Here is a 115,343-nt window from a genome sequence, read left to right as displayed (position 1 = left end):
ACAGAATCTGGACGCTACCATTTTTATGGTCACACACGACAGCTTTTCCGCTTCCTTCTGTGACCGGGTGATTCTGCTGAAAGACGGAAATATCTACCGTCAGCTTGAAAAAAATATTCAGACAAGAAACGCTTTTCATGACACACTGTTAAATGCGATCAAAGAAATGAGTGGTGATATGTAATGGATAACAGAAAAAGAAGATCGATCAAAACTATGGCGGAACTGGAAAGCAGCCTTCGCCGTACCAATCACAGGCAGGCCGCCCTTTACCTGTTCTGCAATTTTATTTCCCTAATGCTGATGACAGCTTATTCAGGTCTGATGTTTTCTCCCACAGTACAGGATATTTTTCCACCGGGAGGGGACAGCCGGAAACAGTTGTACGCTATCTTTGTTATGGCCCTGTTTGGCTGTGTTATCTTTACTGTCTATGCTGCCAGCCTTTTTTTCCGTAAAAAGTCACGGCAGCTGGGTATCCTCATGGCTCTGGGAGCTTCCAGAAAAACACTGGCGCCAGGGCTTTTCCGTGAAGTACTGGTGTTAAGCGGCAGCTCCGCTGTTCTGGGAACTCTGGCTGGTTTTCCCTTCCTGATTCTTCTGTGGACTGCCTTCCGGATTTTTATTGTAAATTCAGAAGAAATGATTCTGAGCATAAATTTCCGGTGTCTCTGGGTATCTGCAGGCTTCACAGTTTTGGTGATGATCTGTGCGTGCGTTCTTGCTTTTCTTTATATGAAACGTACCAATATCCTGGATGTGATCCAGGAGGAACATCAGAACGAACCTGTAAAAAAACTTGGACACTGGTGTGGCCCTGCAGGCATTGTCCTGATTCTGGCTGACGCATTTGCAGGATACAACGCCCCCACTGTATATATGAATGTATTTCACAGATATCCCTCCCCTCTTCTGAATCTTTTGTACGCGCCTGTTTTTGCAGGACTTTACATGGTCATGCTTCACACAGTTGTCAACGGCTGGACATCCAGACACAAAAATCCCTGGAAAAACATCATTGCCAGAAGCATGATGAAATTTCAGGGAAAACAGACAGTAAATAGTCTCCTTGTTACTACTGTACTGGTGGCAGCCGGTTGTTTCGGAATCTTTTATCTGCCAATGCTTCATACCGGACTTTCCAGAGTCTGCGAAAACCGTACCTATGATTATTCCTGGTTCTGGCCTTCCGATCAGTCGCTTCCTTCTGAAGAAGAGATTTACTCACTGGCAGAAAAACATGATTTTCAGATCAAGGACTGGGTACAGTGCTCTTATCTTTCCCTTGCCCGTGATGGTAACATGCAGATTCTGAATCCGGACAATACTCTTTCCTATCAGCATTTTGACATTGCCGCTGAATGTCATGCCCTGTCAGAATCCACCTATAATCAGATTACCGGGCAGAACATTTCACTGGATCCGGGCTTCTTCTACGCAGTTACAAACGAAGAAGAAACTGCTTACGATACCGTGGAAAATGCAACACTTTTTACAAACATGACTACCAGGGAAGAACTTCAGGTTTCCTGCAAAGGCTTTGTACATTTTGAAGATATGGCAGCCCACGGTACCGCTGTTCTGGATGACCGGGACTACGAAAAAATTTCTCAGGGTCTTGAACCTGAATGGACCGGATCTATGATCTGGTTTAACTCAGAAGGAAAAGACAGTTACGCCTTTGCACAGGACCTCTTTGTCAAAATCGTGAATTCCTATGATGACCAGCATTTCAGCAACAGCTATTATGACCCTGTTCAATATCTCATGACCGACGGTTATACAAATAATTACTATGGTTCCACCTATACTGTCAGTCCGGAAGAACGACAGGTGGATCGTACCAACCTCAACAGTTCTGACTTTCGGATGTACTGGAATTATATTCCTCAGTTCCGTATTATGGACACTCAGGATCAGCTGAAAACCTTCGGAGTATTTATGATGACTTTTTTGTTTATTGCCATCATCTGCATCACCGCAGCGCTGGTCATTGCCTATACCCGCTGTCAGACTATTGCCCTGAACAATGCTTATGTATTTTCAGATCTGATGCGCCTTGGCGCTTCTCCAGCCTTTCTTGGCAGAGAACTCCAGAGACAGGCAGGTCCGGTATTCAAAATTCCTGCGATCAGTGGAATGTCTCTGATGATACTGCTTTATTTTATGATCTTGCTTGCCAATGACGGGATCCTGACAAAATCTGAAATTCTCGGTTTTGCCATGTGCCTGGAAACAGCTGCGGTGATCGCCCTTATCATTTATGCTGTTTTCCGCCGTACACTGCGCAGCCTGAAAAAGCAGCTTGATATCTGATTTTCAGGACAGAGGATTTATTTCTCAAACCATACTATCTGCTCTGCTTTTCAAAACTTTTCGGGTTATGAAAGGCTTCTGAACGTTCCTGATAATATAAGTATAGAACTTAAAAATGTAAAAAGGTTCAAAATACAGTAATAGGGTGGGATTCTTGGAATCCCACCCCAAAACTTGACACAGAGCCTCTTTCCGGCAGACTCCCCCTCCAAAGTTTTATTTGTACTTATTAATCAGGAATATTTTACAACAGAATACTACTGTTTCTTCTGTTCCTCCAGAAGCTTCTTCAAGCGCCTTATTTCAGCCTCTGCGGCCTCTGTTTTCTTTCGTTCCATGGCAATGCCCTGTTCGATTCCCTGTTCCAGCCCCTGTTCAACGCCCCGCTGGATCAGCTTATCCGATTCCAGTTCCAATACCTTTCCGCCCATTACATCACCAAATCCTTTCCTTACTTTTTCTTTATCTCTGAACACATAATCTGCGATCCGGATTATCAGCTCTACCATATCTCGATACGCTTTTTCATTCCCTTTCTCAAGGAATTTTTCTTCCAGATACTTCTCGATTTTTTTATACTCGTCTAAAAATCCCTTCCATTTCTCGCCGTCTGTGTCCAGACCTTTTTCCTGTTCATATTTTATTACATGGTACGGCAGTAAAAACAGCAAATGCTTCTTCAGCATATCATCGCAGGTAAACCTCTGTACCTGTACGACAGGAACCGTGTACTCTACTGTATTGCCATCTGGCATCACAATCTCCACGGATATCCTATCCCTCTTTTTTGTACCCCTAAGGTACAACACGCATGACTGCGGAAAATACATCCGATATCTGCCGTTTTCTTTCTGTACATACTCCAGACTGATGGCAAAATCATATTCAATCATACGGATCACCATTGTAGAATCATCAGTGCTCTGACATTCTATATGATAAATACGATTCGCAATCAGTAAATGGGAATCTGTGATCACTCTGCCGTTTTGTGTCTGATGTTCATTTCTCTTTTGTATGATTTTAATATCCTCCGGATAGGAAGTGCCAAAGACTTCATTAATCAGCGGGATCGCCAGCTGCGGCATTTTTTCCAGCATGGTCCGGAACACATCATCAAAAATAGTACTGCTTTCCATAAGACATCCCTTTCTTTATGTAACTTATAGTATTCACTTTCAGGTTTTGTCTTATGTATTTCAAGAAATGTTATCAGCCAGTATCTTTTATTCCGGAGCACTCCCGGAATCCTTATCTTCTGTGGAAATGGTGTTGATAACCGGCCTCCCTCCTTTATCATATAAAACAATTGATAATTACATTTTTATTATAAAAGAATCACAGACATTTATAAAGAAAAACATTATGAATTTTCATTCTTCCTGCAATCGACCACCTGCCGATAAACCTCTTCGATTGCTTCCTGTGTTGCCAGATTTTCGGAAAAAGCGCTGGCGCTGCCTGCTGCAATACCCATATAAAATGCGTGTCGATAATCCTGTTTTTCCATCCAGCCTACCATAAATCCTGCCACCATGGAATCCCCGGCTCCCACTGCGTTTACAAGCTTTCCCTTTGGAGCAGGACTCTGATAAACCGCACCCTCTTCCGTCACAAGAACCGCCCCATCTCCGGCCATGGAAATCAGCACATTTCTTGCCCCCATTTCCTGGAGCTTTTTGCCGTAAAAGATCACATCTTCCCCTGTGTGAAGCTTCACACCGAAAATATCGCCCAGCTCATGATGATTGGGCTTCACCAGAAAAGGATGATATTTCAACACTTTTACAAGAAGCTCTCTGGTTGCATCTACCACAGTTACCACGCCGCGTCCAGACAGTCTTTTCATAATTTTTTCGTACATATTATCCGGCATGGATGCCGGGATGCTGCCTGCCAGAAATAAAACGTCACCCTTTCCAAGTCTGTCCAGTTTTTTCATCAGCTCTTCTACTTTGTCCGGAGCGATCTCCGGCCCGGCGCCATTGATCTCAGTTCCATCAATGGATCTCAGCTTCAGATTGATCCGGGAAAGTCCCTCTTCTACAGGGATAAAATCCGAATCTATCCCCATATCCTGAATTCTTCGTATGATTTCCTCCCCGGTAAAACCTGCGGCAAAGCCAAGGGCAGTATTGGAAATCCCAAGGTTTCTGAGAACTATGGAAACATTGATTCCCTTGCCTCCGGGAAGAATCTGCTCAGAACTGGTTCTGTTAGTAAATCCCAGCCTAAAATTTTCCACGTCCACAATATAATCCAGAGACGGATTAAAAGTCACTGTACAGATCACGGCCTGCTCCTCCTTTTTCTTATCTTTATACCAAAATCCCCTGTCAGTTGTGACAGGGGTAAATTCTTCCTGATATTTCCTTATTGTAGAAATTTTCTTACAATGCTTTACGAACTCCCGCAAACACTGTTCAAATAAATGCCGAATCAACGGCTCTCTGCATGATTTTACAGTTTCTCCTGTCCCATCCGTACTTTTTCCAGATAGGCCGAAAGTTCCTCCGGCACCTGATCGAAAAGATAGGTCTTACTGCTCTGGCGACGGGCTTTCCATTCCTGCTTTCCTGCTTTTTCCGCATCCTCGATTTCTTTTTTCAGTCCCATGGCAGAAAGCCGATGAGCGCCCTGTCCCATAATGATCACCTGCTCCAGTCCGTCAGAGGTGGCAACAGTCACCTGATACTGACGACCAATCCTGTGGACAGTTTTTTCTATATATTGATCTGCAGTTTCCGCCTCTTTTGTATATACTACAAAAATATTGTGATAGGGAATCACTTCCTCTGCATGCCCCTCCACTTTATAAGCGTCAAATACAAGAATCAATGTACATTTCCGGTATCCCTGATAATTGCAGAGAATGTCCATAAGCTTGTCACAGGCGGCATGAATATTTTCTTTTGCAAGATCCCGCAGTTCCTCCCAGGCAAAAATAATATTGTACCCGTCCACAAGAAGATATTCTTCCTTACGCGGTTTCCCTGCCCGATAGCGAACTGTATTCTCAGAAGTTTTTCCTACGGTTTTATAAGGAGTAAACCGCTCTTTTTTTACAGCGCCGAAAGTTCTTTCAAAAATCGCCTGAAGCTCCTGATCCTCCTCATAGCTTCCGCTGTAGGAAAATCCCTTCTGACTTTTGCGTCCTTTTTCCCTGCCTGCTCCGCTCTGTGCTGATGGATATGCTGAGCTGTCTGAAAAATGCTCTTGTTCCGGAATCTCGTACCAGCTCTCTGTATCCTGCGCCAGTTCCTCTGCATCCACACCGCAGTCCAGATGCTTATAAGTTTCCACCTGATCCCAGGGAACAACAAATCCCGCCCCGTGAGCGCAGAACACGGAACCGGTGGGATTTTCCAGGTCACGTTCAGAATCATAGCCGGAAGCCATTACCAGCTCATCCTGGTTTCTGCAGGGCGCATACCCCTTCAGATTACAAAAAAGCCTTCCCCTTCCGCCTGTATAGGAAATCACCTCTTTCTGGTAATCTCTCATAGATGAAACTGCCGCCGTACCTGTAAGGACAGCCATATCCCCGTCTGTCTCCGGCGGCTGAAAACTTCCCTGCATTTTCTGAACGTCTGACATTGCCCGGCCGATCATCTCTGTGGGAACTTCCAGACGAAACTCATAGTAGGGTTCCAGAAGAATACTTTTGGCTTTTTTCAGCCCCTGTCGCACAGCCCGGTAAGTTGCCTGCCGGAAATCTCCGCCTTCTGTATGCTTTGCGTGAGCCCGTCCGGTCAGAAGAGTAATTTGCACATCTGTCAGGGCAGATCCTGTCAGAACTCCCAGGTGTTCTTTTTCCTCCAGATGTGTCAAAATCAGTCTCTGCCAGTTCCTGGCAAGAACATCTTCACTGCAGGCAGTAAAGAACTGACAGCCGCTTCCCGGCTCTCCCGGTTCAAGAAGAAGCTGCACCTCCGCATAATGACGCAGCGGCTCAAAATGTCCCACACCGATCACAGGCTCTGCAATAGTTTCTTTGTACACAATACTTCCTGCCCCAAATTCCACAGCCACATGAAAGCGTTCCCAGATCATACTTTTCAGAATTTCGATCTGAACCTCTCCCATCAGCTGAGCATGGATTTCTCCCAGAACACTGTCCCACACTATGTGAAGCTGCGGCTCTTCCTCTTCCAGCTGTTTCAGTTTTTTCAGCATCTCGTGAACGTCACAGTCCTCAGGAAGTATGATCTGATAATTGAGAACAGGTTCCAGAACAGGAAGAACCGACTCCTGTTCTATGCCAAGTCCCTGGCCCGGACAGGTTTTTGTCAGTCCGGTCACAGTACAGATATCTCCTGCAGAAACCTCCTGTACCAGTTCATATTTTGAGCCGGAATAAATACGGATCTGATCAATTTTTTCCTCATCTAAAATCGTTTTAACCTTCAGATTTCCACCTGTGATCTTAAGATAGGTAAGCCGCACTCCCTGAGGATCTCTGGCAATCTTAAATACTCTTGCACCGAATTCCCGGGGATAAGCCCGCTCCATGGTATAGCTTTCCAATCCCTGTAGAAATTCCTGAACGCCCTGCATTTTAAGAGCTGACCCAAACCAGCATGGAAACACCTTTCTCTCCGCGATCAGACGGCAGATTTCTCTGTGTTCAACCACCCCTGTTTCCAGATAAGTTTCCAGCAGCTCTTCCTCGCACATGGCAAGATTTTCCATAAGAGCCTCTCGTTCCCTGGAAATGTCCGTTCCCTGTTTCCTGCTTTCTGTTTTGCCATTTTCACCGCCGAAGCTTTCACTGGTGTCCTCTGTCAGGCAGGTAAAATCCATACAGTTTTCGTTGAGACGTTTTCTGAGATCCATAAGAAGGGCATCATGATCTGTGCCCTGCTGATCCATTTTATTTACAAAAAGGAACACCGGAATCTCATATCTTTCCAGAAGACGCCACAAAGTCATGGTGTGGCTCTGTACGCCGTCCATACCGTTTATTACCAGGATCGCGTAGTCAAAAACCTGAAGAGTCCTCTCCATTTCCGCAGAAAAATCCACATGTCCCGGAGTATCCAGAAGCGTAATCTCCATATCCTCTGTTTCCAGCCGCGCCTGCTTGGAAAATATGGTGATTCCCCGTTCCCGCTCCAGTTCATAAGTATCCAGAAAGGCATCTCCATGATCCACTCTTCCCAGCTTTCGTATTTCTCCGCAAAGATAAAGAAGCCCTTCTGATAAAGTAGTTTTCCCGGCATCTACATGGGCGAGAATACCGATGCATATACGTTTTTTTGTTTTTTCAGGCTTTTGTCCGCCCATAAAAAATGCCTCCTTCTGTGATCGTATTATAGTAAATTATAGCACAAAAGGAGGCGATAGTCGAGATGCCACCGGAAGGATCACGTCAGCCATAATAGCAATCTATTTTACCCTTGTTGGAATTTCATGTATTTTTCCGAAATATTATAAACTCTTAATTCTCTGAATGCCAAAATCACAATTCACTGATTGTTGCAGTAATAGGCATATTACAAATGCGCTTTGCCGGAACAAAAGGCGCAAGTAACGAAACAGCTACAAGTAACACCAGTATTCCTGCTATTGATATTGAAGGAAGCTGCCATTGAGTTCCCCAATAATTTGTAATCATCTGAGAGTAAAGAAAATAATGAAGGGGTAATCCCAGACCGCATCCTGCAAAAAATCCAAGTATTGTATATGTAGCAGCTTCCATACGGATCATCTTCTTAATCTGTATGTGATCCATCCCCACAGCTCGCATGGCTCCGTATTGCTTTGTTCTTGCAGATACACTCATGGAAATACTGTTTACAGTATGAATAATAGTGATCAGTGTAATCACAGCCAGAAATCCATACACAAATAAACAAAACATCAAATATGTATTTTGTGTGTCCCTGTTTTGCGCCACTCTGTCATAAAAATCATAATGTCCATCTGCCAGTGCGTGAAGCTCGTCAATATTCCGGTCTGTTGCGTCTGAAGTCAGCTGCACATCAAGAACAGCATAGTCATCTTTGCCTGTAATATTCTGAAACGTTTTCTCTGAACAGATCACACAGGGCTGGTCTGTTGTGTCAAAGGGACTGTCTTCCAGGACTCCGGCTACCGTAAGCTCTGTCTGCTCCAGCAAAATGGTATCGCCAACCTTTAAAGAGTTGCTTTTATCATAGACTGTCAGTACCCCCTTTCCCTCGGAGATATCTGATATATCACCAGCGGTCAGATCTTCCTCCGCCCACCGGAACTGCTGATCGTCATAGGAAATCAGGTCGATTTTCCCCTGTTTTCCTTCGTATTCTGCCGGAAAGCTCTGATACATCCTGCCAAACGCACGTTTTACATAAGGTTTGTCTTCCACCTGTCTGACAAAGCTTTTTTCAATTTCGCACCGATTATCCGGACTGCTGTAAAAAACATCCGGCGCCCAGGGTCTTAACGGGCTAAGCGCCATATTCACCCATTGTACAAGAACCGAAAAACTCAGGATCATTATAATACTGAGGGCAAAAGATCCTGTCATAAGAAGCATATTTTTGCGGGAGGATACTGCATGATGAAGCCCCAGAGCTGTTTCAATCTTCAGGAAGCTCTTTCTGACCGGCCGGGAAGTGCTTCCCCTTTCGGAAAAATTCCCGGTAACAGCCGCAACCGGAGAAACTGCTGCTGCCCGCCTTGCCGGAGAAATAGAAGATAGCAGCACAGTCAACACTCCAATAATAATTCCACTGGCGATTCCTACACCGCTGATTCCAAACAGAGGGATCTGTACAAACTCTGATCCTGCGCCAAATCTGAGCATTGCACAAAGTATCCATGTACCTGCAATTCCTGCTGCCACGCCAATCGGAACGGCCGTTTTACACCAGTAAAAAGCTTCCAGTCTGACTATGTGCATAACCTGAGTCCGACTTGCCCCAATGCAGCGAAGCATTCCAAAAAATTGTATCCGCTCTGCGGTTCTGCTGTTCAGGCTTCCCGCGATCATAAAGACTCCCGCAGCAAGAACCAGAACAAACAAAATGGCAGCTACAAGGTACAGCCCCATAACATATGAACCACTGCTGGATCCTGCTAATCCCAGCAAAGCCGTATTTTCAGATAATGTTTCATCGGTAAATCCATATGTCTGCCGCAGCTCAGCAATCACCTTACGAATATTGATATTTTTGTCAAAGCGTACAAACCATACCGGTTTAAGCTTGCTTCCTTCTGCATTTGCCAAACGCTGAAAAGAGTCCCAATTCAGAAATGCCCCCACAACATCAACATCTGTGGTGGTCATGGTCACATCTCCTCCAAAACCGGAAATCGTATAGTCATAATCTCCGGACAGCGTATGTATGGTAACCACATCTCCAATATTTACAGAAAGCAGCTCTTTTGCACCATTAGAAAGTAAGATTTCATTCTTTTTTACAGGATACTGCCCTTCTGTCAGATCATCATAGATATTTGTGAGAAACGAATGATCGCCACCTTCGATCACGCATTTTTTCCCCTGGATCGTATAAGAATCGGACAGATTGAAATTCAGTCCGTCATAACGGGAGAACGCCGCCACATCTGTCCTCTGTGTAATCTGCTCAATCTGCTGCTCAGACGGCTCCTTCAGCATAATATGCCAGCTGCCATGCTCTTCTGTCACACGGCTCTTTTCCATACGAATCGCCATATCTGCCATACTGAAAATCGTGGTAACCAACAGCACAGAAATGATAATGCACAACATTGTCATCCGGTTCTGTCTTTTCCGCACTTTCGCAGAAATCGGAATAAGACTTAAATAGCTTTTCATTCACGGCACCTCCCAAAATCGGTCAGGACACCGTCTGATACCTGAAGTACACGATCTGCCGTCTGCGCGATGCTGCGGTTATGCGTGATCATAATGATCGTCTGCTCATATTGTTTTGACGCCTCTTTCAACAGGGCAATCACCTCGCTGCTGTTCTGAGTATCCAGATTTCCTGTAGGCTCGTCCGCAAGGATCAGGGCCGGCCGGGTAATCAGCGCACGCCCTATCGCCACTCTCTGCTGCTGACCTCCGGAAAGCTGGCTGGGCAGATAGTTTCGCCGATCTTTTAAATTCAATACAGCCAGCAGCTCCTCCAGATATTTTCTGTCCGGCTTCTGGTAATCCAGCAGCATTGGAAAAATCATATTCTGCTCCACAGTCAGCTCCGGAATCAGATTAAACGCCTGAAAAATAAAGCCAATATTCCTGCGCCGGAACACTGTAAGTTTTTGGTCGTTCATAGAAAAAATATCCTTGCCATCGATCAGCACCTTTCCGGTCGTTGGCGTATCCAAAGCACCGATCATATTCAACAGGGTACTTTTGCCGGAACCTGATTCTCCAACAATTGCCACATATTCGCCTCTTGGAACAGAAAAGCTGACATTTTTCAGCGCCTTTACAGAAGTTTCTCCGCTGCCATAGGTCTTACAGATATTTCTGACCTCTAATAAATCCATCATGCAACACCTCTTTCTCAATAACTTTGTCATGCAGACAGATATCATTCTTTTTGTGTCTGCATTACAAAGGATAACACTGAAACCTTACAGTCAGCCTACAGCCAGCCTACAATTTTGTAGGAATTAAAAAATTCATTGTAAAAATCGTGCCTCTTCCTGGTTCACTGTCAACCTCAATACTGCCGCCATGGGCTTCAATAATCGCTTTTGCAAGCGGAAGTCCAAGTCCGAGCCCCTGTCTGTCACTGGAAAAACGGCTGCGATAAAACCTCTTGAAAATGTGATGCAGATCCTCCGGATGAATGCCGCATCCATTATCCTTTACGGTAATCTGGATCACGGAGGGCAGGGCTCTCCATTCGATATGGATCGTATCTCCTTTTTCTGTGTGATCCAGAGCATTTTTCACAATATTACCGATTGCTTCCCACATCCAGTCACGATCACATAAAAGAAAAATATTATCTGAACCGGACAGAATAAGCTCTTTCTGTTCCTGCCTGGCTCTATATGCAAAGTGCAGCTCAATATCTCCCATCATATCCGCTACGTTCTCTGTTTTCTTTTCGATCAGCACAGAGCCTGCATCCAGCTTTGTAATTTTAAGCAGATTCTGCACCAGTATTTCAATGCGGTCAAGTTCCTGCTCTGACAAATCCGCAAATTCTTTTACCTGAGCCAGATCTGCTTCTTCGTCCTGTAGCAGCCCGTTGTAAATATTCAAAGCCGCCAGAGGTGTTTTCAGCTGGTGAGAAATATCAGAGATCGTATTTTTCAAAAATTCCTTTTCCCGAAGCTGATTATCTGCGTGAGCATTTAACACCGCCGCCAGAGAATTGACAGAATGAAACAGCCGATATAATTCTCCCTCTTCGTCACATTCAATACGAGCATTGCGATCGCCGTCAAGATATTCATGGATCTGTGATACTGCCTGTTCCATTATCTGATTTTGTTTTCGGAAGCAGGAACAGCAAGCTGCCCATACAGCGCCTCCTGCAAACAAAAAAAGAAACAGCAGGCACAGAGAAACACGCTGACAGGATAGCCACAGATATCCCTGCGCCAGCATAAGAAAGATCAGCCAGATAACTGATAACGAAAGAAACAGCTTCTTGATTTCTTTATCTGCAAATATCTTCATAAAACGCCTCACCCTGTCACATTCCATTTATAGCCCATTCCCCGGACTGTCAGAAGCATCTGCGGTTCGCTGGGATTATCCTCAACCTTTATGCGAAGCCGCCTCATATACACGGTAAGAGTACTGCTGTCAATATAATTTCCGTCGCAGTCCCACAGCTGGTCTAAAATTTTTTCTTTGGTAAGTACCATGTTGGGATTTCTCATAAACAGACAAAGCAGCTTATATTCTGCAGCCGTCAGCTCCAGCAGTTCTCCGTTTTTGAAAGCCTGTCCCTGCAGTAAAAGCACTTTTATTCCGTTGGATTCCAGCTGCGTATCTGCGGAGCTGAAATCTTTTGCCCGTCGGAGAAGTGCATTGACTCTGGACACTAGCACCCCCAGCTTAAACGGTTTTGTAATATAATCGTCTCCGCCAATATCCAGCCCCATAATAATGTTCATTTCCTCATCTGCTGCTGTCAGAAAAATAATAGGTACTTTGGAAGCCTGTCGCACTTTCTGGCAAAATTCAAATCCCGTGCCGTCCGGCAGCGCTACGTCCAGTACCAGAAGATCATATTTTCCATCTGCCCACAGACTGTCTGCTTCTTTGAGCGTTCTGGCAACAGACAGTTCAAAACCCTGTTTCCTGAATGCAAAAGAAAGCCCGTTGATCAGACTAAGATCATCTTCTAAAAGCAATATGTTACTCATGTTTTGCTCCTTTCCCTGTTTCTGTAATATCTATTTCAGATCAGTAACGAAAGTCCATATTCATCTGTTCTATATTCCTGAAATTGATCACATCTCCCAGAACTGACAAATATTTTCTATTGAAATTTTCTCTATGATCTACTCCCGGAAATACAGTGGTCTCAGATTCCTCACCACATTTTCGCTGACGCGGATCACTGCCTCCAGATCCTCATCTCTGTGGTTCAGATATGCATGAAAGCATCCCTGAATACAAAAAGACAGCAGGATATTCCGCTCTGTATCCTGCTGATATTCCGGATATCTCTGCCATATCAGCTTTTTCAGTTCTATTTCCAGGCAGTCTCCCAGCCTTGCTTTTTCCTTCCCGGAAAACAGAATACTGATCAGAGAATTACTGGAAAGAAGAGCCATATAAAGGTTGCCGGTAAAAACCTCCGGTTCCCGGAAAGGATCCTGCTGCTGCGCAGAAATATTTTTTACTACAGAGGTAATGGTTTCCGCCTCCATCAGCTCTGACAGAGCAAAAATATCCTCATAATGGCTGTAAAATGTAGATTTATTAATGCAGGCAAGCCCGCACAGCTCCTTAACTGTGATCTTTTCCAGTGGCTTTTTAGCCCTGAGTTCCAGAAACGCATTTTTGATTGCTTTTTCTGTTTTTTCTATTCTGATATCCATACTCTCCCTCTTCTTCCGGTTTTCTTTTCTGAATGTCCCAACCCAATTCTTTTTCATATTGATCTTTCTTATATATGCGACACTTTTGCCAAAAGGTTGCTTATCCGTCTTACAGGATGTTTTGTCGGTAGACATATCCTGTACTGTTTTTTATATTATAGTCAAAAGAACAACTGATGTCTATTATCTATAAGGAGAATACCATGGATTTTTACGGATTCTATACAGGAAAAATTTTTGACGCCTACCACTATCTGGGGGCTCATATAAACAACGGCACAACCATGTTCCGCACCTTTGCGCCTGCCGCTTCCCGAATCACTGTATTCGGAGATTTTAACCACTGGCAGGAATGGGATATGCACAAAGTTTCTGACGGCAATTTCTGGGAGCTTTCTATTCCGGGAACAAAAGAAGGAATGATGTATAAATACTGCATTTATGACAAATCAGGAAACCGTGTAGAGCACTGCGATCCCTATGGCTTTGGCATGGAGCTGCGCCCTGCTTTCGCATCTGTCATAAGAAATCTGCACAGTTATTCTTTCCATGATCACGAATGGCTGGCATCCCGTACAGACTGCCGCAAAAAACCGCTGAATATTTATGAACTGCATTTCGGCTCCTTTAAAAAGCCCTCAGAAAAAGCGGATTCCTGGTATACCTATAAAGAAATGGCTGAAATCCTGATTCCCTATATAAAAAATAACGGCTACAACTATCTGGAGATCATGCCCCTGAACGAATATCCCTGTGACGAGTCCTGGGGATATCAGGCAACCGGTTTTTTCAGTCCTACATCCAGATACGGCACTGCAGATCAGCTGAAATATTTTGTAGACCGCTGTCATCAGAACAATATCGGCGTGATCATGGACTTTGTGCCAGTACATTTTGCTGTAGACAGCTACGGTCTGGCTCAGTATGACGGAACCGCCCTGTATGAATATCCTCATTCTGCTGTGGGTGTCAGCGAATGGGGAAGCTGCAACTTTATGCATTCCCGTGGCGAAGTCCGCAGTTTCCTGCAGTCTGCTGCAAACTACTGGATAAAAGAATTTCATATTGACGGACTTCGTATGGATGCCATCAGCAGAGCCATTTACTGGCAGGGAGATCCTGCGCGGGGTGTAAATCTGAACGCAGTGGAATTTCTCCAGTACATGAACAGGGGACTGAAGGAAATGTACCCCTCTGTGATTCTGGCTGCCGAGGATTCCACATCTTTTCCAAAGGTTACAGACCCGGTTTCTCAGGGTGGTCTGGGATTTGACTATAAATGGGATATGGGATGGATGAACGACACTCTGAACTATTTTCGTACCGGCCCGGAATATAGAAGCGCAAACTACCATAAGCTGACCTTTTCCATGATGTATTACTATGACGCAAGATTTCTTCTTCCACTTTCTCATGATGAGGTGGTACATGGAAAAGCTACAATCCTCCAGAAAATGCATGGTGATTATGACAACAAATTTCCTCAGGCAAGAGCGCTTTATATGTATATGTACGCCCATCCGGGGAAAAAGCTGAATTTTATGGGAAATGAATTCGGCCAGCTGAGAGAATGGGATGAAAAACGGGAACAGGACTGGATGCTTCTGGATTATCCCATTCACAGTGGTTTCGCCCGTTTTATGAAAGATCTCAACGAAATCTATCTGTCCCATTCCGCTCTCTGGGAAAAAGATTATCAGGCAGACGGCTTCCGGTGGATTGACTGCCACCAGGAGCAGACCTGCGTCTATGTATTTGAACGGAACAGTCAGAAAGAGCGCATTACTGCCGTTTTTAATTTTTCTGATCGTCCTCAGACCTATGAACTGAAGTTTTCCGGTTGCCAGAAAATCGAAGAACTTCTTAACAGCGATCTGGAAATATACGGAGGCAGTCTGAAAAGGCGCCGACCTGCCAGAAAGCTCACAGCCGGCAGATATCAGACAGAACTTCCTCCATTTTCCGCAGTGTATTATATTGCGGAATAACAATGCCCTGAAAGTACAGTTAGTTCCGCAGACAGCCAAAAATCTGTCCCTCACAAAGCATTAGATATGGTAGATTCTACTTTTTCCTGCCTGTAAAGTAAAAAACTGCCAGGCCAACTTCCGACAGGCTGTCATTTCCTGCCGAAAGCTGTCTGGCAGCTTTCTTTTCTGTTATTTTATTTTCCTGAAATACCTGATACTGTAAAATATATCATCGACAAAATAATTTCACTCAGGATTCCTCTTCTCCCAGAGCTGCGGTATCGTCCCCGGAACTGCTTCCGTCAGTTTCCACGCTTCCCTCAGCGCTTCCCGCATCTCCTTTCACAGAAACCACACTGTTTGCAGGCTGCGCTTCGTTATAGGAAATCGTGATCCTGTCTCCTACATCATACTTCACAATTCCAAGAAAATCGGTGATCGGTACATCAAAGATCAGATCTTCATGATCCTCAAGTACAATATAATAATGAGTATTTCCATCTATGACTCCCTGAGCCATTCTTCTGATCTCTCCGGTGATCTTTTTCGTATCTTCTCCTGCCACAGCCGCACCGCTGCCTTTGATCATTTTCAGATACTTCTTTTCACACTCCTGAACTGTATCTCCAATAGCAACATTCTGATATTTCTGAATGTTCAGCATAGCATATTTTTTCACCAGACCTGCATTGTCCTTCAGAGCAATAAAATAGGTTGGCTCATCTGCAATATTCAAGAGCAGCGGGAATGTCGCTTTATAACCAAGGTTCTGAACCTGCCCCTCTGCAGACGCCATTGCTGAGTACTCCTCGGCTCCCGGGATCTCATAATACTTTGTTTCCTTTGTTCTCTGGTTCATCATTACAAAACCTACATTGGAACGGTCACCGCTGACAGAGGTAACACCTGTATACACCCATACGTCATCATTCAGCGCCAGATAATTGTAGCCTTCTGTTGTTTTCAGACAGCCCTTCTGGCCCAGAACACTGTTTAAAAATCCATGGATTAGAGTACCGTGATAATCATAAAGCTGTACAAGCAGATCTGCCGGATAAACACGGTCTACCCAGGTAGGACAGTCCTCAACTTTATAATCCACACACTCTCCTGTAACAGCATTGCAGAGAACTACTCTTCCAATAGTCTGCCCGCCAAAAAGTCCGATATTAAACTTTTTCACCGGGCATACCCAGTAAGGAGTTCCTTCTTCATCAATCTCAAAGCTGAGCTGATCAAAAATGTAAGTAGGATACTTGAATCTCAGATGTCTGTAAATATTCCGGTTAAAATATTCTGCTTCTGAGTATTTAATTCCTTTTTCCAGTTTTACAAGTTCTGTATTCTGTGTTGCCATATCAATGGTAATATAAGCCGGAATTCCCTTGCTCATATTAGTCAGCCATTTGATCGGGCTTGCATACACCAGAGGTGTCACACGAACCGGACGTCCCTGATAATTAATCTGAGAATAAAGATCGCTGACTTCAAACTGAGAAACCATGTCCACCATGCTTCCCATTTTACGGTTTCCCAGAAGAGCTGCAGATTCCTTGTCCAGAAGCGGAATCTGATCGTAGTTGATCTGTTCAATATCCTCCGCAAAATTTCCTGTTTCCGGTACCATCAGATTCCGGTATTTTTTTGCATTAACAATGGGTGAGGAAAGAATACTGCCTGCAAAATAAACAAGCACCAGAAGCACTACCAGTCCTATTCCCAGCTTTAAGATTTTTGAACTTTTGACTTCTTCTTTGGAATGGATTCCTCTTCTCCCTCCATAAAACAGCAGTCCCAGCACGACCAGTGCGATCAGAAACATCCAGAATCCACTGGAATGAATGTTCACAGCAGGAATTGCCACATAGTAGTACACAGCTGCTATAACAATTACCGCAAGCACTGCCAGAAGCTTTCCTTTTTTGCCGGAACCTGCTCCTTTTTTCCTGTACATATATTTCCTCCTTATCTCATCGGTTCTGTCCTGATTCTTCCTGTAAATCCACCAGGCAGCTCTCCGATTTTCAGGATATTGTATCACCTTTTACCGGAAAAGTCATTGGGTATTCTGTAATAAAGAAAATCTTTATATAATCTTTATATGCTTTTACAGCACCTTCGTGGTCCACTTGCTCATATCCCACACCTGGTTTACCACATCCTGATAAAATTCCGGCTCGTGGCAGATCAGCAAAAGACTTCCTCTGTACTCTTTCAGGGCTTTTTTCAGCTCGTCCTTGGCATCCACATCCAGATGATTGGTCGGCTCGTCCAGAACCAGGATATTCGTGTCACGGTTCACCAGCTTACACAGACGTACCTTCGCCTGTTCACCGCCGCTTAAAACCCGCACCTGACTTTCAATATGCTTTGTAGTAAGGCCGCACTTGGCAAGAGCCGAACGGATTTCGTACTGATTATAAGAAGGAAATTCCTGCCAGAGTTCCTCAATACAGGTATTTTTATTATCGCCCTTTACTTCCTGTTCAAAGTAACCGATCTCCAGATTTTCTCCCCGTTCACAGGAACCGGAAAGAGACGGGATCAGCCCCAGCATACTTTTCAGAAGAGTCGTTTTTCCGATACCGTTAGTTCCAACCAGCGCGATCCTCTGACCTCTTTCCATAAAGAAATTCAATGGCTTTGACAGAGGCTCGTCATATCCGATCACCAGATCATGTGTCTCAAACAGCATTTTTCCCGGAGTACGTCCATACCGAAAATTAAATTCCGGCTTTGGTTTTTCCGCTGCCAGCTCGATCACATCCATCTTATCCAGCTTTTTCTGGCGGGACATTGCCATATTTCTGGTGGAAACACGGGCTTTGTTTCTTGCCACAAAATCTTTAAGCTCACTAATTTCCTGCTGCTGTCGGCGATAGGCCGCCTCAAGCTGCGCCTTTTTTACTGCATAAACCTCCTGGAAATGATCGTAATCTCCCACATAACGGTTCAGCTCCTGATTTTCCATATGATAAATAATATTTACCACTTCATTCAGAAACGGAATGTCATGAGAGATCAGGATAAACGCATTTTCATAATCCAGAAGATACCGTTTCAACCATGCAATATGCTCCTCATCCAGATAGTTGGTAGGCTCATCCAGAAGAAGAATGTCCGGTTTTTCCAGAAGGAGCTTGGCAAGCAGGATCTTTGTCCTCTGACCACCGCTGAGATCTGTAACATCTCTTTCCAGCCCAAGATCAAGAAGCCCCAGAGCCCGGGCAACTTCCTCAACTTTGGCATCGATCACATAAAAATCATGAAGAGTCAGTTCATCCTGAATGGTTCCCAGCTCCTCCATAAGGTCATTCATTTCTTCCTCTCCGGCACTTCCCAGCATATCGCAGATCTCATTCATGCGCTGCTCTTTCTGAAGAAGAGGGTCAAAAGCAGACTTCAGAACATCACGGATCGTCATTCCTTTTTCCAGGACTGCATGCTGATCCAGATAACCTGCATGGACATTTTTTGCCCACTCTACTTTTCCCTCGTCCGGCATCAGCTTTCCGGTAACAATATTCATAAAAGTAGACTTTCCTTCTCCATTAGCCCCTACAAGACCAATATGCTCGCCTTTCAGCAGACGGAAAGATACATCCGAAAAAATCGCCCTGTCTCCAAAGCCGTGTGACAGGTGTTCAACATTTAATATGCTCATAAACTAAAAATTCTCCCTGATTCTTTTTGTTATGTTTTTTGCAGGCTCTATACCCCTGCAACATCCATTTCTATCCTGCTCTTATCGCAGAGTTTCGCTTGATATTATAGTATCTTTGATAATAAAAATCAATCAGGAAGAACTCCAGAGCATAAAAACCTACAGAAGAACTCCGGAGCATAAAAGCCAGTCAAAGAACAAATGCTTCATCTCTGTGCTGATATATTATTTTTAACAGCGCCTGTTCCGGACCGTTTATATCAGATCTTTCAGAATTCCCAGTCCGCTGCCAAGTTTTCCTCCCTTTTCCAGGTACTTTTTTGCCTCTTTCTGAAGGCGGGTATATTCAGGATATCCGGACGGATCATCCAGCAGCATCCCAAATATCCTTTCCTCTCCTTCCCGATATTTATAATCGGTACCTGCTATATCAAACAGTTTCTGAAACCTGCGGATATTAGATGTTTCTCCCAGTAAATTCTGCAATCCGGGATAAAGAAGCCACGAATGACATAGGTATGGTACTGCCATTTTCCAGAATTCCTGTCCTTTTTTTAATGATTCCAGACACTTCTCCTGTGTAATAGGATCTCCTTCCGGAATGTGGATACTGATTACCGTATCCCCTTTTTTTACAGAAGTTCCATTCCATATAAATTCCCATTCTGAACTCATACGCTCAAACTGAAATCTGCCCAGACGAAAAAGTGCCATTTTTATATGACGCCACAGCCATTCATATTCCTGCAGACCATATTCTCCATACCGCCTAAAACATACATCACACCATAGAGAAATATCGGAGAAAGTGTCAAAAAACACTTTTTCTCCGATATTTCTCTGTTGATATTCCTCATAAGTTTCACAGGCAAGCCTGCAGTAATAATAAAGAAATCTCTGTCTGTATCCCGGAGCTGCTGAAATTTCCCGGAACATTTTTTTCTGATCCACCCAGAACACTTCCCGAATATACTGATACCGTATTTCAGAAATTTCCTCATCCATTTTTTCTACAACCTGTAGCGCTTCCGGAGCCAGCCTGATCCCCCGGCAAAACTCTTTCAGTTTCATATTACTTTTCCTCAATGTCCTGCCGGAACTGTTCCAGATCTACTGTCCTGCCGGTCACTCTGGACTGCTCTGCAGCAAGCGCGATCAGATGGCTTTCTACCGATACGGAGGCGCCTGACCTTACTTCCTCGCTGTCTTCCCGAACATATTTCACAAAATCCTTCATCATATTTGTGTCACTTCCACTGTGTCCTGTAGAAGGTGTGTGAAGCTGGATCGTTTCCTTTTCCCCGGTTGAAAAATTCCGCAATTCTATGATTCCCTTTTCCATATCTCCGGAAAGTTCTCCGTCTGTTCCCATAATATGGATTCTTCTGGCACAATTCTCTGTAAACGCACACATGGTCATGTTGACTGTTACCTGATTCTCAAATTCCAGATTCACTACCTGATGATCCACCACATCATTGTCGCAGTGGAATACGCAGCGTCCGTAAGGCCCTGTTTTCAAAGCCTGAATCACGGATTCTCTGTCAGTTTCTGTAGATACAGCATAAATCAGGCCGTCAGCCTCTGCTTTGGGATGCTCAAAATAAAATCCCGGCGCATAAAAGGCACATTCATCCCTGTAAGGACATCCATCCAGACATCTCTCCGGAGCGCCTTCCGGAGCATTTTCTTCTTTAAAATATGTAAGGTTTCCAAAGGAACTTACCTTTTGACAGGGACTTCCCACCAGCCACAAAAGAATATCCATATCGTGGCAGCATTTCTGAAGGATCATCGGGCTTGTCTCATCTGCTCTTCTCCAGTTGCCCCTTACAAAGCTGTGAGCATGATGCCAGTATCCTACTTCTTCAATATGCTGAATACTAATCATTTTTCCGATTTTTCCTTCACTCAGCAGTTCCTTGATACGCGAAAAAAATGAAGAATACCGCAGAACATGACAGATCATCAGGATTCTGTTATATTTTTCCGCCATTTTACCCATGGTAACGATCTCTGACGCATCCGGTGACATTGGTTTTTCACAGAGAACGTGATACCCCTTTTCCAGTGCCTTTGTTACAGGCTCAAAATGCATGGTATCCTGCGTACACACCAAAGCGCAGTCTGCCATTTTTTCTTCTGAGAGAAGCTCTGCATAATCTCTGTAGCACCGTTCTGCCGGAATATCATGAAGCTTTGCAATGGCATTTCTTCTCTCCTCATCCGGCTCTGCCACTGCCACGATCTTCATATCCTCCGGATGAGCTTCTGCATATGCAGCATAAACCCATCCGCCACGAAGTCCTGCACCGATCAGGACTGCTGTAATCTGTTTCATTATATTTTACCTCTTTTCTCTTAGCCTTTTACTGCGCCGCCGGAAAGGGCTTCTACGAAGAACTTGCTGAATACACAATAAAGAATGACCGGCGGAAGAATAATGATCACCATAGCGGAAAACAGACCGTTATAGTTTGTCCTGAAGGAAGTTGTAAAGGTGGAAAGAAGAGCCGGAACTGTCAGCTTTTCCCTGTCAACAATCACAAGAGAAGCCCAGTAGTACTCATTCCAGTTATTAAGGAAGGCCAGCACTGCCGCAGTCATGATTCCCGGTCTTGCTATGGGAAAGATCACCTTCCACCAGGTCATGGCATAGCCGCAGCCGTCAATTCTTGCCGCCTCCTCCAGCTCCGGAGGAATATTGGCATAATAGTTTTTTATGACAAAAAAGCTTATTGCAATACCGCTACATGCATAAATAAAAATCAGTGCGCCTCTTGTATTGTAAATATGCATTTTGTTTACCAGATTATATACCGGATAAGTCAGAGCTGTTGCCGGAATAAACATAGTGGAATAAAGAATAAGATTCACCAGTTTTTTTCCTTTAAATTCCATTCGCGCCACCACATAGGCAGACATGGAGATCATCAGAATGCTCAAAACTACGGAAACTCCTGCAACAATCATGCTGTTTCCAAAATACCGCATTACATGCAGATCCCGGAAGGTGGAAATATATCCGTCCAGACAAATAGATTCCGGAAGCTGGAATCCCGGTCTTGCCAGGGGATCTTCTTTAAGACTGGACAGAACCAGCCATATAAGAGGTACAAGCGCCACCAAAAGAGCCCAGCCAAGGCAAATATATGTAATAATCTTTGTGCCACGGGACATGGTCTGCACCTTTACATGAGATTTTGTTTTTCTGCTCATTTCTGTCCTCCCTTTCTGCTGCGTCTTACACCTCTGAAAATACCACTGTACAGAAGATTTACAATAACAATGATCACCATTCCTGCAAGTATCTGGACTACCGCTACAGCATTAGCCCGGCCAAACTGGGTCCTGGTGCTTGTAATTGCAAGCTCTCGGATCACATAGCTGATACTGTAGGTTCCTGCTGCTCCCTTTGTCAGGAAATAAACCTCATTATAAAGAAGGAATCCTGCTGTTGCAGCCAGGATAGATACCGTACGCAGAGTATCCTTGATCATGGGAACCGTGATATACAGATCCTGACGAAGACCGCTGGCCCCGTCCAGCATGGCAGCCTCTCGGACATCTTCCGGAATTGCCATAATATTTCCCAGGATCATCAGCGTGGTGGTTCCTGTAAAAAAGATATACGCACAGGTCATGGCAATAAATGCCGGTCCCTTAAGAAGCAGAATATTTTCTGTAAAATCCGGCTTAAAAAGCCTGATCACAGGGTTTACAACTCCATAAAGCGGGCTGTAGAGCTGAAGGAAGATCATACCCATTGCCGCTGTAGAGATCATATTCGGGATAATGTAAACGTTTCTTACAAATTTTACACCCTTTACCTTCCGGGAAAGAGCGATCGCGATCATTGTCGCTATAGGAATCTGTACAAATACGCCCAGAAGAGCCCAGATAGATGAATTTTTCAGTGCCTCCCAGAAATAGGGATACAGCTCAAATATATACTTATAGTTGTTCCACATATCCGCAAATCCAAAAAACTCCGGACTTGTGATATTTGTGTAATCCCATTTACAGAATGAAGTTACAAAAACTGTCACAATGGGATACAGATAAAATAGTGCAAAGGCGATCAGGGTAGGGGCGAGAAACGCCAGAATAAACCCTTTTCTTTTCCAGCCCCGGTGCTTTATTTTCATGATCGGTTTCCTCCTTTTTCCTGCTGTGATGAGAAGGAGGCGGCCTCAAGCCGCCCCCTGTCTGTACGGATTTCGCCGTTATTTATGCAACCAGAGCTGTCAGCTCCTGTTTTAACTGTTCAAAACGAGCGTCAATATCTGTTCCTTCTACTGCACATTCCATCAGTGCGTTGATAATAGCGCTTCCCACATCAGATCCCCATACGTGGTTGAGGTCTTTTACTACAGTTTCTGCAGAATTTACCTGTGTGCAGGCTTTGGCAAGCTTGACTGTAATGGCATCGCCGCTCTCCTCTGCCAGAGCGTTCAGATCCAGTGTAGTATTGCATGGATTTGCCTGTACGCCTGTAAAGATCTTTGCCTGTACTTCCGGACTTACCATATAAGCAAGGAATTCAAGAGCCAACTTTTCTTCTGCTTCACTTAAGTTTGCAGAAACAGAGAGTCCGGAGCCTGCTGTTATAACAGAAACATTTCCCGGGAATACCTGGGATTCCACCTTATCTGCAAGGTTTTCATCAATACCGCTGGCATTCCATACACCATTAAAGAGAACTGCTGCTTTTCCGTTCTTATTGAAATCATCCATCAGATTTCCTACATCCTCTGTAGTATGGTCAGAGCCATTTGCCTGATCAAGCTTTGCCGCTGTCTTAAATGCTTCTGCAAATGCATCGGATTCAATTCCCTCTGCAGTCAGCTCTCCCTCCAGAAGGGCTCTTCCCTCTTCTGTAGAACCAAGAATCGCATTAATGATGTAGCGGGATCCCTGTCCTGCCGCATATCCATACATATCTCCTCCCAGCTCATGAACTTTGTCCATAGCTGCTCCGAAGCTGTCCCAGTCCTTAAAGGCATCCTCTGCTGTAATTCCGGCTTTTTCAAAAACTTCTGTGTTATACCACAGTCCGCGGCTCTCAAGCTGATCATGAACCGTATAAATATGTCCGTCCACATCATTCTGTGTGTAGTTCAGACCTACCGCATCCTGCAGATTATTTTCATCAATATACGGTTTCAGATCAAGCACCAGTCCCTGGCTGATAGCTGCCAGTGAAAGAGGCTGTCCGCAGTCAACCATATCCGGGAAGTTTCCTCCTGCTACCTCAGCGCTTACGATCTCATCTCTGTTCTCCACAGCAATCGGCTCGAATACAACATCCCCGTCTGCATGTTCCTTTGCAAACTCATCATAAATATCTCTCATAACCTTTGCTGCAGGCCACTCGCTCTCATCATGATAATATCCGTGGTAAAATTCAAGTGTTTCCTTTTCATCTGCAAATGCAGTAACGCTTGTACCGACTACTGCTGCCATTGTCATTGCTCCTGCAAGAAGAATGCTGATCGCTCTTTTTTTCATTCCTTTTCCCTCCATAATTGAAATACTCTCTGTTTTGTGCAAGTTCACTTAACATGTCTGTATTGTATCTCTTTTTATGGTTGTTTTGAATGAAGTATATTGACAGTTACTCTGTATTATTTTTACTTTTTCCACAAAAATATGGATTATTTTTACATCAGAGAATGAATAAATTCTTCATCTGTTATTTTGTTTTCCAGAACATCAAAAATACCTTCCATAAATTTCTCTCTTGCGCCTGAATTCCAGATATTATTAGGAACCTGTATTTTCATTTCTGCTGATTTCACTCTGTCTGCAGCTGCAGCAAACCGCTCCATCCCTTTTTCATAGTCCCGAAGCTGAATATGAGGATTGGCAGGCACCTGCTCTGTTTCCTGCAATATCCTTTCCTGTACAGGTTCGCTGAGCATATATTTCAAAAAACGGACACTGGCATTTTCCTTTTTTTCATCTCCGGTGCTTCCCAGGATATACCCCAGACAGGTAGATTCACAGGAAATACTCTCCCCGTTCTCTGCCGGTATCAGACTATAGGAAGCAGAAATTTCATCTGCTATCATAGGAGCGCCCCATATTCCATTGACATACATAGCTGATTTTCCCTCATTAAACATATCTGTTTCATCCCGGTAGCTGTAATTCTCCTGTACTCTGGAATATTCATAAATCTTCCGAAGTATAACAAGCGTTTCCTTCACCGCTTCCTCCTCCAGCAGAAGGCGATGGTTCCTGATAGCCTGTCCGCTTACGGAATCCTGTCCAGCAAGAAGATGATCCATAAAATAAAGATATGCCTCAGAAGACATCTGCAGGCATTTCACACCGTTATTTTCTTTTTGTGCCCAGGCCTCAATAAGACCGCAGGTTTCCAGAAATTCATCCCAGGTTTCCGGCAGCTTCTCAACTCCCGCTGCCTCAAAAATATCCTCATTATACCAGTAGCCTCCGCTTAAAAGCAGAACATCTGACACAGTAAACAATTCCCCTTCCGGAGTGGTCCAGAAATCAATATTGGCAGGAGCAAGACTTTCGGCAAATTCCCTGTCCTCACTGATATAGGGCATAAGATTAAGAGCCAGATCATTTTCTGTCATAAAGCTGTAGACGGTATCCTTTCCTGTGCCTCCCAGAAAAATAATATCCGGAACTTCTCCTACTACAAGAAGATCCTCCACCTTGCGGACCATTTCACTTCCTGAGGGCATGGATACCAGATTCAGCTTTACGTCCGGATTTTGTTTCTCAAAATCCTGGTATATCTGGCGCATGGCCACATGATCCTCTTCAGTGGTTCCCCATCCGTGGATCAGGGTGATCTCCACTGGTTTTTTCTGCTTTTTTCCACATCCCGAAGATACAACTGCCAGTGTTATACACAAAAGAAGCAGACATATCCTACTTTTCCTCATGAGTTCCTCTTTTCCTGTTCTGATATTCTCTTGGAGACATACCGGAATATTTTTTAAACACTCTGGAAAAATATCCGGTATCATCAAATCCCACTGCCTGAGAAATCTCATAGATCTTACGGTCCGTATCCTCCATGTATTCCTTTGCCTTTTCTATACGTTTTTGGAGTACCACATCAAAAAGATTCATGCCGCTTTCCTTTTTGTAAAGTCGGCTCAGATAACTGCTGTTGGCATGAAGCTCCTGGGCAATGTCATTTAGCGTGATCTTACGGCTATAATTACGCTGGATATAATCATTTACCTGCTCATAAAGTCCTTCCGCCTCTTTTTTTCGGGGAGGATTCACAAATTCTTCTTCCAGCTCTTTTTTCTGTTTTTCCAGCTTGCCTGTCACCTTCTGGACAGCAGGAGGAAGCTCCTCCAGAATCGAAAGCTTCAGTACATAATCCGCCACATCATAACGAAGCGCAGTACGAGCGTATTCAAAATCTGTATAGGCGCTTAGAATAATCGTCTGGATTTCCGGATACTGTTCATAAATATATCTACATACCTCCAGACCGTCCGCCTCCGGCATCCGGATATCCGTAATGACAATATCAGGATGTTCCTCTTCAATGCACTGGATCAGTTCCCTGCCGTTATTAACCACACTGATAAGCTCACACCCCATTTTTTCCCAGTTCATCAGCTTTTTCAAAGCGGTTCTCAAATACGCTTCATCATCTGCCGCTGCTACACGCCACATATACTGCTCCCCCTTTCCACCGGAACGATAATCTCAACTTTCGTTCCTATATTCTTTTCTCCCGTAATTTCCATACTGTAACTGTCATGGTACAAAATCTTTAGCAGACGTTTCATATTTGCAAGTCCTGTATGAGTATGCGAAATACCATCCGTACCTTCCATATCGCCGCTGTCCATGTCTTCTCCGTTTTTTTCGTATCCTACTCCATTATCTTCTACAATAATATGAAGTTTTTCTTCTTTTTCAAAAAGCCTGATTCTTACAAGCCCGCTTCCACTTTTGGGTTCCAGTCCGTGAGATACTGCGTTTTCCACCAGATTCTCTATTAAAAGACGCGGGATCTTTAATTTTTTTACGTCCTCACTTCCATATTCAATCTCATAAGAAAGCTGGTCCCCAAACCGGCTTTTCTGAAGATACAGATAAAAATTAACCAGCTCCATCTCCTCGGAAACAGGTATCCGTATTTCCTTTTCTCTGAAAATTTTACCTTTCATAAGCCCGGAAAATGCCTGTAATCCCCGATACAGCTCTTCATCTCCATCCAGCTTCGCCCGAATACTGAACATTGCAAGGATATTGAACTGAAAATGAGGGTTGATCTGAGCCTGAAGATATTTCGTCTGAGATCTGGCAGCCAGAAGCTGTTTTTCATAAACCTGCTCAATAAGGTATTGGATCCTCTCTGCCATCTCATTAAAGATCACACTGATCTCGTGAATCTCTGAAATAGAAGAATCCTCCATTCTGACATTCAGATCTTTTTTACCAAAGGCTTTCAGATTATCTCCCAGTGTTTTCAGTGGTCTTGTAAAACGGTAACTGATTCCCAACATTACAATCGCAATAAAAACCAGCGCCAGAAAAATAACCACCAGAAACGTAAGCATGGTAGGCTTCAATATCACATAAATATTGTTCATACCGATTGAAACCGCCACAGAGGTTCCAAAGCCACAGCCCCCGGAAACACTGAGAGTCCGAATACCGTTCAGTTTCGTTTCTCCCGAAAAATTCGGAGCGAGCTCACAAATCTCCCGGGCAGCTTTTTTATCTCCGCCCCATGCCAGAATATTGTTTCTGTCAGAGTATACGGCCCAGGTTCCATTGCTGTAGTTTTCTATTTCATCAAAAATATCTGCTACAGCGGCTTTTCCTATTCCAAGGACACAGATTCCAAGTTCTTCCATTGCCTCGTCATAAACACGAAAACAGAGGTTGATCTCATCAGCCCCTGAAGTCATATCATATCTTTTTTCTGTTGTACGGAATTGTCTCATTCTGTCCAGATAGGCCTTTTCTCTGTCTCCGGCTGCTGCCACTGTCATGGGATAATAATGTTCGCGGATATATTCGTCTTTTCCATTAAAAAGACAGACACTGGTCACAAACGGAAGCTGCTGATCCGTCATATTACGGTCAGAAAACAGTTCCATACTATATGAAAGCTGTTTTTCCATTTCTTCCCGGTCCGTCCACTCCCCCTCAAAAAACTTCCTGAGAGTGGAGTTATGACGGATCATTACAGCGCCATCCTGAATAAACTGCATTTTATTCTGACAGTCCTGTTCTGTATTACGGAGAATATTTTCCATATCCTCTCTGATATTTCCCAGAAAAAACACAAAAAACATAATGATTATCACGGTTCCGAAAAGAACAAGGGCTCCAACGGAAGTAGCCATAGTAAGAAGTGTGATTTCTCTGTTCAATGTACGTTTCTTTTTTTCTGCTGCCATATCTCCCTCTATCTGAATTTCTGCCATTTTCCCGGTCAGTTCCGAGATTAAACGACTTTCAAAAAATCCAGTGTTAAATCCGACTGTGTATCAAAACACAGTCTATCATACGTCCTATATTATACAGCTTCATTTTCTTCGCTAAATTGTAACATAAACTTATGAAGAATTCCACTTATACTTTGGCAAAAAAACAGTGTAAACTCAGTGAGATCTCCCCCCGCCGTTCCGATGATTTTCCCAAGGCTCTAAAACTCCAGAACAAAAGCAGGAATCTGATAAAGGTCATCTGTAAGCCGGAGATATTCACAAGCATTCTTCATCTGTCTGAATTGCAGTATCCTCCAGACTTTCCAGAAGAAGTTCAAAGACACGTTCCAGCTCCTCAGGATCATTGCAGTATGTATAATTGTTGGTAAACATCTGATCCAGAAGCCTGTCATGAAGCGCCTCGTCTTTTTTACGCAGAAGTCCCCACAGAGCTGCATCCTCTGCCCCCCGTCTCTGGGCTTCCAGCCTCATTCCTATATCCGATCCATTCTCTCCCGGATATACCAGAAACGAATCACCACATGGGAAGTTTGTTCCTATTCCTGTGTCATTTGGACAGCTTGTTCCTTTAAGCGGATCCATTCCCCCCGGAAACTGGTTAAATCCCCAGTGCAGGAATCCCGAAATCCTGTTTCTGGCGCATCCCCAGAAAAGAAGTCTTCCTCTCATTAAATGAAAGTCCAGAAAACGGTTCAGCCATTTCCCTTCCGGACCACAGCACACATAAGTCCATACCGTTTCCCCAAGTCCGATCAAAGTATCAAACTCTTCTTTTCGTTTTTCATAGCCGGCTGTACCGGGAACCCAGATATCTACACCCCCGAAAAATCCCGCAGTATCCACCGCTTCGATTATGCGCACACCCGGAAGATATTTCCGGAGAATACTTGCAGCAAGATAATACTGCCGTCTTCTGGATTCCAGCGCCTGCTGATCTCTGAAATGAATATCCGGTTCATCATGAATATGAAAAAGAACTTTTTTGTCCCATCCGTGCTTTTTCAGGTATGAAGCCAGAGCCTGTACCAGACGAACCGTGTGTTCATATCCTTCAAGGGTATCAAACTTCAGATTTTTTTTCATCATGCAGGTAAAACTGTCTGTATACATATCCGGACTTCCATCCGGACGAAATCCTCTGTGCAGAAGCGCTCCCAGCTCCAGTATTTCCATTCCCTCTGCAAAAAAACTTTCTATAACAGGAGTCAGATACTCAAAATCAAAGGTCCAGGGCTTTTCTCCTGTCACACATTTCTCATCCAGCTGAATATAAAAAACATTCTGATGAAGTCTTCTCATTGCACGGATATATTTTCTGAGTACCTGGATATATTCCGGAGTTCCCATCTCCACATAATGAAAACGACTGATGTCTTCCAGGGAAAACCAGTTGGTAACAGGAAACGCATCCTGTGGAATCATCACATCATAAACATGTACCAACAGCCTGCACTCCCAGCTTCCTTCTTTTGCTTCAGCCCGCAGTTTCAGCGTATGCTCTCCCGGAAGAATATCCTTATCCGCTGTAAAGCAGAAATAAACTGCCGCTCTTCCCTCTTCTGCCTGCACTCTGCCGGTTTTTATGCTCCTCAGACAGTCATATACTCTGAACGGAGCAAGTCTGGTGACATACTCCGGTTTTTCTTCCGGAGGATTTTGAAGGACCATACCTCCCCCCTGAGAAACACCATCTCCCGTATTGTACTCCACCGGTACAGCTTTCATCTGATACCACTCTGTCTGAAATCCGGTTCCTTCTATGACAAATTCCACATCCTGCCCCAGAGTTTCCAGCAGAACCTGAATGCCCGGTTTGCCATTTCTGGCCATTACCAGCCGAAGCTGTTCCGGAAGACAGCCCAGAGGACTGTCCGGATAAAGAAATTCTTCTTTTGTTGTTGCATAACCTTTCAATGTCATATATTCTCTCCTGAACTCATCTTTGATTTCTATTTTATTTTTAACTGTACCTCCAGAATCCATGACTGGATCTTCTGTAAATCCGCTTATACTGTTTTAGCCTTTGACACCGGAAGCCACTATGCTCTGTTTCAGCTGCCGTGAAAACAGAAGCGACAACAGGATAACCGGAGTAATTGTCACCACTGCCAGTCCCATCAGAGCATTTTGTTTGGTTCCCGCATTATTGGAAATATTATAAAGCGCCACATTCAATGTCCACAGATTCTGATCCTCTGTTACCAGCCATGCCCAGAAGAAATCGTTCCAGTTTCCAATAAAAGTCTGAAGTGCGATCAGAGAAATAATCGGCTTGGACAACGGCATACAGATCCTTGTATAAAGATACCAGCTTCCCGCTCCGTCCAGCGCAGCCGCTTCAAAATAACTGCCTGGAATCTGATCGAAAAATCCCTTATACAGATATACATAAAAGCCATAAGGATAAAGGAACGGAAGAAGAAGCGCCGCATAATTGTTATAGGCACCCATTTCCTTATACATAATCAGCTGAGGAAGCATAATACTTGCAAACGGAATCATCATTCCACCCAGGAAAAACATCAATACAAATTTTCCGGCTTTTTTTGACAGCTGTCTGCTGATCACAAACGCACATACGGAACAGAGGATTACCTGGGCAACCATTGCAAAACCGATGACAATCACACTGTTTATCACAAAAGTCATAAATCCCATTTTGGCGATCCGTTCGTTCTGTGGATAAATATAGGCAGGCATATCCAGATAATATTTAAAACTTTCCAAATTCAGAAAATTTTTTGTCTTATCGCCCACACTTACCAGTTTTCCTACAGTCTGATATTTTTCATTCAGCACAGAACTTACCTGTTCGGTAAAATTGTTTCCAAGTCCTTCTTCTACTTTTTTATCGATCCCGTCTGCATCAAATTCATATCCAATGGATTCACAGGCACGGATATAGCGGTCATCATGCAGGAGAATTTCTTTTTTGATGGCAGTTCTCTTATAAATACCATAGTCACATTCCATCTGCAGCTTCATCTGGTGCGCTCTGGAATGAAACAGTGTTTTTCCGTCTTTTGTGCCATACACCTGGATCTCCATAATCGACTGATCCGCAAGCTTGAAGTTTGTTCCGAACATGGCAAGTACATTGTCCTGCATCATCTGGTCCTTTAAAGCCTCTTCACTTTCAAACTCCTGACCGGAATAATCAAACACAAGAGACACACTGTTTGCTCTGCCCGGAAGAAGTTTCGGAGGCACCTCATAAATCTGCGAATTGTCTTTCATGGAGCTTGATACGGCAAAAATCATGGGATACAGCATCAGCGCCGCAAACAACAGAGATACCACAACTGCCACGATCTTAAGGCAGCGCTCTGATTTTCCATAATGGATCTTATTTTTATTTCTTAATCTTTTCATTGCTCTGCCCCCTCTAGTTATTTTCCGACTTTTCAAAATGCATCTGCATCATAGTCAGGGCTGCTATCACGATCAGCAGGACCACCGATGCGGCAGAACCGCGTCCATAATTCAGATCCTGATTAAACGCATTGTAAATAAAAATGCCCTGTGTGGTAGACGCTCCGCTTGGACCTCCTGATGCATACATATAAGGAGCGTCCAGCATCTGCATAGTTGTGATCACGCACATAATAAGCTGGATAAAAATCATAAAGGAAATATTTGGAAGTATAATATGTATGATTTTTTTAAATCCTGTACATCCATCCAGAGCTGCCGATTCCATGATATCTGTTGAGACTCCCTGTATTGCCGACAGATAAAGCAGAACAGTCAGACCGCCTCCCAACACACCGGGAAAAATGATACAGAATTTTACCAGATTGGGATCACTAAGCCAGGTCTGTGGCTCTCCGCCAAAGAACTGCACGATCTGATTTGCCACACCATAATCCGGATGCCATATCCATTTCCAGATGATCACATTCACGGAAGTAGGGATCAGGGCCGGAAGAATATAAAGTGTTGTCAGGCATTTCTGTAATTTAATCAGCTCATTCAAAAGCAGCGCCTGAATCAGCGGAATAAAGAAGCACATACAAAGCTGCAGCATCAGAAAAATAAACGTATTTTTCCAGGAATCCCAGTAAAACTGCATCTGAAACATTTCCATATAATTTTCAAAGCCCACAAATTTTCCCGGAGGATTGATGGGATCATATTGGAACAGAGAAATATAAAATGCGCTGAAAATAGGGTAATATTTCAGCCACACAGTAAATGCCATGGGAAGGAACAGGATACACCACGGCGTTATTTTTTTCCGGAACATATAGCTGCCCGATTTTACGGCAAGAGATCTTTTCTTTTTCTTACTCATTTTCCGTACCTCCATTTTTCTGCATGATTCTATTAGCTTAGAGTATAAAGAAAAGTAATGCTTTATAAAATATACGAACCTTACTTTCAGGTCACTTTTCTTAACCTCTTAAACCACGTTCCTGCTACACCTTAAAAAAAGTGACTTTTTTTATGCATTTTGGTTAATTTTATTCTATTTTCATAAGTAAATTTATCTGTTATGATTAATTACAAGTTAAAGCAACGGCATAAAAGAAGTCAATAAAAAGGAGGATCTATTTATGATGAAGAAAAAACTTCTTGCAACTCTGCTCTGCCTTTCTATGGCAGCAACTACTTTTGCAGGCGCTACTGTTGTTTCTGCAGCAGAAGAAGAACATGAACCGGTAGAACTTACCATCTGGGTAACAAGCCGTACACAGGATGACTGGTCTCTCTCCATGGAAGAACAGTTCCTGGAAGAACATCCCTGGATCACATTAAACAAAGTTGTAAAAGAAGGCGATCCCGGAAATGAATTTTATCAGGGCGTTGCTTCCGGAACCGCACCGGATCTTGTAAACTGCTCTTTTACCATGATGGATTCTTATATTGCGGCAGGTATCCTGGAGCCTCTGAACACTTATACAGATAACTGGGATGAATGGGGAAACTTTACCAAAGAATATGTAGATATGTTCACAAGAGACGGACAGATTTACGGTATCCCTTCCACTGTTTCTCCAATGCTTTTCGGTTACAACAAAGCACTCTTTGAGGAAGCAGGCCTGACTGAGCCTCCGAAAACATGGGAAGAGGCTCTTGATATGGCCAAAAAAATCAACAATCCAGAAAATCAGATTGCAGGCTACGCAACTCTGGCTGCTGAATGGACAGAATGGTTCTTCCAGTACTATGTATGGCAGGCCGGCGGTGATCTGACAAAAGAAAACGAGGACGGAACCGCAGAGCTTACATTTACTGATCCGGCTGTTATCGAAGCCGCTAAATATTATCAGCAGTTAAAAAGCGAAGGTGTTCTTCAGAGCGATCTGACACTGAAATTTGAAGATCTGACCATGGACTTTGCAATGGGCAAGATCGGTATGATGCCATTTGCATCTGACTGGGTATCCGATGCTGTTTCCAATGGAATGGATCCTGACGATATCGGTCTCTGTCTGCCTCCTGCCGGACCTTCCGGAGAACAGACCACAGCCATTGCAGGAACCACCTATGTTATTAACGCAAAATCTGATCAAGCAAAAAAAGACGCTGCATGGGAATATATTGAATTTTATAATTCAAAAGATTACTTCTCCTCCTACTTTGAGAATCTTGCAACAAAAGGCGCTTTAAGCCCGGTAATCATTCCTCGTGATGATATGAGCGTAACTGATTTCTATGACTTCCCGGAGGAATACAAAGAAGTCCTGGAAGCAGCAAAAACTGTTGGTCGTCTGGAATTTTACGGAAAAGCTGATTTCGGCTCCTATGTTGACCGTGCTGTCCAGAAAATCCTCACCGATCCAAATGCAGATCCGGAAAAAGAATTTGCAGATGCACAGAAACAGTGTGAGTCAGAAGCTCTTGAAAAATTCAATGAGGCAAATAAAAAATAACACTCTAAATCCTTTTTGTGTTATCTGTCAGGCATAAAATTTAAAAGAAGAACTGTTTTTCCTGCTTTAACCATGTAGGAAAACAGTTCTTTTTTATATGATGATGTCTTTTTTCCCCAATTATGCTATAATAAACAAAGCTTTATGTATGTTACCCATATATACCCGTCCGGAGGTTTTCTATGAAACTGTTCACTTTTATCCGCACCCTCAGACATAAATGGAATGCTCTGGTAATCCGAAAGCTTCGCAAAGTCGGTATTTTTAAACGACTGAACATTTCTTTTCTGGTACTTTTACTTACTTCCGCTTTTTTTCTGACCTTTTTTTCATTCTTTCAGTATTCCAGAGAAATCAGCCTGAATCTTGACCGATATACCACTATGATGGTACAGAATACAGGTCTGAAGATACAGGATACCATGAAAGATTATGAAAACACGGCTCTGAATTTTTATGATGATATCCATATCCTCAATGCCATCTCAGAAAATTCCGCTTTTTCTCAAAATCGGACTCCTGAAGAGGAAACGCAGTTTCAAAAAAATAAATTCCTGATAGAAAACAGGCTCTATGATCTGCGCCAGAATCAGAAATATATTGTAAATATTCAGTTTGTCACTCCGGACTGTCAGTACCATATGGTAGAGGAACACGGGTTCCAGAGAGGCGGCACTATCCGGGATCTGAATGCCTTTTATCAGTCTGAATTTTATCTTCTTCCACAGGAAAAAAAGGGATATCCCGTATGGATGGACAGTCGGAAACAGACAGATATTTTTTACAAGAATGAACAGAATGTATACGGTTTTGCCAACATCATCACTTTGGGCATTGCCGTTTATGAACCATATGACCGGGAATTTCTTGGTGTTCTGCTTTTTAATATTGATACGGATACTTTTTCCGGCGCTGTGGATGGCACTATGGATAACGGCAGTACCGGAAACACATTTCTGGTTGGAAAAGACGGGATTCTACACTGGTTCAACCCCAGTATCAATGCTCCCTCTCTTCCCTATGATCCTGCACTTTATCAGCAGATGCAGAGCAAGGGAAAAAGCATTGAGCGTACTTCGATCAACGGGCAAAATGTGCTTCTTGCCTATGAACAGATTCCCGGAACAGGACTTTTCACCTGCTACGTTGCTGACCTGAATACTCTTATGAAGCACCCTTTTCATATACGCAACCTTTGTCTGCTGGTACTTGCCGGAACAGTGATCGCCTGCTTTATTCTCTCTTATTATGTAACCTTCAGTATTTCTGATCCTCTGAAAAAGCTGAATTATGTAATGAAAAAAACAGGCAGCGGAAAATGGACTGCCCGCTATGAAAACAGCGGTCATGACGAGATCACTGATCTTGGAAACCGTTTCAATGAAATGGCAGAAAACACCAATCAGCTTATTGATCAGGTATATATTTCAGAAATCCGGCGGCAACGGACTCTGTTAAGCTGGAAAAACGCTCAGCTGGATGCTATGCTTATGCAGATCAATCCTCATTTTCTTTATAATACTCTGGATATCATCCGCTGGGAAGCCATGTATGAGGCCAATGGCGAAAGTCCGGTGACAGAGATGATCGAAAAATTCAGCCGACTTTGCCGGCTTGGAATGAAAACCGGCGGAAACACAATTCCCTTAAAAGAGGGAATCGAACATGCTTCGATCTATATGGATGTGATCAATTTCCGCCACAGTGACAAAATACAGCTTATTCTGAAAACAGAAGTAAATGAAAACGAAGTTTATATTCCGCAGTTCATGCTGCAGCCTATTATGGAAAATGCAGTGGTTCATGCTTTTGGAGATGCAAGCCGCGGTTATTTTATCCGGCTTCGCTCTTTTTCCGAAAACGGAAATCTGTGTATTCTTATAACAGATAACGGGAAAGGAATGACCGATGAAGAGCTTGCTTCTCTTAAACAGTCTCTTAACAGAGAAGAAGTCTCTGGCGAAAGTATTGGACTTGTCAATGTTCATCAGAGAATCCGCCTTTTTTACGGGGATGATTATGGAATCCACATTTCCAGTTCTCCCGGAAAGGGTACAGAAATCAAAATACTCCTGCCTCTCAGAGATCATTCTGAAAATATGGCAGGAAATATGAGAGGAACAGATATTCATGATTTATCAGGTACTGATTGTAGATGATGAAGAAATTGTATGCCGCGGACTGGCACAGTTTGTAAAATGGCAAAAATACGGATTTGAGGTTGCTGCAACCGCTTCCAGTGCGGATGAGGCTCTTTCTGTTATGAAAAAGCTCCATATTGACGTAGCTTTTATGGATATCCGTATGCCAGGTCAGACAGGTCTGGAGCTTCTTCGTATTATCAGGCAGAAATATCCTGATGTAAAATCCGTGATCCTGAGCGGATACTCTGATTTTTCCTACGCTCAGGAAGCGATCCGCAACGGAGCTGTAGACTACCTGACAAAGCCTGTGGTACTGAAAGATATTGAAGCGCTTCTGGAACGCCTGAAAAATGATTTTGACGCCATACAGAACGATAACCGTATACGATGCAACCGGATGGAAGCCCTGCTTCTTTCGGCTGCCAAAGGCTACTCAAAGGCGGATGCCGTGCGCTTTAATCTTCCCATCCTGGAATCCTGGTACGGCCTGTCTCTGTTTCTGAAAAACAGAGAACTCTCCGAGGACGAGATCACCTGCAAAAAAGAACAGATGCGCAGACAGATTTCCGCCCTTGTGCCGTCTGCAATTTTTCTTGAAGATGAAATTTTTTCTCTTTTCTGTCTGATTCCGTGGGATCCCAAAAACGATTTTCATTCTTTCACCACACTTCTGGAGCAGCTTTGCCCGGAACTGGAGGAATGGGCCACCGGAGCAAGCAAGCAGAAATATGGTCTGGATGATCTTCATGAGGGATGGGAGGAAGCCTGCCGGGCTCAGCACTATCATCGCGCCGGAAGCAAAGAGAGAACCATTCTTTATCAAAATATCGAAAAACTGTTTTCAAAAAACGCCCTTCCACTTCAGGATATCCTGCCGCAACTTTTCCAGAAGCTCACTAATCCTGAAACAAGAGATGAAGTGTTTGCTCTGCTCAATACCTCCCTGACGTCTGTCCTCAGTCAGGATATTTCTCTCACCCAGTATCAGACTGCATGTATCAGTTTTCTTATTGAGCTAAACAGTTGTCTGAAGGATCTTTCCCTTCCGGAAAAGGAGCTTCATTCCAGTCTGAATCAGGTATTAAGCAGTATTCTTCTTTCTCAGAACTATCAGGAATGTACCGGGTGTATGACAAAATACCTTGACTGGCTGATCAGCCTTTTAAATCAGTTTGATGAGCAGTCTCTCGGAAAAGATGTAATACGGGAAATCCAGATCTTTATACGCCGCAATTATGCCGAAAACATTACTCTTAATTCTTTAGCCGAGCAATTTTACCTGCATCCTAATTATCTGAGCAGGCTTTTTAAGGAAAAAACAGGTCATAACTTTGTGGAATACCTTACCGAAATACGAATGGAAAAAGTGAAAGAACTTCTTCTGAACTCAGACAAAAAAATCATCGAAATCTGCGAGATGACCGGATACGACAATCCCAGATATTTCAGCAAAGTATTTAAACAATATACCGGTATATCCCCCAGGGAATACAGAGAAAGTCAAAAAAAGTAAAGGTGTATCTGCTGTATCCCGATCCAGATGATAAAAATCAAAGGAGTCACCGTCTTAACTTGTGGTGGCTCCTTTTTTATCAGTAATATTCATGATCGATCTGGATCACCGGAGAATATTTCCCTCCGGGCAGCTCCCTGATTTTTTCTTTCAGGCTATTTATAATTTCATTATCTGTCTTATGGCAGCCGCTTGGCACAGACACATCAAAGATCAGATTTGTATTGGTAGGACCTTTTACCATTCGGAAATCATGCATACTTAAAGATTCGTCTGTTGTCTTTACAACTGCTCTCACCTTTTCCTGCATATCCAGGATCTCCTTATCATCTGTAACGATCGGATCCATATGGATTGTTGCTGAACAGTGGAGTTTTTCCTGAAGTTCATTCTCAATGTGATCGATCTGCTCATGGATTTCCCGAATATCCCCCTCTGCATCTACTTCCGCATGAAGTGAGATCATCAGACGCCCCGGACCATAGTCGTGGACGATCAGATCATGGATTCCATATACCAGTTTATGAGAGGTAACAATATCTCTGATCTCTTCGATAAATTCCTCCTTTGGCGGCTGTCCCAGAAGAAGATCCATGGTTTCTTTGATTGTAGAGGCTCCTGTGTACAGAATAAACAGTCCTACCAGAATACCAAACCATCCATCCAGAAGAAGCCCTGTAAACTGGCTGATTACCGTAGCAGCCAGAACAAGAGCTGTGGAAACCGTGTCGCTTAAACTGTCCATTGCAGTTGCTTTCATTGCAGCGCTTTCTATCTTTTTCCCTACAGCCCGGTTATAATAAAACATATATACTTTGACCAGAATCGATACTGCCAGGATACCAATGATCACGGGACTGCTTTCTATAGGTTCCGGATGGATCAGCTTTTCAACGGAAGATTTTACAAGCTCAAATCCCATAACAAGTATGGCAACCGATACCAGAAGTCCTGAAATATACTCCATCCTTCCGTGTCCGAAAGGATGTTCCGGATCTGGTCTCTGTCCGGAGATCCGGAAACCGATCAGGGTTATGATCGAAGAACCCGCATCGGAAAGATTGTTAAATGCATCTGCAGTAATGGCTATGGAACCGCTTAAAAATCCGGCGATCCACTTTCCCAGAAAAAGCAGGATATTAAGCCCGATCCCCACAGCGCCGCAAAGAGTTCCGTACGCCTGTCTCACTGCAGGGGAGTTGTAATCCTGTCTGTTTTTTATAAAAATCGAAGCCAAAAACTGAATCATATTACCATCTCCTACTCCTGTTTCATTCCCTCGATTCTAACACATTCTGTGATAAAATTCCATAAATATTTACTTTTAGCCGGGAAAATGCTATATTGCATATATAAATCTGTACAGGAATCTATCTGTTTTCAGGACACATCCATTTCAGCTTTATGACAGAATTTTAAACAGGAGAATACCCGATTATGAAAAATCTTGAAAAAATTGCTCTGCTGATCGACGCAGATAACACTCAGCTTTCCAAACTGGAAACGGTAATACAGGAACTCTCTGCTTACGGACGCATTGTTGTAAAAAGAGCCTACGGAAACTGGAGAAAAGAATCTCTGAAAAACTGGGAAGATGAATTGAAAAGACTTGCGATCAAAGCGGAGCAGCAGTTTGACTATGTTTCCGGCAAAAACGCCACAGACATGGCGCTGGTTATTGACACTCTTGATCTGCTCCACAAAGAAATCTATGACGCTTTTGTGATCGTTGCAAGCGACAGTGATTACACCCCTCTTGCTATTCGGCTTCACGAATCCGGTGTATATGTAATGGGCGTAGGAGAGAAAAAAACTCCCGCTGCTTTTCGTAATGCCTGCGATGAATTTCTTTTTCTGGAAAATATGAGTAAATCCTCCGAAATCCCTGTTTCCAAACCGGAAAGCAAACCAAACGGACGGAAGGAAACTGCTGACAGTGATCTGGAAGAAAAATCAAATACTGACGAGCTGCAGGACATCCACAAGCTTCTGAAAATTGCCTGGGACAAATATCAGGATGATGACCGATATGTCAATGTCAGCTCTGCCGGTCAGTATATCAAACGTGCCAAACCGGACTTTGACGCCCGCACCTACGGTTTTATGAAGCTTCCTGATCTTATTGAAGCTTTTCCAAAAAAATATGCAATGAAGCGCTATCCCGGAAAAGGAACCGTCACCATCATTGCATATAAGTGTAAATAATTTTTTATTTTTATGAATCAAAAAATTCAATTCCCATAAGAGTCAGTCCGTGAGCCGGCGCTGTAGGACCGGAAACAGAGCGGTCGCAGGCATTCAGAATCTCGCGGACTCTCTCCGGCGGATACTGTCCGTTTCCCACCTGTATCAGAGTTCCTGCAATAATTCTTACCATATTATATAAAAATCCCTCCCCGGAAACCCGGATGGTAACAATATCGCCATCCCTCCACACATCAATTCCTGTCACGGTCCGGACCGTTGATTTTACCTGCGCCCCTGTGCCGCAGAAGCTGGCAAAGTCATGACGCCCGATCAGATAAGAAGTCGCCTCTCTCATTTTTTCCACATCAAGCTTATAATGATAAAAATAAGAATAAAGTCTTTCTGTAGGCACCGGAAACTTCCTGTTGAGGATCCTGTACTCATAAGTTTTTTCACTGTCACAGTATCTTGGATGAAAATCCGGTTCCACTTCCTCGGAAAGCTGTATACGGATATCCTCCGGAAGCCTCTGATTCAGCGCATAGGAAATTTTTTCTCCGGGAATTTTTGTATTTGTGTCAAACACAGCAACATTCCCCAGAGCATGTACTCCCGCATCTGTACGGCTTGCTCCTATGGTTTCTATTTTTTCACCAAGAAGTTCTGACAATGTATCATTGAGAACTCCCTGAATGGTGATTCCATTTGGCTGGATCTGCCAGCCGCAGTAATTTGTGCCGTCATAGGCAACTACAAGTCCTACTCTTTTCATATTCCTGCCACCCGAAATCCGATCGCAACTGCCAGATACAGAGCCAGTATCATATAGGTTACATAATCTCTTTTTTCATAATGAAGAGGTTTCATCTGCGTTCTCTGATCTCCTCCGTGATAACATCTTGCCTCCATTGCCATAGCAAGATCATTGGCTCGGCGAAATGCAGAGATAAACAACGGTACCAGAAGAGGCACCATATTTTTTACCTTCTGGATCAGATTTCCATTCTCAAAATCTGCTCCTCTTGCAATCTGCGCCTTCATGATCTTGTCTGTTTCCTCCAGTAGTATAGGAATAAAACGAAGAGCAATAGACATCATCATTGCAATTTCATGAACCGGCACATGGATCTTGTTCAGAGGACGCAGACCTCTTTCCAGACCGTCTGTAAGCTGATTGGGTGTTGTGGTCAACGTCATCAGAGAAGAACCGATCACAAGGTAGATCAGACGGATCGCCATCTTTCCAGCCAGTGAAATTCCCTCTCTTGTCGCCTTGAGAAATCCGAAACTCCAGAGCACCTCCCCCGGTGTCAGAAATACGTTGAACACCATGGTGATAAGCAGGATGATAAAAATTGCTTTCAGACCCTTAAAAATAAATTTTACCGGAACCTTGGATATCTTTATTGCAACAGCCAGAAATACTGTCGCCACTGCATACCCCGGAATCGTATTAAACAGGAACACAGAAATAATAAAAACAAGAGTTCCCATCAGTTTTGTCCTGGGATCCAGTTTATGAAGAGGGGAATCCGCAGGATAATACTGACCAATCGTAATATCTCTGATCATTTCTCATTTCCTCCCTTCAAAAGAGGAGAAGCTGCTTCTTTCAGCGCTCTGAGAATATCGTCCCTGGCCTCCTCCACAGTTGTCGCATTGGGATCTACTTTCAGCCCTTGCTGTTTCAGGGCGTGCATAATATAAGTAATCTGAGGTGCTGCCAGTCCCATGGCCTCCAGCTCCTGATAATGGCTGAACACCTCTCTTGGAGTATCGTCAAAAGCAATCTGGCCACGGTTTACCACGATCAGACGCTCTACATATTTTGCCACGTCTTCCATACTGTGAGACACAAGAATAATCGTGATCCCACGGGCCTTATGAAGCTCTGCTATCTGATCCAGGATCTCGTCCCGACCTTTTGGATCAAGTCCGGCTGTGGGCTCATCCAGGATCAGAATTTTGGGATTCATTGCAAGAACGCCTGCAATGGCAACTCTTTTTTTCTGACCTCCGGAAAGTTCAAAAGGCGATTTACTGAAATTTTCTTCTTTAAATCCAACCTGAAGAAGCGCTTTTTTCGCTTCAGCCTCTGCTTCTTCACGGCTCATTCCCTGATTCATGGGGCCAAAACACACATCAGAAAGCACGTCGCTCTCGAAAAGCTGATGCTCCGGATACTGGAACACCAACCCCACCTGACTTCTTAAATTCCGCCTGTCATATTTTTCTTCCCACACATCTTCTCCATTATAGAGAACAGAGCCGGATGTAGGACGGATCAGAGCATTCAGATGCTGGATCAGTGTGGATTTTCCGCTTCCGGTATGACCGATCACCCCGATAAACTGTCCATCCGGAATTTCCAGATTAATATCCTTCAGCGCATGGATTTCATAAGCGGTTCCCGGGCTGTAGGTGTATGTGATATTTTTTAATTCTATTGACATAAGCAATTCACCAGCTCTTCCGTAGTAAGGATTCCATCCGGGATATCCACCCCGGATTTTTTCAGTTCATGGGCAAGGAGTGTTACCTGAGGCACGTCCAGTCTGTATTTTTTCAGCATATCCACCTGGGAAAAAATCTCTCTTGGAGTCCCCTCCATTACTACATGACCCTCGTCCATAACATATACATGGTCTGCGTCAATAACTTCTTCCATGTAGTGAGTGATCAGAACTACTGTTACTTTTTCCTGTCTGTTCAGCTGATGCACTGCTTCCAGAACCTCTTTCCTGCCGTTTGGATCCAGCATGGCTGTAGGTTCGTCAAGGACAATACATCTTGGGCGCATTGCCATGACTCCTGCAATGGCGACTCTCTGCTTCTGTCCTCCGGAAAGCTTGTTTGGAGAATGGTGACGATATGCTGCCATTCCGGTTTTCTGAAGACTTTCGTCCACACGTTTCCAGATATCTTCTGTGGGTATTCCCATGTTTTCCGGTCCGAATCCCACATCTTCCTCCACAACCGTTCCGATGATCTGGTTATCCGGATTCTGAAATACCATTCCGGCTTTCTGCCGGATCTTCCACAGTTCCGGCTCTTTCATGGTATCCATACTGTCGATCCATATCGTTCCCTCTGTAGGAAGGAGCAAAGCGTTAATATGCTTGGCAAACGTGGATTTTCCGGAACCGTTATGTCCCAGAACAGCCACAAACTCACCTTCCTGAATATCCACACTCACTTCGTCTACCGCTCTCTGAGTTTCCTGTATGTTTCCGTCGTCATCATATTTAAAATAATCAAATCCCAGTTTCAATGCTTTGATGATTCCCATATCCGTATCCTTTCAGACTTCCTCAGAAGGCTCTTTGCTGTCTGTAAGAGACTCGATCACTTCCCAGATTTCATCTCTTCCCTGTTTGGTTTCAGCAGAAAAAGGAATCACTGTGCTTCCTTTTTTCAGCTGAAGTCCTTCTTTTATCATTTTCAGATGCTTCTGGATCTGGCTTCTTTTTAATTTATCCAGTTTAGTGGCTATGATGATCGGTTCATAACCGTTATGAAGAATCCATTCATACATCTGACAGTCATTGGCAGACGGCTCATGACGGATGTCGATCAGGAGGAACACTGCTTTCAGATTTTTTGAAGTATGAAGATACTTCTCGATCATTTTTCCCCATTTTTCCTTTTCCGTCTGAGATACCCGCGCATATCCATATCCTGGAAGGTCTACCAGATATCTTTCGCCATTGATCTTATAAAAATTGATCGTCTGTGTTTTGCCCGGCTGTCCGCTGGTGCGAGCCAGGGACTTCCGGTTCATCAGACCATTGATCAGGGAGGATTTCCCTACATTGGATTTTCCGGCAAATGCCACTTCCGGCATTCCCGTATCAGGAAGTTTGCTGGTAATTCCGCAAACAATATCTAATTCTGCCTGTTTTATAACCATTTGTTTCCTCTCCTGTCCGGCTCCTTTCACGGATCCGGGATCCTGTTATTTGCTCAGCGCTCTGTGAAGCACATCTGTCATAGTTTCTACAAAAGAAATTTTCAGACCGTCAAGAATCTCCTGGTCCAGTTCTTCCACATCCACTCTGTTTTCTGCGGGAACAAGAACTTCTTTTATTTTTGCATATCTGGCTGCAAGAAGCTTCTCTTTTAATCCTCCAATAGGAAGCACACGGCCTCTCAGAGTAATTTCTCCTGTCATTGCCACGTCTGCCCTTACCGGCTTCTTAATGATCGCAGACAGTATGGCTGTAGCCATGGTAATTCCGGCGGAGGGACCGTCCTTTGGAACTGCTCCTTCCGGAATATGTACATGAATGTCGTTTTCCTGGAAAAACTCCGGTTTAATCTTATACTGGTCTGCAATGGAACGGATAAAAGAAATACCTGCCTGGGCAGATTCCTTCATCACATCTCCAAGCTGTCCTGTAAGGACCAGTTCACCTTTTCCCGGCATTACATTGACCTCTATCTGCAGCGTATCGCCGCCTACCTGAGTCCATGCAAGTCCTCTTGCAATACCGATCTCATCCTTTTTATTTGCCATCATATAAGAATAACGGCTTTTTCCAAGAAACTTATCCAGATTCTTTGTAGTGACTTTTACTTTGTCCTGACCGTTTTCCATGATCTCACGAGCTGCCCTGCGGCAGATCTGCGCGATCTTTCTCTCCAGAGACCGGACTCCGGCTTCTTTGGTGTAAAGATTAATGATTCTCCGAAGAGCAGGCGCCTGGATCGACAGGCTTCCCTTCGGAAGTCCGTTGACCTCCATCTGCTTTGGAATCAGATGTTCCTTTGCAATATGTTCTTTTTCATTTTCCGTATATCCGGAAATCTCCAGAACCTCCATACGGTCAAGAAGCGGACGCGGTATCTCCTGAAGATCATTGGCTGTGGCAATAAAAAGAACCTCTGAAAGATCCTGGGGTACTTCCACATAATGATCATTAAAACGACTGTTCTGCTCCGGATCAAGAACCTCCAAAAGCGCTGAAGCGGTATCTCCTCTGTGGTCACTTCCGGTTTTGTCTATTTCATCCAGAAGCATCAGAGGATTGCTGACTCCCGCCTGCTGCAGGGCTGCCGTAATCCTTCCCGGCATGGCGCCTACATAAGTTCTTCTGTGCCCTCTGATCTCAGCTTCATCCCGGACACCGCCCAGACAGATGCGGACATATTTTTTGTGAAGAGCCTCTGCCACAGACTTCGCAATGGAAGTTTTTCCGGTTCCCGGAGGGCCCACAAGACAGAGGATTGGACTTTTTCCGCCCTTTGTCAGCTTTCTCACAGAAAGGAATTCCATGATCCTTTCTTTTACCTCTTTCAGTCCGTAATGCCCTTCCTCAAGAATCTTCCAGGCTTCTGCCAGATCATCGGAATCCTCGGAACGGCTGTTCCAGGGAAGAGCCAGAAGTGTTTCAATATAAGTTCCAAGCACAGGACTTTCTGCTGAGCTGCTGCTCATGGAGCGGTAACGGCTGATTTCTTTTGCAAGCTTTTCCTTTACTTCAGCAGGAGCATCCAGCTGTTCCAGTTTCTTCCCGTACTCATCCGCCATATCAGAAACGCTTTCTTCTCCAAGCTCCTCACGGATCAGTTTTAACTGTTCTCTCAGAATGTATTCCCGCTGATTTTTGTCAACCCTGATCTTCAGCTTTTTCTGAAGATCCTGACCTACTTTAAAAACTTCAATTTCATTCTGAAGGATTCCTCCAAGGACTTCATATCGTTCCTCCAGAGTAGCTGCCTCCAGAAGTTTCTGCTTGTTCTGCCAGGTAAGAGAAATATTCACAGAAATCTGTGTCATCAGTTCTTCAAGATTTTCGATGTTCAGAATCTGCGATGCCAGCTCCCGGCTGACCTTGCCGCTTTCCGTACAATACTGGTGGAACAGACCGTGAATTCCTCTGTACATAGCTTCTCTCACAGTATCTGCATATGGTTCTTCTTCTGAAACAGAAACAGCGGTCTCTGCCTCCAGAAACGGTTCTTCCTGAACAAGAGACAAAAGCTCGGCTCTTTCTCTTCCTTCAACAAGAACCCTCAGCAGATCATGCGGAAGTTTTACTACCTGTTTGATATATGCAATGGTGCCCACTCTGCACAGATCTGAAATTCCGGGATTCTCTATTTCCGGATCTTTCTGTGTCACCAGAAAAATCTCCTGTCCGCGAAGCATTGCGGCTTCTACGGCTTTTATGGAGCGTTCTCTGCTGATATCAAAGTGGACGATCATTTCCGGCAGGATTGTTGTTCCCCGAAGGGCAATCGCCGGCAAAGTGTTAATTGGCTGCGTCATTTGCTGTCATTTCCTTCCTCAGGCTGTTTCCGGCTTTCCATTTTTCCTGGAACGGGAATTTCTTCTCGCGGAAGGCTGTACTGCCGGTTCTTCTCCATAAATGATCTCCGGCTCTCCGGTTCCTTCAACAGCCTCTTTTGTAATAATTGCCTTACGGATCGTATTATCTGAAGGCGCCTTATACATCAGATCCATCAAAGATGTTTCCATAATGGAACGAAGTCCTCTTGCGCCTGTTTTTCTTTCCAGAGATTTTCTGGCCACCAGCTCCAGAGCCTCATCCTGAAAATCAAGCTCTACTCCATCCAGCTCAAACAGCTTATGATACTGTTTGGTAAGAGAGTTTTTGGGCTCACGGAGAATACGGATCAGAGCTTTCTCATCCAGTCCGTCCAGAGTAACAACAATCGGGACACGTCCGATAAATTCCGGGATCAGTCCGAATTTTATGAAATCCTCCGGCATTACCTGTTTCAGAACTTCACCTACATTTTTTTCTTCTTTTGCAGTAACCTCTGCTCCAAAACCAATCGCTTTGGTATCCTGACGGGCTTCAATGATCTTTTCGATCCCGTCAAAGGCACCGCCGCAGATAAACAGGATATTTGTTGTATCTATCTGGATAAACTCCTGATGCGGATGCTTTCTTCCTCCCTGTGGCGGAACGCTGGCAACAGTTCCCTCAAGGATTTTAAGAAGAGCCTGCTGTACACCCTCTCCGGATACGTCACGGGTAATAGATGCATTTTCAGCTTTTCTGGTGATCTTGTCAATCTCATCGATATAAATGATTCCGTACTGTGCGCGCTCAATGTCATAGTCAGCTGCCTGAATGATCTTCAGGAGAATATTTTCCACATCCTCTCCCACATAACCGGCTTCTGTCAGTGTAGTGGCATCAGCGATCGCAAACGGAACATTCAGAAGGCGGGCCAGAGTCTGAGCCAGAAGAGTTTTTCCGGAACCTGTAGGACCAAGCATCAGAATGTTGCTTTTCTGAAGCTCAACATCCAGATTTCCTGCTGCGGTAATTCTTTTATAATGATTATAAACTGCCACAGACAGAGCTTTTTTGGCATCCTCCTGTCCAATCACATAATCGTCCAGGATTTTGTGGATCTCCTCGGGCTTTAACAGGTTGATATCCGTGTCAAAATCATCCTCCGGACCGTACTGAGCCAGCTCTTCTTCCATAATCTCCGAACAGATCCCGATACATTCATCACAGATGAACACACCCTCCGGACCTGCGATCAGTTTGCGTACCTGATCCTCGGATTTATTACAAAAAGAGCATCTGACCTTTCCTTCTCTTATCTTATCTGCCATGGATATTTCTCTATTCCTTTCTACTACAATATATTGATATGCTGAGATAAAAGCAAGACAAGACTCCCTGTTAAAGGAGTCTTCTCTTCAGTCTTTTTTATTTATGTTCGACAACACCGTCAATCAGACCATATGCCTTTGCTTCTTCTGCAGTCATATAATTGTCGCGGTCTGTATCCTTTTCAACCACTTCAAGAGGCTGTCCTGTGTTCTCAGCCAGCATTTCATTTAAGGTGCGCTTTGTCTGAGCAATGTGGTCTGCCACGATCTGAATTTCTGTAGCCTGACCCTGAGCGCCGCCGGACGGCTGGTGAATCATAATGGTAGAGTGCGGAAGAGCAAATCTCTTGCCCTTTGTTCCTCCCGCCAGAAGGAATGCGCCCATGCTGGCTGCCATTCCAAGGCAGATGGTGGATACATCGCACTTAATGTATTTCATAGTGTCATAAATTGCCATACCTGCGGTAACAGAACCTCCCGGACTGTTGATATAAAGCTGAATATCCTTGCCCGGATCCTCTGCTTCCAGAAACAGAAGCTGTGCCACAATGATACTGGCACTTACATCATTCACTTCCTCTCCCAGGAAAATGATCCTGTCCTTCAGAAGTCTTGAATAAATGTCGTAACTTCTCTCTCCCCTGCTTGTCTGCTCAATGACATAAGGTACTAAACTCATATATATGCCTCCATTCGTCGCGTCACAGTGGATTCAAAAGATGTCCGCTTGCGCTTTTTACGCTTCCTTTGCTTCGTCTGCTACAAGAGTAACTGCTTTCTGTACAGCCATGTCTTTCTTCATCTGCTCTAATTCACGGTCGCCAAGAAGCTCTTTTAATTTGTCAGCTTCCATTTTGTACATTTCAGCCATCTTGCTGATCTCTTCGTTTACTTCATCCTCAGAAACCTCGATATTCTCAGTTTCTGCAATCTTTTCAAGAACAAGTCTTGTCTGGATTCTCTTCAGAGCCTGCGGTTTCATCTCTTCCTGCATCTTCTCTGCTGTCATTCCTGTGAACTGGAAGTACTGCTCCATAGTCAGACCCTGAGACTGCATTCTGGATGCAAAGTCGTTCAGCATCTGACGAACCTGTGTGTTGAGCATAGCGTCCGGAATTTCCATCTCAGCGTTCTCGATTGCTTTATCTACTGCTGCATTTTCTTTTGCTGCGCGTGCTTCTTTTTCTTTTTTCTCTGTGAGGTTTTTCTTAACGTCCTCTTTGTACTCTGCAAGAGTATCGAACTCGGAAACATCCTGAGCAAAATCATCATCAAGCTCCGGAAGTTCTTTTGTTTCTACTTTCTTTACATCACACTGGAATACTGCTGCTTTGCCTGCAAGCTCTGCTGCCTGATATTCCTCCGGGAAAGTTACGTTTACTTCTACGTGATCGCCTGCTTTTGCGCCTACAAGCTGATCCTCGAATCCCGGAATAAAGGAGCCGGAACCAAGTGTCAGAGGATAATCTGTTCCTTTGCCGCCTTCAAAAGCAACGCCATCTACAAATCCCTCGAAGTCGATTGTTGTGATATCGCCGTTCTCTGCTCCGCGATCCTCAACTGTTACAGTTCTGGAGTTTTTCTCCTGCTCTTTTTTGATCTCAGCATCAATGTCCTCGTCTGTTACTTCTGTTTCGGACTTCGGAACTTCAACACCCTTGTACTCGCCAAGTGTTACTTCCGGTTTTACAGCTACTTCTGCTGTGAAGATGAAAGCTTTTCCCGGCTCAGCCTGAGTTACATCGATCTCCGGCTGGGAAACGATCTCAAGGTCGCACTCCTCAAGAGCTTTGCTGTAATGCTCCGGAATAAGAGCGTTTGCAGCATCCTCAAGGAAGATTCCCTTGCCATACATCTGCTCGATCATTTTTCTCGGTGCTTTGCCTTTACGGAATCCCGGGATGGAGATTTTGCCTCTTGCTTTCAGGTATGCGTTCTGCATTGCCTTGTCTAATTCTTCAGCGGAAACCTCGATTGTAAGTTTCGCCATGTTTTTTTCCATTTTTTCTACCTGTAAACTCATGTTTCCTGTTCCTCCTTAAAATTGTCAGGTTCTGATTCTATTTTTAAAATTTACTCTATTTTTGCCTGTGTTTCAGCATTTCAGGCAAGTGTACCCTTTAAAAAAAGATACAATTACAGTCATTATCGAAGTATAGCACAACTGACATAAAAACACCAGAGTTTTTTTCAGTTTTCTGTTCCCTTACGGTAACGGCTCACACAACACTGTCCCGCAAGGTATTTCAGCGTATTTATGCCCTGTATACAATAGATTCTGCAATTTCCGCTGCCTTTTCCTCTCCCATAAGCTGCGCGATCAGACTGAGAGCAAAAGGAACAGCTGTTCCAAGTCCACGGCTTGTAGTCACATTTCCATCTACAACAACCGAATCTTCGCAGATTTCCGCTCCGTCAAGCTGGTCCATAAAAGAAGGATAGGAAGTTGCTTTTCTGTTTTTCAGAAATCCCAGCTTTGCAAAAACACTTGGGGCTGCGCAGATGGCTGCAACTTTTCCGCCTTTTGCATAATATTCTGTAAGAAGTTCTGTAAGAGGCTGATACGCACCCAGATATTTTGTTCCCGGCATTCCTCCCGGAAGTACCAGCATGTCTGCATCTGAAAAATCTGTGTCTGAAAAAATACAGTCTGTTTTCATTTCGATCCCATGTGAAGTAGTAATCTCTCTTGTTTCCTTAATAGAAACCGTAACCGCCTCAATTCCTGCTCTTCTCATAAGATCCACAACTGTCAAGCCTTCAATATCCTCAAATCCATCTGCCAGAAAAATATATACTTTGCTCATAAAAAATCCTCTCGTTCATCAGGGTTCAGAACCCTTTCCATATGTCTGTAAGTATACCACTTTTTTCCGACTGCATACAAGAAATATTGTTCAACCGCTTCTCATCGCATGGTTTGTGGACTCTGTTTTATTATTGTCGTAAACAGACTCTGTACTGTTATTTCCAAAGATAAATTTACCAGGTCAACCACAGCAAAATCTCGTGACGGAGCGCGTTCCCCATGCTATAATAATAGAGTTATAAATGAACGGATAAAAAAGCACACAATATTGCTGTTTTATTTTTGTACAAAACACAGACTGAAATTCATGTTATTTGTGTCCGCATACTACGGATTCTATTATGCAAAATTCTGTATTTGTCCATTTACAGAACACAGCCTGCCGATACGGACTGATAATACTTTAAAATCCATAATATAAAACAGTGTGCTGCTTTATTCGAGTATGAAACAAATATTTATATCCATCCCAAAATAAATAGAAGAAACTTTTTATAGTCTCTTGAATCTTATCATTTATAATTTTTTACCAACATTCAATCACAAGGAGTATATCATGGAAATAGAAAGAAAATTTCTTATAAAAAAAGAGCAGCTTCCCGCTAACCTGGAGCAATTCCCCTGCCATGAAATTGAACAGGGCTATCTCTGTACAGAACCGGTTGTGCGTATCCGCAGACAAGATGAACAATATTATCTTACTTATAAATCAAAAGGACTGATGACCCGGGAAGAATATAATCTTCCGCTGACCAGAGATGCCTATCTTCACCTGAAGCCGAAAGCTGACGGACTTGTTATCTCAAAAACAAGATACCTGATCCCAGAAAAAAACGGACTGACTATTGAACTTGATGTATTTCATCAGGAATATAATGGTCTTCTTCTGGCTGAAGTAGAATTTTCCTCTCAGGAAGAAGCCGAATCCTACTGCCCTCCTGACTGGTTCGGAGAGGACGTCACCTTTTCCTCCAGATACCACAACAGTACTTTAAGCCGTGGTCTCACAAAAAAATAATCCACTGCTTTTTATCCGGCTAAATGACAGATATTTTCAGGTGTTCTTGTTTCCCATATGGACACCTTTATTGATATTTTCTTTTATCTCTGCTGTTTTCTTTTTCTTCTGTGCCGTCTTTTTATACACGGCGTTACTTTTCTCCATTTTTGTGCAGGATCCCACTTTCCGCTCATCAGCCTTTTTTCCAGATATCTACTGTAAGATACCGGAATGATTCCCAGAAGCTTCCCCACAATCTGTACTATCGGCTTACTGCTATTTTCCAGCCTCATAGACTGTTCAAGGAGTTTCTGAATAAAAAACATGTGCTAAACCTCCCTTATAAGAAATAGTTTAGCACATTCTGTTCTTTAACACAATTTTACAAAAAATAAATCCTGATGTTTTATTTTACAGACGTTTTCCTTTTTCTGCTGCTCCCGTAAGAGCCTCAAATACAGCGCTTCTCATTCCTTTGTCTTCCAGAATCCTAACGCCCTCTATGGTACTTCCTGCCGGAGAGCAGACCATATCTTTCAGTTCAGCTGGATGCATTCCTGTTTCCAATACCATTTTTGCGCTTCCCATCACTGCCTGAGCCGCAAAAGAGTATGCCTGACTTCTCGGAAGTCCCTGGGCAACTGCAGCGTCTGCCATTGCCTCAATAAACATAAATACATAAGCCGGCGAACATCCGCATACTGCGCTGAACGCATCCATCAGTCTCTCCGGAATAAATTCAAATCTTCCAAAGCTTTCTGCAATCTCTCTGATCTTCTGAACTTCCTCTTCTGTTACCCGTTCATTGCAGCAGCCGGCAGTCATTCCCGCCCCCACCTGAGCCGGAGTATTTGGCATCAGACGCACAGCCTTCACAGGGCAGCCACAGATATCTTCCAGCCATTTCAGAGTTTTACCAGGAGCAATTCCCACCAGAATATGTTTTTCTGTTAAAAGATCTCTCACTTCTATAAGAACCTCTTCATAAAACTGCGGTTTTACTGCAAGAAATACAATTTCTGCCTGAGAAACAACCTGACGATTGTCCATAGTCGTCTCTACGCCCAGCTTTTCCCGGCTTCGTTTTGATCCTGCCTCTGTAAGATTAGACACAATGATCTCTTCTTTTTTTACAATCCCTTTTTTCAAAATTCCGCCGATCATAGCTGAAGCCATGTTTCCGCAACCAATAAATCCAATTTTCATAATTGTTTTCCTCTTTTCTTTTTATTTCTCTCATGGTACACCATATCATCTACTTCTGTCATCAGAAACTTGCAGCTGGCAAATAAAATCTCTATAACAATCGCAACCAAAAACACAGCAGACAAAAGAATTTCCCTATCACGCACAGCATAACAACTTCCTTCTGTTTTCATATAGCGTGATCTGCTTCCTTTTTCATTTACTTTTCAGCTTTCCACAAAGTATTTTTTCAAGTTATCTTGAATCCCAAAAATCTCAGTGCTATAATAATCTCATGCAGATATAGTTCATCGGTAGAACACCAGCTTCCCAAGCTGGGAAGGCGGGTTCGATTCCCGTTATCTGCTTATGGCAAAAAGCCTTCGGAACATTCCGGAGGCTTTTTTTGCTGGGCCGATTCTTACTCTCTGCCGTATCTTCCGGCAAGTGCTTTCATTTGCTTTTGAAGTTCTTCTGTAATCTGTCCGGGTGTCAGCCTCCACTTCCAGTTGTTTCCCAGAGTAGAAGGCTGATTCATACGTGCGGAATTATCCAGGCAAAGATAATCCTGCGCCGGGATCACACAGAGCTTTGCTACACTTCTCATAACAAGACAGATCAGATCCTGACAGATTTCCTGGTCTGAACCATGAAAATTATTCAGATATTCTCTTACCTGCCTGCGCTCTTTTGGCGTAATATCCTGAAACCAGGATAAAAGTGTTTCATTATCATGCGTGCCTGTATAAACCACACAATTTTCCGGATAATTATGAGGCAGATAGTCACTGGCATTTCCTGTGTCTCTTTCATCAAAGGCAAACTCTATGACCTTCATATTTGGATATCCGCTTTCCTCTACAAGACGTTTTACAGAATCTGTCATATATCCTAAATCTTCTGCAATAATCTTTCTTGAGCCAAGTCTTTCAGAAATCGCCCGGAACAGATCAATGCCCGGTCCTTTTTCCCACCATCCGTTTTCCGCTGTTTTATCCCCATAAGGGATTGCATAGTACTCGTCAAATCCACGGAAATGGTCAATTCTGACTACATCATAAAGCCGGAAACAGTTTTCGATTCGTTTGATCCACCACTCAAATCCGGAATTTCTGTGAACCTCCCAGTTGTAAAGAGGATTTCCCCAAAGCTGTCCTGTTGCAGAAAAGCCATCAGGAGGACAACCTGCAACCTGTGTGGGGCAATTGTTTTCATCCAGCTTAAACAGCCATGGATTTGCCCAGGTATCCGCACTGTCCATGGCAACATAAATGGGAATATCTCCAATAATCTCAATTCCCTGTTTATTGGCATAAGCTTTCAGTTTCATCCACTGCTGCCTGAATTTAAACTGCATATACTCCTGAAATTCAATTTCAAAATACAGCTCGCGTCTGTAATAATCCAGCGCATTCTGCCATCTGAGACGGATATCCTCCGCCCATTCACTCCATGGCTTTCCATCAAATCTCTGCTTCACAGCCATAAAAAGCGCATAATCTTTCAGCCACCAGGCTTCCTCCTTCTGAAAGCGCCTGAATTCCTCGTTTGCTCCCACATTGCTGCGCTCATAAGCTTTTCGGAGAAGAAGGGTACGCCCCTTGTACAGCTTCGCATAATCCACACTGGAAGGGTCACTGCCAAAGTCCACGGCATCACATTCCTTTTCTGTAAGAACACCCTCTTCGATCAGATCTTCCAGACTGATAAAATAAGGATTCCCCGCAAAAGTAGAAAATGACTGATAGGGAGAATCACCATAGCTGGTAGGGCCCAAAGGCAGAATCTGCCAGCAGCTCTGTCCTGCTGCTTTCAGCGCATCCACAAAATCATAAGCGCTTTTTGAAAAACATCCGATTCCATATTTTGACGGCAGGCTGCTGACAGGCAGCAGCACACCACATTGTCTTTTGTCTGACATATTTTTTCTCCTTCCGTTTTCTTATTTTATAGTGTCACAGGAGAAAAAAAGTGTCAATATCAAAAAACGCAGATTTCTGTCATTCTGCAGCTTTTTCCGCATATTTCACTGTAACAAGTTTCTCATAGGGCACCCTCTGGCTCAGTTCTCCGGCGTCTTCCAGAATATCCTGCAAAAGCTCAAAACTTTCTTTTTCAAAAACAAGGTTTTCCTTCCATGTGTCCTGTTCATAATAACGCTTTACAATAGTGGTAAGTGTTTCCATATCTGCTTCCGGAAACTGCGGTGCAATCACCCTGGCAATTTCCTCAGGTGTATGCTCCTGCACAAATTCCATCCCCATCTGAAGGCCGTCTGTAAACTTCTGTATCACATCCGGATGCTCTTTCAGATAACTGGTGTTTGCGCAGTAGGAAGTATAAGGCACATATCCGGAATCCACTCCAAGCGAAGCAACCACATGACCTGTTCCTTCTTTTTCAAGAGCTGTGGCAGAAGGCTCAAATTCCACTGTAAAATCAGCAGAGTCGTCACCTGCAAAAGCCGCTGCTGTAGAACCAAAATCAATACTCTGGTCAATAGAAAGATCCTTCTGCGGGTCAAGTCCGTTTTGTTTCAGAATATATTCAAAAACCATTTCCGGCATACCACCTTTTCGTCCTCCAAGCACTTTCGCTCCCTTCAAATCACTCCACTGAAAGTCCGGCATTTCCTCCCTTGCCACCAGGAAATTCCCCGCCCTCTGAGTCAGCTGTGCAAAATTCACTGCCGGATCTGTAGCGCCCTCCTGATACGCATAAATAGAGGCTTCCGCTCCCATAAATCCAATATCCGCCTCCCCGGAGATCAGAGCTGTAAGAACTTTATCCGCTCCGAATCCAGTCACCAGCTCCACATCCAATCCCTGGGCTGCGAAATACCCCTTTTCAATAGCAACATACTGAGGCGCATAAAAAACAGAATGAGCAACCTCATTCAACGTAATCTTTGTCAGCTTCTCTTCTTTTCTCTCCGCCATAACTGCACACGGAAGAGCTGCCACTGCCAGAAGAACAGCAAGAACTGCCGCTGTCAGTCTTTTTTTTATTCTCATATTTGTGATACTCCTTTTTCCTTCTCCTTATCTTATGAAGGGAAGAGAAAAAAGTGAGAGAAAGCCATTGTCTGGGAACTTCATTATAATACAAGCAAAGGCAAAACCTCAAAAACCGGCTCTGCCCAAGCAATTAATATCACACAAAACTTGAAACGACTTTTTCCATACAGTTTATCTCATCTATATTTATAAAATTCACCTCCCCCAATTTCTCCCTGTGTCCTGTAATGTTTTATCAAACCTCCCCCTCATGTTCTCACTTGCCCCTCTCCCTGTAATGGCTTATAATGATACCATAAATAATTTTAACTAAAACAGGTATGGAAAGGAAACACAAATGAAACTGAACCCATTCTGCATGTGCTGTGCAGTAAATAAACAGGAAGAAAAAATCCGGAAATTCCCGGACATGGATAAAAAAACCGAATATATGAAAAAGGTAATGGCAATTCTTTCTGGTTCCGAGGAACAGGACTGCTCTCCCAGCCTTTCTGTAGAAATTCAAAAGCTCTACAGCGAATTCTGGAATTGTCCTATGGAAGATTTCACAGAAATCAAAAGAGAATTCAATCAGCTTATGCTGAATATGGAAGCCTCTATAGAAGAAAAAATCCGAAAAGCAGACGATCCTCTGGAAAAGGCGCTTCTCTATGCACGTATCGGAAATTATATTGACTTTGCCGCCATTTCCAATGTTGACCAGTCTACCGTCATTACTCTTCTTGATGAAAAAAGCTCAGAAGCACTGGACGAAGAAGAATATAAAAATTTTATTCATGATCTTTCCTCTGCCAGAAAGCTTGTCTATCTTACTGACAACTGCGGAGAAATTGTTCTGGACAAACTGGCTGTGCAAATCCTAAAAGAGCAGTATCCGAATCTGGACATCACAGTAATCGTCCGCGGATACCCGGTAGTAAATGATGCCACCATGGAGGATGCAGAGGAAATCGGACTTACCGATTTGGTAAAGGTGATCGGCAACGGCAGCAATATAGGCGGTACATGGATTCCCGGAATCAATTCTGAATCCCGTGAGCTTCTTTATCAGGCAGATGTGATTCTCGCAAAAGGTCAGGGGAATTTTGAAACTCTCAACGACTGCGACCTGAACGTTTATTATCTGTTTCTCTGCAAATGCGATCTGTTCCAGCGTCGTTTCCATGCAGAAAATCTTCAGGGCATGTTCCTGAATGAACGCCGTCTGGTCATGGAGCCAGTGTGACACAAAGCAGATTAATATGGACAGTCTGCACAATAAATATTGTCTTTTCGTCAATCTGTCAATAAACCTCTGAAATATTTGTAGGATTCTTCTCTGGTACATTTTATCGCTTTTCGTTATACTGAGTACAGTTCAAAACAAGAGCAAAACTATATTTTACAAATATTATCTGGAGGGAATTTAAAATGGCAAGTTTATCATTAGAGCACATTAACAAAACCTATCCGAACGGCTTTGAAGCTGTTAAGGATTTTAACCTTGAAATTGAAGATAAAGAATTTATCATCTTTGTAGGACCGTCCGGCTGCGGAAAATCCACAACTCTTCGTATGATTGCAGGTCTTGAGGAGATTTCCGGCGGTACTCTTAAAATCGGTGACAAAGTTATGAATGATGTAGAGCCGAAAGACCGTGATATCGCAATGGTATTCCAGAACTATGCTCTGTATCCTCACATGACTGTTTATGATAATATGGCATTTGGTCTGAAGCTCCGCAAGGTTCCGAAAGATCAGATCGACAAACAGGTTCGTGAAGCTGCAAGGATCCTTGACCTGGAAAAACTTCTTGACCGTAAACCGAAGGCTCTTTCCGGTGGTCAGAGACAGCGTGTTGCTATGGGTCGTGCAATCGTTCGTAATCCTAAGGTATTCCTTATGGATGAGCCTCTTTCCAACCTGGATGCGAAACTTCGTGTACAGATGCGTATTGAGATTTCCAAGATCCACCAGAGACTGGGCGCTACCATCATCTATGTAACACATGACCAGACAGAGGCTATGACTCTTGGTACCAGAATCGTTGTTATGAAAGATGGTGTTGTTCAGCAGGTAGACACACCTCAGAACCTGTATCAGAAACCGGGCAACCTGTTTGTAGCAGGATTCATGGGATCTCCGCAGATGAACTTCCTTGACGCTGAGATCAAAGAAAACGGTTCTGACCTGGTTGCTAAGATTGGTAATGATGAGGTTGTGATCCCGACAGAAAAAGCAAAAGTTCTCAAAGACAAAGGCTATGTAGGCAAAACAGTTGTTATGGGTATCCGTCCTGAGGATGTTACTGATTCCGCTAACGGCTCCATGTCTTCTGTAGTGAAAGTATACGAACTTCTCGGAGCAGAAGTATTCCTGTACTTTGATGTAAACGGAACTCAGATCACAGCTCGTGTTGATCCTCGTACAACAGCAAAAACTGGCGATCCGATCAGCTTCGACTTTGATATGGACAAAGCTCACTTCTTTGACAAAGAAACTGAACTTGTTATCACAAACTAATCCAGATACGATTTCACCCCCGGAGATTTCCGGGGGTGTTTTTTTGATTCTAAATAAAATGGTTCTATAACAAATGTTGGGGGTGTATAGGGGTGCATAATTTAAAGTTCTGTAAAAATGTCGGGGTCCATGAAATTTAATTCTGAACTGCCTCCCAAAAGTCAGACCTGAAAATCCAGCTTTTGGGAGATCAGTTTTCTCATGGCAAAATATCGTTTCCAATTTAAGAAAAATAGTAAAAAATGCTTCTCTGGTAAAGGAGGCTTTGAATTTAGAGCCCCAAAATACTCAAGTCCTTATTCAGTAATTAAAAACCGGATTCATGGTTACGAGAGAAATGAAGATTTTCCATAAATCAGCTCTCAGAGCCTGTCTCTGTTTTTTCCCACATCATCGCTTCATAAGGTCTCAGCTTCTTCAGGGAAGGCAGATCATTGTAATTGTGGATTAAAAGCTCTACGCTGCTATCCTCCTGGCTCTTATTAACGCCAACGTCAACCGCAGGCACTCCCCACTCCTTCAGCAGTGGACACTCCACCTCTTTATCTGTAAAATTAGCTACTACCAGCAGTTTCCTGCCCTCATACTCCCTCACATAAGCAAAAATATTTTCGTCTTCCGGCAACAGAAGTGTAAAATCACCGTCAACAAAAATGCTGTTTTCTTTGCGGAGATGAATCAACTTTTTATAATAATGGAAAACAGAGTTTTCGTCATTAATCTGGCTCTGAGCATTGATCTCCGTATAATTTGGATTAACTCCAAGCCATGGAGTTCCTGTTGTAAAGCCTGCGTTTTCTGTATCGTCCCACTGCATGGGAGTTCTGGCATTGTCACGACCTTTTGCATAAATGGATTCCATAATATCTTTTTCTGAATAGCCCTTTTCCAGACGCTCCCTGTACATGTTTCGGATCTCGATATCCTGATACTGTTCAATAGAATCAAAGCGCACGTTTGTCATACCAAGCTCCTCTCCCTGATACACATAGGGAGTTCCTTCCATTCCATGAAGAACAGTCGCCAGCATTTTTGCAGACTCCACTCTGTACTCTTTATCATTTCCCCAACGGGATACGATTCTCGGAAGGTCGTGATTATCCCAGAAAAGGCTGTTCCAGCCGCAGCCGTGAAGCTCCTTTTGCCATTTTTCCAGACATTTTTTCAGTTTCAAAAAAGGCAGAGGACAGAAATCCCATTTTTCTTTTCCCGGTTCCTGATCCAGCATCATATGCTCAAACTGGAACACCATGGAAAACTCGCTGCCGTCCGGCTTACTATAAAGCTTTGCCCGGTCAATATCTGCTCCCCAGGCCTCTCCGACTGTGATCAGATCGCCCTTCTGGAAAGTTTCCCTGCTTAATTCCTGAATAAACTGATGAAGTCTCGGTCCGTTATTGGTGATCATAAGATCCGGCTCCTTGGCGATCTGGTCGATCACGTCCAGACGGAAGCCGCCAACACCTTTGTCCATCCACCAGAGGATCATATCATAAATTTCTCTTCTGACCTTAGGATTTTCCCAGTTCAGATCCGGCTGCTTTACGGAAAACTGATGAAAATAATACTGCTTTAACTCAGGCACCCACTCCCAGGCCGGGCCTCCGAATGCAGAGCCCATATCATTTGGATAAACGCCCTCTTCACCATCGCGCCATACATAGTAATCATGATAAGGATTGTCCTTGCTTTTTTTTGCCTCAGTAAACCAACGGTGTTCATCAGAGGAATGATTCAGCACCAGATCCATAATAATACGGATATTTCTCTTTTTTGCCTCAGAGATCAGCTGCTCCATGTCATCAAGATTTCCGAACATGGGGTCAATATCCTGATAATCGGAAATATCATAACCGTTGTCATCCTGGGGAGATCTGCACACCGGAGACAGCCAGATGGCGTCAATGCCAAGCTCCTGAAGATAGTCCAGTCTTTTTATAATTCCCTGGATGTCGCCGATCCCGTCTCCGTTACTGTCCTGAAAGCTTCGGGGATAAATCTGGTAAACCACAGAATTCTGCCACCATTTTTTATTGTTCATATCCATTTCCTCCTGTTAAATCCTTCGTATGAGAGTTCCATTTTTTGCAAGGCTTCCATTCATATAGCCACGGGCAAAAAGGACTTCTCCCTGTTCTTCCACTTTTATAGAATCCTCTGAACAGTTCAACAGCACTTCCGTTTTCTGATTCTGTTCATCCAGCTTAATATAATCCACACAGCGCTTCTCCTGATAGTTTCCCGGAAAATTAAAGTACAGGCTTTTAAAGGAAGGCTCCTGCTTTCTCAGGGAAATCAGTTTTTTCATTTCTGCTATACGCTGTCTGTTTTCCTCTGAATCCAGTTCCTGCCAGGGCATGCATCTTCTGCAGTCCGGATCGTGTCCGCCCTCCATTGCAATTTCTGTTCCATAGTAAATACAGGGGCTTCCCGGCATGGTAAACAACACCGCAAGCTGCTGATAAAAGATATCCAGATCATAAAAACGGTTCATCAATCTCTCCGTATCATGGGAATCCAGAAGATTAAAAAGTACATTGTTGCACTGCTGCATATACATAGTATAACAGTGATTGGCCATATATTCAAAGTCCTGTTTTGTCATTGCTTTATCAATAAAAAAATCATGAATACCACTCATCAGAGGATAATTCATAACAGAATCATATTCGTCTCCCATAAGCCACTGGCTTGCATCATGCCAGATTTCACCAAGAAGATAAATATCCGGCTTCAGTCCTTTCACCCTGGTTCTCATCTTTTTTAGGAAGCTGTGGGAAATCTCATTGCCAACATCAAAGCGGATGCCGTCAATGTCATAGTCACGAATCCAGTTTTCACAAAGATCACAGAAATATTCCTGCACCTTTTCATTATTGGTATTCAGCTTTGGCATTCCGTCTGCAAAGGCAAAGGTATAAAATCTTCCGTCCCGGGTGTCTGCCTTTTTCTTCAGGTCACTCCAGTCATTGATCATAAACCAGTCCGCATATTCGGAATCACGTCCTTTTTCCTGCACATCCAGCCAGGGCGCAAATTTGGGGCCGCAATGGTTAAATACCGCATCCACCATCACGCGGATACCGTGATCATGGGCTTCCTTTACCAAAAGAGAAAACTCCTTTTCATCACCAAAAGCCGGATCGATCTTTTCATAATCTGTTGTGTCATATTTGTGATTGGATTCCGCCTTCATAATAGGATTCAGATAAATCCCATTGATACCCAGTTCCTTCAGATAATCCAGTTTCTGTCGGATTCCGGAAAGATTCCCTCCATACCGTTCTCTGTTGGTGACTGGTCCGGTTCTCCAGGGAATGATATCCTCTGTATTTTTTTCCGGTGTTCCATTACAGAATCTGTCAGGAAAAATCTGATACCATACTGTACTGTTCACCCAGTCCGGCGTCCTGTTAAGATCTGCCGGATTCATCCAGGGAACAATAAAACACTGAAGCATTCTTCCATCCATATGAAGCTGCTCTTCTGTAAGGAAACCGTCCTCAAAATAATACCAGATTTCTTTTTCTGTCTGAAGTTCAAAATAATATTTGCATCTTTTATACGGCGGCTCCAGGGTGGTTGTCCACCAGAGCTGATGCTTCAGCCGCTTTTTGTAGCAGATTTCTTCCCGTTTTCCGGACCATTTTTCTTTTCCGCCCAGAATACCTGCATCAAACGGGTCCCCATAATGTATGAAGACCCGCTTTACGTCATAACCAGTTTTTATATTCACAATCAGCTGGTTTTCATTGTACGGATAGCTCATCTGCTCTGAAGTTTTGTGATAAACCCCGGTAAATTCCATATGTTATTTCCTCTCTCTCAAATGTCCGGCATATTTTTTTAGACCTGCTTCTATCCGTTTTCCGTCCGGCATCCGCCATTCCCAGTTTGGACTTCCCACCGTACCCGGAGTATTCAGTCTTGCGTCTTTTCCCATTCCAAGAATATCAGAAAGAGGAACAATTGCGTACTCTGCTTTGCTTCTCCAGGTATATTCCAGAAGCCTGTCCTGTACAGAACCATTTTTGATACCCTGTTTTTTCAGGAAACGCCGTACCTTTCTTCTGGCCGGTACACTAAGTTCCTGATACCATTCCATCAACGTACTGTTGTCATGGGTTCCGGTATATATGATCATATTTTCCTCATCCGGAAAGCTGTCTACTGCATATTTTCCAGAAGTATCCAGTACAAATTCCAGAACCTTCATCCCCTTCAGATGATAATGTTCTTTTAAGGTAAGAACCTCAGGACGAAGATCACCCAGATCCTCTGCGATCAGCTCCACCTCTGGAAGTTTTTTTGTCAGCATATCCAGCACTTCGTATCCGGGAGCCTCGATCCATTCCCCTTCAATGGCAGTTGGACAGGCTGCCGGAATTTTCCAGAAGGTGTCAAAAGCTCGAAAATGGTCAATACGGATCATATCAAACAGCCTGCTGCTGTATCCGATCCGGTCAAGCCAGAACCGGTAATCACTTTCTTTCAGATAATCCCAGTCATAGATTGGATTTCCCCATCTCTGACCTGTAGCGCTAAAATAATCAGGAGGAACTCCTGCAATAAAGATAGGACGGCCGTCTGTATTCAGAAGGAAGTTATCCTTGCCGGCCCACACATCCACAGAATCCACGCCCACATAAAAAGGAACATCTCCCATAATGCGAATCCCGACATCATTGGCAGCTTTTTTTACAGCCATCCACTGACAGTAAAAAACATACTGAAGGAACATCTGGTACTGAACCTCTTCCTTTACATGAACCGGAACTTCTGCGCCTGTTTCCGGCCAGGATTTATCCGCATCCTTCCACTCATTCCAGCAGCGGTTTCCGTTTTCTTTTTTTAAAGCACGGAACATTCCGTAAGTTTTTACCCAGGGCTGCTCTGCAAACTTCTGATAATCTTCTGTTTCCTGAAAATTGCCGCAGGCTTCCCGGAGATAAGGTTCCTTCCATTCTCTCACTGCCTGATAATCCACCTTTTCCGCATTTTTACGGAAAGCTTCCGGCAAAGCTTTCAGAAGTCCCTGAGCATACAGTTCTTCCAGGCTGATGTAAATTTCATCTCCCGCGCAGGAGGAGTACGGCTGATATGGAGAGTTTCCATATCCTGCCGGATTCAAAGGCAGGATCTGCCAGATCTTTACGCCTGAATGTTTCAGATTTTTAATAAACCGAAAGGTGTCGGCTCCCAGCTCTCCCACTCCTGTATTGGAGGGAAGGGCTGATACCGGCATCAAAATTCCTGATTCTCTCATAAGCCACCTCTTTATTTTATGACAGCTTCCAGATATCACGGTTATACTCGGCAATGGTACGGTCTGCAGAAAAGTATCCGGCCTTTGCAATATTTACCAGAGCTTTTCCTGACCATGCTGCCTCGTCCTCATAATCTGCCAGCATTTTTTCTTTTGTCTGAATATATTCTTTTACATCCAGAAGAGCCATAAACCAGTCTTTGGAGCGGATTTCTTTATACAGTCTTTCCAGATTTTCCATATCTCCGATTGCTTCTAACTCTTTGCCTGTAATAAAATCAACCAGCTCACGAATCATTTCATCTTCCTGGTAGATCGTTTCTGCACTGTAGGTTTCCTCCTCGTAAAGACGAATTACATCCTCTGAACGTTTTCCGAAAATATAGATATTCTCATCTCCAACAAGCTGATGGATCTCCACATTTGCGCCGTCCTCTGTTCCCAGTGTTACCGCACCGTTCAACATAAACTTCATATTTCCTGTTCCGGAAGCTTCCTTGGAAGCAAGAGAGATCTGCTCGGAAATATCGCAGGCAGGGATCAGCTTTTCTGCCTTGGTTACATTATAGTTTTCTACCATAACGATCTTCATGTATTTATTCACCTCAGGATCCTTTTCAATCAGCTCCTGCAGACACAGGATCAGATGAATAATATCCTTGGCAATGGTGTAGGCCGGAGCTGCCTTGGCCCCAAAGATCATTGTCAGCGGACGCTTCGGAAGATTTCCTTTTTTGATCTCCTTATATTTATAGATTGCATAAAGAGCGTTCATCTGCTGCCTTTTATATTCATGAAGACGTTTAATCTGGATATCAAATACTGAATTTGGATCGATCTCCACATTCTGAGTCATTTTCAGATAATCTCTCAGCTCTTCCTTGGAATGCATTTTGATCTCACGAAGTTTTTTGAGTACAGTTTCATCGTCTTTATAATCCAGAAGCTTTTCAAGCTTTGTGGCGTCCTCAAGATATTCTCCGCCAATCAGCTCTTCCAGATAATCTGCCAGTTCATGGTTGCAGTGCTTCAGCCATCTGCGGAAAGTGATCCCATTTGTTTTATTATTGAATTTTTCCGGATAAATATCATAGAACGGTTTCAGCTCAGATTCCTTCAGAATTTCTGTATGAAGGGCAGCTACGCCGTTTACCGCATATCCGTAATGAATGTCAATATGCGCCATATGCACACGGTCATCCTTGTCTATAATGGCAACCCGCTCATCGCTGTAATCTTTTTTCACACGGGCATCCAGTTCACGGATCACAGGCATGAGATGTGGAACCACATTTTCAAGATATGCAACCGGCCATTTTTCCAGAGCCTCCGCAAGAATGGTGTGGTTGGTATAAGCGCAGGTCTTTCTTACAACGTCAATAGCAGTATCCATGTTAAATCCCTTTTCCATGAGAAGTCGGATCAGCTCCGGAATCACCATGGTAGGATGAGTATCGTTGATCTGAATTGCAACATGGTCGTAAAGTCTGTAGAGATCATAGCCGTTGTCCTCTGCTTCTTTCAGGATCAGCTGCGCGGCATTGCTGACCATAAAATACTGCTGGTAAATACGAAGAAGCTGACCTGCCTCATCACTGTCGTCCGGATAAAGAAACAGTGTCAGATTCTTTTTGATATCGTTTTTGTCAAAGCTGATACCATCGCCGATAATGCTTTCATCCACAGTGTCTGTATCAAAAAGATGCAGACGGTTGCAGTTGTTTTTATAACCCGGAATTTCAATGTCATACATAACAGAGGTCAGAGTAAAATCCTTAAAAGGAACCTGGAAAGTAGTTTCTGTTCTTGTAAGCCAGGAATCCTCTGTGATCCACGGATTCTTTTCTTCTTTCTGCTTATGATCCACAAAAGTCTGACGGAACAGACCGTCATGATAATTTAATCCCACTCCGTCTCCGTTCAGGCCCAGTGTTGCGATAGAATCTAGGAAGCATGCTGCCAGACGTCCAAGACCTCCGTTTCCAAGAGAAGGCTCCTGCTCGATCTCCTCAATATCTGTAAGGTGATGGCCGTTCTTTTCCAGAACCTCTCTTGTCTCCTCAAACAGCCCAAGGTTGATCAGGTTGTTGGAGAGAAGCTTTCCGATCAGAAATTCCGCTGAGATATAGTACAGCTTTTTCTTTCCTTCGTTTCTCTTCATATTCTTCATTTTATTTTTTGTGATCAGAAGAAGTGCTGTGTAAATCTCCTGACTTGAGGCTTCTTTAATCGTTTTCTGGTATCTTTCCTGTAATACCTGCTCTAATAATTTCTCCATAGCTGTCTCCTCTTTTCTATTCTTTCTATGCTCAAAGTTTTTCCAGTGCTTCATATACTCTCAGGATCTCCCCTACACTCCAGGCCTGTGCAAAACAGCCTCTGGAGCGGGTGGGATTTTCCCCGTCATAGATTTCCGGAAGCTGTCCGATACAGCCCTCTCTCATGGCTGCCTCCATAACCTCAAGCTGCTCCCTCACGATTTCTTTTGCTTCCGGACTGTACTGATTCACCTTCAGATATGCAAGATAATAAGCTCCTAGCGGAAATGTCCATACAGTTCCCTGATGATAAGCCATATCTCTGTCTTCCATTTTTCCCTGGTAAAGCCCATGAAATTCCGGATCTTCCTGTTCCAGTGTGCGAAGTCCATATGGAGTATAAAGTTTCTCAAAAACAGTTTCCACTACCTGCTGTTCTTTTTCCGGTTCCAGCATGGTAAACGGAAGAGATACTGCCCATATCTGATTACACCGTATCTGGGTATCTGCCTTTGTTCCTGATACAAGGTCTTTTAAACATTTTCTGTCATCCATCCAGAACTTATCCACAAAAGAAGCTTTTACTTTTTCTTTTAACTGTGTATAACCTTTTTTTCTGTCTACGATGTCTGCCAGTTCATCCATAATACACAGCGCATTATACCAGTAAGCATTAATTTCCACAGGCTTACCGTGACGGGGTGTGGGAAGAATATCCCCTACCCGCACATCCATCCAGGTTACCTGCCACAGTCCCTCTCCTGACCGGATCAGGCCGTCCTCATCCATATGGATTCCGTAATCGGTTCCCTCCCGGTAAGCTTTTATGATCCGCTCCATCACCGGGTACATTTCCCGTACAAAATCGCTGTCTTTCGCAGCCTGATAATAAAGATATACACAATTAATAAACAAAAGCGCTGCATCCACAGTATTATAAAGAGGCTCGTTTCCACCCTCCGGAAAAAGATTTGGCATCAGGCCTCTCCGCTCATTAATCGCAAAGGTTCTGAGAATCTCCTTTGCCGTTTCATACTGACCGGTAGAAATACACACGCCTGGAAGAGCGATCATGGTATCTCTTCCCCAGTCCTCAAAAAACGGATATCCTGCAAGAATGGTGCTGCCATTGGTAGATTCTCTTCTGGAAACAAACTGACTGGCGCTTTTTACCAACTCTTTTGCCATTTCCTTGTGAAGTCCCGCCTTCGCCTCCAGGGCTTTACGGTAGGTCTGCATTCCCAGGATAATGGCATCTGCATCCTGATCTGCATTTTCCATGGAATACACAATCTTCATAATCCTGTTTTCTCCCGGCTGAACACATTCCGTGATCATGTGTCCGGTTTTTGCAAGACCAGTTTCCTTTCGTCCGTCACAGACGTCATAGCTGTAAAAATATGTTTCCTGTATTTCTTCTATATCAATCAATGTTCCATTTGTCCGGAAGCCGAGAGTCATTCCGTTTGAAATAACAGCATTTTCCCTATACTGAAATTCCTGCTCCGGTTCCGGCTCGCTTCCCTTTGCAGTAAACTGATAAAAAGGCAGGATTTTCAGCTCTGCCGGTTTACTGCTGCGGTTTCTGATACTGTAGCGGACTGCTACCGTGTTTTCCCCCTGCTTCATGGCGATTTCCTTTCGGATCTCTACTCCGTGAACAAGGAATCTCCATATGGGCATATCATCAAATATAAAAGAGGAAAGATAAGAACAGCCCTCTTCTTTCTGTCTATCCGCAAACTCCTGGGAAGAAAGAACAATCTCCTCTTCCCCCAAACACAGACATTCCTTCAGGCGATGTACCATATTGTATCTGTGGTTTGGAGCCTGCACGCAGGCCATCAGAAGGGAATGATCATTTCGTGCCGCAGAACCTGTCATAGTCAGAGAGGAAAAGCCACCCAGTCCATTGGTAAGGAGGTAACAATTTTCCTGTCCCCTTTCCAGATTTTTCAGTTCCTGTTTTCCATAAATCCACTTCATATCCTTACCTCTGTCCCAGAAGCAGAACGCTCACCGGAGCCGCTTCTGCCTTTTCCGCCTTCTTTGCCTCTTTCCAGAGAAAACTGCTTTCTCCGTTCAGAAGAAGTTCCCATTCTCCTTCCGGAAGTTCTCTTTTTACTGTTGTTTCTGTTCTGTTATAAATGATCAGAAGCTTTTTCCAGGGTGATGTCTGCTCTTTATCCCGGTTATCCACCAGAAATCCCACAGCCCCCTCTTCTTTCCACTGCCCGGAAATTCTTTTCCACGCCTCCTCTGATTTGTCACAGAGTCCGGAAAGCTGTTTCCGAAGAGCGATCAGTCCCTGATAGTACCGTCTTAACTCCTGATATTCATACGCCCGCTCCCAGTCCAGCCAATTCAGCTCTATGGAAGCGTTATAGGTATTCTCATATCCGTCCTTTGTTCTGGCAAATTCCTCACCGGAAAGGAAAAAAAGATTTCCCTGACAAGTCATATAAACAGCTGCTGCCAGACGGTTCACTCTCTCCCGCTCTTTCTTATCAGGAATCGTCTTTTCCAGCTTATCCCAGAGCGTCCAGTTGTCATGTGCCGATACATAAGTGATGATCTGACTGGGAGCCTTTGCGCCGCCTTTGCCGCACCAGGCAGTTACACTGTCCAGGATTTTATCCTCCATATCCTGGGCGCCGTTGACAAAGCCCGGCGTTTCCGCCTCAAATACATGCCCCTTAACAGCATCTCTTGTGTTGTCGCAGAACATACCAATATTTTTGTCCAAAAGCTGTATATTATTTTTCAGGGCCGGTGCTGTGCCGTCCTCCATGGCTGTCGCATCCGCTGCCCATGGCTCGCCATAGATCAGAATCTCTCCTTCTCCGTAAACAGCATCAAGTTCTCTTCGGATGCGGTTCATAAGCTCTACGTCAAGAAGTCCCATAAGATCAAAACGGAATCCGTCAATATGATATTCCCTTACCCAGTAAAGCACTGAATCCAGAATATATCTGGCGCACATGGGACGCTCGCTTGCCACATCATTTCCGCAGGCAGAGCCATTGGAGATCTCTCCGTTTTTTTCTGTTCGGAAGTAATACCAGGGCACAGTACGATTTAGATTGTTGTCCAGTGAATACATATGATTGTAAACAACATCCATGATCACTCGAAAACCATTTCTGTGAAGAGACTGGATCATTTCTTTAAATTCCCGGATACGCACTTCCCCATGCTCCGGATCTGTGGAATAGGAACCCTCCGGCACATTGTAATTCACCGGATCATAGCCCCAGTTAAAATCTGTTTCACTTTTTTCATCTACAGAACCGTAATCGTATGCCGGCATGATCTGTACATGAGTAACCCCAAGCTCTTTCAGATAATCAAGGCCGGTAGGATGCACACCGTCTCCGTGAAGCGTAGTATGCTCTTCTGTAAATGCCCTGTATTTTCCACGATTTTCCTTTTTAAAGCCACCGGAAGTTTCCCAGGAAAATTCTTTTACATGAAGTTCATAGATCACATTTTCCGGTGATGGTTCCGGTCTTTTGTCCTCATCCCAGTGCTTTGGATCTGTTTTTTTCAGATCGCAGACCATACTGCGGATCCCATTTACTCCACATGCCCTTGCATAAGGATCCCCTGTTACTGTTTTTTCTCCGTCCAGAGTAATCTCATAATCATAGTATACTCCGTGAAGATTTTCCGACCTCCGGTATGCCCAGACTCCTTTTTTCTCTTTTTCCATGGAAATGATCTGGTGACAGGGAGTTTTTTCTCCATCTTTATAAAAACGCAGATTTACTTCCTCTGCCAGCGGGCTCCACAAAAGGAAGGTAGTTCCTTCCTCTGTGCAGACAGCCCCCAGATCGCTGCCCTCATACAAATATTTTTCCTGAAATTCTGAAGAATGATATAGCCCCTTTAATTCCTGTCTTGTTCTCATAATTCTCCTTTTTTCATCAACCCTTAACTGCGCCGGATACTCCATCTACATAATATTTCTGCATACACAGGAAAAGAATCGCAATCGGTATGGAAATCAAAACAGCTCCTGCCGCAAAGCTTGTATACCAGCTGTCAATGTATTCTTTTTCCAGCATCTTCCACAGACCAATGGCAATGGTGTACTGATCAGAATTTGCACGGCAGATTGCCTTTGCAAAAATAAAGTCCAGCCACGGCGCCATAAATGCTGTAAGAACTGTATAGACAATAATCGGTTTACTTAACGGCAGCGTAACCTTTGTAAACACCTGCCACTTGGTACAGCCATCCAGAATAGCAGCCTCATCCACGGCATAAGGAATGGTATCAAAAAATCCTTTGGCAATCTGGAATCCCAGTCCTGCACCGCCTGAATAACAGAGAATCAATGCCACCCGGATAAGATTTCCTTCTGTCATGCCTGCTGCCTTGAGAATAAAGTACACAGCAACCATGGACATAAAGCCCGGAAAAAGTCCCAGTATCATTGCCATATTCATATAGGGTTTTCTCAGTTTAAACTTCAGCCTTGACAGGCAGTAGGAAACTGCCAGTGTATAAAAGGTTGCGATCAGGCAGGAAAAAATTGCAATGATCAGGGTATTCATGAACATCCTTGGGAAGTTCAGAATAGATGTATCTGTAAAAAGCTTAACATAGTTGTCCAGCGTATAAGACTGGGGCAGAAATGTAGAAACATAAGATCCCTTTTCTGCACGGAAGCTTGTAAGCACAACCCAGATAATGGGGAATACCCAGATAAAAGCCAGAATCGCCAGACTCACATGAACGATAGTGTTGTTTACAAAACGCTTTGTTTTTGCTGACTTGATTTTTGGTGCTGCCATCTTTAAATCCCTCCTTCTTTATAGGACTTGCTGTTGCGGTAAGTAAGAAGCGCTCCTGCCCCCAGAATCATAAAGGTCAGAATTCCGATTACCGCGCCTATGTTGTAGTACTGTTTATCAATGGTCAGCTTATAGAGCCAGGTAACAAGCAGGTCAGTTTTTCCGGCTGTGGATGCCAGATCCGTAACCGGATCTCCTCCTGAAAGAAGATAAATAATATTAAAGTTGTTTACGTTTCCGGTAAAGGTTACGATCAGATACGGAGTTGTCACATACAGCATATAAGGCAGGGTAATCTTAAAAAATCTCTGAACAGCATTAGCTCCGTCCACCTTTGCCGCCTCATAAAGTTCTTCGGGAATGTTCTGCAGCACGCCGGTAAGCTGAAGCAGTGTATAGGGAACGCCAACCCAGATATTAATAACGATCACAGTCACTCTCGCCCATGTCGGATCTGTGAAAAACGGAAGACTTGCATCTGCCCCGATCCAGCCCAGATTTCTTAAAAGCACGTTTACCGCGCCATTTGGCTGTAGCATTGTTCTCATAATAAGAAGAGAAACAAACATCGGAACCGCGCAGGAAAGCACAAAGCAAAATCTCCAGAAGCCTTTTGCCCTTGTATCCTTCCGGTTGATCACCATAGCAAGGATCATTCCGAAGATGTAGTTACTGAAGGTCGCAAAAAATGCCCACACCAGAGTCCATCCCAGAACCGACCAGAAGGTGCTTCCCAGAATACTGTTGGAATCAAACAGCGCCTTGAAGTTTTCCAGGCCTACCCAATCAAAAAGCATCAGATGATTTCCGATCTTACTGTAATTGGTAAATGCCATACAGATTATAAAAATCAGCGGCAAAATAGTAAAGATCATAATTGCGATCATTGGGGGTGTCATTAAAAGTCTGTGCAGGTTTTCGTGAAGCAGCGACTTCACATCCTCAACAAAGCTGTTTACATGCTGCCCGCTTTTGTCCAGACATTCTGCCTTGTAAGCGCTTTTCAGAGTCCCTCTCCATACCCATACCATCAGAAGTGTAAGAAGAACCGTAGCCACCCCATACAAAAGAATCAGTACAGACTGATCGCCCTGTGTATAAACATAAACCTGCTTCGCCTCATCCCATACCTCTTTCTGAGGAACACTTCCCAGTGAACCCAGCATACTTAAAAAGCCAATGCCGTTTACCAGCATAAAAACAAGATATGCCACCTCAACAGCCAGATAAAGAAGTCCTTTTATTTTCTACTTGTGGACAAAATTTCCAAATCCCATCAGTACCATGGAAAGCTTTGTTTCAATGCCGCCTTTTTTTATGGCGTTCATGCAGGTATATGGTGTGGAAAATTCGTCTTTTGTTTTCTTTATTTTCAACATTTTCCTATCCCCTTCTCTTAAATACCGTCACTGTTCATTGCCTCATTCATATCCTCAGTCTGCGCTGCGGAATTTTCATGCGTGACGCTTCCGTTCCTGATTCCCTTGCCCATGTTCTCAACAGGGATCCAGCAGTTATTCATCTTAGCCACAAACGGCTGAAGAATAGAAGTTCTGTTAAAGGTGTCATTCTGTGCAAATACCAGCGGATCGTTGGCAATGGCTTCTTCTGCCAGAAGTTCTGTATTACAGGGAATGACATTTCTGAGCTCATAATGGGTTCTCTGAGCATCTGCAGATCCCAGATAAACTGCCAGCTCCACAGCGGCTACCATATTTTTGCTGTAAGGATTTACACCAATGGCTTTTGAGCCTGCATAAGATGTCATCTGTTTTTCTTCTCCATTTAAAGTAAAAGTGGGAAGCGCTGCAACTCCCATATTATCCCCAAGGGCTTCTTTTACAGCATTGGCATCCCAAGAACCTGAGAAGATCGCATTGATACTTCCGTCACGAAGTCCTGCCAATCCGGAACCGTCTGCGTCAATTTCAAAATTGGGATTTGCCACCAGGTCGATCAGATAATCTGTTACAGCAACTGCCTTTTCTCCGGCAAAATCAACACCTTTTGACTCGTCTGTCCCATCTCCGAAAAGAGTACATCCGTTGCCGATATAGAATGCCGGAAGATACCAGGAGTTTGTAAACGGAAGACTGACGGTCCCTTTTTCCAGCATCGTATCAAAATTTTTGATATCCTCTTCTGAAAATACACTTTTATCGTAATACATAAACCAGGTATTGGTAGTAAAAGGAACTCCGTAAAGCTCATTGTCTTTAATAAGAGATGCCAGAACCTCCTCCGAGTTTGTATTTTCAATTTCTTCCCTGTACCTGCCTCCAAATTTTGCAAGGGCATTGGCATCTGTCATGATCGTCAGGGTATCGTTTGCATACATAAACACATCTGCGCTTGCCTCCGGGTCCTGCGCCACCTGTGTAGCGGCTGTGGCCTCATCGGCAACGCCATACACGAACGTAATATCCCATTCCGGATGAAGCTCTGCAAAATCCTCGCAGGTATTCTGGAGCCATTCACCGCTGTCCTTCGACTGATCCTCAGAAGGGGACCAGACCATCAACCGGACTTTTTCCTTTTCTTCTACCTTTTCTCCGGAAACTCCGCCGCAGCCTGAGAGAACGGATGCAGCAAGAACACCGGCCATCAGAAGCGCTGTTCTTCTCTTTCCCATTATTTTCGTCTCCTTATGTTTCGTTATGTTTCGTTATCTGTAATATACAACAACAGGAAAAAAAGGTCAATATATCAGATGCTTTTCTCTGTTTTCCACATTTTTTCAATATTATTTTTGTGCATTTTTTATATTTTCTATTCTCACATTTATTTCTTTCGAAACAAAAACAGGCAAAAGAATTGCATTTTTCCCGGTATTTCGATATAATAAAAAACAAAGAATCCAGATATATCAAATACTTTTTTCTGCATCAGGCAGTTATTTCCGGATAAAAGAGCATACTTAAAAATAAACTTATTTCTCATAGCAAAAAGCTCTGCTCTTTTCCCTTGAAGGCTTTGTATTTTCGGATTTACGCAACTGCTCTCTTACACCGGATATATCTGGAAAAAGGAAGGTACACATATGGCAACAATACAGGATATCGCTGACAGACTTGGCGTTTCCAAGGGAACCGTATCCAAGGCGATCAATAACGCTCCCGATATAAGCGAAACTTTACGAAAAACAATTCTTGACACTGCAGTAGAAATGGGCTATACAAGACTGCGCCGACAAAAGAATGATGCAAAACGTTTCTGCATCCTGATCGAAAATATGGAATATGAAGAACCTCATCAGTTCGGATATGATTTTGTGATCGGCTTCCGACAGATGGCAGAACCTGCCGGTTATGTAGTAAATGTAGTTCCTATGACAGCAAAACTTCAGAAAAAAACTCCCTATGATGTTTTTATGCTTCAGAATGGTTATGCAGGCGCCTTTGTCCTTGGCTTTTCTCTGAACGATCCCTGGATGGAAGATTTTAAAACAAGCCATACCCCTACCGTTCTTTATGACAACTATATTCCTGCCAATCCTTTTATCGCTTCTATCGGAATTGATAATAATGAAGGAATGGCTCTTGCCGTGTCTCACTTAAAGAAGCTCGGACACCGGAAAATCGGATATCTGAGCAGCGCCCTTGGAGCTTATATTATGCAGGTGCGACACAAAGCCTTTTTCCATGCTCTGAGACAGAACGGACTGAAGGCTGATCCCGATTATGCAGGCGCTTCCTACTATGTGACTCAGTGCATCGAAAAACATCTGCCCAGACTTCTGAATATGGGAATGACTGCCATTATCTGCAGTCACGACCAGATTGCCAACGCCGCAATGATCCAGTGCCAGCAGCTGGGATACCGGGTTCCGGGAGATATCAGTATTATCGGTTTTGATGATCTGCCCCTGTGCGCCTATACCTCTCCGCCTCTGACCACCATCCGCCAGGACCGGATTGAACTTGGTAAGTGTGGGTTTTATGCCATGGACAGTATTATGAACAAAGTTTCTATCGGAACCATTTACCTTCACGCTCAGCTGATCGAACGAAATTCCACAGGAGCAGCGCCCACGGAACAGTAACCTGTACAGAAGCCGGCTTTGTTTCATTTATAACTACAGTAGAAGGAGAGATGATCTCATGTCAATACAGCGAACCTTACAGAAATATATGGATGACTGGAAAAACATCAGCAGTCTTGATTTTTGTCTTATTACTGATGAAAACGAGGTTTTTGTAACTACCTGCTCCCGCTCACTTCCTTCAGAAAAAAAACTCAGCGAGTTCAGGGAGAGCAATGCCCTTATCATGGCAAATGCCAGCCGGTGCCTTTATAAAGTCCTGTATAAAGAAGAACCGGCCTATATTCTTATTGTGTGGGGAAGCGGCGACAGCGTTCCCACTATCGGAGAACTTGCCGTCTGCCAGGTACAGAGTCTTCTGGAAGCCTATTCTGAAAAAAATGACAAAAATACTTTTATGCAAAAACTGCTTCTTGGAAATTATCAGGAGGTAGAAGCCTTTAACCGTGCAAAAAAACTCCATATCTCTTCCACTGCCAGACGGGCTGTTTTTCTGGTAGAAACCCGCCAAGCCAGAGATGAGCATGCTCTTGCCACTATCCGGAATATCTTTTCCGCCCGTACAAGGGATTTTATTACCTCCGTAGATGATTCCGGGATCATTGTGATCCGTGAACTTTCCTCTACAGAAACAGATGAAGATATAGAAGATATTGCGTTTATGCTGGTAGATATGCTGGGAACCGAAGCCATGACCCAGGCCTGGGTTTCCTACAGCAACGTATCGGACGACCTCCTTCAGCTTTCCAATGCTTACAAAGAAGCAAAAACAGCCATGGAAATCGGCAAGATCTTTTACTCAGAAAAAAATGTTTTCAGCTATCGCAAACTTGGAATCGGAAGACTGATCTATCAGCTTCCCGTGTCTGTATGTGAAATGTTTATCCAGGAAGTTTTTGGCGAGGAGTCTCTGGAATCTCTGGACAATGAAACCCTTGCCATCATCCGCACTTTTTTTGAAAACAACCTGAATCTTTCCGAAACCTCCAGACAGCTTTATGTCCACCGCAACACCCTTGTATACCGCTTTGAAAAAATCCAAAAAAAATTCGGGCTTGATCTCCGTACCTTTGAGGATGCCCTGACCTTTAAACTGGCAATGTTGGTAAGCGGTTATGTGACTTATAATAAAAACGACCGGAGCTGAATGCTCCGGTCTGGGTGTTTGGTTTATACTTCCCATAATCACTGCTTATTATTTTGTTCTTCCAAAATCTTCCTCAAGCGCCGAATCTCCGCTTCTGCCGCCTCTGCTTTACGACGTACAAGTTCCGTTTTCTTTCGTTCCATGGCAATGCCCTGTTCAACTCCCCGCTGGATCAGCTTATCCGATTCCAGTTCCAATACCTTTCCGCCCATTACATCACCAAATCCTTTCCTTACTTTTTCTTTATCTCTGAACACATAATCTGCGATCCGGATGATCAGCTCTACCATATCTCGGTACGCTTTTTCATTCCCTTTCTCAAGGAAATTTTCTTCCAGATACTTCTCGATTTTTTTATACTCGTCTAAAAATCCCTTCCATTTCTCGATTACACTTTTATTATAAATCAACCTTCTGCACTTATAAAGAAAAACATCATAAAAAAAGCTTTCTATTTCAGCAGCATCAGATGCTCTGGCGGAAGGTACAGATACCTGGGCAGGTTCTTTTCTGCATCTTCATCAAAACTTTCCTTAGGGCGCATCCACCAGAGAACTGCATCTTCTTCCATCTCCGGACTTTTTACCAGATACTGATGTTCAAAGGTCGTTTCCACATAGTCTGCCGCCTGAAACGAAATACAGTTTTCTGTTTTGTGATCCGTTCCCTGAATCCAGTGTCCGCGGATTGCCACATGAGTGATATCCGATTCTATTTTTTTCTCTGTACGAAGAGTAACGCCCCAGTCCAGCGCAAACAACTCATGATCTCCCAGCCGTTCGATCCTGGAATGATTTTTGCACCCGGTAAGTCTTGCTGCTTCCAGAAGCTCCGGCTGCTCAAAAAGGTTCCGTGTATCTCCAAATATCAGAGTTTTTCCATCTTTCAGAAGCATCAGATTCCTGCAGAATCGAAAAGCTTCATCTCTGCTGTGAGTAACCAGGATCATATCTCCCGTATATTCCTTCAGGAAATCCTGCATATCTTTTTGAAGAACATCCTTTAAAAACCCATCCAGCGCAGAAAAAGGTTCATCCAGAAGAATGACCTCCGGCTCCCCTATCATCATTCTGGCCAAGGCAACTCTCTGCTGCTGCCCTCCGGATAACTGAGAGGGATACCTGTTTTCCAAGCCCTCCAGATGATAGCGGCAAATAAAATCCTGCACCTTTTTATCACTAAGTTTTTTTTCACCCCGAAATCCACAGCCAATATTGTCACGAACTGTCATAGTTGGAAAAAGCGCATAATTCTGAAAAAGATATCCTACCTGGCGCTCCTGTGGTTTCAGATTGATTTTTTCTTCTGAATCAAAAACCGTTTTTCCATGAATCACAATCTTTCCTCTGTCCGGTGTTTCAATGCCTGCAATACAGCGCAGAGTCATACTTTTACCACTTCCGGAGGCTCCCAGAATTCCTGTAGATAAATCTGTAGTTTCAAATTGTACTTTCAGAGTAAATCCTCTGAAACTTTTTTCTATATTTACACTTATGGACATAGTTTTCTTCCGTCTCACTTTCCCCTGACAGCTGTCATTATAAAGTCCGAATCTGAAATCTGAATTTGTTTGCTGCTCTTTCGTATTTAAGTATAAATTTCTTTTTTCTTCCTTTGTGTGATAAATGCTCCTATAAAAAATACTCAAATTTCTTTTTTATTTGCGTGCCACCCATAAAATATCCGGCAATTCTTTTATGTCCGCACATTACCGCTTCCATTATGTATAATTCCGTATTTTTTATTGATTGCTCTGTATTTATGTGCAAACCATTTATTTTTTATATCCACCGTCTGCTTTTCATTCCTCTTCCTGATACAATATTGATCAATGCCACTATAAAAAAAGAAATAAGTACAATAATCACAACCCAGAATCCCGCTACATCGTAATTTCCCGCCGCAGTCTCTGCCGCAATGGCAACAGAAACTGTCCTTGTTTTTCCCAGGATATTTCCTGCCAGCATGGATGTGGCACCATATTCCCCAATCGCTCTGGCAAAAGCAAGAACTGTACCGGATACAATTCCCGGAGCAGCTGCCGGGATAATAACTTTCCAGAATATCTTCCGATCGCTCATTCCAAGGGTCTGCCCTGCATAAATCAGGTTTACGTCTACCTGCTCAAAGGCCGCCCTGGCGTTCCGGTACATCAGTGGAAACGCTATTACTGCAGCCGCCACAATACAGCCTTTCCATGTCTGCACAATCTTAAAATCAAAATTTTCTAAGAGAAACTTTCCAAAAGGTCTCCTCAGGCTGAAAATAATCAGCAGAAAAAAACCTGCAACTGTAGGAGGAAGTACAAGAGGCATTGTCAGAATGCCATCAAATACCGCCCTGGTCACCGGTTTCATCTTCATTATTCTTCTGGCGCACCAAATTCCCAGAAAGAACGCGATGGTCGTAGCCACCGCGCCTGTTTTCAGGGAAATCCATAAAGGAGACCAGTTAATCTCCTGTATAAACTCACTCATTATTCATTCTCCAGGTTACAGAACTTTTGTAAATTCTTGTTTTTATATCATTCTGCTACTTTCTTCTGTTCAGTGAAAGTCCCTTCAATTTTTTATGCTGCTGAGTCAGTTTTCTCATCTGCCTGTGTATCTTCCGCATCTTCTTTGGTGTTTTCCTCCACTTCAGCAGTATACGGACTGAATCCATACTCCTCAAAAACTTTCAGCGCATTTTCTGTCTGCAGATACTCAAAAAATGTTTCTGCTGCCGCTTTTTCCTCTGGTAAAGCCTCTTCATCCTCTACCATACCAACCGGGTAAAGAACCGGTGTTTTAAGCATATTTGATGAAGCCTCGGCAATGATTTCTACCTGATCAGCTACGGAAGCTGCGTCTGTTGCGTATACAACTCCTACTTCATTGCTTCCCTCGGTAACTGCTGCCAGAACCTCTGTTACATTTTTTCCCTCGTTGATTTCCATTTTCTCTACCTGATCCATAATGTCAAGATTGGTAAAAATTTCTCTGGCATACTGTCCTACAGGCACATCCTCCCCTGCCAGGGCAATATTCTCAGCATCTGTAATATTCTCAAATCCTGTAACTTTAGTTTCTGTATCATTTGTCTTGATCAGCACAACCTTATTTTCCAGAAGATTCACTACAGAGTCTTCTTTTACCAGGTTCTCCTCTACAAGAGCATCCATCTGCTTGGTTGCCGCTGAAAAAAAGATATCGCATCTGGAACCTTCCTCAATCTGTGTCTGAAGAGTTCCGGAGCTGTCTGCATTATAAAAAATCTCCACATCCGGATACTTCTGGTTAAAATCCTTTTGAATATCCTCCATTGCATTGGCAAGGCTGGCTGCAATAAATACATAAACCTCTCCGCTGGGTTCTGCCGCCTGTACATTTGCTGCTGTTAATCCAGATGCCATAATTCCTGCAAGTGCAATAACTGCCAGTTTTTTCTTCATTTCCCGTCTCCTTTATTCACTTTAGTTTATTTTAGTTCTGTTTCATTCATTTTATATCAGAATACTGTTATTGTCAATTTATTTCCGCTGTGTTATAGTAATCAATAGTACAGTGTTACTGTTCATGCAGCATGATCCCATAAGGTGTTTTGATACGATCGGCAAAATCCCGATATATACAAAGCAAATGCCTCAAAGTCATTTTTGATATTGTGGCAGACACTGTAAGCAGTAACAGAAATAACAGCTACCAATAATTTTACAATAATGTATAAAGGAGAAATCATCATGAAATTAAGCGCAAGAAATCAGTTAAAAGGAAAAGTTGTCAGCATTAACAAAGGAGCTGTAAATTCCATCGTTTCTATTGATATCGGAGGAGGAAATATTATTGTTGCCACCATTTCCTGTGCAGCTGTAGAAGAACTTGGTCTGGAAGTTGGTTCTGATGCCTATGCTGTCATCAAGGCTACAAATGTTATGGTAGGTATTGATGAATAAACTTTACACTGCCCAGGAAATCGCAGACAAACTGAAAATAAAAAAAACTACGGTCTACGAACTTATCAAACGTGGAGAACTGGAATCTTCCAAAATAGGCAAGCAGCTTCGGATCAGCGAAGAACAGTTGAATCGATATCTTCAGGGCGGGGATTCCTCTGACTCTGAAGCTCCTTTGCCATTTCCCGATTTCCAGCCGGAAAGCTCTCTTCTGAAAAGAGACTATCTTCTATATTCCAATGGTCTTATTATCAGCGGACAGGCTTCTCCCGCTCTGGAGTATCTGATCAACCAGATGGCTATTCATCCCAATGGACTTCCTGTACTTCATTCACACCTGAATACTTATAACGGACTGTATTCTCTTTATTTTAAAAAAGTCCATGCAACCACTGCCGGTATTCTTCCTGAGCATATCCCTGCTCTGCTTCCCGGTATGTCCGTTGCGGCTTTTGTTCTTTATGAATATGATCTGGGATTTTATGTCCAAAAAGGAAATCCCAAAAATATACTGTCCGTCAGCGATCTGAAACGCTCCGATGTTACTCTGGCAAACAGAGAAAAAGGCAGTACCGGTCGAATGTATCTGGATCTTCTTTTGAAAGAAGCATCTGTTTCTCCCTCTGAGATCAATGGCTATCAGAGAGAACTGGTTTCTGACCTTTCCACAGCAAATGCTGTGCTAAATGCTCAGGCAGATGCTGCCGTAGGCGCGGAATCTGTTGTATTCAAATCAAAAGAACTGGAGTTTATTCCTCTGATGAAGCTTCCCATGTTTCTTGTGATGGAAACAGAATCCCTGAACCGACCTGGTTTTTCAGCTCTCGCAGAAATTATCCGTTCTTCAGAATTTAAAACTGCTCTGCATCTCCAAAACGGCAGCGATACATCCCGAACCGGAGAAATTTTGTATTTATAAAAGGGAACTGCCCCTGCCTCTCAACCTTGAGGGATAAGGGCGGTTTTACCGTTCCGGAAAACATCATATCAATCCCTGTAAACCCAAAAACGCCCACCACCAGGTGAGCGTTTTTGGGTTTTACACTTGTATTATTCTTCGGTATCATAGTAGCCGTCATCAGAGCCATCTCCGGCATCTACATAATCATCGCCGCTTCCGCTGTCTGAACCTCCATCATCAGAATTTCCGGCATCTGAACTTCCGTCATCTGAACTTCCATCATCAGAGTTTCCACTATCTGAGTTTCCGCTATCCGAACTTCCATCATCCGAGTTTCCGCTATCGGAACTTCCGTCGTCAGAACTTCCATCATCATAATTCCCGTCATCCGAACTGCCATCGTCTGAACTTCCATTACCATAATTCCCGTCATCCGAGCTTCCATCTTCTGAAGTTCCATCATCGGAATAACTGTCATTATAGCTTTCATCATCACCGTAACCGGTCTGCTGAGAATTTTCCTTTGTATCTTTTTCTTTTTTCTCTGAAAGACTCATATAGCGAAGATATGCGGTTGATGTGTCCTCATCCAGTGTCAGTGACGCTTTTTCCATATCGCTAAGCTCAATACTGTAAATTTCATAAGTATTTCCATCTGCGGTTACAAGCTTCATGTCATACAACGCACCGGAAGGAGCGCCGACGTCTTCGGAACTCTCATCTTCTGCAGAAGTCTGTACAGATTCCGGGGTATAAAACATCTGAACCTGATCGGAGGCTTTTATTGCAAATTCTCTTGGAACCAGATTCTCTCCCCAGTCCTCTCCGCCGGAAACCATAAGATACAGTTCTCTTACATCTGTTTTCAAACTGTTTGTAAGATAAATAAATTTTGACTGAGAGGTTTTTTCACCAATCTTGCGTGGCGCCGGTGTGGAAGTAGGCGCCGGTGTGGCTGTTGCCGGAGGCAGTGTGGGAGTAGCTGTGGGAGCCACTGTAGGAACAACCTCCTCCACTTTTTTATCTGAACCGCATCCTGCAAGTGTCAATGCCATTGCTGTACTGACTGCAAATACTATTTTTCTGGATTTTTTCACTTGAATCTACCATCCTTTCCGGATTCATAAATATGAATCCAAACAAAATATCTATTCGTCCTTTGCCCACTGGAACGTACAGCGTACTGCTTTTTTCCATCCTTTCAGAAGGGCTTCTCTCTTCTCCGGGGCAACAGAAGGAGAAAATTCTCTTTCCTGCTTCCAGTTCTGCCTGATTTCTTTTGCGTCCTTCCAGAATCCCACTGCAAGTCCCGCCAGATATGCTGCTCCCAATGCGGTTGTTTCAATGCAGCTTGGACGCACTACCTGAACATCCAGAAGATCTGACTGAAACTGCATCAGGAAATTATTTGCGCTTGCGCCTCCATCCACACGCAGGGAACCCAGTTTCATTCCGGAATCCCTTTCCATAGCATGGATCACATCTGTAACCTGATATGCCAGGGATTCCACTGTTGCTCTGATCAGATGAGCTTTTCCGGCTCCCCGGGTAAGCCCCAAAACCGCCCCTCTGGCATACTGATCCCAGTAAGGCGCTCCCAGACCTGTAAAGGCAGGAACCACATAAACCCCATTGGTATCAGGCACAGAAAGACAATACAGCTCTGATTCCGGAGCGCTGTTGAGAATCTGCATTTCATCTCTCAGCCACTGTATTGCCGCACCTGCCACAAACACACTTCCTTCCAGCGCATATCCCGGTGTTCCGTCAGGGTTCACAGCTATCGTTGTAAGAAGTCCATGCTCGGAGCAGACTGCCTGATTTCCAGTGTGCATCAGAAGAAAACAACCTGTTCCATATGTATTTTTTACATCTCCGGGGCGGAAACAGCACTGTCCGAAAAGCGCTGACTGCTGATCCCCCGCTGCCCCTGAAATCGGAATCGAACCACCGATAAGATTCTCATTGGTATATCCGTAAATACAGCTGCTTGGTTTTACTTCCGGAAGCATGGATTCAGGAATCCCAAACCGTTCCAGAATCTCTTTATCCCATTGTTTTTTGTAAATATCAAATAACATTGTACGGGAAGCATTGGTGTAGTCTGTAACATGAACCTGACCTTTGGTAAGTTTCCAGATCAGCCAGGTGTCTACCGTGCCAAAAAGAAGATCTCCTCTGTCTGCCGCCTCTCTGGCTCCGTCCACACAATCCAGGATCCATTTGATTTTTGTAGCAGAAAAATAAGCGTCCGGAACCAGTCCTGTTTTTTCTCTGATCTTATCTGCAAAACCGTCTTTTTTCAGATCCTCGATCATATCCGAAGTACGGCGGCACTGCCACACAATAGCCGGATAAACAGGATTTCCTGTTATTTTATCCCAGACAATCGTTGTTTCTCTCTGATTTGTAATTCCAATAGCTGCAATGTCCCCTGCGTCAGCTCCGATCTTTCCCATTGCCTCAATGGCAACAGCCATCTGAGAGGACCAGATTTCATGAGGATCATGCTCTACCCAACCCGGTTTTGGATAATACTGGGCAAATTCTTTCTGCGCAGAACTGCAGATATTTCCCGTCTTATCAAAAAGGATGCAGCGGGAACTTGTGGTTCCCTGATCCATTGCCATAATATATTTTCCCATAATGATGTACCTCCGTTTCTGCAGCCTGTTGCAGCTGCCGGCCAAAATCCTGCTCATTCCCCTGTATAACAGAATTCTGCCCTGTATATCCCTTATTTTTTATCCAATTACATTCTTTCCGATAAAATATCCAAGCACAAGAACACCCAATACGATTCTGTACCATCCAAACGCTTTAAAGTCATGCTTTTTAATATATCCCATCAGGAACTTGATCGCCAGTATGGATACAATAAACGCAACCAGAACGCCTGTAATAAGAATCAGAACTTCTCCGGCAGTAAAAGCAAATCCGAATTTTACCAGTTTCAGAAGGCTGGCGCCAACCATAACTGGAATTGCCAGGAAAAATGTAAATTCAGCCGCTACCGTTCTTGAAGTTCCAACCAGAATACCGCCAATGATCGTAGAACCGGAGCGTGAAGTTCCTGGAATTACAGACAAAACCTGGAAAAGACCGATCAGAAAAGCAGTTTTAAAGCTCATGGTCTGAAGAGATCTGCAGGTCGCTTTTCGTTTTTTGTTGTAATTTTCTATAAAGATAAAAATCACACCATAAACGATCAGAGCAATGGAAACAACCACGTAATTGTTAAATTTTTCCTCAATGATGTCGTTAAACGGCAATGCGATTACAATGGTGGGAATACATGCCACAAGGATCTTAAACCACAGCATCCATTTATCCTTGTCGCAAAATCGCTCCACAAAAATCATGATGCCTCTTGCTACAGCCGGCTGTTTTGCTATAATCGCCCTTTGTTTCTTTGGAATCTCTCTGATATAAAAAGGCCACAGCTTGCTCCAGTACAGCACCACCACTGCCAGGATCGCGCCAAGCTGGATCACCACCAGAAAGAATTCTTTAAACTCCGGAGTCACATTAAGTTTAATAAATTCATCCACCAGAATCATATGTCCGGTACTGCTGATAGGAAGCCATTCCGTAATGCCTTCCACAATACCCAGAAACACGGCTTTTAAAAATTCAATAATATCCATTCTTTCTTCCTTTCATTTTTATTTTATGCCGGGGATTTTCCTTCTTTATAACAAAGAAATTTTCTGCCCTGCTGTAAGTATAACACAGTTTTTGTTCTCATAAAAGAACAAAGAGTCACTGTTCATATGCAATATTCTGCAAGATAACAGACGCAAGTGATCCCAAAAAGCCAAAAACCGGAGAAGCCTGCGCCTCTCCGGTTCATATTTGTTTTTATCTGTCTGCGATTGTTGCAATATCGATCAGTGTCAGATTGTTAAGATCTGTATTTTCAAGACTGGTTACAAGAGCCTCTGCAGTATCAAGACTGGTCAGTACATTTACGCCTGTCTCAATGGCATTTCTGCGGATTACGAATCCGTCTTTCTGATGCTCTACACCCTGAGGCGGAGTATCAATTACAACGTCGATCTTGTGACCCAGGATCAGGTCCATAAGGTTTGGCGCCGGCTGCTCCAGTTTGTTGGTACGGATTGCCTTGATTCCGTTTTCTTTCAGAACCTTTGCAGTTCCTCTTGTAGCATAGATACGGTAGCCAAGAGCCTCAAAACGTCTTGCAATCGGAACAACCTCTTCATGATCTTCCTCTTTTACAGTGATGATCATGTTGCGGTGCTTCGGAAGTTTGATGCCTGCTCCGATAAATGCTTTGTAAAGAGCCTCGTTAAAGGTTTCTGCAATACCAAGGCACTCTCCGGTGGATTTCATCTCAGGTCCAAGGCTGATGTCTGCGCCACGGATTTTTTCAAAAGAGAATACCGGCATCTTAATGGCAAAATGTTTTGCCTCCGGCTGAAGTCCCGGCTCATAACCCAGATCCTTCAGTTTATATCCCAGGATCACTTTTGTTGCCAGCGGCACGATCGGAATTCCTGTTACCTTGCTGATATACGGCACGGTACGGCTGGAACGTGGATTTACCTCGATTACATACACTTCTTCGCCGCATACAATAAACTGAATATTGATCATACCTACCACATGAAGCGCTTTTGCAAGACGGCGTGTGTACTCTGCAATAGTTTCCTTAGCAGTTTCACTGATAGTCTGTGCCGGATATACGGAAATACTGTCACCGGAGTGGATTCCCGCACGCTCAATATGCTCCATGATACCAGGGATCAGAATGTCCTCGCCGTCACATACAGCGTCTACCTCGATCTCTTTACCCATAAGGTATTTATCTACCAGAATCGGATGATCCTGCGCGATCTGGTTAATGATTCCAATGTATTCTTCCACGTCTTCATCACTGACTGCAATACGCATTCCCTGTCCGCCAAGAACATAGGAAGGACGTACCAGAACAGGATATCCCAGTCTGTTTGCAACTTCTTTTGCTTCCTCTGCAGTGAATACAGTATCTCCCTTCGGTCTCGGGATCTGGCACTGCTCCAGGATGCCGTCAAAGAGCTCACGGTCCTCTGCCGCATCTACATCCTCTGCAGATGTTCCAAGAATCTTCACGCCCATTTTCATAAGCGCTTCTGTCAGCTTAATGGCAGTCTGTCCGCCGAACTGAACAACCGCTCCGTCCGGTTTTTCGATTTTTACGATATTTTCTACATCCTCAGGTGTCAGAGGCTCAAAATACAGCTTGTCTGCAATATCAAAGTCTGTGCTGACAGTCTCAGGGTTGTTGTTGATAATGATTGTTTCATAGCCTTCTTTTTCAAAAGCCCAGGTACAGTGTACAGAACAGAAGTCAAATTCAATACCCTGACCGATACGGATCGGGCCTGATCCAAGAACAAGAACTTTTTTCTTATCCGGTGTGGAAATTGCTTCGTTTTCTGTATCCGGTCCGCCATAAACAGAATAATAGTATGGTGTTGCAGCCGCAAACTCCGCTGCACAGGTATCTACCATTTTATAGGCTGCACGGATATTGTAGCCCTCACGGAGAGCCTTGATCTCAGCCTCTGTTCTTCCGCAGAGATTTCCGATCACATAATCCGGGAATTCCATGCGTTTTGCTTCCAGAAGAAGTTCTCCTGTCAGCGGCTGGGTCTTCAGTGCCTGCTCCATCTCAACAAGGATTGCGATTTTGTCAATGAACCAACGGTCAATCTTTGTGATACGGTGGATATACTCTTTGGAAATATCTCTTCTGATGGCTTCCGCAATTTTCCAGATACGGCGGTCATCTACAACAGCCAGTTCCTCAATCAGCTGATCCTCGGTAAGTCCGGTAAAATCATAGGACATAAGGCTGTCCACATGCTGCTCCAGAGAACGGATAGCTTTCATAAGAGCTCCCTCAAAGTTATGGCAGATACTCATAACCTCTCCGGTTGCTTTCATCTGAGTAGTCAGTGTTCTCTTTGCAGTAATAAATTTATCAAATGGCAGACGCGGAATCTTTACAACACAGTAGTCCAGCATCGGCTCAAAGCTTGCATAGGTTTTTCCTGTAATAGCGTTGGGAATCTCATCCAGTGTGTAGCCAAGAGCGATCTTTGCCGCAACCTTGGCGATTGGATAACCGGTAGCCTTACTTGCAAGAGCAGAAGAACGGCTTACACGTGGATTTACCTCGATAACACAATATTCAAAACTCTCCGGATGAAGAGCGTACTGAACATTACATCCGCCTGTGATTCCCAGCTCTGTAATAATATTCAGAGCAGAGGTACGAAGCATCTGGTATTCTTTGTCTCCGAGAGTCTGAGATGGGGCAACTACAATAGAGTCACCTGTGTGAACGCCTACCGGGTCAATGTTCTCCATATTGCAGACAGTGATGCAGTTTCCTGCGCTGTCACGCATTACTTCATACTCGATCTCTTTCCAGCCTGCAATGCAGCGCTCTACAAGAACCTCGCCCACACGGGAAAGGCGAAGACCATTTTCAAGAATCTCTCTCAGTTCATATTCGTTATTGGCAATACCGCCGCCACTTCCCCCAAGAGTATAAGCAGGACGGAGAACAACCGGATATCCGATGGTCTTTGTAAATGCAACACCATCTTCAACTGTTGTTACTACTTTGGAGGCTGCAACCGGCTCGCCGATCTTCTCCATAGTATCCTTAAATTCCTGACGGTCCTCTGCCTTTTTGATCGTTTCTGCAGTGGTACCGATCAGGCGTACATTGTGTTCCTTGAAAAAGCCTTTTTCTTCCAGCTCCATTGCAAGGTTCAGACCGGCCTGACCTCCCAGTGTAGGAAGCACACTGTCCGGTTTTTCTTTCAGGATCAGCTGTTCTACCACCTCTACAGTCAGAGGCTCAATGTATACGCGGTCAGCAATATCTTTATCTGTCATGATAGTTGCCGGGTTGGAGTTAAGAAGTACAACTTCCATTCCCTCCTCTTTCAGAGAACGGCATGCCTGAGTACCTGCATAGTCAAACTCTGCTGCCTGGCCGATAATAATCGGACCGGAACCAATCACAAGAACTTTATGAATATCTTTATTTCTCGGCATTATCTGTTTCCTCCCATCATTTCCATAAATCGGTCAAACAGGTAGCTGGAATCCTGCGGTCCCGGGCATGCTTCCGGATGGAACTGCACGGTAAAGATATTTTTGCCTACATAGGCCATACCTTCATTGGTGCCGTCATTTACATTTACAAATGCCGGCTTTGCGATATTTTTCGCCTCAAGCTGCTCTGCATCCACCACATATCCGTGATTCTGAGAAGAAATATAAACTCTTCCTGTTGCAAGATCCTTCACAGGATGATTTCCGCCTCTGTGTCCGTATTTCATCTTATGAGTGTCTCCGCCTGTTGCAAGCGCCATAAGCTGATGACCCAGGCAGATTGCAAAAATCGGAACATCAGATTCATATAACTTGCGGATTTCTTCTATAATAGAAGTACATTCCTTAGGATCCCCAGGTCCGTTGCTGAGCATGATTCCGTCCGGATTATCTTTTAAAATTTCCTCTGCCGGTGTCAGAGCCGGGTAGATTGTTACCTGACAGCCTCTCTCATTAAGAGAACAGGCAATGTTCCGTTTTGCTCCAAAATCCATCAGAGCCACCTTCGGTCCTTTGCCTTCCAGAACCTCTTTTTCATGGCAGGTAACCTTTTCCACTACTTTTCCAGTTGTATATGCTTTTAAACGGGGAATAATTGCATCTAAATCATAGTTTTCATCAACTGTGATCATACCATTCATGGTACCTTTTTCACGAAGAATTTTTGTCAGGGCTCTTGTGTCAATGCCCGCAATTCCCGGAATATCATGTTTTTCCAGAAAATGCTGAATGGTATCAACGCTTCTGAAGTTGCTGGGGATACGGGATAATTCACGAACAATAAATGCATCTATCCACGGTTTCCTGGACTCCTGATCCTCATAACAAATTCCATAATTACCAATCAGCGGATAGGTCATACAAACAGCCTGTCCAGCATAAGACGGATCAGTCATCACTTCCAGATATCCGGTCATAGATGTGTTAAAAACGATCTCACTGATTACTTCTCTGGCTGCGCCAATACTGGTTCCTGTAAACACATGGCCGTCTTCTAATATCAGAAATGCTTTCATACAATCTCCCTTTCTCTTGTTTTATCCTAAATCTTCAAGATTATATCACAAGAAAATTTCTTTTTCAACACAAAGAGAGGCTGAAAAAAATTATGTTCTACTGAAAAAAATTCTGATTATTCCCTGTGCTGCTTTTTACAAATTAAAAGTATAACTATACACTCATTTTTATTGTATTATAATAAAATCGCACATACCATACCAATGATCCCCGTAACCAGGAACAGCAGTCCCACACCCACTGCTTTTTTTCGCCTTTCCAGTTCTTTTTTCTCACTTTCACTTATATTTATAATGGGATATTTTCTTCTTCCGATCAAATACATAATAAGACCGCCTGAATTATTTCCACTCATTGTAAGAAAACCCCAAAATTTCGGATGTTTTAATTTTCTGGCAGACGCATCTATTACAGTCATATAATAAATCTGAAATACAACACATAATGCTCCCGAAAAGGCAACTGCTCCACAAATCACTGCTAAAACTGTAGTAAAGTCCATAATATCCTACTCCCTTTCCTAAAATCTTTTTATAATCTGATATAGCAATACTGATGAACTGATAACCATAAGACAAAATATTCCCACCAGAAAATAACGGTTATTCGGAATAAACATATTTAATGTTATCAGCAACGCTACAATAATGACATTAGCAATAACAGCGCCTGTCATTTTCTGATTACTTTTTACAACATTTGTGCTTTCTTCTAAATGCTCTATCATTTTTTCATCACCCTTCAACAATACGTCAAGGCTTATAGAATATAGATCACTCAACGCTATCACGCTGATAATGTCCGGATAGGATTTTTCATTTTCCCAATTTGAAATTGTCTGCCTTGATACATTAATTTTTTCTGCAACATTTTCCTGTGTCATCCCGGACTGAACTCTTGCATTTTTCAGTTTTTTACCTATTTCCATTTTCGTATTGCTCCTTTCGGTGCCCATTATTATAGATCCAAGATCAAATGTCTATCAAATACTTTTGACAAGGCTTATTTTTCCTGTCAAAATCCTTTTACATCATCTCAAAACAGAGCTTTTATCCAAGTATACTTTCTTTACACATTACACACAACAAAAAAACGCCATAAATGGAAACAAAATCCATTTGATGACGTTTATTACTCTCACAAAACTTATCCAATAAAAAATTCTTTTTACACAAGATGTCTTCTCCTTACAGAACATCCCGTGTTTTCAAAAAAATAATGCAGGAGATGGGACTTGAACCCACACGATCTTGCGACCACAGGCACCTGAAGCCTGCGCGTCTGCCAATTCCGCCACTCCTGCATTTCTTATTTATCAGCCGCTCTCTCGCGACTGCTTAATTATAATACCTCATGTTCTAATAAAAGTCAATAGGTTTTTTCAATTTTTTTTAAAAATTCGCGAAATTTTTTCAATTCCATGCAAAAGCCTGCTTTTTTGCTGGTTTTACAGGGATTTTATTCCCGGACGCTGCCCTGGATCTGATATAAATCCACATTTCCCAGCGTTCTCACAAATACTACTTCCGCATTTTTATCATAGTTCTGCCTGATGTAATCCAAAGTCAGCTGGATATTATCATCAATCAGATAAACTTTTTCATTTCCAATCATATCTTTATATGGATTTGTGATCCCATGCTCCTGCATTTCCTTTACAATCCCCGGAGTTCTACATTCCCATCCACTGAACCAGTACAGATTATCAAGAAGATTTTCCGGCATAGGGTCAAAAGGACCGTAACATACAATCTCTGATACCGTACCGCTTTTTGCAAGATACACATGCTCTTTGTCTGTTCCGATAGTTTCCAGCACTGCCCGCTGGCTTACCCGCGCTTTTGGAATCTCTCCGGTGGTCATTCTCCAGTCGCCATACCAGAAGCTCTGGCAGAACAGAAGCGCTGCAATACATAGGACAAGTCCCCATTTCCCGGAAATCTTATCCTCAAAAATCATCCGGACAGATGACAAAGCAGATTTCCCTTTTGAAAATTCATTTGTTTCCCCCTGCTCTTTTACAGTGTCTGCCAGTATCCATGCCATTGTCAGGCATACGCTGAACCAAAGACCAACATCTACTCTGTTCACCAGGTATCTTCCCTGAAAATAAAGATAAAAATTCAGTCCTCCCAGCATAAGGATTTCTCCGGCAAGGCCAAGCCACGCAGCATATCCCTTTTTTGCCAAAAGCAGCCACAACACAAAAAACAATAGAACAACCCAGAATGCTTTCTGCCGGATCACATCACCAGGAAAACGCTTTACAAAAGAATGGATTACGTTTCCGGAGAGTACCTTTTCCGGTTTCTGCTCCGCCAGTTTTTCCATAACCTCTGTGGTAAATTTTTCCGGATCATTAAAATTCCAGGTTCTGTAAAGCTCATATGCTTCTCTGGAAATTCCCAGTTCCTGATATAAAGATTTATTGGACTCATAATCCGGAAATCCATAATCCAGAAGCTCTGATCTAAGGTTATTAAACTTCTGATACTCCTGCCACTGAGGTTCCCTGTACATCAGGCTGTCTGCACAATCCACAGCAGCCACAGTCAGAAGCAACATTCCAAATGTACCTGCACACAGACCGAATCTCTTCCACTCTTTTCCCGAAAAGCGTTTTTTAAGCGTGAAAACAAAATAAATACCTATACCTGCCATCAGCGCGCTGCTGGCAAAAAACTGATCCTCTCTGTACATAAATCCTGTCATGCCCAGAAGAATACCCGCCGCAGCCTCCCAGATACAGAATTTTTCAGAAGTCACCACATGAAAAAGAAGCAGCACAGCTGCCGCCGCCGCTATTCCTGCTGTTTTGGTAAACTGGATATGAATATAGCTTTCGTAGCCGAACACCCACAGAAGAATCAGGGACAGATATAAGCCCCAATAGCCTTTCATCCGGTTCATAAACACATAGGTCACTGCGCTGAAGGCTGCCACAAGCACAGCATACTGCACAATCGTATACCAGGGCAGTCTGCCTGTAACCTGATAAAGAAAACGGTATACAAGTCCGAGAATGTAGTTCTGAAATACAAGACGGGGAGTTTTCACTCCCCGCAGTCCACTTCCAAACTCGGCAAAAACAATATCATCATTTGTTTCAAAAGACGGGCGCATAACACATGCCATCGCCAGCATGACCATAAGGTTTACTCCCAGGGCAAACCACGGACTTTTTCGCTTTCTGTCTATCGCTGCCAGAAATCTGGTTTTCATTAATTTTCCCCTCAAAATCTTTGATCTTACACTGTCATATTCGCTGTATAGCCGGAATTTTCTGTTTCATGATACACGGCTTCCAGTAAAACTTACTGCTCTGACGGTTCCTCCGGAATTTCAGATATTTTATCTGTTCCTGATTTTTCTTTTAATGCTTCCTCTGTTTGTACGGATTCCGACTGTTCGTTCTGAGCTTCAGAGGAAAGCTCTTCTGCTGTTTCCGGCTGTTCACCCGACACTTCAGTTTCCGGCTGTTTTTCTGCTGTTTCCGGCGTCAGAATTTCCTCTTCTGTTTCTTCCGGTTCTACTGTATCTGTTTCCGGCTTTTCCGCAGATTCTTCTGAAACCGCCTCTGCCTGCTCCACTGTATTCGTTTCTTCCGGTTCTGCTGTATCTGTAGTAACCTTCCATGCCGGAGCTTCTTCCTGTTTTGCAGCTTCCTTTATCTTTCCATCAATAACACTGCCTGCAATCTCTCCCTTTTCTTTTGTTGTACAGGCTGCTCCACAGTGATGGCAAAATGCAGAATCCTGATCTACGACTGTTCCGCAGGACGGACACACCTTCTTTGATCTGACTCCTGCCATTTCTTCTTTATACTGCTCAATCTTTGTCATTCTCTGATCAATCTGCTCGCAGAGTCTTTGCTGAAGGTCATCCAGCGGTACGCCTTCCCGATATCTCCTGTAAAGAACCTTACCCAGTTCTTCCATGATCTTCTGAATCTGCTTTTCCTCGCCGGAAATTTTATTTTTCAGTTTCTGAGTTCCGTACAGAACCTCTGCTCGTCCACTGATTTCTCTGGCAGTTTTTGTGATTGCATCTCCAATTTCTTCAAAAAAATCCTTTGCCATAACCGTTTCTCCTTTCCGGTCACCGTTTACTGAGCTGTTTCCAGAAGCGGGATTTCCTGCCCTCTCAGAAGGATCTTCGGTCCGCCGTTTCCTTCAATATATTCTCTGGTGATCACAACCTGTCCAATATTGTCATCTTTTGGAATTTCATACATAATATCAAGCATGTATTCTTCCAGAATTGCCCTCAGTGCTCTGGCTCCTGTCTTTTTCTCCATGGCTTTTGCCGCAATCGCATGAAGAGCACCCTCGTCAAATTCCAGCTTTACCTCGTCCAGTGCAAGAAGCTTCTGATACTGTTTCAGAATAGCATTTTTCGGCTCCATGAGTATCTTCACAAGCATATCCTCAGAAAGTCCGTCCAAAGTAAAGATGATCGGCAGACGTCCAATAAACTCCGGAATCATACCAAAGCTTTTGATATCATCTACGGTAACTTTTTCCAGAAGATGGGGATCATTGTCATACTTGTCTTTCAGATCAGCATAAAATCCGATAGACGCCTGTCTGTTCAGGCGTTCTTTGATAATGTTTTCCAGATCCGGGAAAGCGCCTCCACAGATAAACAGAATATTTCTTGTATTCACAGTTGTCAGGGGAACCATTGCATTCTTACTGTTCGCCCCTATCGGCACTTCCACTTCACTGCCTTCCAGAAGCTTCAACATTCCCTGCTGAACCGCCTCGCCGCTTACATCTCTCTGATTGGTATTTTTCTTTTTGGCGATCTTATCAATCTCGTCAATAAAAATAATACCATGCTCTGCTTTTTCTACGTCATTATCTGCAGCAGCAAGAAGCTTGGATACCACACTTTCAATATCATCGCCAATGTAGCCTGCCTCTGTAAGAGAGGTAGCGTCTGCAATGGCAAGCGGTACATCCAGAAGTCTGGCAAGAGTTTTTACAAGATAAGTTTTTCCACTTCCTGTCGGTCCGATCATCAGCATATTGGATTTTTCGATTTCGATTTCATCCATGGTGTCTGTTGCCACACGCTTATAATGATTATAAACTGCAACTGACATTACCTTTTTTGCATAATCCTGCCCGATCACATATTCATCCAGCGCAGCTTTGATCTTATGAGGAGCCGGAATCTTCTTCAGATCCAGAACCGGCTTATGTTTCTCCTCTTTTTTCTTCTTTGGCGCGCTCTGCTGCTGTGACATCTGGTTCTGAAAACTTCCCAGATCAACCATGCTTACACCGGGCATATTAAAAATATCGTTATAATTAAACTTTCCACTGCTCATCTGCTGATTCATGGTGTCAAAGCTTCTCTGCATACAGTCTGAGCAGATATGTATATTATTCGGAAGATCGATCAGTCTGCCCGCCTGCCGCTCAGATCTTCGGCAAAGGGAACAGAATTTCTCCGGTCCATGTCTATCCTCGTCTTTATTCTCATGATCCTCTTCCTGAATTATCTCATCTTCGTATTTATCTGTCATATGAACTCCTTTCCGTTCTGTCATAATACAAAACGCACAGGTGGTCAGCCCTGTTTCTCCAGGTATCTGCCGCCTATGCGTCCATTATATCATAACCTCTGCACCTGTAAACTAAAGTTTTTATAAAAATTCCAGTCAATATCCGGAAGGAGGTCTGGCATCTAAAGTCACTTTCATGGTCTGTTCCACATACTCTCCATTGACAGCCCTTGCAATGACCATTTCCACGGTTTCACCTGCCGCATAATAGGAAAGCTTTTCTGCCAGATCGTCACTTCCCGTTACCGGCTGACCGTCCATTTCCATGATCACATCGCCTCTCTGCAGACCTGCTCTCTCCGCTGCGTCACCTTCATTCACTTCCCGAACAAAAGCTCCCGCCGGAACTCCAAACATCTGTACAGCTTCTGTTGTCAGATCGCCTCCACTGATCCCCAGATAACCTGATTCTGAAGATTCAAGCTTATCTCTTGTCTGACGGTTCATAAGCTTTTCCAGAATCGGCTGGGCTGTTGATATGGGAATTGCATACCCCATTCCTTCTACGGCATCCGCCGCATATTTGGCAGAATTAATTCCTATCAGCTCTCCCTTCATATTCAAAAGAGCGCCTCCACTGTTTCCGGGATTGATCGCCGCATCTGTCTGTATCAGTCCTGTTGTGGTCGTTCCATCTTCACTGGAAATGCTCCGATCCAGAGCGCTGACCCACCCCGAGGTAACTGATTGCCCGTATCCAAGAGCATTTCCAATGGCAACTACCTGCTCTCCTACCTGAAGTCCATCTGAATTGCCGATCTTGGCAACTTTAATTTCCGAACGGGTATCCTTCGGAATATCCGACTTCTGAACTGCTACTACTGCAAGGTCGTTTCCCTTGTCCGTCCCCTTGATCTTGGCGCTGACTGCGTCCTTCACATTAATGTCTCCGCTTGCCAGATCTCTGGTTTCTTCCTCTGCATTTGACACATCATTGCCAATAAAGCAGACACTCAGCGTAGTGGCTCCCTCTACCACATGATTATTGGTTGCGATCAGAAGTTCATCCTCATTTTCACCTACAATGATTCCTGAACCACTGCTTTCACTGGAAAACTGCTCTACCGTACCATAAGGACTAAACCCGTAAATGCCAAAAAAACTGGGAATCTCCTGAACACTTACCGAAGTAATGGCAACAACTTCCGGCATTGCCGATCCTGCTACCTCTGACACGCTCCCTGTCCCTCCGGAAGCTTCTCCTGCCGGAGCTGTTGTCTGGCTTGTCTGTTCTTCGCTGTCAGAAAAAAGCTGAACAGATTCTTCTTTTTTGAAATACTTTTCTGCAACTGTATTGGAACACTGAAACACTGCGCTGGCGGTTACTCCGAACACCACTGCCAGAGCTATGGTTCCTGCGATTTTCTTTCCCGGTTTATTTTTCCTGCTGGGCTTTACAGGAGATTTCTGCTCCATTCTGCCGCTGTTCCGATGCATCTGATAATGTTCGTACCGGGGCGGCTCACTGCTTTGTATCTCATGTGTACCGGAATCACTAATGTCCTGGTCCTTTTCATAATCCATGGGCTTACTTCCCTCCCTTCACCACTTTCTTATTGTTATGACACAAGTGTATCAGGGAATTGTGTTCAAAATGTGATAATAGCTTTAAAAAACAGTGTTCCCCAAAATTCTCTTATTATCTGGATTCATTCCAGTATGTCTGATTCATAGTACACCGGAGAACCATTTTTTTTGATAACTTTTTATATCGCTTTCCCATAAAATATCCCGCATATTTGCACCCGCTCTGCATAATAAATCCGGGGATCAAATACCATTTTCCCTGTTTTACAAGATATGAAAGCGTCTTTTTTACCAGTCGTATTCCCTCTCCCTCTGAAGGAACTCCCTCAAAAATTTCCGGATACTGCGCCTGGGAAACTCCCAGATCAAAATTCCTGTGAAACTGCTGGCTGCAGGAATAATTATGAGAGTGAACAACTTTTGCATCCGCAGCATATGCGATTCCATATCCGGCCTGAATAAGACCTGCCGCATAAATCATGTCCTCATTAAAAATCGTCTTTTCTACAAAACCTCCCAGTTTTTTGTAAATATCTTTTTTGTAGGCAGCACATACATTGGAGCAGAAAAAAGTTTTAATTCCCAGAACAGGAAGATCTTTTTTTGTTTTTACTGCCGAATCCTCCGGATAGTTAAAAGATCTTGTATATGCTTCCACAAAACTGCAGGAAGGATTTGGCAGCTGACGGGCATATGCAGCCCCGATATTTTCCTGCCTGTTCAGAGCCTTTACCAGTTCTCTGACAGTATCTTTATCAGAAGGCATTGCATCCTGTGTCATAAAAATCATAATCTCTCCATCAGAAAGCTCTGCCGCCTGTTTTCTGGTTCCCCCATGGTCAAAATTTTCTTTTTTTAAATGATGAACTTCAAGGCAGGGGTGGTCTTTTTCCCATCTGGCATCCCAGAACTGCTCCTCTGTATTCATAACAATAATCCTGCTGACAGGACAGGACTGCTGTTCCAGACATTCAAGAAGATCTGCAAATTCTTTGCCCGGATGATATGCCGGAATAATTACATCAATTTTTTCAGTTTTCATGTTTTTCTCTCTTTCTGGTTATCCTCTGTCCCAAACTGGCAAAAAGGGAATTTCTTTTTAAAGAAATTCCCTTTCCTTATGACTTTGATTATATGGCTTCTCCGGTTCCTTCATCTACGAAACCGTCTTCGGTATCTCCACCGCTAACGTCTCCGCCTCCGATATCTCCACCGCCAACGTCTCCGCCTCCGATGTCTCCACCGCCAACGTCTCCGCCTCCGATGTCTTCACCGCCAACGTCTCCGCCTCCGGTATCTCCACCGCCGACGTCTCCGCCTCCGGTATCTCCACCGCCAACGTCTCCGCCTCCGATGTCTTCACCGCCGACGTCTCCGCCTCCGGTATCTCCACCGCCAACGTCTCCGCCTCCGGTATCTTCACCGCCGACGTCTCCGCCTCCGGTATCTCCACCGCCAACATCTCCGGCATTCGGATCAACCCAGTCTGTGCTGTTATCAATCCATCCGGAACCATCATTTTCAAAACTGATGCCTGCATTCTCATCTTCCGGAGTAACTTTCTGTACATCCTCCAGTTCTCCAAGTCCGCTGACGATCTCAGCAATCTTCGCACTGATCTCCTGAACTGTGCTGGATGGTGTATATGACTCGTCTCCATAAAGGAATTTATGAAGTGCAATTACATTGGACACCAGATCAGCCTCTGAAGTACCTTCCTTTGTAGGAACAATAACGCTTCCTTTTACATTGGAAAACTTAATGCTTGACGGGAATCCGGTTGTCTCATTCAGGCTGTATCCGATCACTGTTGGCAAAAGCTGAAGGATTTCTGTTTTATCCATGGATGTGGATACCATCGGGAATACAGCATCCATAATCTTAAAGATCGTAGGAAGTCCTGCCTTTTTCGCCTTCTGGACGATCAGCTGGATAACTTTTCGCTGTCTCTCTGTACGTCCCATATCAAGGCTTGCCGTGTAACGGATACGACAGTAGGAAGTTACCTGCACACCGTTCAGGTGAAAACGGTAATCAATCTTTTCAATGTCCTCAGGTCTTTCCGGAAGCGGAACCGGCTCAAAAGGCTTTCCTGTTTCCTTGGAAGTTTCCTCACAATAGCTGTTCATGTGTACGATTTCCGCATAGGACATATCTATGTCAAGACCGCCCAGCGCGTCAACAATCTCTGTGAGAGCTGAAAAATTTACAGTTGCATAATCTGTGATATTCAGATCCATGTTTCTGTTCAGCATATTAACTGCAGCTTCCGGGCTTCTCGCATAGGCCGCATTTGCCTTGGAATAAGTATCGTCATACACATTGAGAAGCGTATCTCTGTACACAGAGGCAAGTCTTACATCCTTTGTGTCATTATTCACACTTGCAATGATCATGGTATCGCTGTTCATGCCGCCGGTAGCGCTTTTGTCTCTGTGGTCAATACCGAACAGCGCATAGGTGGTATAACCTGTCAGCTTGGATTCTTCTGCATTAATAGAATCCTGTACTTCCTGGTTCACTTCTATCGGCTGTGCATTTTCTGTCCTGGGCTTGTCAATCTTGTCAAGTCTGGCATTGAGCTGTCCGTAAACATACAGACCTCCGATAAACAGAAGCAGCACAATGATCTCAACCGCAAACAGTATCTTTTTTGTTTTTGACCTTGGTTTTGCCATCTTCTTTCCCCTTATCTTTTTAATATGCATTTTTATTAATGAAACCCTTAAAAATTGTCAGGAACAATATTTTGATATCAAAACCAATGCTCCAGTTTTCAATATAATAAAGGTCACAATCAATACGTTTCCTGATGGATGTATCTCCCCGGTATCCATTTACCTGAGCCCATCCGGTCAGGCCGGGACGAACCTGATGTTTTACCATATATCTTGGAATCTCTTCCCGAAATTTTTCTACAAAGAAAGGGCGCTCCGGTCTTGGTCCCACCAGGCTCATATCCCCTTTCAGAATATTAAAGAGCTGAGGAAGCTCGTCAATACTCGTTCTGCGCATAAACTTTCCGATTCCCGTTACGCGGGGATCATTTTTGACGGTCCATGCTTTTTTTTCTTCTGATTCCGGCTGTATTTCCATGGAACGGAATTTGTACATCCAGAAAGTTTTATTGTGAAGTCCTACCCGCTCCTGCTTGTAGATCAGCGGACCGGGAGAAGTTGCTTTTATCAGAACACACATAAGAAGCATAACAGGAGAAGATACAATGATCGCGGCAATAGAACCCAGAATATCCATTACACGCTTCACCATGGCATTAAAGGTATTACTCAACGGCACATAGCGGATATTGATCACCGGAAGTCCCAGAATGTCTTCTGTATATGGTTTTGTAGGAATAATCTTATTGTAATCCGGAATAAATTTTGTATGCACGCCTGACTTCTCACACATGGCAACAATTTCTTCCAGACGGTAATATTCACTTAATCCAAGAGTGATCGCGATCTCATCAAGCCTGTTTGCAGGAAGGATCACTGTCAGATTGGCAATTCTACCAATCACCTTGATTCCTTTATACACAGTGCCTGCCGGAACATTGTCATCCAGAATTCCTCTGACAATATATCCCCATTGAGGATTCGCCTCGATCCTATCAATATATTCCTCTGCTGCCCGGCTGTATCCAACCAGTATGATCTGTTTCTGGTTCAGCCCCTTTTTTCGCATATCTCTCACAACAGCAAAGATAAGCATACGGACGCCCCATTCCAGCAAAATATTGATCACGCAGAAAATATATACTGTCAGTCGGGAAAAATCGCTCTCTTTCAGCATATATAAAAGGAATACAAAAGCAAGCATTCCCAGCACGTTTGCCTTAATAATATTGGCAAGCATCAGCCTGCGCCCCTGCATATGAAGAGGCTCATAAAGAGTAAATGCCTGATACAGTAACAGATAGCCCGGTATAATGAAAATCAGAGCCAACATGTACTGTTCAAAACTCAGTCCCTTTTCTGCCGAATAGGCAAAAGGCCCCATAAAACGCAGAAGCCATGCGCTTATATAGGAAACTGCCAGTACAATTACATCTATCAGCATCTGAAGGCGGCTGAAATTCTTCTGATTATCCTGAATCAATCTCTGACACCTCAATCCATTTTGTCTATATTATAATAGTTGTTCTTCAAAATCAATGTTTTCTTAGGGTTTATTTTATAAAATTTCAGTAAAACTCTGTAATAAACACTTTACGCCGCCAGTCTGCGGAACATATTAATCCACAGCTCTATCTGGATTCTTGCGTAATGAGGCAGGTTCTTCATAGAAAATTTCACTTTTTTCCCCTGTCTGCTGATACTGAACCCGTTTTTGATCCCTGCCAGATATTCTTTTCCCATTCCTTTTACCGTAAAAAACAAAAGCTTTGTTCCAAAACCGAGAATCAAAAACGGAAGGTTCAGAATGATCTGGATCAAGGGCATATTTTTATAGATCAGATATATGTTGTTTCTGGAAGAATATCTTGTCTTAAACTGGTTGTACCGGGATCCGCTTGTACCGCTTCCCACATGATAAACAAGAGCCTCTGGCGCATACCAATTTTCATAACCATAAATCCTGGCTCTGTACCCAATATCCGTATCCTCCAGATACGCAAAATGTTCCTCATCAAAATACCCGATCTTTTCCAGTATTTTTTTTCGGTAAATGGCTGCTCCGCCGCAGGCGGCAAAAATCTGTTCTTCTTTTTCGTAGGTGTGGATATCTTTTCCTTTGCCCCTGGCATAAGACCACCCCAAAGCGCAGTAATAATTTCCCGCATCATCCAGCCTGTCCCTGTCATGATACTGAACCATTCTGGCTGCGCAGGAAAACGCATTTTTATGTCTTCGTATGGCGCTGAGCATCTGTTCCACAAAATCCTCTGCCACTTCTGTATCGTTGTTAAGAAGCAGAACATAAGGAGCTTTTGCAGCGCGGATCCCCTCATTCACAGCTCTGCAGAAGCCATAATTTTCAGGAAGCTCAATGATATGGACCCAGGAGTAATTTCCTGCCACAAAAGAGCAGCTTCCGTCTGTGGAGCCATTGTCTACAAAAATAACCTCAAAATTTTTTGCGGTCTGCCCTTCCAGACTTCCAAGTACACTGTCCAGAAACGCAATCCCGTTATAATTCGGTATGATTACCGATACTTCCATAAGCCCTCCTTATTGCTTCTTCGTCATTCCCGGGAGAGGGCGAAGAGAGTAATTCCATTTTGTAAGAGAAAGGTTCTTATTATAATAAGGGTCTCCCTTTTTCAGAATATCGATCCACTGACACCGCATATACTCAATTTCCTCCTGGAAACGGCGTACCTTCTCTTTATTGTCCTCTGCTCCCCGTGTTTTTGATTCCATATGATAAAGCTGTACATATGGATCATAGACGATCAGCTTATGATTCTTTCGAACCTTCAGACACAGATCTACATCATTAAATGCTACAGACAGCTTTTCGGTAAATCCGCCTGCCTCCTCAAAGACTGCCCTCTTCATCATCATACAGGCCGCTGTCACTGCGCTCATATCCTGAAGAATCGACGCCTTATGAAGATATCCGGTCCTGTTTGCCGGCATATCCACAAACATATGGCCTGCGATTCCTCCAAGTCCGATCACACAGCCCGCATGCTGAATGGTATCGTCCGGATAGATCAGCTTGACACCTGCCGCTCCCACTTCAGGACGCTGACAAACACCCAGAAGCTCTCTGATCCAGCCTGGTGTGATCACAGTCACATCATTATTCAGAAACAGCAGGTATTCTCCATTTGCATGGCGAACTCCGTAATTATTGATAGCAGAATAATTAAATTCTTTTTTCCATCTGAGAAGCCGGATGCGAGGATCCTGCGACAGTTCTTTATAATACTGAAAAATCTCATCTGTGGTACTGTTATTTTCCACGATAATGATCTCATAATTCGGATACTCTGTTTTTTCTCGGATGGAATCAATACATGCCTTCAGTGTTTCTTTTTCATCCTTGTTTGGGATAATAATAGAAACAAGCGGCTGTCCCTGTACCGGATATTTAACCCGGAAAAATCCCAGATCCGGCGTATGGCTTACTGTTCCTTCTGTTCCTGTCCGCTTCAGATGAGCTTCTATAGCCCGCTTTCCCGCATCAAAAGCGTACATTTTACTGGCAGGATTGTCTGCGGTAGACGCCTTATGAATACGCCAGTGATAAAGGATCTCCGGAATATGTCCTACCTTTTCCGCAGTTTCTATACATCGGAAGATAAAATCATGATCCTGGGCTCCGTCAAATTCCTGACGGAATCCTCCGATCTTTTGTACAATAGAACGCCTTACCACAAAAAAATGGCAGATATAGTTGTTGGATCTCAGAAGATCCAGGTTAAAATCCGGTTTCAGATGAGGCTGAAAATGCTCGTCAAGTTCCGTTGTCACTTTGTCCTCATCTGTGTAAACTGCATCCAGAGCCCGGTCCCGTCCAAGAGCCAGGGCAATTTCATAAAGTGCATTGGGCGCAAGCAGATCATCATGATCCAGAAGCCCCACAAATTCTCCCTGCGCCATTTCAAGCGCCGCATTGGTGTTTCCTGCGATACCTTTATTTTCTGTAAGCTCACTGACCCGGATACGGCTGTCTTTTTTTGTATACTTTTCCAGAACCGTTTTCATTGCTGTATCCTCAGGGCTTCCATTTGCAATACAAAGCTCCCAGTTTCCATAGGTCTGAGCAATCAGAGATTCTATCATCTGGATCAGGAACTTTTCCGGTGTACGATATGCGGGCACTGCCACACTGATCAGAGGACTGTACTCAAAATGATGCTGTCTCTGTTTCTCAAGCTCTGTTTCATCAGGCACATAGGCCTCATACCACGGTCCATAAGGAACTTCCTCCGGCTCAAATCTTTCGTGAAGCCTTATCCAGAACTCCTTTGGACCATAATGCTTCAGATAGCGGAATCCCTTTTGTATGGTGTATGGACTGAGTTTTTTTAGCATCCGTCCCCACTGGATCCTGCCGGCTGAACTTTTTTCTTTATTCATATAAAACCTCGGTTTATTGTCATTTTACATCGTTTTTACATCGAATCCGGGTTTATTTTATCATTCTGTCCCATGTTTTGCAAGGCTGAACGTGTGTATCGGTATTCCAGGCTCACAAAAGTGTTGAATTACATAAAAAAATGGGATATGATAGTTTTTGTAACAGTTTCGCCGCATGCAGAGTAATTGTTGCTGATATTGCGGCACACTACCTTTATTTATCGAACCTTTTACAGGAGTATACTTTATGAAAATAAAAAAATTATGCGCCGGGCTTTTTGCCCTGGGAATGGCTTTTACCCTGATGCTTCAAACACCGGTCAGCGCCGCAGAAGCTGCTCCCGGAATTACAACCAATGCTGTCCCGGGCTGGCCTCAGGGAGCTGATATCACTTCCACAGCCGCAGTTGTTATGGAAGAATCTACCAATACTATTGTCTATGCAAAAAATATGGACCAGCAGCTTTTTCCCGGAAGTACGGTAAAGATCATGACTACTCTTCTGGCTCTGGAAAACAGCCAGCTTACAGATCAGGTTACTATGACTGCAACCGGAGTTTCCGGTGTTACTGACGGAGGAGCCAATATCTCCGCCAACCTTGACGAAGTTTTTACCATGGAGCAATGTTTATATGCCATCATGCTTGTATCCGCCAATGACATTGCCCTGCAGGTTGCCGAACATCTCGGAGGATCTGTGGAAGGTTTTGTACAGATGATGAATCAGAAGGCTGCGGAGCTTGGCTGTACCAATACGGTTTTTACCAACCCTACCGGACTTTCTGATGAAAATCAGCACACAACAGCTCATGATATGGCTCTTATTATGCAGGCTGCCATGAAAAACGAAACTTTCCGCACCATTGCAGGAACTCTTTCCTATACGATATCTCCCACCAACATCTCCGGCGGCGAGCGTGTACTGACAAATAATTTCTCCATGATGAGCGCTGCCAACGCCGCTTATTATCAGAACTGTCTTGGAGGACGGGAAGGATATACAAACGCTTCCGGCAGTACCCTGGTATGTGGGGCAGAAAAAAACGGAGTAACCCTGATCGCAGTTGTACTCCAGGGCGCATCCGGTACAACAGCCGCTGAGGCCGGAAGCCTTTTAAATTATGGCTTTGATAACTTCCAGATGCTTTCTCTTGGAGATACAGACTTTAATATGCTTTCCGGCGGCAATGTTTATGTTCCTGCCGGAACTGCTGCCGACTCTCTTACCACCAAAGACAGCACACCGGAAAACGGACAGTACACCCGTCAGTATTACTTTGGCAACACTCCTGTAGGAACTTCGGTAATGGCTGCGGTACAGGAACAAGATACGACTCTTACAGATGCCGGAGAAAAAAATATGGAAGCTGCCAGAAACTATTCCAAAAAACACACGGCGATTCCTTACTATGCGATTGCCGGTATAGGAATTCTTCTTCTTGGTTTTCTGATCTACAGAATTGTAAAAACAGCAAAATCCTGACAGATGACTGAGCATGTCAGTTACTGTTCACTTCATTTTCAGTAACCGAAAAAAATGCATTCCAACTTACCTTCGGTGGCAGTATTTTGGCCTGTATGTTTCAGAATTACAAAAAATTTCTTGAAAAAAACTTTTCCATACTGTACAATATCCTTGATATAGGGGAGTAGTCAGCACTGTATGGTGCGATTAAGTCAACACCTTGAGCCTCCGGCTCTGGCTTAATCTATACCTTATGCTTTTGGTATACGACAAGACCTGTGTTCCGCATTAAGAGGAGCACAGGTCTTTTTTACTGAAAATCTTCAGGCAGACTTTCCCGTGAAAAAAATCAGGAGGAACCAGTATGGATTTTTTAATTTCCGGCATCACATCTATCACCCCCCAGCAGATCGTTATGTACGTGATCGGCGCTGTGCTGATCTGGCTTGCCATTAATAAGGATCTGGAACCGGTACTGCTTCTGCCTCTGGGATTCGGAGCAATTCTTGTAAACCTTCCTGCTTCCGGTGTTCTGAATCAGACACTTGCAGGTATCGGTGAAACAAATGGTATTATCGAGTGGCTCTTCAATGTAGGTATCGAAGCTTCCGAGGCAATGCCTCTGCTTCTGTTTATCGGAATCGGAGCCATGATCGACTTCGGACCACTTCTGTCCAACCCCAAGCTGTTTCTTTTTGGAGCAGCCGCACAGTTCGGTATTTTTGCCGCAATCGTTGTTGCATGTTTCCTGGGCTTCGACTTAAAAGACGCTGCGTCTATCGGTATCATCGGAGCAGCTGACGGCCCTACTTCCATCCTTGTATCTCAGGTACTTGGCTCCAATTACATAGGACCTATCGCCGTGGTGGCATATTCCTACATGGCGCTTGTTCCTATCATCCAGCCTATGGTGATCAAACTTCTTACAACAAAAAAAGAACGCTGCATCCATATGGAATACAAACCGGCTACAGTTTCCAAAAAAGCAAAGATCATTTTCCCGATCGTGGTTACTTTTATCGCCGGCCTTGTAGCTCCAATGTCCGTTTCTCTGGTAGGATTCCTGATGTTCGGCAACCTGCTCCGCGAGTGCGGTGTGCTGAATAATCTTTCCGATACCGCACAGAACGTACTGTCCAATCTGGTATCCCTTCTTCTGGGTATTACCATTGCATTCAGTATGAAGGCTGACACTTTTGTAAACAAAGAAACTCTTCTCATTATGCTGATCGGTCTTGCAGCCTTTATCTTCGACACTGCTGCAGGCGTACTTTTTGCAAAGCTTATGAATCTTTTCTCCAAGGAAAAGATCAATCCTATGATCGGTGCCGCAGGTATTTCCGCCTTCCCAATGGCAGCCCGTGTAGTTCAGAAAATGGCGCTTAAAGAGGATCCAAGCAATGTTCTGATCATGCAGGCCACAGGTACAAACGTATCCGGTCAGATTGCTTCTGTTGTTGCAGGTGGAGTTATCCTGAATGTTGTTGCAAGTATTCTGTAAGAGAAAGGAGATATCTCTATGAATTCTGTGCTTATTATGCAGGCACTTGAGGTTATGTGGAAAGGAATGCTGAGTATTTTTACAGTAATCATCATCCTGACTATTCTTGTGTATCTGATCAATAAATTCCTGAAATAACAGGAATATCCAAAAGGGACTAAACAACTGCCTTAACGGCTGATGTTCAGTCCCTTTTTATTTGTCATAAAGCACAGTTCTGACTTCATGTTTCATCTCCGTCTTTCTGACGACTTTCCGATAAATGATAGGGAACTCCTTATTCCTGTGCCTTACTTTTACGATTGCTTCAAAAGCTTATTTTCTTATTTACTTTTCACTTTCAGATATTTATCTTTCTTCCACAGAGATGCCATACGGCTCACTGCAAACAGCGCCCAGAATACTGTACTTCCGACTGCCCCTGCTTTCAGTCCCGGAGCCTCAAATTTCAGCTCCAGACTGTGATCTCCCTCTGGGATATGACATGCCAGAAAGCCAATATCGCCTCTTAGCAGTTCTGTTTCTTTTCCGTCCACAGTAAGGCTCCAGCCTTTTTCACAGGGAATCATAAACAGTCCATAGCCGTCAGCTTCCGCATGAACGGTTCCTGTAATATGAGCATCTTTTTCCGGATCATCCAGAATGATCTCAGAGGATTCCATTACCTGCCTGTCCCTTTCGGAAACAACGCTTTTAATGTCAGAAAACTCTTCCAGATCTGTAATCTCAGATGCCGGATTATCATCTGAGGGTTTTGTAGCTTTGTTTTTTTCATCTGATTTCTCTGTTTTCCTCTGATCTTCTTTCTCTGCTTCTTCTCCTTCTCGTGGAAGAGCGATCACACTTTCCAGAAGCTCATCTCTGTTTTCCTCTGTACACAGTGCTTTCATACTGTCCTCTGTCACCGCATCCGTATAAAAATGCGCAGTTTCTGCCTGAGCCTCATTCTCATGAATATAAAGGCTTCCCACCCTGTCAAGAAGTTTCCAGCCCTCCTGAGGTGTTTTCTGTCCTGAGAGCAGATAACGTATTCCAAGGAACGCTGCAAGACGGTTTTCTTCTACATTATTCCAAAAAGTATAATGGTTCCGGTCTGCAAAAAACAGTTCCGGACAGCAGGTTTCCACAAATTCTTTCACATAACCGTTCATAACAGAATTATAGGAAGAAATACCATTATACCCCTGAGCAGAAGCATCCATGGCAACCGTTCCTGATATATAATCCTTTTCCACCCGGTAAAAATCCGGATCTTTCTGTTCCAGATAATCCAGACACTGCCCCAGATCTGCACGGTACATTTCTCTGAAAAAATCCTGCGGTTTGTTCATTTCTGCCCGGTATTTTGTTTCTTTATCGCCCGATTTTCTGTCTGCTTCATACTGGACCATTTCCTGTTCCATACTCTCTGCAGGTGTATCAGTTTTTTTCATGGTGACTCTTGCCTGGAAGTTCGCTGCGCCCTCAGACGCTACATTTACCAGAAGTGCCAGCGCCAGCACAGCCAGGATCCCCTGGCGAACAGTCTGCTTATATACAAAATTTAAAAGAATAAGGCATAGCGCCATCACTGTTCCAGTTACAGCCAGGATCAGGATATTTCTTTTATATTCTGCAAAACCTGCCTGTTTCCAGCCTTCCAGATACACCCAGCCCATAAGAACCGCTACAGCCAGGATCAACGTCAGACAGAGTTTTCCTCCCTTTCTCAGATAATCCCACATCCACGCCATTGCCATAAGAAAAAACGGGATCAGAACAAAGGTATACCTCTGCGTAGGCTCTGTGAAATAGTTGAACACAGTTCCCCCAACCGGAAAGATCACACCGATAAAAATCAGACCCGCCGCGCTGTACAGCACTGCTTTTGCTCTTTTTTTCATCTGGGCTTTATGCAGTACAAAAAAGAACTGAACATTCAGAAACACTGCCAGAACAGAGCAGAAAAAGATGGGATCCTCATAGTAATTCATGGCATAGGACTGAGGTCCTTTTGCAAGTCCGAATCCGTTCTGAAGGTTACTGGAAAACAGATGCTTTACCATAGAATCATAAACCTTTGTGTGATAAGGTGTAAAGCACTGCTGAAGCCACTGCAAAAATCCGGTTCCCTGGCTGTCAAGACGGGAAGAAACATTCAGAAGCACCTCTGCCATAGGAAGAAATACCACAAGGCTCATACCCACGCCCAAAAGGATTTCGCCACATCCCAGAAGAAACTTCCTCACTCTCTGTCCCAGAGTCATATCGTCCACCATCAGGATCCTGAAAAGAAGATACAGTCCTGTGGCAGCCAGGCACATATAGGTAAAATATACACTGTAGATCCCACAGAGAAATACCATGACCGGGAAGAATCCCCGCCCTCTTTTCTTCTGGATAAACTTTTCACAGAAAAGCAAAAGCAAAGGAAGATAGATCACTGCTGTCCCAAACTGATAATGCTGTCCCCACACCAGAAGAAAGCCGCTGAAACCATATGCATAAGAGGCAACCAGCTTCGCCCCTGGACTGAAGGAAAACTGAGCCAAAAACCAGTAAAAGGCAAGCCCTGCTGTCAGCATTTTTACAATCTGGATCAGATTCAGATACATCAGCATATGAGCAGGCCCCAGTATCACTCCAAGGCCGTACAGCAACATCAGAAAGGGATCGAACAGATTAAAATTAAAAAGATTCACTCCCATTCCATTGGAAAAATCCCACAGAGAAAAGCTTCCGTCCCGGATGTCATTGACAATAGCAGTATAATTCATAATATACTGCTGCCAGGTGTCGCTTCCGATATCGTTAAAAACCATCAGCTGATCTCCAAAAAGATAGTCCCGGAACATGATCAGACTGCTGACTGCCATCAGAAAAAGCAGCAGAGCCGGATATTTCAGATCTTTTCCACACCATTTAGTAAAAGCGGTGGCTTTATCCACCGCTCTTTTTTTCTTATGTGTATTATTCATATATACTTACATGATCTCCTTCAGATAACGGGCAAGGGCATCCTGCCAGTCCGGAAGGCGTGTAAAACCGTGTTCTGTCAGTTTTTTCTTTTCCAGACGACTGTTGGAAGGTCTTTTTGCCTTTGCAGGATACTGATCAGAGCTTACCGGAGTTACCGTTACGTTCATTCCTGCCTGACGGAAGATCTCCTTTGCAAAATCGCACCAGGAAATATATCCGCCCTCATTTGTCACATGATACTTTCCGTACTCTTCTTTTTCCAGCATATCCACAAGGAGCCTTGCCAGATCATAAGTGTAGGTAGGAGTACCGATCTGATCGTCCACAACAGTCAATGTGTCATGTGTTTTTCCCAGGTTCAGCATTGTCTTGATAAAATTCTTTCCATTGACGCCAAACACCCAGGCAATACGCACAATATAATACTTATCGGTGTATTTTTCTACGGCAAGCTCTCCCTCGTATTTCGTCTGGCCGTAAACATTCAGCGGCTCTACCACCGGATCATCCGGCTCCCACGGACGGGTTCCCTGACCGTCAAACACATAGTCTGTGCTTAAATAGATCATTGGAATATCCATTTCTCCACACATTCTTGCAATGTTTTCTGTTCCGTCCACATTGACCTTGCGGCACACTTCCACTTCATCCTCTGCCGCATCCACAGCCGTCCATGCAGCACAGTGTACCATCTTGTCCGGGCGGACTTCTTCCATCACTCTGCGCACAGCCTCGGCATCTGTGATATCCATTTCCGCCACATCTACGCCTATTCCCTCATATCCTCTCTTTGCCAGCTCATTCATCACATCATGGCCCAGCTGTCCGTTTACTCCTGTAACCAATACCTTCATGACAAACCTCCTATATTCTTTTCAGCGAAAAATCCTGGCTCTTTAATGTAAGATTCGGATTATAATAAGGATCTCCGTCCCTCATAATATCCGGCCAGCGTCTTTCAAAAATCTGGATTTCTTTATTAAACCGTGCAACTTTTTCCGGTGTATCCTCAAGCCCTCTTGACTTTGACTCATAATGATACAGCTCTGCATAAGGATTATACACAATAAGATAACCTGCAGCTCTCAACTTCATACAGAAGTCAATATCATTAAACGCAACTGCCAGCTCCTCTGTAAGACCTCCCACCTCATCAAAGGCGGACCGTTTTACCAGCATACAGGCTGCTGTAACTGCGCTGTAATCCTGAGCACAGATAATCCGGTGGCAGTAGCCTGTAGTCCCTCTCGGCTGTAGCACAAAGCAGTGTCCTGCAATGCCGCCAAAACCAATGACAACTCCCGCATGCTGAATGGTATCGTCCTCATAATACATTCTTGCACCCACAGCGCCCACATCGTTTCGCATACAATAACCCAGAAGCTGTTCCAGACAATCCTCATTGATAATTTCCGTATCGTTGTTCAGAAGCAGAATATATTCACCTTTTGCAAAAGTGGCTCCGTAATTATTGATAGCAGAATAGTTAAACTCTCTGTCCCAGTAAACCACATGAGCCCTGGGGTTCTCTGCCTCCAGCTTTTTATAATACTGGAAGGTTTCTTCCTCCGTACTGTTATTTTCCACAATAATATACTCATAATTCTGATACGTGGATTTTTTGTCAATGGAGTCCATGCACCGTTTCAGATCTGCAATATGATCCTTGTTGGGAATGATAATGGAGATCAGCGGATCATGATCCCGGAGAAACCTTGTACGGTAAAGTCCCAGGAACTCACCCTGAATTACTTCTGCGTTGATTCCCGTTCTCTTATAATGCTCTTCAATGGCTCGTTTTCCCGCCTCAAAGGCATAGGTCTTGCTTTCCGGATTCTCTGCTGTGGAATCCTCATGGCAGCGCCAGTGATAAAGAATCTTGGGAATATGATAAATCTGCTCCGGCTTTACGGTTTCCACACATCGGAAAATAAAATCATAATCCTGCGCCCCGTCAAATTCCTTACGAAGCATTCCAATCTGGCTGATGATTTCTCTGTCCACCACAAAAAGATGACAGATGTAGTTTACCGTACACAGCAGATCCGGATTATAATCCGGCTTAAAATGAGGCTGAAAAAACTTGTGCCCGTCCATGGACATTTTATCCTCATCGGAATAAAGGATACGGATATCCCTGTTTTCGTTTAAGGCCTTTACACACTGGAACAGCGCATGGGGCGTCAGCTCATCATCATGGTCTGCAAAAGCAATGTAATCGCCTGTAGCCGCCTCAATTCCCGCATTGGTATTTTCGGAAATCTGCAGCGCTTTCTCATGAAAGATCACTTTAATTCTTTCATCAGAAGAAGCCAGCGCTTCCAGAAGCTTACGGATGGGAGAATCTGCACCGCTGCCGTCTGACAGACAAAGTTCCCAGTTTGGATAAGTCTGAGCTTTTACGGTATCCACCAGCTGGCGGAGATATTTTTCCGGAGTCTTATATAGCGGCACGACAATGGAAATCTTAGGCTGATACTCAAATTTTGTCCTTCGCTGCTTTTCCAGCTCCTTTGAGCCGGGAAGATGGCGGAGGATCCATTTCTGATAGGGAATTTCTCTTGTGGACGCAGTTTTCACCTTGGATACCACCTTGCCCACCATAGCTGCGCTTCCCTGGCTTTTCCAGTATCGCAGTCCTTTTTTTACATATTTTTCTACTTTTTTGCGGAAAACAACAGCCGGATTCAGATGAACTATGTGGACAGATTTTGTATCTCCTGCATAAAACACAAGGTACAGAAGTTTTCCGGTAAGGTTTGTAAGCTCCACAAAAAATCCGGATTTGTCTTCGCTGTCCATTTCCTCATAAAGCTGTTCTACATCCACACGCTCGGTACGAAGGATCTCCGCATTTAATTTCTGTTTGTTTTCATCAAAAATCTGGATTTTTACTGGCTCATCTGCCACTGCCCAGCCTCTGATCCGCAGAAATCCCTGCTGTACCTTTTCCTCTTCAATAAAAAACTGAGGCTTTCCTCTTCTTTTTTCCAGCTCTTTTGCAGAAACGGAAAACCAGCAGATCCTCCTGTCCGGCATATCCGCATACACAGTCAGCTTCTGACAGCCTTCCAGGGACTTCGGAAGACGCACAGACGCTGTGATCCTCTCGCCTCTCATCAGATCCGGATCTTTAAATCTTTCCAGGGCGCTGACTACTTCCAGCCGCTGAATTTCCGCCTTTACCTCAGAGCCGTCCAGACAGGCGCGCATTTTTGCTTCCTTTGGCCAGGTTCCCTGCAGAATATACTGACAGGGATCCTTCAGGTGAAACCGGTCCTTTGTTACCTCAAAAATCTCTCTTGACATATCCAACCTCACAATTTCTCAGTCTTCTCTCAGGGAACAGTCTCCCTCTGTCACCGACAGGTTCGGACTGTAATAAGGATCGCCTTTTTTCAGCTGATCTTCCCATTTTTCCCGAAAACGTGTTATTTCTTTTTCAAAGCGGTACTGTTTCTCAGGAGTATCTTCCAGACCTCTTGATTTGGACTCATAGTGATACAACTCCGCATAGGGGGTAAAGACGATTTTTCTGCCTATATCCCTTATTTTCATACAGAGGTCAATATCATTAAACGCCACGCGGAAGCTTTCATCAAAGCCTCCCACAGCCCGGAAATCACAGGCATCTACAAGCATACAGGCTGCTGTCACTGCGCTGATCTCCTGAACGCTTACCATTCTGCCGAAATATCCCGCATCCTCCCCGGATGCCCGGCACATCACATGGCCTGCAATGCCTCCAAGCCCCAGAACCACCCCTGCGTGCTGGATGGTATCATCCGGATAATACAGCTTGGCTCCAACAATGGAAACGTCTTTCTGCTGGCAGATCCCAAGCATTTCCTCCATCCAGTCAGGCGTCAGGATCTCCACATCATTGTTCAGAAACAGAAGGTATTCTCCTTTTGCCTGCTCTGCGGCAAAATTATTAATAGAGGAATAATTGAATTCTTTTTCCCAGGTCAGGATTCTTACTCTCGGATAACGCTCATGAAGCTTCTCATAATAGGCAAAAGTTTCTTTTTCCTCACTGTTGTTTTCTACAACCAAGACCTCATAATTCTCATAGGAAGTGCGCTCTGCCATAGAAGAAAGACACAGCTCCAGATCCTCCGTATGGTCTTTGTTTGGAATGATTACAGAAATCATGGGATTTCCCTGGATCTTCAGTCTGCTCCTGTACCATCCGGGCCGTTCTGTCATCTCCACCTTCGCCGGGATCCCCATTCTTTTATAATGCTCTTCCACAGCTTTTCGTCCCGCTTCAAAAGCATACGCCTTACTTTCCGGATCTGCTGCCGTAGAATCCATATGACAGCGCCAGTGATACAAAACCTTTGGAATATGGACAATTTTTTCTGCCTGCTCACAGCAGCGGAAAATAAAATCAAAATCCTGAGCTCCGTCAAATTCTTTCCGGAAATATCCCGCCTGCTCTGCAACCTGTCTTTTTACTGCAAAAATATGACAGATGTAATTGTTATCCCGAAAACGGAACAGGTTAAAATCTGATTTGAAATGAGGATCAAAATAATGCTGTCCGTCCATGCTGACCTTGTCCTCATCTGTGTAAACCACATCTGCATCCTGATCGTTAATGGCCTTTACAATCTCAAACAGTGCGTCAGGCTCCAGCGTATCATCATGGTCACAGAGCATCAGGTATTCCCCTCTGGCAAGCTCCATGGCTTTATTTGTGTTCACAGAGATCCCGCCGTTGGATTTCAGCTTTTTGTAGCTGATCCTTACCTCATGTCTGTAATTTTTTTTCAGAAACTCATGAACTGTTTCGTCCGGGCTTCCGTCTGCCAGACATAGCTGCCAGTTTCCATAGGTCTGCTTTCTTATGGACTCGATCAGTTCCTTCAGATAGGGAAGAGGGGTACAGTAAAGTGGGATCACAATACTGATCAAAGGCTTTCGGACAAAGGAAGTATGCTTCTGCTTCCATGCCTGACGCCGGTTCAGGGAATGACGTTTCAGCCATTGCTCATAATCTCCCCGGGTACTTTCCTGACGGTTCAGGATCCTGTTAAAAAAGCCTTTAGGCTTCTTCTCTTTGCGAAGCTTCTGAACATCTATTTCATAAATCTTTTCCACCGAAGATCCTGTAAATTTAAGCAGGATCTTTTTTCCTGAAATTTCATCTAAAGAGACTGAAATACGGAATCCTATTTCCTGATTTTTGTAAATCTCATCAAGACCACAGCGCTCCACCACATCCGGCCGCCGTCCTCTGCTCATCCTGCAGGCAACAGAACTTCCGTCCTCGTTTACAGCAGCAAGCTCTGTATCGCCTCTCTGATCTACAGCCCAGCCCTGGATTTCCAGCATAGTATCATAAAGGATTTCCACTCTGTCCAGATGATATTCCAGTAGACTTTGCTTCAGAAAGCTTTTTAGCTCATCTGCACTCTTCTTCCACACAGAAACTCTCTGTTCTCCGTCTGTAAGAAACAGTTCAATATGCTGAAACTGTTCGGCAAGCTGATCAGCTCCCGGAATCCGCAGCCGGAAGCCCGGAAGGAACTCTCCAAAATCCACTGCCAGAGCCTGAGCCACATCCGGTCTTTCATAGCTTTCAGGAGCATCCAGAACAATCTCCTGATTTCCGTCACCTATCAGGCAAAAATTCTTTTGCTTTCTGTCTGGTCCGGCATACCAGCCTCCAAGACTTAACACCTGTCCATGCCTGTCATCATATTTTTCTTCATCAATGCTGAAGCGCAATTCTTCCATATTTCATCCTCATTCTGTCTGATCTGAAGGCCGGAATTTTGCCTTCAGACCCTTTCTTTCTGCCATTTATCTCTGACAGCTTATTTTTTCTTAATGCTTCTGTATAATTTCCAGATTTTTGTGTTTTCCATCTGACTGATCTTTTCTTTCAGTCTGCGGATCTCTTCGTCCTTTTCCGCTGATACCAGACCGAAGCTCTTCCAGAACTTTTCTCCCGCATCCTGCGCCTTCATGATCTCAATTTCAATCCTGAGTTTTTTCTCTCCACTGATATTTCCGATCACAAACTGGGGATCTCCGCCGCCGAAATAATAGCTGTCAGCTCCTACCGGAAAACCGTTTGTGGTAAAATCTGCCTTTATGTCATTTTCAAATGTAAGTTTCCGGAGGATCAGACCGCCTGCTGCTTCTCCCGGATCAAGACGAAGATTTTTCACATTATCCGGAATCTCAAGTTCCATACTGATCCCTGTTCTATTCATAGGGTAAACTTCGGAATCTTCCTCTGAGAATCCATTTCCCCGGTCAAAAAACACCTGAAGTCTCCGTTCTGCCCCGGCTGCTCTCATCTGCTCATAATAGGGAAGAATCTCCACCTTGCCCGGAGAAACATCTTCATACATAGAAAGAAGAGGCACATGACTTCCCTGCATATACTTCTGGAAATTCTTTTCCATTTGTGCGTAAACGGCAAGTTCTTCCTGGGTAATGCCTGCCTTGCCATAAAAATCTCTGTCCTTCAGAACACGACGCTTTCCATCGCTTTCCAGATAATAATGGATCATCCGATACAGGATAAAA

Annotated in this window: 87 protein-coding genes, 2 tRNA genes and 1 pseudogene (2 of these 90 running past the window's edge); 18 read left to right on the top strand and 72 right to left on the bottom strand. The window is 43.8% G+C overall.

Translation table 11 applies throughout. The features are described from left to right. On the top strand, positions 1-184 hold the final stretch of the coding sequence (locus LU279_RS04335; protein ID WP_274421339.1) for an ABC transporter ATP-binding protein. 563 nt of this gene lie to the left of the window's left edge; the window shows 184 of its 747 coding nt (coding positions 564-747); the start codon falls outside the window, past its left edge; it ends in the stop codon at positions 182-184. Next, on the top strand, positions 184-2,316 hold the full coding sequence (locus LU279_RS04330) for an FtsX-like permease family protein (RefSeq protein ID WP_274421338.1): 2,133 nt from the start codon (positions 184-186) through the stop codon (positions 2,314-2,316). The genes LU279_RS04335 and LU279_RS04330 overlap by 1 nt, the downstream gene beginning before the upstream one ends. Before the next feature lie 257 nt (positions 2,317-2,573). Here the strand turns inward: LU279_RS04330 and LU279_RS04325 are convergent, their stop codons facing one another. From LU279_RS04325 to LU279_RS04290, 8 genes are all read right to left on the bottom strand, one after another. Beyond that, positions 2,574-3,455: a hypothetical protein gene (locus tag LU279_RS04325; RefSeq protein WP_274421337.1), complete on the bottom strand. Its 882-nt coding sequence runs from the start codon at positions 3,453-3,455 to the stop codon at positions 2,574-2,576. 224 nt (positions 3,456-3,679) lie between these two features. Continuing rightward, positions 3,680-4,609 (bottom strand): 1-phosphofructokinase, encoded by a 930-nt coding sequence (pfkB, locus tag LU279_RS04320; RefSeq protein ID WP_274421336.1) that lies wholly within the window; start codon positions 4,607-4,609, stop codon positions 3,680-3,682. A 167-nt stretch (positions 4,610-4,776) separates the two neighbouring features. Beyond that, a complete protein-coding gene (locus LU279_RS04315) occupies positions 4,777-7,602 on the bottom strand; it encodes a translation factor GTPase family protein (RefSeq protein WP_274421335.1) in 2,826 nt (941 codons plus the stop codon). Between the two features lie 175 nt (positions 7,603-7,777). Continuing rightward, positions 7,778-10,102 carry an ABC transporter permease gene (locus LU279_RS04310; protein WP_274421334.1) on the bottom strand — a complete coding sequence of 775 codons (2,325 nt, stop codon included), beginning with the start codon at positions 10,100-10,102 and terminating at the stop codon, positions 7,778-7,780. Then, entirely contained in the window at positions 10,099-10,782 is a 684-nt protein-coding gene (locus LU279_RS04305; protein WP_274421376.1) for an ABC transporter ATP-binding protein, read from the bottom strand. The genes LU279_RS04310 and LU279_RS04305 overlap by 4 nt, the downstream gene beginning before the upstream one ends. 109 nt (positions 10,783-10,891) lie before the next feature. Next, the gene (locus LU279_RS04300) at positions 10,892-11,929 is read right to left on the bottom strand and encodes a sensor histidine kinase (RefSeq protein ID WP_274421333.1); all 1,038 of its coding nucleotides are present in this window, start codon (positions 11,927-11,929) and stop codon (positions 10,892-10,894) included. Between the two features lie 8 nt (positions 11,930-11,937). Continuing rightward, positions 11,938-12,624: a response regulator transcription factor gene (locus LU279_RS04295; RefSeq protein ID WP_274421332.1), complete on the bottom strand. Its 687-nt coding sequence runs from the start codon at positions 12,622-12,624 to the stop codon at positions 11,938-11,940. 138 nt (positions 12,625-12,762) lie between these two features. Then, positions 12,763-13,305: a TetR/AcrR family transcriptional regulator gene (locus LU279_RS04290; RefSeq protein ID WP_274421331.1), complete on the bottom strand. Its 543-nt coding sequence runs from the start codon at positions 13,303-13,305 to the stop codon at positions 12,763-12,765. A gap of 203 nt (positions 13,306-13,508) precedes the next feature. Between LU279_RS04290 and glgB the strand changes: the two genes are divergently transcribed. Next, on the top strand, positions 13,509-15,293 hold the full coding sequence (gene glgB, locus LU279_RS04285; RefSeq protein ID WP_274421330.1) for a 1,4-alpha-glucan branching protein GlgB: 1,785 nt from the start codon (positions 13,509-13,511) through the stop codon (positions 15,291-15,293). 232 nt (positions 15,294-15,525) lie between these two features. Here the strand turns inward: glgB and LU279_RS04280 are convergent, their stop codons facing one another. From LU279_RS04280 to LU279_RS04220, 13 genes are all read right to left on the bottom strand, one after another. Then, positions 15,526-17,229: a CvpA family protein gene (locus LU279_RS04280; RefSeq protein ID WP_274421329.1), complete on the bottom strand. Its 1,704-nt coding sequence runs from the start codon at positions 17,227-17,229 to the stop codon at positions 15,526-15,528. A gap of 153 nt (positions 17,230-17,382) precedes the next feature. Continuing rightward, positions 17,383-18,939 carry an ABC-F family ATP-binding cassette domain-containing protein gene (locus LU279_RS04275; RefSeq protein WP_274421328.1) on the bottom strand — a complete coding sequence of 519 codons (1,557 nt, stop codon included), beginning with the start codon at positions 18,937-18,939 and terminating at the stop codon, positions 17,383-17,385. 255 nt (positions 18,940-19,194) lie between these two features. After that, entirely contained in the window at positions 19,195-20,010 is an 816-nt protein-coding gene (locus tag LU279_RS04270) for an acyltransferase domain-containing protein (RefSeq protein WP_274421327.1), read from the bottom strand. A gap of 1 nt (position 20,011) precedes the next feature. Then, positions 20,012-21,280, bottom strand: coding sequence for a Gfo/Idh/MocA family protein (locus LU279_RS04265; RefSeq protein ID WP_274421326.1), 1,269 nt, complete (start codon positions 21,278-21,280; stop codon positions 20,012-20,014). 20 nt (positions 21,281-21,300) lie between these two features. Beyond that, on the bottom strand, positions 21,301-22,158 hold the full coding sequence (locus tag LU279_RS04260; protein ID WP_274421325.1) for a carbohydrate ABC transporter permease: 858 nt from the start codon (positions 22,156-22,158) through the stop codon (positions 21,301-21,303). Further along, entirely contained in the window at positions 22,155-23,087 is a 933-nt protein-coding gene (locus tag LU279_RS04255) for a carbohydrate ABC transporter permease (protein ID WP_274421324.1), read from the bottom strand. Before LU279_RS04255 ends, LU279_RS04260 begins: the two co-directional genes overlap by 4 nt. A gap of 82 nt (positions 23,088-23,169) precedes the next feature. Continuing rightward, positions 23,170-24,450 carry an ABC transporter substrate-binding protein gene (locus LU279_RS04250; protein ID WP_274421323.1) on the bottom strand — a complete coding sequence of 427 codons (1,281 nt, stop codon included), beginning with the start codon at positions 24,448-24,450 and terminating at the stop codon, positions 23,170-23,172. Positions 24,451-24,602: 152 nt separating this feature from the next. Next, a complete protein-coding gene (locus LU279_RS04245; protein ID WP_274421322.1) occupies positions 24,603-25,862 on the bottom strand; it encodes an ABC transporter substrate-binding protein in 1,260 nt (419 codons plus the stop codon). Further along, complete coding sequence (locus LU279_RS04240) at positions 25,849-26,613, bottom strand: response regulator transcription factor (RefSeq protein WP_274421321.1); 765 nt, start codon at positions 26,611-26,613, stop codon at positions 25,849-25,851. Before LU279_RS04240 ends, LU279_RS04245 begins: the two co-directional genes overlap by 14 nt. Continuing rightward, on the bottom strand, positions 26,601-28,382 hold the full coding sequence (locus LU279_RS04235; RefSeq protein ID WP_274421320.1) for a sensor histidine kinase: 1,782 nt from the start codon (positions 28,380-28,382) through the stop codon (positions 26,601-26,603). Before LU279_RS04235 ends, LU279_RS04240 begins: the two co-directional genes overlap by 13 nt. Positions 28,383-28,661: 279 nt before the next feature. Next, entirely contained in the window at positions 28,662-30,326 is a 1,665-nt protein-coding gene (locus LU279_RS04230; RefSeq protein WP_274421319.1) for a DUF4091 domain-containing protein, read from the bottom strand. Positions 30,327-30,422: 96 nt separating this feature from the next. After that, positions 30,423-31,778, bottom strand: a complete 1,356-nt coding sequence (locus LU279_RS04225; RefSeq protein ID WP_274421318.1) for a carbohydrate ABC transporter permease — start codon at positions 31,776-31,778, stop codon at positions 30,423-30,425. Between the two features lie 13 nt (positions 31,779-31,791). Beyond that, positions 31,792-32,700: a carbohydrate ABC transporter permease gene (locus LU279_RS04220; protein WP_274421317.1), complete on the bottom strand. Its 909-nt coding sequence runs from the start codon at positions 32,698-32,700 to the stop codon at positions 31,792-31,794. 262 nt (positions 32,701-32,962) lie between these two features. Here LU279_RS04220 and LU279_RS04215 point away from each other — a divergent pair, with 262 nt between their 5' ends. The 3 genes from LU279_RS04215 (at position 32,963) to LU279_RS04205 (ending at position 37,939) form a co-directional block, all read left to right on the top strand. Beyond that, positions 32,963-34,282, top strand: coding sequence for an extracellular solute-binding protein (locus LU279_RS04215; protein ID WP_274421316.1), 1,320 nt, complete (start codon positions 32,963-32,965; stop codon positions 34,280-34,282). A 182-nt stretch (positions 34,283-34,464) separates the two neighbouring features. Beyond that, the gene (locus LU279_RS04210) at positions 34,465-36,441 is read left to right on the top strand and encodes a cache domain-containing sensor histidine kinase (RefSeq protein WP_274421315.1); all 1,977 of its coding nucleotides are present in this window, start codon (positions 34,465-34,467) and stop codon (positions 36,439-36,441) included. After that, the gene (locus LU279_RS04205) at positions 36,413-37,939 is read left to right on the top strand and encodes a response regulator (RefSeq protein WP_274421314.1); all 1,527 of its coding nucleotides are present in this window, start codon (positions 36,413-36,415) and stop codon (positions 37,937-37,939) included. Before LU279_RS04210 ends, LU279_RS04205 begins: the two co-directional genes overlap by 29 nt. 79 nt (positions 37,940-38,018) lie before the next feature. On the opposite strand, the gene LU279_RS04200 is transcribed toward LU279_RS04205, so the two are convergent. Further along, entirely contained in the window at positions 38,019-39,188 is a 1,170-nt protein-coding gene (locus LU279_RS04200; protein WP_274421313.1) for a cation diffusion facilitator family transporter, read from the bottom strand. A gap of 188 nt (positions 39,189-39,376) precedes the next feature. Between LU279_RS04200 and LU279_RS04195 the strand changes: the two genes are divergently transcribed. Next, entirely contained in the window at positions 39,377-40,144 is a 768-nt protein-coding gene (locus LU279_RS04195) for an NYN domain-containing protein (RefSeq protein ID WP_274421312.1), read from the top strand. A 10-nt stretch (positions 40,145-40,154) separates the two neighbouring features. Here LU279_RS04195 and truA read toward each other — a convergent pair whose 3' ends face one another. From truA to LU279_RS04145, 10 genes are all read right to left on the bottom strand, one after another. Further along, positions 40,155-40,898 (bottom strand): tRNA pseudouridine(38-40) synthase TruA, encoded by a 744-nt coding sequence (gene truA, locus LU279_RS04190; protein WP_022068107.1) that lies wholly within the window; start codon positions 40,896-40,898, stop codon positions 40,155-40,157. Then, positions 40,895-41,698 carry an energy-coupling factor transporter transmembrane component T family protein gene (locus LU279_RS04185; protein ID WP_274421311.1) on the bottom strand — a complete coding sequence of 268 codons (804 nt, stop codon included), beginning with the start codon at positions 41,696-41,698 and terminating at the stop codon, positions 40,895-40,897. Before LU279_RS04185 ends, truA begins: the two co-directional genes overlap by 4 nt. Then, on the bottom strand, positions 41,695-42,579 hold the full coding sequence (locus LU279_RS04180; RefSeq protein ID WP_274421310.1) for an energy-coupling factor transporter ATPase: 885 nt from the start codon (positions 42,577-42,579) through the stop codon (positions 41,695-41,697). The genes LU279_RS04185 and LU279_RS04180 overlap by 4 nt, the downstream gene beginning before the upstream one ends. After that, positions 42,570-43,415 carry an energy-coupling factor transporter ATPase gene (locus tag LU279_RS04175; RefSeq protein WP_274421309.1) on the bottom strand — a complete coding sequence of 282 codons (846 nt, stop codon included), beginning with the start codon at positions 43,413-43,415 and terminating at the stop codon, positions 42,570-42,572. Before LU279_RS04175 ends, LU279_RS04180 begins: the two co-directional genes overlap by 10 nt. 12 nt (positions 43,416-43,427) lie before the next feature. Then, positions 43,428-44,036, bottom strand: a complete 609-nt coding sequence (gene yihA, locus LU279_RS04170; RefSeq protein WP_274421308.1) for a ribosome biogenesis GTP-binding protein YihA/YsxC — start codon at positions 44,034-44,036, stop codon at positions 43,428-43,430. A gap of 45 nt (positions 44,037-44,081) precedes the next feature. Beyond that, positions 44,082-46,397 carry an endopeptidase La gene (gene lon, locus LU279_RS04165; protein WP_274421307.1) on the bottom strand — a complete coding sequence of 772 codons (2,316 nt, stop codon included), beginning with the start codon at positions 46,395-46,397 and terminating at the stop codon, positions 44,082-44,084. 18 nt (positions 46,398-46,415) lie between these two features. Further along, positions 46,416-47,726, bottom strand: a complete 1,311-nt coding sequence (clpX, locus tag LU279_RS04160; protein WP_274421306.1) for an ATP-dependent Clp protease ATP-binding subunit ClpX — start codon at positions 47,724-47,726, stop codon at positions 46,416-46,418. A 97-nt stretch (positions 47,727-47,823) separates the two neighbouring features. Beyond that, entirely contained in the window at positions 47,824-48,405 is a 582-nt protein-coding gene (gene clpP / locus LU279_RS04155; protein ID WP_138270627.1) for an ATP-dependent Clp endopeptidase proteolytic subunit ClpP, read from the bottom strand. A gap of 57 nt (positions 48,406-48,462) precedes the next feature. Continuing rightward, on the bottom strand, positions 48,463-49,749 hold the full coding sequence (gene tig / locus LU279_RS04150; protein ID WP_274421305.1) for a trigger factor: 1,287 nt from the start codon (positions 49,747-49,749) through the stop codon (positions 48,463-48,465). A 232-nt stretch (positions 49,750-49,981) separates the two neighbouring features. Next, positions 49,982-50,533 (bottom strand): DJ-1 family glyoxalase III, encoded by a 552-nt coding sequence (locus tag LU279_RS04145; RefSeq protein ID WP_274421304.1) that lies wholly within the window; start codon positions 50,531-50,533, stop codon positions 49,982-49,984. Positions 50,534-51,091: 558 nt separating this feature from the next. Here LU279_RS04145 and LU279_RS04140 point away from each other — a divergent pair. Continuing rightward, complete coding sequence (locus LU279_RS04140; protein WP_274421303.1) at positions 51,092-51,553, top strand: CYTH domain-containing protein; 462 nt, start codon at positions 51,092-51,094, stop codon at positions 51,551-51,553. Positions 51,554-51,636: 83 nt separating this feature from the next. On the opposite strand, the gene LU279_RS04135 is transcribed toward LU279_RS04140, so the two are convergent. From LU279_RS04135 to LU279_RS04125, 3 genes are all read right to left on the bottom strand, one after another. Next, positions 51,637-51,861 (bottom strand): hypothetical protein, encoded by a 225-nt coding sequence (locus LU279_RS04135; protein WP_274421302.1) that lies wholly within the window; start codon positions 51,859-51,861, stop codon positions 51,637-51,639. A gap of 85 nt (positions 51,862-51,946) precedes the next feature. Next, on the bottom strand, positions 51,947-52,741 hold the full coding sequence (proC, locus tag LU279_RS04130; RefSeq protein ID WP_274421301.1) for a pyrroline-5-carboxylate reductase: 795 nt from the start codon (positions 52,739-52,741) through the stop codon (positions 51,947-51,949). After that, positions 52,738-52,914 carry a hypothetical protein gene (locus tag LU279_RS04125; protein WP_274421300.1) on the bottom strand — a complete coding sequence of 59 codons (177 nt, stop codon included), beginning with the start codon at positions 52,912-52,914 and terminating at the stop codon, positions 52,738-52,740. Before LU279_RS04125 ends, proC begins: the two co-directional genes overlap by 4 nt. 103 nt (positions 52,915-53,017) lie before the next feature. Here LU279_RS04125 and LU279_RS04120 point away from each other — a divergent pair. Then, positions 53,018-53,088: transfer RNA gene (locus LU279_RS04120), tRNA-Gly, on the top strand. Positions 53,089-53,141: 53 nt separating this feature from the next. Here LU279_RS04120 and malQ (LU279_RS04115) read toward each other — a convergent pair. Together malQ (LU279_RS04115) and LU279_RS04110 are read right to left on the bottom strand one after the other, a co-directional pair. Then, positions 53,142-54,641 (bottom strand): 4-alpha-glucanotransferase, encoded by a 1,500-nt coding sequence (gene malQ / locus LU279_RS04115; RefSeq protein ID WP_274421299.1) that lies wholly within the window; start codon positions 54,639-54,641, stop codon positions 53,142-53,144. Between the two features lie 79 nt (positions 54,642-54,720). Next, a complete protein-coding gene (locus tag LU279_RS04110; RefSeq protein WP_442870142.1) occupies positions 54,721-55,728 on the bottom strand; it encodes an ABC transporter substrate-binding protein in 1,008 nt (335 codons plus the stop codon). Between the two features lie 346 nt (positions 55,729-56,074). Between LU279_RS04110 and LU279_RS04105 the strand changes: the two genes are divergently transcribed. The 3 genes from LU279_RS04105 (at position 56,075) to LU279_RS04095 (ending at position 58,593) form a co-directional block, all read left to right on the top strand. Further along, positions 56,075-56,962: a damage-control phosphatase ARMT1 family protein gene (locus LU279_RS04105; RefSeq protein ID WP_274421297.1), complete on the top strand. Its 888-nt coding sequence runs from the start codon at positions 56,075-56,077 to the stop codon at positions 56,960-56,962. A 185-nt stretch (positions 56,963-57,147) separates the two neighbouring features. Then, positions 57,148-58,239, top strand: coding sequence for an ABC transporter ATP-binding protein (locus LU279_RS04100; protein ID WP_274421296.1), 1,092 nt, complete (start codon positions 57,148-57,150; stop codon positions 58,237-58,239). Between the two features lie 201 nt (positions 58,240-58,440). Next, positions 58,441-58,593 (top strand): hypothetical protein, encoded by a 153-nt coding sequence (locus LU279_RS04095; protein ID WP_274421295.1) that lies wholly within the window; start codon positions 58,441-58,443, stop codon positions 58,591-58,593. Between the two features lies 1 nt (position 58,594). On the opposite strand, the gene LU279_RS04090 is transcribed toward LU279_RS04095, so the two are convergent. From LU279_RS04090 to LU279_RS04050, 9 genes and pseudogenes are all read right to left on the bottom strand, one after another. Beyond that, entirely contained in the window at positions 58,595-60,280 is a 1,686-nt protein-coding gene (locus tag LU279_RS04090) for an alpha-glucosidase (protein ID WP_330684552.1), read from the bottom strand. 15 nt (positions 60,281-60,295) lie between these two features. Continuing rightward, entirely contained in the window at positions 60,296-62,047 is a 1,752-nt protein-coding gene (locus LU279_RS04085) for a glycoside hydrolase family 13 protein (RefSeq protein WP_274421293.1), read from the bottom strand. Positions 62,048-62,050: 3 nt separating this feature from the next. Then, a complete protein-coding gene (malQ, locus tag LU279_RS04080; protein WP_274421292.1) occupies positions 62,051-63,505 on the bottom strand; it encodes a 4-alpha-glucanotransferase in 1,455 nt (484 codons plus the stop codon). Between the two features lie 16 nt (positions 63,506-63,521). Further along, on the bottom strand, positions 63,522-65,783 hold the full coding sequence (locus LU279_RS04075) for a glycogen/starch/alpha-glucan phosphorylase (protein WP_274421291.1): 2,262 nt from the start codon (positions 65,781-65,783) through the stop codon (positions 63,522-63,524). 31 nt (positions 65,784-65,814) lie between these two features. Continuing rightward, a complete protein-coding gene (locus tag LU279_RS04070) occupies positions 65,815-67,749 on the bottom strand; it encodes an amylo-alpha-1,6-glucosidase (protein WP_274421290.1) in 1,935 nt (644 codons plus the stop codon). Between the two features lie 4 nt (positions 67,750-67,753). Next, positions 67,754-69,673: a type I pullulanase gene (pulA, locus tag LU279_RS04065; protein WP_274421289.1), complete on the bottom strand. Its 1,920-nt coding sequence runs from the start codon at positions 69,671-69,673 to the stop codon at positions 67,754-67,756. 16 nt (positions 69,674-69,689) lie between these two features. Further along, on the bottom strand, positions 69,690-70,562 hold the full coding sequence (locus tag LU279_RS04060) for a sugar ABC transporter permease (protein WP_274421288.1): 873 nt from the start codon (positions 70,560-70,562) through the stop codon (positions 69,690-69,692). A 2-nt stretch (positions 70,563-70,564) separates the two neighbouring features. Then, a pseudogene (locus LU279_RS04055) lies at positions 70,565-71,941 on the bottom strand (carbohydrate ABC transporter permease). Positions 71,942-71,958: 17 nt separating this feature from the next. Then, positions 71,959-73,194: an extracellular solute-binding protein gene (locus LU279_RS04050; protein WP_274421287.1), complete on the bottom strand. Its 1,236-nt coding sequence runs from the start codon at positions 73,192-73,194 to the stop codon at positions 71,959-71,961. A 408-nt stretch (positions 73,195-73,602) separates the two neighbouring features. Between LU279_RS04050 and LU279_RS04045 the strand changes: the two genes are divergently transcribed. Both LU279_RS04045 and LU279_RS04040 read left to right on the top strand, forming a co-directional pair. Next, positions 73,603-74,604: a LacI family DNA-binding transcriptional regulator gene (locus LU279_RS04045; RefSeq protein ID WP_274421286.1), complete on the top strand. Its 1,002-nt coding sequence runs from the start codon at positions 73,603-73,605 to the stop codon at positions 74,602-74,604. Between the two features lie 58 nt (positions 74,605-74,662). Next, complete coding sequence (locus LU279_RS04040) at positions 74,663-75,751, top strand: PucR family transcriptional regulator (RefSeq protein WP_274421285.1); 1,089 nt, start codon at positions 74,663-74,665, stop codon at positions 75,749-75,751. Positions 75,752-75,789: 38 nt separating this feature from the next. Here the strand turns inward: LU279_RS04040 and LU279_RS04035 are convergent, their stop codons facing one another. The 4 genes from LU279_RS04035 to modA all read right to left on the bottom strand — a co-directional run bounded on the left by LU279_RS04035 (position 75,790) and on the right by modA (position 79,184). Further along, the gene (locus LU279_RS04035; protein ID WP_274421284.1) at positions 75,790-76,161 is read right to left on the bottom strand and encodes a hypothetical protein; all 372 of its coding nucleotides are present in this window, start codon (positions 76,159-76,161) and stop codon (positions 75,790-75,792) included. Positions 76,162-76,202: 41 nt separating this feature from the next. Next, on the bottom strand, positions 76,203-77,252 hold the full coding sequence (locus LU279_RS04030; RefSeq protein ID WP_274421283.1) for a sulfate/molybdate ABC transporter ATP-binding protein: 1,050 nt from the start codon (positions 77,250-77,252) through the stop codon (positions 76,203-76,205). Between the two features lie 280 nt (positions 77,253-77,532). After that, positions 77,533-78,228, bottom strand: a complete 696-nt coding sequence (modB, locus tag LU279_RS04025) for a molybdate ABC transporter permease subunit (protein WP_274421282.1) — start codon at positions 78,226-78,228, stop codon at positions 77,533-77,535. A 92-nt stretch (positions 78,229-78,320) separates the two neighbouring features. Continuing rightward, positions 78,321-79,184: a molybdate ABC transporter substrate-binding protein gene (gene modA, locus LU279_RS04020; RefSeq protein ID WP_274421281.1), complete on the bottom strand. Its 864-nt coding sequence runs from the start codon at positions 79,182-79,184 to the stop codon at positions 78,321-78,323. Positions 79,185-79,472: 288 nt separating this feature from the next. Here modA and LU279_RS04015 point away from each other — a divergent pair, with 288 nt between their 5' ends. After that, entirely contained in the window at positions 79,473-79,685 is a 213-nt protein-coding gene (locus tag LU279_RS04015) for a TOBE domain-containing protein (protein WP_022068675.1), read from the top strand. After that, positions 79,678-80,604, top strand: coding sequence for a helix-turn-helix transcriptional regulator (locus tag LU279_RS04010; RefSeq protein ID WP_274421280.1), 927 nt, complete (start codon positions 79,678-79,680; stop codon positions 80,602-80,604). The genes LU279_RS04015 and LU279_RS04010 overlap by 8 nt, the downstream gene beginning before the upstream one ends. 131 nt (positions 80,605-80,735) lie before the next feature. Here the strand turns inward: LU279_RS04010 and LU279_RS04005 are convergent, their stop codons facing one another. From LU279_RS04005 to LU279_RS03925, 17 genes are all read right to left on the bottom strand, one after another. Then, positions 80,736-81,683 carry a hypothetical protein gene (locus tag LU279_RS04005; protein WP_274421279.1) on the bottom strand — a complete coding sequence of 316 codons (948 nt, stop codon included), beginning with the start codon at positions 81,681-81,683 and terminating at the stop codon, positions 80,736-80,738. Between the two features lie 51 nt (positions 81,684-81,734). Beyond that, positions 81,735-83,231, bottom strand: a complete 1,497-nt coding sequence (gene glpK, locus LU279_RS04000; protein ID WP_274421278.1) for a glycerol kinase GlpK — start codon at positions 83,229-83,231, stop codon at positions 81,735-81,737. A gap of 99 nt (positions 83,232-83,330) precedes the next feature. After that, entirely contained in the window at positions 83,331-84,233 is a 903-nt protein-coding gene (locus tag LU279_RS03995; protein WP_274421276.1) for an undecaprenyl-diphosphate phosphatase, read from the bottom strand. 214 nt (positions 84,234-84,447) lie between these two features. Beyond that, complete coding sequence (gene carB, locus LU279_RS03990) at positions 84,448-87,663, bottom strand: carbamoyl-phosphate synthase large subunit (RefSeq protein WP_274421275.1); 3,216 nt, start codon at positions 87,661-87,663, stop codon at positions 84,448-84,450. Further along, positions 87,663-88,739 carry a carbamoyl phosphate synthase small subunit gene (locus LU279_RS03985; RefSeq protein WP_274421274.1) on the bottom strand — a complete coding sequence of 359 codons (1,077 nt, stop codon included), beginning with the start codon at positions 88,737-88,739 and terminating at the stop codon, positions 87,663-87,665. Before LU279_RS03985 ends, carB begins: the two co-directional genes overlap by 1 nt. 176 nt (positions 88,740-88,915) lie before the next feature. Further along, complete coding sequence (locus tag LU279_RS03980; protein WP_274421273.1) at positions 88,916-89,242, bottom strand: hypothetical protein; 327 nt, start codon at positions 89,240-89,242, stop codon at positions 88,916-88,918. An 18-nt stretch (positions 89,243-89,260) separates the two neighbouring features. Beyond that, entirely contained in the window at positions 89,261-89,668 is a 408-nt protein-coding gene (locus LU279_RS03975; protein ID WP_274421272.1) for a helix-turn-helix domain-containing protein, read from the bottom strand. A gap of 291 nt (positions 89,669-89,959) precedes the next feature. Beyond that, a tRNA-Leu gene (locus tag LU279_RS03970) sits at positions 89,960-90,043 on the bottom strand. Positions 90,044-90,198: 155 nt separating this feature from the next. Next, the gene (locus LU279_RS03965) at positions 90,199-91,962 is read right to left on the bottom strand and encodes a hypothetical protein (RefSeq protein WP_274421271.1); all 1,764 of its coding nucleotides are present in this window, start codon (positions 91,960-91,962) and stop codon (positions 90,199-90,201) included. Between the two features lie 92 nt (positions 91,963-92,054). Beyond that, complete coding sequence (locus tag LU279_RS03960) at positions 92,055-92,819, bottom strand: zinc ribbon domain-containing protein (RefSeq protein WP_274421270.1); 765 nt, start codon at positions 92,817-92,819, stop codon at positions 92,055-92,057. Between the two features lie 26 nt (positions 92,820-92,845). Further along, positions 92,846-94,273, bottom strand: coding sequence for an ATP-dependent Clp protease ATP-binding subunit ClpX (gene clpX, locus LU279_RS03955; RefSeq protein ID WP_274421269.1), 1,428 nt, complete (start codon positions 94,271-94,273; stop codon positions 92,846-92,848). A gap of 135 nt (positions 94,274-94,408) precedes the next feature. Then, complete coding sequence (locus tag LU279_RS03950; RefSeq protein ID WP_274421268.1) at positions 94,409-95,836, bottom strand: S1C family serine protease; 1,428 nt, start codon at positions 95,834-95,836, stop codon at positions 94,409-94,411. A gap of 115 nt (positions 95,837-95,951) precedes the next feature. Beyond that, a complete protein-coding gene (locus tag LU279_RS03945) occupies positions 95,952-96,881 on the bottom strand; it encodes a glycosyltransferase family 2 protein (RefSeq protein WP_274421267.1) in 930 nt (309 codons plus the stop codon). Between the two features lie 88 nt (positions 96,882-96,969). After that, on the bottom strand, positions 96,970-98,517 hold the full coding sequence (locus LU279_RS03940; RefSeq protein ID WP_274421266.1) for an LCP family protein: 1,548 nt from the start codon (positions 98,515-98,517) through the stop codon (positions 96,970-96,972). A 19-nt stretch (positions 98,518-98,536) separates the two neighbouring features. Then, positions 98,537-99,940, bottom strand: a complete 1,404-nt coding sequence (locus tag LU279_RS03935; protein WP_274421265.1) for an undecaprenyl-phosphate glucose phosphotransferase — start codon at positions 99,938-99,940, stop codon at positions 98,537-98,539. A 110-nt stretch (positions 99,941-100,050) separates the two neighbouring features. Continuing rightward, positions 100,051-101,004: a glycosyltransferase family 2 protein gene (locus LU279_RS03930; protein WP_274421264.1), complete on the bottom strand. Its 954-nt coding sequence runs from the start codon at positions 101,002-101,004 to the stop codon at positions 100,051-100,053. A 9-nt stretch (positions 101,005-101,013) separates the two neighbouring features. After that, on the bottom strand, positions 101,014-102,873 hold the full coding sequence (locus LU279_RS03925; RefSeq protein ID WP_274421263.1) for a glycosyltransferase family 2 protein: 1,860 nt from the start codon (positions 102,871-102,873) through the stop codon (positions 101,014-101,016). A gap of 247 nt (positions 102,874-103,120) precedes the next feature. Here LU279_RS03925 and LU279_RS03920 point away from each other — a divergent pair, with 247 nt between their 5' ends. Next, entirely contained in the window at positions 103,121-104,356 is a 1,236-nt protein-coding gene (locus LU279_RS03920) for a D-alanyl-D-alanine carboxypeptidase family protein (protein WP_274421262.1), read from the top strand. A 346-nt stretch (positions 104,357-104,702) separates the two neighbouring features. Further along, positions 104,703-105,839 carry a sodium ion-translocating decarboxylase subunit beta gene (locus LU279_RS03915; protein WP_022067715.1) on the top strand — a complete coding sequence of 379 codons (1,137 nt, stop codon included), beginning with the start codon at positions 104,703-104,705 and terminating at the stop codon, positions 105,837-105,839. Positions 105,840-106,162: 323 nt separating this feature from the next. On the opposite strand, the gene LU279_RS03905 is transcribed toward LU279_RS03915, so the two are convergent. The 5 genes from LU279_RS03905 to LU279_RS03885 form a co-directional block, all read right to left on the bottom strand. Then, the gene (locus LU279_RS03905) at positions 106,163-108,796 is read right to left on the bottom strand and encodes a YfhO family protein (RefSeq protein ID WP_274421260.1); all 2,634 of its coding nucleotides are present in this window, start codon (positions 108,794-108,796) and stop codon (positions 106,163-106,165) included. Positions 108,797-108,802: 6 nt separating this feature from the next. Beyond that, on the bottom strand, positions 108,803-109,651 hold the full coding sequence (gene rfbD / locus LU279_RS03900; protein WP_274421259.1) for a dTDP-4-dehydrorhamnose reductase: 849 nt from the start codon (positions 109,649-109,651) through the stop codon (positions 108,803-108,805). 10 nt (positions 109,652-109,661) lie between these two features. Next, positions 109,662-112,106, bottom strand: a complete 2,445-nt coding sequence (locus tag LU279_RS03895) for a glycosyltransferase family 2 protein (protein ID WP_274421258.1) — start codon at positions 112,104-112,106, stop codon at positions 109,662-109,664. An 18-nt stretch (positions 112,107-112,124) separates the two neighbouring features. Continuing rightward, positions 112,125-114,542, bottom strand: coding sequence for a glycosyltransferase family 2 protein (locus LU279_RS03890; RefSeq protein ID WP_274421257.1), 2,418 nt, complete (start codon positions 114,540-114,542; stop codon positions 112,125-112,127). An 80-nt stretch (positions 114,543-114,622) separates the two neighbouring features. Next, a protein-coding gene (locus LU279_RS03885) for a class I SAM-dependent methyltransferase (protein ID WP_274421256.1) crosses the window boundary here: on the bottom strand, positions 114,623-115,343 show its end. Its footprint extends 1,463 nt past the window's final position; the window shows 721 of its 2,184 coding nt (coding positions 1,464-2,184); its start codon lies beyond the right edge, outside the window — the gene reads right to left on this strand; its stop codon occupies positions 114,623-114,625.

The organism is Blautia sp. XA-2221 (genome assembly GCF_028767025.1).
GTDB lineage: Bacteria > Bacillota > Clostridia > Lachnospirales > Lachnospiraceae > Blautia_A.
The sequence above is the reverse complement of the archived record's forward strand: the minus strand, read 5'-3'. Positions and strand labels throughout refer to the sequence as shown.

What these genes read in the sequence shown, in the direction of transcription:
- LU279_RS04330 (WP_274421338.1), top strand. Translation starts at nt 184, where the DNA reads ATGGATAACAGAAAAAGAAGATCGATCAAAACTATGGCGGAACTGGAA.
- LU279_RS04325 (WP_274421337.1), bottom strand. Translation starts at nt 3,455, where the DNA reads ATGGAAAGCAGTACTATTTTTGATGATGTGTTCCGGACCATGCTGGAA.
- LU279_RS04315 (WP_274421335.1), bottom strand. Translation starts at nt 7,602, where the DNA reads ATGGGCGGACAAAAGCCTGAAAAAACAAAAAAACGTATATGCATCGGT.
- LU279_RS04310 (WP_274421334.1), bottom strand. Translation starts at nt 10,102, where the DNA reads ATGAAAAGCTATTTAAGTCTTATTCCGATTTCTGCGAAAGTGCGGAAA.
- LU279_RS04305 (WP_274421376.1), bottom strand. Translation starts at nt 10,782, where the DNA reads ATGGATTTATTAGAGGTCAGAAATATCTGTAAGACCTATGGCAGCGGA.
- LU279_RS04300 (WP_274421333.1), bottom strand. Translation starts at nt 11,929, where the DNA reads ATGAAGATATTTGCAGATAAAGAAATCAAGAAGCTGTTTCTTTCGTTA.
- LU279_RS04295 (WP_274421332.1), bottom strand. Translation starts at nt 12,624, where the DNA reads ATGAGTAACATATTGCTTTTAGAAGATGATCTTAGTCTGATCAACGGG.
- LU279_RS04290 (WP_274421331.1), bottom strand. Translation starts at nt 13,305, where the DNA reads ATGGATATCAGAATAGAAAAAACAGAAAAAGCAATCAAAAATGCGTTT.
- glgB (WP_274421330.1), top strand. Translation starts at nt 13,509, where the DNA reads ATGGATTTTTACGGATTCTATACAGGAAAAATTTTTGACGCCTACCAC.
- LU279_RS04280 (WP_274421329.1), bottom strand. Translation starts at nt 17,229, where the DNA reads ATGTACAGGAAAAAAGGAGCAGGTTCCGGCAAAAAAGGAAAGCTTCTG.
- LU279_RS04275 (WP_274421328.1), bottom strand. Translation starts at nt 18,939, where the DNA reads ATGAGCATATTAAATGTTGAACACCTGTCACACGGCTTTGGAGACAGG.
- LU279_RS04270 (WP_274421327.1), bottom strand. Translation starts at nt 20,010, where the DNA reads ATGAAACTGAAAGAGTTTTGCCGGGGGATCAGGCTGGCTCCGGAAGCG.
- LU279_RS04265 (WP_274421326.1), bottom strand. Translation starts at nt 21,280, where the DNA reads ATGAAACAGATTACAGCAGTCCTGATCGGTGCAGGACTTCGTGGCGGA.
- LU279_RS04260 (WP_274421325.1), bottom strand. Translation starts at nt 22,158, where the DNA reads ATGAGCAGAAAAACAAAATCTCATGTAAAGGTGCAGACCATGTCCCGT.
- LU279_RS04255 (WP_274421324.1), bottom strand. Translation starts at nt 23,087, where the DNA reads ATGAAAATAAAGCACCGGGGCTGGAAAAGAAAAGGGTTTATTCTGGCG.
- LU279_RS04250 (WP_274421323.1), bottom strand. Translation starts at nt 24,450, where the DNA reads ATGAAAAAAAGAGCGATCAGCATTCTTCTTGCAGGAGCAATGACAATG.
- LU279_RS04245 (WP_274421322.1), bottom strand. Translation starts at nt 25,862, where the DNA reads ATGAGGAAAAGTAGGATATGTCTGCTTCTTTTGTGTATAACACTGGCA.
- LU279_RS04240 (WP_274421321.1), bottom strand. Translation starts at nt 26,613, where the DNA reads ATGTGGCGTGTAGCAGCGGCAGATGATGAAGCGTATTTGAGAACCGCT.
- LU279_RS04235 (WP_274421320.1), bottom strand. Translation starts at nt 28,382, where the DNA reads ATGGCAGAAATTCAGATAGAGGGAGATATGGCAGCAGAAAAAAAGAAA.
- LU279_RS04230 (WP_274421319.1), bottom strand. Translation starts at nt 30,326, where the DNA reads ATGACATTGAAAGGTTATGCAACAACAAAAGAAGAATTTCTTTATCCG.
- LU279_RS04225 (WP_274421318.1), bottom strand. Translation starts at nt 31,778, where the DNA reads ATGAAAAGATTAAGAAATAAAAATAAGATCCATTATGGAAAATCAGAG.
- LU279_RS04220 (WP_274421317.1), bottom strand. Translation starts at nt 32,700, where the DNA reads ATGAGTAAGAAAAAGAAAAGATCTCTTGCCGTAAAATCGGGCAGCTAT.
- LU279_RS04215 (WP_274421316.1), top strand. Translation starts at nt 32,963, where the DNA reads ATGATGAAGAAAAAACTTCTTGCAACTCTGCTCTGCCTTTCTATGGCA.
- LU279_RS04210 (WP_274421315.1), top strand. Translation starts at nt 34,465, where the DNA reads ATGAAACTGTTCACTTTTATCCGCACCCTCAGACATAAATGGAATGCT.
- LU279_RS04205 (WP_274421314.1), top strand. Translation starts at nt 36,413, where the DNA reads ATGATTTATCAGGTACTGATTGTAGATGATGAAGAAATTGTATGCCGC.
- LU279_RS04200 (WP_274421313.1), bottom strand. Translation starts at nt 39,188, where the DNA reads ATGATTCAGTTTTTGGCTTCGATTTTTATAAAAAACAGACAGGATTAC.
- LU279_RS04195 (WP_274421312.1), top strand. Translation starts at nt 39,377, where the DNA reads ATGAAAAATCTTGAAAAAATTGCTCTGCTGATCGACGCAGATAACACT.
- truA (WP_022068107.1), bottom strand. Translation starts at nt 40,898, where the DNA reads ATGAAAAGAGTAGGACTTGTAGTTGCCTATGACGGCACAAATTACTGC.
- LU279_RS04185 (WP_274421311.1), bottom strand. Translation starts at nt 41,698, where the DNA reads ATGATCAGAGATATTACGATTGGTCAGTATTATCCTGCGGATTCCCCT.
- LU279_RS04180 (WP_274421310.1), bottom strand. Translation starts at nt 42,579, where the DNA reads ATGTCAATAGAATTAAAAAATATCACATACACCTACAGCCCGGGAACC.
- LU279_RS04175 (WP_274421309.1), bottom strand. Translation starts at nt 43,415, where the DNA reads ATGGGAATCATCAAAGCATTGAAACTGGGATTTGATTATTTTAAATAT.
- yihA (WP_274421308.1), bottom strand. Translation starts at nt 44,036, where the DNA reads ATGGTTATAAAACAGGCAGAATTAGATATTGTTTGCGGAATTACCAGC.
- lon (WP_274421307.1), bottom strand. Translation starts at nt 46,397, where the DNA reads ATGACGCAGCCAATTAACACTTTGCCGGCGATTGCCCTTCGGGGAACA.
- clpX (WP_274421306.1), bottom strand. Translation starts at nt 47,726, where the DNA reads ATGGCAGATAAGATAAGAGAAGGAAAGGTCAGATGCTCTTTTTGTAAT.
- clpP (WP_138270627.1), bottom strand. Translation starts at nt 48,405, where the DNA reads ATGAGTTTAGTACCTTATGTCATTGAGCAGACAAGCAGGGGAGAGAGA.
- tig (WP_274421305.1), bottom strand. Translation starts at nt 49,749, where the DNA reads ATGAGTTTACAGGTAGAAAAAATGGAAAAAAACATGGCGAAACTTACA.
- LU279_RS04145 (WP_274421304.1), bottom strand. Translation starts at nt 50,533, where the DNA reads ATGAGCAAAGTATATATTTTTCTGGCAGATGGATTTGAGGATATTGAA.
- LU279_RS04140 (WP_274421303.1), top strand. Translation starts at nt 51,092, where the DNA reads ATGGAAATAGAAAGAAAATTTCTTATAAAAAAAGAGCAGCTTCCCGCT.
- LU279_RS04135 (WP_274421302.1), bottom strand. Translation starts at nt 51,861, where the DNA reads ATGTTTTTTATTCAGAAACTCCTTGAACAGTCTATGAGGCTGGAAAAT.
- proC (WP_274421301.1), bottom strand. Translation starts at nt 52,741, where the DNA reads ATGAAAATTGGATTTATTGGTTGCGGAAACATGGCTTCAGCTATGATC.
- LU279_RS04125 (WP_274421300.1), bottom strand. Translation starts at nt 52,914, where the DNA reads ATGAAAACAGAAGGAAGTTGTTATGCTGTGCGTGATAGGGAAATTCTT.
- malQ (WP_274421299.1), bottom strand. Translation starts at nt 54,641, where the DNA reads ATGTCAGACAAAAGACAATGTGGTGTGCTGCTGCCTGTCAGCAGCCTG.
- LU279_RS04105 (WP_274421297.1), top strand. Translation starts at nt 56,075, where the DNA reads ATGAAACTGAACCCATTCTGCATGTGCTGTGCAGTAAATAAACAGGAA.
- LU279_RS04100 (WP_274421296.1), top strand. Translation starts at nt 57,148, where the DNA reads ATGGCAAGTTTATCATTAGAGCACATTAACAAAACCTATCCGAACGGC.
- LU279_RS04095 (WP_274421295.1), top strand. Translation starts at nt 58,441, where the DNA reads ATGGCAAAATATCGTTTCCAATTTAAGAAAAATAGTAAAAAATGCTTC.
- LU279_RS04090 (WP_330684552.1), bottom strand. Translation starts at nt 60,280, where the DNA reads ATGAACAATAAAAAATGGTGGCAGAATTCTGTGGTTTACCAGATTTAT.
- LU279_RS04085 (WP_274421293.1), bottom strand. Translation starts at nt 62,047, where the DNA reads ATGGAATTTACCGGGGTTTATCACAAAACTTCAGAGCAGATGAGCTAT.
- malQ (WP_274421292.1), bottom strand. Translation starts at nt 63,505, where the DNA reads ATGAGAGAATCAGGAATTTTGATGCCGGTATCAGCCCTTCCCTCCAAT.
- LU279_RS04075 (WP_274421291.1), bottom strand. Translation starts at nt 65,783, where the DNA reads ATGGAGAAATTATTAGAGCAGGTATTACAGGAAAGATACCAGAAAACG.
- LU279_RS04070 (WP_274421290.1), bottom strand. Translation starts at nt 67,749, where the DNA reads ATGAAGTGGATTTATGGAAAACAGGAACTGAAAAATCTGGAAAGGGGA.
- pulA (WP_274421289.1), bottom strand. Translation starts at nt 69,673, where the DNA reads ATGAGAACAAGACAGGAATTAAAGGGGCTATATCATTCTTCAGAATTT.
- LU279_RS04060 (WP_274421288.1), bottom strand. Translation starts at nt 70,562, where the DNA reads ATGGCAGCACCAAAAATCAAGTCAGCAAAAACAAAGCGTTTTGTAAAC.
- LU279_RS04050 (WP_274421287.1), bottom strand. Translation starts at nt 73,194, where the DNA reads ATGGGAAAGAGAAGAACAGCGCTTCTGATGGCCGGTGTTCTTGCTGCA.
- LU279_RS04045 (WP_274421286.1), top strand. Translation starts at nt 73,603, where the DNA reads ATGGCAACAATACAGGATATCGCTGACAGACTTGGCGTTTCCAAGGGA.
- LU279_RS04040 (WP_274421285.1), top strand. Translation starts at nt 74,663, where the DNA reads ATGTCAATACAGCGAACCTTACAGAAATATATGGATGACTGGAAAAAC.
- LU279_RS04030 (WP_274421283.1), bottom strand. Translation starts at nt 77,252, where the DNA reads ATGTCCATAAGTGTAAATATAGAAAAAAGTTTCAGAGGATTTACTCTG.
- modB (WP_274421282.1), bottom strand. Translation starts at nt 78,228, where the DNA reads ATGAGTGAGTTTATACAGGAGATTAACTGGTCTCCTTTATGGATTTCC.
- modA (WP_274421281.1), bottom strand. Translation starts at nt 79,184, where the DNA reads ATGAAGAAAAAACTGGCAGTTATTGCACTTGCAGGAATTATGGCATCT.
- LU279_RS04015 (WP_022068675.1), top strand. Translation starts at nt 79,473, where the DNA reads ATGAAATTAAGCGCAAGAAATCAGTTAAAAGGAAAAGTTGTCAGCATT.
- LU279_RS04010 (WP_274421280.1), top strand. Translation starts at nt 79,678, where the DNA reads ATGAATAAACTTTACACTGCCCAGGAAATCGCAGACAAACTGAAAATA.
- glpK (WP_274421278.1), bottom strand. Translation starts at nt 83,231, where the DNA reads ATGGGAAAATATATTATGGCAATGGATCAGGGAACCACAAGTTCCCGC.
- LU279_RS03995 (WP_274421276.1), bottom strand. Translation starts at nt 84,233, where the DNA reads ATGGATATTATTGAATTTTTAAAAGCCGTGTTTCTGGGTATTGTGGAA.
- carB (WP_274421275.1), bottom strand. Translation starts at nt 87,663, where the DNA reads ATGCCGAGAAATAAAGATATTCATAAAGTTCTTGTGATTGGTTCCGGT.
- LU279_RS03985 (WP_274421274.1), bottom strand. Translation starts at nt 88,739, where the DNA reads ATGAAAGCATTTCTGATATTAGAAGACGGCCATGTGTTTACAGGAACC.
- LU279_RS03980 (WP_274421273.1), bottom strand. Translation starts at nt 89,242, where the DNA reads ATGGACTTTACTACAGTTTTAGCAGTGATTTGTGGAGCAGTTGCCTTT.
- LU279_RS03975 (WP_274421272.1), bottom strand. Translation starts at nt 89,668, where the DNA reads ATGGAAATAGGTAAAAAACTGAAAAATGCAAGAGTTCAGTCCGGGATG.
- LU279_RS03965 (WP_274421271.1), bottom strand. Translation starts at nt 91,962, where the DNA reads ATGAAAACCAGATTTCTGGCAGCGATAGACAGAAAGCGAAAAAGTCCG.
- LU279_RS03960 (WP_274421270.1), bottom strand. Translation starts at nt 92,819, where the DNA reads ATGGCAAAGGATTTTTTTGAAGAAATTGGAGATGCAATCACAAAAACT.
- clpX (WP_274421269.1), bottom strand. Translation starts at nt 94,273, where the DNA reads ATGACAGATAAATACGAAGATGAGATAATTCAGGAAGAGGATCATGAG.
- LU279_RS03950 (WP_274421268.1), bottom strand. Translation starts at nt 95,836, where the DNA reads ATGGATTATGAAAAGGACCAGGACATTAGTGATTCCGGTACACATGAG.
- LU279_RS03945 (WP_274421267.1), bottom strand. Translation starts at nt 96,881, where the DNA reads ATGAAAACTGAAAAAATTGATGTAATTATTCCGGCATATCATCCGGGC.
- LU279_RS03940 (WP_274421266.1), bottom strand. Translation starts at nt 98,517, where the DNA reads ATGGCAAAACCAAGGTCAAAAACAAAAAAGATACTGTTTGCGGTTGAG.
- LU279_RS03930 (WP_274421264.1), bottom strand. Translation starts at nt 101,004, where the DNA reads ATGGAAGTATCGGTAATCATACCGAATTATAACGGGATTGCGTTTCTG.
- LU279_RS03925 (WP_274421263.1), bottom strand. Translation starts at nt 102,873, where the DNA reads ATGAATAAAGAAAAAAGTTCAGCCGGCAGGATCCAGTGGGGACGGATG.
- LU279_RS03920 (WP_274421262.1), top strand. Translation starts at nt 103,121, where the DNA reads ATGAAAATAAAAAAATTATGCGCCGGGCTTTTTGCCCTGGGAATGGCT.
- LU279_RS03915 (WP_022067715.1), top strand. Translation starts at nt 104,703, where the DNA reads ATGGATTTTTTAATTTCCGGCATCACATCTATCACCCCCCAGCAGATC.
- LU279_RS03905 (WP_274421260.1), bottom strand. Translation starts at nt 108,796, where the DNA reads ATGAATAATACACATAAGAAAAAAAGAGCGGTGGATAAAGCCACCGCT.
- rfbD (WP_274421259.1), bottom strand. Translation starts at nt 109,651, where the DNA reads ATGAAGGTATTGGTTACAGGAGTAAACGGACAGCTGGGCCATGATGTG.
- LU279_RS03895 (WP_274421258.1), bottom strand. Translation starts at nt 112,106, where the DNA reads ATGTCAAGAGAGATTTTTGAGGTAACAAAGGACCGGTTTCACCTGAAG.
- LU279_RS03890 (WP_274421257.1), bottom strand. Translation starts at nt 114,542, where the DNA reads ATGGAAGAATTGCGCTTCAGCATTGATGAAGAAAAATATGATGACAGG.